Raw genomic sequence first — 115,343 nt, forward strand, 5'->3', positions numbered from 1 at the left:
TGTATTCCATCTCCAGCACCTTTTGCTTGACCAGGAGGTCTTTATCCCAAGGAAAATACAACCCGCCTTGCAGTCCACCCCAGGCATTAAAGCCCCAGTCGATCCCCCGCACCACACCCAGGCTATTCTTGACGAAGGTCGGCCCGATATCCCGCATCCAGGCATCGTTGGAGGACAGCTCAACGACCCGGATCGGGGGCGGGAAAACAGCGCGGACATGCTCATACTGTGCCGAGCCTACTCCAATCGTCACCGGCTCAAACTGCGAGATGGCGAGCGCCACCTCCACAAAGGCATCCTGCGCTGGTTTTGCCCCCATTCTCCACGTATCCGTCCGCGTGGGCCACAGCATCCAGGTGCCGCGATGCGGTTCATATTCGGCAGGCATGCGGAACCCGTCCCGTCTCGGCGTGCTGTTGATCGTTCTTGGCATACCAACACCTCTTGCTTAAGCTTTTGTCTTTTCCAGCACTTTACGGAACGTTGCGATGACCCGGTCCATTTCTTCCTTGCTTATCGTGAGCGGAGGCTCAATCCGGATCGTTTTGGAATTAATGAGCGTGCCCGCCACGAGAATGCCCTCGTCAAACATGCCTTTGGATATTTCGTAGCCGACCTCGTCCCGGTGGAATTCAATGCCGATCATCAGGCCGATGCCGCGGATTTCCATGATCTTGTCTTCATGTCCCGCGGCCACCTGGCGAAGACCTTCCAGGAAGTAGCGTCCTGACTCCCCGGCCCGTGCGGGCAGCTCTTCTTCAAGCAGCACGTCGATGGTTGCTATCGCCGCAGCGCAGGCCAGCGGATTACCGCCGAAGGTCGTGGTGTGCATGAACGGATTGGGGAACAGGCTTTGGAACACTTTTTCCGTGGCAACCACCGCACCCGCCGGAATCACGCCGCCGCCAAAGGCTTTGGCAAGACACAGAATGTCCGGCACAACCTCGTACAGCTCGCAGGCGAACATTTTGCCCGTACGCCCCATTCCGGTCTGCACCTCGTCAAATACGAGCAGTGCACCGTATTGATCGCACAGTTCACGTACCTGGTGCAAATAATCAGGCGGCGGCAAAATAATCCCGCCCTCGCCCTGCACAGGTTCAAGCAGAACGGCAGCAACGTCCTCCCCGACCATCGCGCAGGTCTCGAACGTTTTGCGCATCATGTCGATATCGCCGAACGGAATATGGCGGAAGCCGGGGATCAGCGGCAGAAACGGCTTGCGGAACATGCCTTTTGCCGTGCCGGACAGCGAGCCCAGGCTCTTGCCATGAAATGCCCTGGTGGTTGAGATGATCGTTGTCCGCTCACTGTACATTCTGACAAGCTTTAATGCCGCCTCCACACTTTCCGTGCCGCTGTTTGTAAAAAAAGAATATTTAAGATCGCCCGGTGTTATGCGTTCCAAAATTTTGGCCAGCATGGCGCGCAATGGATCCAGCAGATCCTGGCTGTGCAGCGCCTGCCGCCCCAGCTGATCCTCGACCGCCTTGATGACCTTCGGATGCCTATGCCCGACATTGTAGATGCCGAAGCCCCCCAGACAGTCAATGTATTCCTTGCCGTTCACGTCCTTAAAACACGAGCCTTCATCATACCATTCCACCGCGGCGAACTGTCCCCCCTGCGTTACCGTCTTGCGGTACTCAAGAAAGCCTGGGTTCACGTTCTCTCGAAAACCGTCGACCGTTTCTTTCGTAATCCATGCTGCGTCTTCCTTCGTGATCTCCTTTTTCCCAATTAGGCCCAGCACCTGTTTGATATAAGCCTTGGTCTCATACTCATAACCAGGCTGACTGCTCGTTTGTGATGGATCGATCGTCATGAGAAATGCCTCCTTGTTATCCGATATACACAGTTAAATCTTTACTTATACAGGAAAATGAATGAACGTCAGTCATTTTGGCGGGAATGAAGGCTTTTCAGCCATTCATTGTGGTATGGGCGGCGGTTATCGCTCAAGCAGCATGGATCTTTTTAAAAATTGGAACACCTCGGTCTGCGATTGTTCACGTGTAATATCCTGGTCGCGTCCGATGAAGAAGCGTTCGGCGGCGTTCTCCACCAGATTGATCACCAGTTTGCTCGTCCACGGGATGTTCAGCTCCGCAATGACCTCTTTGTTGTCCATTGCCCGCTTTATTTCAGCTTCAAACCATTCGTAATAGGGCTTGTAGATCGTTTCCCACATTTCCATGGAATGATCGATGGCCAGCCCGGAATAGACGAGGACAATGACATCCTTGTATTCATCCGTAATGTTGTAGATTTCTTCGATCAGAATCTGCAGAAACTCCGGAAAATCCTTGCGGTCCTTGGTTTTGTCCCGGACTTTCTCCATGGTGACGGAGATCAGGCTCTGGGCGATGGCGGGAATTAAAGCGTTTTTCGAGCGAAAATAGAGATAAAACGTTCCCTGCGCAACCCCGGCTCTTTTGACGATGTCTGAGATGGATGTGCTGTGCAGCCCTTTTTCCGATATGATTTCGATCGCAGCCTGCAGAATCGCATTGTATTTGTCATGTACTGTGCTTGTTGTCAACGGTCTGCCCTCCAATGACTGAATATCATTCATTTTCCAATTCCTGTAATCCACTTTACTGGATACCCGCAAGTAAAGCAACCCTCTGGACATAAATAAATTTTGTTAATTATTCTTACATGAAACAAAAATAGTCTTGAAAAACGAAAAAAATGCAGTATATACTATGACACATAAAACTCAAAAACGGGCAGAGGAGTGATCAGAAGGTGAATTGTGTAATATTTTATGACATATATTGATGAATAATATTCGATCTGATGCCGTTCATAAATGGAAGGAGGAATGGTATGGAAGAGGAAAATCCACTCACGCTGAAACGCTCGCTGAACACATGGCAGCTTATTCTTCTCGGTCTCGGATTTATGACGCCCATGGTTGTGTTCGACACGTTTGGTATCGCCTCGGAGGAGACGGCCGGGCATGTTCCGGCTTCTTATGTGGCGGCACTGGTTGCACTGCTTTTCACGGCCGGAAGCTACTGCTTTATGATCAAAGCTTTTCCTAATGCCGGGTCGGCATATACTTACACGCAAAAATCGTTCAACCCGCACCTGGGATTTATGGTCGGCTGGCTGGCGCTTATGGATTATATGTTTTTGCCCATGGTGAATGCCTTGATCGCACAAATTTACCTTACATCCCTGTTTCCGCAAGCCCCTGCATGGATTTTCGTCGTGCTATTCGTGGCCATCGTTACGGCTATCAATTTGCTGACTGTTAAAGGAACCGCCCGCCTGAACAGCTATTTTGTGCTGCTTCAGCTGCTTGTAGTACTCATCTTTGTCGGTGTAGCCGTATGGGGACTGCTGCAGGGTAAAGGCTCGACCAGGCTATGGTTTCCGGAAGCCTTCTTCTCCGCAGACATTAGTACATCCACCCTTATTTCCGGTGCAACACTGCTTTGCTTTTCCTATCTTGGCTTTGATGCCGTTGCCGGGTTTTCGGAAGAAACCGCCAAGCCGACGAAGACGATTCCCCGCGCTCTTTTCCTTACCGCATTGATCGGCGGCCTGATGTTTACTGTTACCTCCTACTTTGCGCAAGCTTTATTCCCGAATGTATCCGACTTTAAAGATCCGGAAGCTTCGACTCCGGAAATCGCCCTTTATCTGGGCGGTGCTATTTTTCAGGCTATTTTTCTGACCGCCGGTTTTGCAGGCACGATCGCCTCGGCTATTTCTTCCCAGGCCAGCGTATCGCGGCTGATGTATGCGATGGGCCGTGACGGCATGCTCCCGACCCGTTGGTTCCGCTATCTTCATCCGCGTTCGCGCACTCCGATTTTTAATACGCTGTTTGTCGGCCTGATCTCTTTGACTGCCGTTTTTTTCAGCCTCGACACAGCCGCATCATTCATCAATTTTGGAGCTCTTACCGCCTTCACCTTTGTTAATCTCGCCGTCATTGCCCACTATGCGGTTCGCGGCAAAATGCTGCGTAATGCAAGGGAGATCCTGTGTTATCTCGTGATTCCGCTAATCGGCGCCGCCTCCATGATCGTCCTGTGGATCAATCTTGATGTGCATTCCCTCATTCTGGGGCTATGCTGGGCCGCACTCGGGTTTGTTTGTCTGCTGTATTCCACCAAAGGCTTTAAAATGACCCCCGGCAATCTGGCAGTGCCTTCCCGGCTGGACGAAACAGTATAAGTCAGTTAAAAGCTACTGATTTTGTAAAAGAACCAAAAGCTTATTAAACATCCGGATTTCCAGCTGTATGCTTTCCGTGATTACTTCACTCATCAGCAGTTTAAAGTTTGGATCAACCGACTCGAACTCCGCCGCCAGCACTCTTTCTTCCAATTCCTTTAATTTCTTGTTTAAGCGCTCTATGATTTCTTCCACATAAAAAACCAGTTTCTTAATGTCAACATATTCAATAAATGGCAATGCTGCAAACAAGGATCTAATGGACTTGGCGTTTTTAAAGCTTTTATAAATCTCTTCTTTAAAGACTTCCTTGCCCTTTGCGGTGATACTGTAGGTTATTTTATCAGGGCGGTTCTCCGCGTGGATGATTTGAGATTTTTGAATAAGCTCCTTTTTTAACAAGGCCTCAAAATTGTAATACAGATTGCCATCCGTAACATTGACTGTATTGTTCGTACCCTGTACAATCCTTTTCTTGACATCATAGGGATGATAGTCGCCTTTGTGCAGCATGCCCAGGATGAATATTTGAAGAGACAAGGTTGTCTACCCCCTTTGCTTAATACTCATTATTTTACACTATTTAAGAGGTAGTTCAAAAAGTCATCTTTTGATCACGAAGGAAGTCGGGAAGCGGATTCGACATCGAATCTTGAATTCAGCCGGGCCTTCCGGTGCTCACGTACCCCATGTACGCTCCGCTCCTCAGTCCCTATCTTCATTCAACCTTCTCGGTGCTGAAAACCTGACTTTTTGAACACGCATTATAAAGGTGTGGAATGCCGAATCGTACGCCCGAAAGGAAAAAGGGGGCTCCAGCTTGTGCCCATATCATGGCGGCTGGTCCCCCTTTCTCGGTCTATTGATAATTAAATTTTCAAGTTCCGAACGTATTGTACTTAAGGATGTGAAACGGTAATCGCTGCATTGTCAGCAAGAAGCGCCTGGTTGTTTACGATCACCTGGTCACCATTTTCAAGGCCATTAGCAACCAATGCTTGTGTACCCGATTCTTCTCCTACGGTAATCTCCTTGCGTACAGCATGGCCATCAACAGCCACGTACACATAGGACTGGTCGCCGTCCCTTTCAATCGCCTTGCTCGGAATAACGATTCCTTCCTTAGCATTTGCATCCACAAAGCTTACATCTGCCAGCATCCCGGATTTCAGCTTGCCGCTCGTATTGGCTACCGCTATTTTAACCGGAAAACCGTTGCCATTCGCATCATCCGAGCCTATGCTAGTCACCTTGCCTGTCGTCAATATGCCTGAAGCTGCTACGCGAACCTGTACAGCATCGCCAGCCTTGATATTATTAATACGTTCGGCAGGCACGTAGATCTCCAGATTGACGCTGTCCAAGTTGTGGATCACAAGCGCCGGGGATGAAGCGGAGGCTAGTTCACCGACTTCAATATTTTTGCTTTTAACAATCCCTGCTATAGGTGAAGTGATGACCGCATTATCCAATGAATTTTGGGCGATTTCAACGTTAAGCTTTGCTTGCTCCAGCTTTTGTCGGCTTGCTTCAACCCCTGCCGTGCTCTGTGCTACTTCCAATTGCTGCTGGGCATTTTGGTAACCGCTATTGGCGTTTTCATAGCTGTTTTTAGCATTTTCGTAAGCAGCCTTGGCCGTGGACAACGCTTTTTGCGCAGTTGTCAAGGATTTTTCTGCGGCGGCCAGCTGGTTTTCCGCATTGGATTTCGCATTCAGCGCATTATCATAGGCCGTCTGGGCGCTAACCTGAGCAGCCTGTGCTTCTTCCAACTGCACTTGTGTCGCCAGCGAGCTGGCGTAAAGAGATTGCGTGCGGCTCAAGTTCTTTTTCGCATTCTGGAGCGCCTCCTGTGTCTGCTTTACCGTATTGCTGGCGGTAGAGACGGCTGTCCGGGCCTGCTTCAATCCGGTTTGCGCCTGATCGACAGCCGCCTCAGCCTGATTGATTCCCTGCTCTGCCTGCGTAATTGCGCTTTTGGAGGAGATTACACCGTTTCGTGAGTTCACGATGCCGGAGTTCGCGGACACCAAGCCGGATTTATGCGAATCTTCTGCAGATGCAATGGCTGCTTGTGCAGCCGCCACATCGGACTTGGCAATTTTTAATTTATTGCGCAGGTCATCATCTTCAAGCTTGAACAGCACCTGCCCCTTTTTCACCTCGCTCCCGACATCAACAGTTACGGCAGCCACCTTGCCGCCCATTTTGGGAGTAATATTCACCGTTTCCGATGAGGTGATCTTCCCTGTATAGATCTCCTCTCCTCCGATCACACCTTTTTGCGCCTGGCTTACCTTGACATGAATGCTTATATCCTGAGCAGCCTGGCTGCCTTGCGAGCAACCGGATAAAATGCCGGTTCCCAGCAGCAATACAGCAGCAGTCGCTTTCCACTCTTTCATCTATGCTCCGTCCCCTTTCTTTCCGTGCTTATGCTTGAATTTCCGCAGATTCGTCCTTTGCTGCTGTTCGTTTTCGTCCGGTAATAAACAGGAATATCATCGGTATCGAACAAAATAGCGGTATGGATGATAACAGGAATGTATCCGCAATTCCTCTGGAATAAGCGTCCAGCGAGATTAAGCCTGATACTGTTGAAGCCCACGAGCTGCCAAGTGTCGACTGTAAAACCTGAGCGCCTTCAGGTGTGATCGATTCGGCAATATGTTGGGTATGCAGCGCCGTTCGGCTCTGCATGAGAAACGTAAGAATCGCAATGGCCATCGAACCGGCAATCGTTCTGATCAGGTTGGAAGCACCTGAGGCATTTCCGACCTTATGGTTTTCCACGGCATTCATCCCGATCGTAGACAAAGGCATCAAACATAATCCGATCCCGATTCCGCGCAGTACGGTCACAACCTCGAACCACAAATGGGATGTCTGTGGTGTCAGCATGTGAAGATGATAGGTCATTACGCTGGTTAATGTCAGCCCCACGAGACCGATTGGTACGATTCCTATCTTATCCAGCAGCTTGCCGGCGATCGGCATCATGAGGGCCATGGCCACAGCCTGCGGCAGCAAAATAATCCCTGTATCCACAGGGGATACAGACTGAATATTTTGCAAAAATAACGGCGCCAGAAAAGTCCCCCCATACATCCCCATCATGACAAAACTGGAGGCAATGACACTCACGGTAAATTTATAATTTTTAAACAAAGAAATATCGATAACGGCATTGTCTTTGCCGCTCTCGACAACGATGAGGAAGATCAGCGACCAGAAAGCGATGAAGAATAAAGAAACAATTTTAAAGGAGCCCCATCCGTCCGATGACCCGCTGGAAAGCGCGTACAGCAATGTGCCCGCACAGGTGGCGGCCAACAGAAACCCAATAATATCAAACTTTATCGGTTCGCCCTTTGGCGGTTCCTTGATCAATAACACAACCATGAGAATGGCGAATAGTGCCACCGGAACACAAGCGATAAACAGAAATCTCCAGTTAAACCATTCAATCAAATAACCGCTTAACGTCGGGCCGATGGCAGGTGCGGCCATGGAGGAAATGCCCCAGATCCCGATCGCCAATCCAACCTGCTCGCGCGGAATGATTTTATACACAATGGTCATACTGAGCGGAATAATAACGCCGCCGCCAAGGCCGGCAACAATACGGGCCACAATCAAGGCCATGTCATTCCAGGCAAATATGCATAAGGTCGTGCCTAAAGTGAAAACGGAAAGTGCGCCGATCAAAAACTTTTTATAGCCGAAGCGCTGCTCCATGAAGCCTGTAATCGGAACGATAATGCCGGAGGCAAGGGTATATCCGGTAATAACCCACTGAATTCGGGTGGTGGTAGATCCCAAATCTGTAGTCAATTGCGGAATAGCTACGTTAATCAAGCTGTTATTCAACACGGCAACAAAGGCACCCAGTACAATGGCAAAGAAAGCCAGCCAGCGTTCTCTTGATGAATCGTCAGGAGGAGCAGCGGTTATTGTATTCGCATCCATGCCAATCCCCCTCTATGGAGTATGAATTCTGACTTCAACGTTGGTTCCCGGAATCAATCGCATTCCCTCGGGTACGTTGAGGGCAATTTTCACCGGAATCCGCTGTGTAACCTTGTTGAAGTTGCCGCTCGTATTCGTTGCGGGAATTGCAGAAAAAACGGAGTTCGAGGCTTGCCCGACTTGACTTACTTTCCCCTGAATGACCTGACCATCCACTGCATCCAGCGTAACATCGACGGCTGCCCCCGGTTTGATCCGGCCGATGTCGGTTTCTTCGATATTGGTTGAAACATACAGATTGTTCATATCCACCATGACCGCTACCACGGAGTTTGGTGATGCAATCTCCTGGTCCCGGGAGTAGACTTTAATCACCGAACCGTCAATGGGCGCACGCAGCACGGCTTTACTGACGGAAGCGGAGTCCAGGCCGGATACATCCTGCGCGGCAATCATCTCATCCTTCTTGAGCACATCGCCTTCTTCGACATAAATCTGATCCAGCTTGGCCGTGATTTGCGGCATCACTTTATATTGATCCGCGGCAATCCGCGCATCATCGCTTGTCACATAATGTGCGCCCTCGTACCAGTAATAGTAGCCCAGCGCCCCGCCGCTTATGATAAGCAAGACAATAAGTACTGAATAAATTTTCTTCTTACTCACGAACTCCACCTCAGTAGGCTGAATTTTTTTTGGCAAATTCACTTTAAAAATCCCTCGTAAAATGGCTGGAACCACCTTTTATTGGCAAATCCCTGAAGGAACACGCTCCTTTGAATGTATTTTTAATCTAAACATATTACTCTGTACAGAGTATTGAACGATGAGAATTTTAGCCAACTCCAGACGGATTGTCAATAGAAACATAAAAAGATCAGGGGCATTTTCGCATGAAAAAAGCTCTCGCAACCGATTCGGAAGCGGGAGCTGTATGAAAGATATCTGTCAAAGCTGCTGATTTCATCCTATCTCTTGGTGATGCCCTAACAGCACTGAAATTTGTTTGGCAAGAAAATGCGGTGTATACGGCAGATCATTCCTTAGCCAGCCGACAATCGTTCCAATTAAAGCTGAGGAATAGTGCCAGATAGCAATGTCTTTGGGAACCCCTGACTTTGAGATTATGGTGTCGCTTTCTGAATTATGGATCCGGAGAGAGATCATTTCCGTTAACAGTTGTAACAAACGTTCCGTGAAAATCGGAATTCTTTTTGAACCAAGTATGATTTTATAAAATTTGGAGTTTTCCGAGATATGCTCAAGCAAAGCTACCAATCTATCAAAATGAATCTCTTCAACAGAATTATTGTTCACAGGCAGCTCATGGCTTAGTACATGCTGAATGTCCCTAACCATATCATCCGCTATCTTCTCCAACATATCAGGGATATCACGATAATGCAGATAAAAGGTCACGCGGTTAATGGTGGCCCGCTCCGCAATCCGATTGACAGATATTTTTTCAACATCAACTTCTTGCAGCAGATCGATAAGGGCATCCTTTAACAGCTGGCGTGTTCTGACGATCCTGGGGTCAGTGCGATGTTTTTCATGTTCATTCATAAGTTAATTTCAACTCCTGTATTTGGAAATTTACAATTTTTCGCTCATTGTCTATTATTTAAAATTTAAAACACACATAAAATATATTATGTCAACTAATTTACATATTGGCGAAATACGTCGCTTGAAATGCTGCACATTTTAATTTTAATATTTAATTTATACAGTGTAAATTATCCTACACACTGTAAAGTAAGTCCAGACAGAGATATGAAAGGATGGAGCCAAATGAGTAAAGCCATACAAACAAACAGCACCATAAAAAAGGGCCCCATCTTGTTCACCATGATTTTGGGAGCCTTTCTTGCGACGCTGAATCAAACGATCATGAGCGTTGCTACCCCGGAGCTGATGACTGATTTTAATATCTCTGCAGCAACCGCCCAGTGGCTGACAACGGGATACATGCTCGTAAACGGTGTGCTGATCCCGATTACAGCTTATTTAATGCAGCGATTTACGACAAGACAGCTATTTCAAGCTTCGATGCTGTTCTTTTTAATCGGCACGGTCATATCCGCCTTTGCAGGCAGCTTCCCCATTCTCTTGACCGGGAGAATGATTCAGGCGGCCGGGGCCGGCATTATTATGCCGCTGCTCACGAATGTCATCCTTACGCTATTCCCTCCGGAGAAAAGGGGATCGGCCATGGGCATGATGGGATTTGCTATTATTTTCGCTCCGGCGATTGGGCCGACTCTTGCCGGTTATGTACTGGAAAATTATGCGTGGGAAATGATGTTTTACGGCATGCTCCCGCTTGCTCTTATAGTTATCCTGTGCGGATTTATTTTTCTGCGGAATGTATCGGAGCCAAAAGTGATCAAGTTTGATATGCTCAGCGTCCTTCTTTCCACAATTGGAATGAGCGCATTGCTGTACGGCTTCAGCCTGGCAGGCAGCAAAGGATGGACAAGCCCGGAAGTGACAGGCTCCATCATCGCAGGCCTCGCTGCGCTTGCTCTCTTCACCTGGCGGCAGCTGGTATCCCGCACTCCTTTGCTGGATCTCCGGGCCTTCAAATACAATATGTTCACTTTAACGACGATCATTAATATCGCGGTTACGATGATTATGTATGCGGATATGATGCTGCTTCCGCTGTACCTGCAAAATGCCCGCGGCTACACCGCTCTGGAATCCGGCTTGCTGATGCTGCCCGGCGCGCTGGTGATGGGCTTCCTGATGCCGGTTACGGGCAAGTTGTTCGATCGTTTTGGCGCGAAGTGGCTGTCCATTATCGGTCTGGCCATTACGATTGCCACCACACTTGGTTTTATTAATTTGACGGAATCAACCAGCTACACTTATCTGCTGCTCATGTCGACCGGCCGCCGGATCGGGATGGCATTGCTGATGACACCGCTGCAAACCGCTGGTTTGAATCAGTTGCCAAATAGACTAAACGCACATGGTACGGCCATCTCCAATACAGTTCGGCAAGTAGCTGGCGCCGTGGGTACCTCCCTTCTTGTCACCGTGATGACAAGCCGTACAAGCACGCATATGCAGAATATGATCGCTTCAGGCGCGGCACAAGATACGACGAAAGAGCACTTGATGTTGCAAGCCAATATTCAGGGTATCAACGATGCCTATCTTGTCATTGTTGGGATCGGCGTCGTCGCATTGCTGCTCTCCTTTTTCATTAAGCGTGTCAAACAAGCCACTGATGCTGAGGAAGAACCTAAAGCAGCGTTGAAAAGGGCAATCCGTACAGAAGCATAATGTCATATGCAAACAGGCAGTTGGCAGTATAGTTAAATTAACAAGGGGGCTGTTCCTGAAGTCATGGAAGATGACTTAGGGACAGCCCCTTTTCGCCTGCAATATCATATTCAGTCGGAGGATGCTTCTTTACCAAAAGTTCTTAAAATATAGGCAAGCTGCTCATTCATATATTCCGGGCTGTGGGCAAAGCCGTCCTTGCTCCACTGAATAAGCAGCCCCATGATTGCATTTGTCTGATAAGCTGCCTGCAATGAGGCATCCAGTTTATCGAGCTCAAACTGTGAAGCGCTGCCTTGAATCAAGCTTTTTATTTTTTCAAAAAGCGAATAGTAGTAGGAAAGTGAAGAATTATTGTCAAACACGATTTCATAAAATTCCTGATACTTTTTGACATGATGAAAGATACGGATGGTTGAGGGGTCGAGATGGTTTGAGGTTATGCGGGATGTATGCCGGTACGGCTCGTAGTAGGATTCCTCCAGATCTTGCAGCAAATCATGAAGATGCTCGTCAAACAAGGCTCTGATGTCCTTATAATGCAAGTAAAAGGTTCCCCTATTCACTTCAGCCTCGCGGCAAAGCGAAGACACGGAGATGGTTTCCAGTGTTTTTGTTTTTAATAAAGCCAGGAGTGCCTGATGCAGCGCTTTTTTGGTTTTAATAACTCTTACATCGTTTTCATTCATATCCTCTGTTTCCCTTTCATATAAATGCTTGTCTGATTTGATAATCAACATTTTGATCGTATTTGTTCAATAACTTCGATATAAAGAGTATTATATAACGCCATATGAGAAGTGTATAGTTTTTTGCTAGTACTGCGTTGTCGAATAGCCCCTTCGAGTCATATTCAGAAAAGATCCGGTCAGCTATGATGATAAAGCTGCGACATGCCGATATCCGAAAATAAACTTTGACTGGACCTAAGTCGGGGGAAAATAACCGCCTTCGGATGGTTTTTCCATTTGCCTTTTCCCATTATCCTTTAATCGAGAAAGTTAATAACAAATATTAATTTACGGATTAAAGGAGAGAAAAAATGAAAAAAGTATGGCGTTTCGTCGTATATACGTGCGTTACAATTCTGGTGGTAGGAGGAACCGGAGCGTTCGGTTACATGCGCACGATGCAGGAGTCTATGTCGGTCTACGATAAGCCGGTTCCTGCTTCTTTACAAAGCGTCCAAGCTCCTGCCTATGATTCGAAAAAGCCGACAGTAGCCGTTATATTGGCGAATGAAGTGACCGAGGTGTTCGATTTTCTCGTACCTTACGAAATGTTCTCTATGACAGGCTCATACAATGTGTTTGCGGTTGCACCCGACAAAAACGTCAAATCGTTGACAGGCGGTCTTGATATCGTGCCCCATTATACTTTTGATGAATTAGATCAATTGACGGGCAAAGGTCCGAATATTATCGTCATCCCTTTCATGCCGATTTTGGATGAAGCGAAATACAAGCCTGTCCGCGATTGGATAAGACAGCACTCGGGCAAGGAAACGACATTACTGTCCATCTGCAATGGTGCCGAGAATTTGGCCGATACCGGCCTGCTGGATGGAAAATCTGCAGCAACGCACTGGGGAGATATCGGCAGGTTGGAAAAGAAATATACCGAAGTTACTTGGAAGAGAGACCAGCGTTACGTGGCTGACGGCAATTTGGTCTCGTCAGCCGGCCTGACTTCGGGGATCGATGCAACCCTGTACGTCATCTCCCGGCAAATGGGCGAGCCCACTGCTGAGAAAGTGGCAAAGGAAATAAATTACCCATCCTACCATTTTGTTCAGCATCCGCAAATGGAGCCATTCACTGCCGGATTGAGCGATGTCGTCTATATTCTGAACAACGCGTTCCAATGGAGCAAGAAGAAAGACGGGATCCTGCTGTATGACGGTGCCGACGAACTCATGTTATCCTCTGCCTTTGACACTTATGGAGCTTCCGGAACGACGACAACAATAACAGTATCAAGTAAACGCGATCCGGTCGTGACCCGGCATGGTCTGAATCTCGTCGCCCGATATCAAATTGCGGATGCTCCGAAACTCGACAGAATGATTTTCGTAGGCCCGGATGTGGAGACGGTCGCTACGGGCGATATACGAAACTGGAACGAAAACGGTGGAGAGGCTGAACAGCTTTACCTGCACACCGACTCGCCCGAGCGGTTCGCGATGGAACCGGCGTTTGAAGATCTGGCGAGGCAGGAGGATGTCCGGACGGCCAAATTCGCCGCCAAGCGGCTCGAGTACCGTGCCACAAGTCACTTTAAACTTGAAGGAGTCCCTTTTTCGTACGAAGCGTTCGGCATTCCGATCGGTGTCGGCGTGTTGTCTCTGGTCGTTCTTTATTTAGCGGACAGACGTTTCATAAGAAAAAAGAACATCTCCACATAAACCGGGATGAAAAAGAAGCATTGCAGACGTCAGGTCTGGATGCTTCTTTTTCGTTAGAGAGACTACTGGAGTTGACGCTGAATCAAAGCAGACACTTTTTCTAGTTTTCTTGGAAGAAGGGGATTCGCCCTGCTCAGAGTCTAGTATCCAGAGCGAAACGGGTGTCTATAGAGTATGGTGTATGGTGTATGGTGTTTGGTGTTTGGTGTTTGGTGTTTGGTGTTTGGTGTCCGTTGTCTGATGCCTGATGCCTGATGCCTCTTCATACAGCTTTGCATGATTATCCCTTTTACTCAGAATGCGGGGGTTGAGGGAGCCTAGGGGAAGGAATAAAGAGAAAAGAGATACGAAAAAAAGAGGCAGCTCAAGTGGGATGTTCGACTTGAAATAGGAACATACGTTTGGTATAATGAGAAAAAGAACTTACGTTCCGTATATCATTGATTCGGGGGCGAGCAGACATGGAAGTCCAAGCGGAAACAGAACTTCAATCCTTTAGCAGTCTTTATCACAACGAGCAGGACTGCATGGAGGCATTGATCGCGATGAAGTGGCCGAACGGCTTCGTCTGCCCGCGTTGCGCTCACACTCGCTGCAGTCGTCTGACTTCCCGGCGCATTCCCTTGTTCGAGTGCGCCAGGTGCGCGCATCAAACGTCGGCTTTGGTCGGCACGATTTTTGAACGAACCCATCTCCCCCTGACCAAGTGGTTCCAGGCGCTGGAGTTGTTCCTGCTGCCCGACGGCATCTCGGCGTTGCGGCTGAGCCAGGTGATCCAGGTCACCTACAAGACCGCATGGCTGATGCTGCACCGCATCCGCCATGCCATCGGGGAGTACGATGCCCGGGAGCTGCTCTGCGGAGACGTGAAGGTGAACAGCGACCTGTATGGGCGTAATCCGGCCCGGCTACAGTTTCCTCATCCGCATGCTTCGGCAGTCGTAGCGGGATGCACGGTTACGGAGTCGGGCGAGCCGGAGCAGGTCAAAATTCACCTGGTGCCACAGATGAGGGGAGATGGGAACGGAGCGAATCGACTCGAACTCGCTGCGTTCATCAACGAACAGGTAGATGTCCGTGCATCGGCGGTACAGTCGTTCCCTCAAGCCTTTCGGCTGTATAGACCCTTGCGAAACGTCGTGAGAGAGGCGTGGACATCGCTGAAGCGTACATATATTGCCTTGGGCACCAAACATCTGCAGGCGTACCTCAATGAGTACACCGTACGCCGCCGACTGCGCCTGCCCGGAGGGGAAGAACCGATGTGGCAGAAGTTGTTGTACATGAGCGCGGCGATTCCGGCGATCCCTTACCGCCGACTGATTGCGCGCCAACCGGTTCAGCCTCTTGCGGCTGCGTCCTGACCACAATGCTTGAACGAGGAAAGGTGAGCATGATGCGCGTGGCTTGAACGGTGTGGGTTAACATGAACGAGGACATCGGAAAAATTCAGGTTCAAGCGGCAACGAGGGCCAGACAGAGTCTTTTATTTTTTCAGGGCTTTGCTCCGCTCCCCCTCCTTCTCTCTCGGTCGGTTTCACATCACCTAAACGCTCTGCTTTCTGCTAAGATCACCTCATAATCTCGAACCGATCTGCTTCTCCGTAAGGCACAATTCCAAAATAATAGACCCGTTTGATTGTCCTGAATAGCGTAACAACAGGCATTTTCGTGCCACACTTGATCCGTTATTTTCTTTAACGCGCCTAAAGTCTATTTTCGGTTCCCGGTTTTCTGTTTTTCTTCACCTGATCCAATGGGATAATCATGCAAAGCTCCGGGGCAGCGAGTTCATATGCCTTGCCACGGTCGACGGGCAGCTTGACTGTCAAGCACTGATTTTAACTTAACTTTCGCAGCATGAAATTGGCAAACTTGCAAGGAGGGGATTCGAATTCCTCAGAACCCAGCCAGCGGCTACAAAGGTTTAATTGGATTTGTGCTCTGCGAAAGTTGAGTTCTATAACCATAAAAAAGGCTGCGAGCAGCGATCTGCTTACAGCCTTTGGATTTAATCCATTATTGGTTATATGAACCGACGAAGCAGCAGATTAGAAACCTGCCGTCCAGCCAGCGTCAGCGGCGATCACAGCGCCGTTGACAAAGCTTGATTCGTCTGAGGCCAGGAACAGAGCCACTTTTGCGATTTCCTCCGCTTGTCCTATGCGAGGAATTACACCTTGGGTAACTTTGGTCCGGGAAGCGCCAAATTCATTCCAGTTACTCATCGTTGAAGCAATGTTCGTAGCTGTTGCTCCTGGCGCGATGGCATTGCAGCGAATGCCTTTTTGCGCATACATGAAAGCCGTATTTTTCGTAATGCCGACAACGGCATGCTTGGAAGCGGTATAAGCGACCCCTGCATGTGCACCACTGAATCCGCCTGTTGATGCCGTATTCACGATAACACCTGTTCCTTTTTCCAGGAAGATGGGAATCGCTTTGCGAATGGCGCGCATAACCCCTTTTGTATTGACATCGAAAATAAAATCCCATTTCTCGTCATCCACGTCACCTGCGGGTGCCATATTATCCATGACGCCGGCATTGTTGACCAAAATATCGAGAGTGCCAAATTCCTGAACGGCCGTATCAATCATGGTATGAATATCGTTTAGATCGGCAACATTGGTTTTTACGGCGATGGCCGTGCCGCCGTTTGCTTTAATTCCTGCCGCAACGGCTTCCGCGCCTTCGATATTCAGGTCTGAAACGACGACACTTGCTCCTTCTTGTGCGAATAACTCCGCAATCGCTTTACCCATGCCGGATGCTGCTCCTGTAACCACCGCTGCTTTGCCTTCCAATCTCATGGCTGATTCCTCCCGATATTTAATGAACAACTGTTCATTAGGAGTATACATCTCTTTTCATTCCCATGTCAATTTTCGCTCGGTAAGAAGCACAAAAGACCGATGAACAGAGCAGCTTGCCCTTGTTCTCGGTCTTTTTTAGCGTCATTTCACCGTGATCGTGCCATAGGTCATATACATGCCGCAGTTAAAATTGTAGGTTCCCGGCTTCAAGTTGGTATCTACTGTATAATAATTATCGTCCTTTTCCAAATAAACGATCATATCCAGGTCCTGGGAGACTATACTTCTGATGTGTGTCAAGTTCGTCATTTTCTTAAAATCGATCTTCGTTGGCACCCCCTGCTTCACTTCGATATGAGCAGGGCTGAAGCTGTCATTCTCCACTTTAACGGTCACAATATCATAATTGGCCAAGTCTTCTTGCTGTGAGGCTTGCTGCTTGTCCAGTGCAGCAGGCCTGCCACTAAGATTAAAATAAATAAGCAAGCCTCCCACCAGTATCAAAACAGCCAGTCCAAGCACCAGAAGGGGCCACCATTTTGCAATGTATTTGGTCATTATTCAACATCCTATCCAGCTTGATTGTTTTTTCTGAAACTTTCTTCATTCACGATACATGAAAACGGCCAGTAACAAAATAGCTCTTTGGAGCTACAATAGAAATAGAACCATGACAAGAACAACCGTCCAGGAGATCATCCGGGGCGGTTGCTGCTTGTCATTGCGCTTTTTTAACAGCATGGCGGTAATAACGGATCACCTTGCGGTACATCGTCTTGTCCTTGAGTTGATTGAAAATATACGGGTCCGGCTTGACATTCACCTCAATAATCCACGGCTTCAGACTACGGTCCAGTCCGACATCCACACCAATTTGCTTCAGGTAAGGAGCTTTCTTCTTCATGTGACGGGCGATACGGAGACCAAGCTCATTCATTTCACGAATCAGTTCATCTCTGCGGCTTGCGGAAGCATGGGATTCCAGCAGCTTGTGCACATCCATCGGTTTGCCGCCATTGTGGTAATTGGTCACAATCCTTTTGGGATGACCCAGCCGTCCGATGACCCCTGTGGCCTCCCAGGTTTGGCTCGGACTTAACTGCACCATGACACGGATATCAAAGCGTCTGTTGTTATGCTTGAGCAGATGGATGCCTTTCTGAATCAGATAGCTTCTCTTACCGACAAGACGTGCCAGAGCCGTATAAAATGCCTCAAAACTGCTGAATGTCACGCGTTTTTCGTTCATCTGATAGGCATACTTCTGCTGCTCCAACTCTGCCCGGATCACGCCCATTCCGTACGTGCCGCGCTCCGGTTTAATGTACACCATCCTGTAGCCGCTGATCATGCTTCTCAGATTCTCTTTGTTAAACTTCTGCGTATCCGGAATAAACGTTGTAATGGAACTGTTGTCAAGCAGCATCTTTGTTTTGTACCATTTGCTCCGCAATGGCTGAAGCTTATCCTTTCCCACAGCGCATCTCTCCCTGCATAGGGTTCACCCCGTTTTATCAAGGCAATGCATCATATGCATTCACGGTATCCTACACCTGAGCAGTGGCCCTACTAAAGGGAAAAATGATATATTTGCACCAGCCCTGACCAAACCTCTTCTGTGTACATATCATGAACAAGATGTCATCCTTTGTGCAGGGAGTTGAGCAAATGCCGGCAATACGCGGAATTTGGTTAAAAAGCACGCCCATGATTGATGTTCTTATACCTGCGATTGAAAAAGATTTAGGCACCCTTCCCTATGTGATCGATAACGTTCGCCGTTTTGTACAGCATCCGATCGGGCGCATTTATATTGTTTCACCGTCCAGCAGCAAAATCAAGCAGCTCTGTTCAAGAAAAAACTGTGTTTTTATTGACGAAACAACCGTGCTTCCGATCACTAAAAAAGATATAAACTACCAGTCATCCCGCTGGAACCGGTCAGGCTGGCTGTACCAGCAGCTGCTCAAGATGAACGCGGATCATTATGTTAAAGCATCTCACTTTCTGGTGCTGGATGCGGACACAGTCCTGATCAAGCCCCATTCTTTTTTTGTTGACGGGAAAACAGTATTTTATTGCCGCGACTGGAGCCAGCCGGAATATTTCAACACATACCGCAAGCTGCTGAGCATGAAAGCCCCACAGCCCCGCTCCTTTGTCACCCATTACATGATGTTCGAGAAATCGAAGCTTACTGCCTTGAAAAAGAAGATTGAGGCGATCCACCATATTCCTTGGTACAAGGCCATTATCCGCAGCATCGATAAGAAGAAGCAGTTCGGTTTTTCTGAATATGAGACCTACGCCAACTACTTGTATACGTTGAACTCCGGCAGTATGCTGCTCAGGAGCGCCAAGAATAAAAGCCTGCATATGAACGCTTCCGATTTAACAGAAGAGGAAATGCTTAAGCTGGCGCGGGAGTACCGTTCCCTCTCCTTTCACAAGCGAAAAATCTACAGCAAACCTCCGGGAGCTAATGGAGAGGCTGCGATGAACACCAATGCTGCGCGCCGTCGCCGACGGATGCGCTCCAAGTCTCCAAGATAGCTACGTCTTGCAGAGGATTGAATTACCGATACTGCTCTACTTGGCAGCAGGGCTGTTATCCATGGGGGAGAATTGCCCCAGTCTGCCAAACCATAACCGATAGCTCATCAAGGCCAGCAATATGCTGGTCAGCGCTGCGGAAGAAGCGAAGGCAAACATGATGAGAATCTGATACCTGACAGCCTCAAGCGGGCTTGCCCCCGCCACGATCATACCTGTCATCATGCCTGGAAGCTGCACAAGTCCAACCGTTTTCATGCCGTCAATGGTCGGGATCATGCTGGAACGGGTGGAACGCTTCAGCAGCTTGTGAATGGCCTGACGCGGAGTAGCCCCCAGGGACAGCAGCGTCTCCACTTCCCCATTGGAAGCGACTGCTTCCCTCTTCATCTGATTAAGAAACAAGCTTGCAACGACCATCGCATTGCCGATCGTCATGCCGCTGATGGGAATGATGTATCGCGCTTCAAAGGGAATAATGCCCAGAATGAGCAATAAACCGATGGTCACCAGCTCCGTTGCCGCAATCGCAATCCATACCCGGAGGTAAATCCCAGGCAGGCCCTTCCCCCGCTTAGCGGCATTCCATGCGGCTACCCCCACCATGATAAACAGCATCAGCAGGATGAAAAGCGGATGGTGAGTCCCGAATACGTATTGCAGGACGAAGCCGATGGCAAGCAGCTGAACAGCCGATCTGATCGTCCCGACAAGAATGTCCTTTTCCAGCCCCAGCTTCTGCCAAATGGAAATACTCATAGAAACTGCAACAAATACAAGGGTCGATGCCAGCGCAGCATAAGAGATGTCAAATTCAGTTTGATGCAGCCTGCTTGCTGTCTTCAGATTATCCTCTATCGTTCCTTCCAGCATCACCGGTGTTTGACTTACATAGCAGACATTCTTCCGCCAAGCGCGCGGCTCCCAGTGTTGCAGCGGCTTGTCCAGCAGGATCATCTCTCCGCCGTCCGCTTCATCCAGCAATGCCAGAATACGGAGCAGTGTGCTTTTCCCTTGTCCGGAAGGTCCGACAAAGGCGATTCGGTCACCGCTCGCTACTGTTGCGCTGGCTTGTGCAAACAAGGTTCTGGACTCCAGTGCTGTTATGGTTTTGCTCAAGCCCTCGAAAGACAGGATGCTGCTGTTCATTTAATATCCTCCGCTGTACATATAGTGCATTTTGTATACCACATCATTATACACCATAGGGACAATGGGGTAAGCAAGCTGAACTCAGCACAAAAAAGCGGACGCAAGATCCGCTTTTTTGTATGGTATTGCTCTTCATTTTCCATTATGAGCTCAAATTCCACTCTGAATGAATTTTGGGCACGTCGGATATAAGCTGCTGTGTATACTTGTGCTGCGGGTTTAAAATGATATCCTCCGCATCGCCTCTTTCCACAATCTTTCCCTTTTCCATAATATAGATCGTATCGCTGACATAATAAGCAAGCCCGACATCATGGGTAATGAAAATAATCGTCATATTATTCTCGTCCCGCAGCTTGAGCAGCATATCCAAAATAGTGGATCTGGAGCAGGCATCCACCATGGAGGTCGGCTCATCCGCAATCAGCAGCTTGGGATGAAGCATGAAAATGCGGGCGATCATCAGACGCTGCATTTGTCCGCCGGACAGCTCAAACGGATACTTGTTATACAACTCCTCGAACTTCAAATTGACGAAGGAGCAGGCTTCCTTCATTTTTTGAAACTGCTCATCCGCAGACAGCTTCAGCCCTTTCAGCTTGATGCAGTCCTGCAGCAGCCTCTCTACTCTATAGAACAGGTTGAAGGACGAAAAAGGGTCCTGAAAAATCGCCTGAATATCCTTCCAATAACTCTTCCGGTCAGCATGCCGTGTGAGCTGTCTCGGTTTGCCCCGATATTCGATACTGCCCCCTGTTTCCTTCAGCAGGCCCATAATAATTTTCGCCAAGGTCGTTTTGCCGCTGCCGCTTTCGCCGACAATGGAAATGATCTCCCCCTCATGAAAGGTAAAGTCCACATCGTCCACAGCCGTCGTTTTTTGGTTACCGTATCCAAAGACTTTGGTAATATGCGATCCGCTGATCAATACGTCATTCCGGCTCATTGGCGTACCACTCCTTTAACGTACCTGGTTCGAAAATGCAGCGGTAGATTCGATCACCTTCCAGCCTGCTCTCAACCTTGCCTTGTCTGCATTCATCATGGACATACGGACAGCGGTCGGCAAACCTGCAGCCTGCGGGCACGTCTTTCAAATTCGGCGGTGTACCCGGAATGGCTGCCAGCTTATGCTCCTTCATTCCTTCCTCGGGGACGATGATGGAGCCCATCAGCTTCTTCGTATACGGATGAATCGGATCGAAGATCATTTGCTGAGCCGTCCCCCGCTCCACGATTTCCCCCGCATACATCACCATAATGTCATCCGTCACATGATAGAGCAGCGGCAGCTCGTGGGTGATGAACACCAGTGATTGAATAAAGCCTTTATCCAGCAGATCCTTCATTAATTTGATGACCGCCTTCTGGCTTGTCACATCCAGCGCGGAAGTCGGCTCATCCGCAATGAGCACCTTCGGGTTCAAAATGGTGGAGATCGCAATCACCGTGCGCTGCTTCATGCCTCCGGACAGTTCATTCGGATAGGAATTCAGCACCTTTGTTGACAGATTCAGCGTCTCGAACCGTTCGGCGGCCAGCTCCCATACCTGCTGTTTGCTCAGCTCGGGACGGTGTTCTTTCATGATATCTTCAATGAACCGGATGATGCGCAACGTCGGATTGAGCGCATTCATCGCCGCTTGCGGAATATAAGCAATCTCTCTGCCGGACACCTGCTTGCGCAGCTGCTCCTTGTTCAGCTTCATGATGTCCGTACCGTCGATCACGATGGAGCCGCCGCCGAAATGCAGGGGCGGAAAATAAAAGCCCATCAGGCTTAGCGCCAGCGTCGATTTGCCGCAGCCGGATTCCCCGGCAATGCCGAGCGTTTTGCCCGCCTCCAGCGTAAAGCTTACGCCATCCACCGCATAGACATGCTCTTTCAGTCGCGTCCGGTAATAGGTTTTCAAGTCCTTGACTTCCAGGATGTTCGTTGTCATGCGGGTCAGCTCCTTATTTTCGGGTTGAAAATTTCATCCATGCCGGTGTTCATCAAATAGAGGGAGAAGGTAATGAAAGCAATTGCGATCGCTGCCGGAATGAATGCCCACCATGCCCCCGCCACCGGCGCTTCAAATACCAGCGCCCAGTTCATAATGATACCGAGCGAAATCGTATTGTAGGGTCCGAGACCCAGCATGGAGATGGATGCCTCCGAAAGGATGCCTGAAGCCGTTTGCAGTACAAAGGCCATGACCACATACGAAGCGATATATGGAAGGATCTCGAAGATAATGATACGCGGCGTGCTGTGCCCGGATATTTTGGCGATATTGACGTGATCCCGGTTGCGCAACGATGTGGTCTGGGCGCGTACAGCCCTCGCCGTCCACGGCCAGCTTGTGATGCCGATGATGATCGCCGTGACAAGCGAGCTGCGTGAATCGATACTTACAGAGATCAGAATCAGAATAATGAACGAAGGAATAACGATAAAAATGTTGGTCAATGCGGTCAGCAGATTGTCGACCATGCCCCCGATATACCCGGAAGCCAGCCCGATGACCAGTCCGATGGCTGTAGCGAAAACACCGGCGATCAATCCGACCTGGATGGATGTCCGGATCCCATAGATTAACTCCAAAAACAGATCCCTGCCGAAATTGTCCGAGCCCAACAGCAGCTTGGAATCCGGCGGCTGGAAGGCCATCGCAATCATCTCCAGCGGATCATTCCGGTTGATGAGCGGATAGATGGTCACCACACCGATCATCACCAGGAACATGATGGCCCCGAACATGAACTTCGGCGATTTCACCAGTATGCGAAAGGATTGGTTCATGTCAGTGATCCTCCATCTGCGCAGACTTGATTCTCGGGTCGATGAAACCATAGATAATGTCGATGGTGAAGTTGGCCAGCAGCACGGATACCGCAATCAGCAGGGTGCAGCCGGAGATCAACGGATAATCGAGCTGCCGGATGGCCGTAAACAGCCAGGTGCCGATGCCGGGATAGCTGAATACGATTTCACAAATGAGCGAACCCCCCACCATCGTTCCGATCGACAGGGCAAGGCCTGTAATTTGCGGCAGCATGGCATTGCGAAAGACGTATTTGGCGATTTTGGAATCGCGGATTCCGAGCAGCTTGCTGTACAGAACATAGTCGGAATTCAGCTCGTAAATGGACATCTCTCTCATGCCGATGGCCTGCCCGCCGATCGTCACCAGCACAATGGACAGGAAAGGCAGGGTGTGATGCCGGATCACCGAGCCGATAAATTCCAGACTGAGCTGCGGGACCATCTGATAATCATAACCGCCGTGCAGCGGAAACCAGCCCAGCGTAAGCGCGAACACATAGAGCATAATGATCGCCAAGGTAAAAAACGGGATGGAATTCACGAACAGCGCCACAGGGAAAATCACCTTGTCAAAGACGCCTTTCTTGTAAGCGGCAACGGCCCCCAGAATGTTGCCCAGCAGCCAGCCGGTCAAAATGGCGGGCAGCTGCAGCCCGATCGTCCATGGTACGGCTGAAGCGAGAATGTCCGTTACCTGCTTTGGATACAATCCGAATGACGTGCCGAGATTGCCTGTGAACAAATTTTTGATATAGATCAAAAACTGGATATAGAGCGGCTGGTCAACGCCGAATTCAGCCATAAATGTCTCGTACACCCGCTTGATCGTATCGCTGTCGGTCATGCCCTGCGTCATCTCCGATACAATCATGCTGACCGGGTTGCCCTCAATCATTCTTGGCAGAAAAAAGTTCAGGCTGACGGCAATGATCAGTGTCAGCAGATACCACAGCGCTTTGCGGAAAATATATTTGCCATAAGCGTTCATTCGGTTCACCTCCGTGATGACGTATAAGACCAGTTAGCGGTGTTCCGGTTCATGAGGCCTTTCAGAAAGGCGGCCGCTTGCCGCTTCTGAAAGGCCTGCTCATCCGGTTAGTTGTGAATTTCGTACAATGCCCGCACTCCTGCTCCATCCATGGCAATCTGTGGCGGAATATTACTGCCGTCCCCTTCCGCCGGGAACCCTTTCCATACCGATTCATTGACCGTATGGAACACCCAAGGACGGTACATCAGCGGAATGGACGGAATATCCTTCAGCCAGATGGTTGTCAGCTCGGTGTAAAGCGTTTTCAATTCTGCTTCATCCGAAACGGTCGGAATTTTTTCAATAATCTCGTCTGCCCGTTCGTTTTTGTATCTGCCCCAATTCCAGAACGCCATTTCACCCATGGGAGCCACACCTTTCGAGTACATGATCGTCATCGCCCGGTTCCAGGGCTGGCTTGGGCTGACGCTGCCGGCAGGCGTGTTCATGATAATGTCGAATTTGCCTGTCTGCAGATCATTCGTCCACACGGGCGATTCAGGGAACTTGGTGCGGATTTCAATGCCCACCGCCTTGGCGTTCTGTGCGACGATCTCCAGAGCAGCGTTCCAGTCGGACCATCCGTAAGGGCACTCAATCTCATATGGACCAAGTCTGGTGCCGTTCAATACGCGTATGCCGTCATTCCCCTTCTTCGCTCCGATCTGATCCAGCAGCGCGTTGGCCCCTGCGACATCCGTCTGCCATTGCAGCGCTTTAATGGCCGCCTGATCCACATACTTGGCTTCGGCCTCCGTGTTCAGCGTCAAGGAAGGCTGCATCGGCTCCGAGTATCCGCTCATGGCCAGCTCCGCAATCTTCTTATAATCGATGCTCATCGCAATCGCTCTTCTTACGTCCGGATTGTCCAGCCCTTTCTTCGTCGTATTGAAGAAGATCGACGGCATGGAGCCTGGCACATAATATGGCGCGTCCTTCAAGTACGCTTTGACCGGGGCTCCGCCCTTCCACATGTTCTGCACCTGAGGGATAAACTGCTGGGATACGTCCACCTGGCCGCTTTTGAACGCAAGATCGCCCGCTGCGTTATCCTTGTAAATGACATGCGTGATGTACTTTGGAGCCGGCAGCTTGCCAAATAAAGATTTGCCCCAGTAGTTGTCATCGCGAACAACCGTAATTTTCTGGTCATTATAAAAATGCATTTTATACGGCCCCGTGCCGACCGGGTCGGCATTGACCTCCTGCCGTATGGCCGAGAGGTTGTTGCCTGTCTTCTTCTCGATTTCTTCCCAGATATGCTTCGGCAGCATCGGAATCAGCTCGATGCTGTCCAGCACCGTGAGCTTGTTCGGGTTTTTCGGGTTTAATTTGATTTCCACCGCGTTCGGCCCGGTGGCAGTGACGGAAGCAATATAGGTCCAGAATGAGCTCCAGTTAATATCGTATTTCTTGCCCAGCTCATACGTATAAACGACATCATCCGAAGTGAACGGCTTCCCGTCATTCCATTTGGCATCCTTGTTCAGCTCAATATGCAGGGTGGCGTCGTCTTTCCACTCATATTTCGTCCCGAGCAACGGCTCCAGTTCTCCGTTCAGTTGGTTAATCATGAACAGCGTTTCGTAAATAAGCTCCCTGGAGTTGCCGTAGTTTACCGGAAAAGCAGGATTTCCGCTCAGCAGATTGAAATTGGTGGGCGGGCCCCACTGGATTCCATTCACATATAACGTCTCATTGCGCGGAGTTTCCTGCACACCACCGGAACCCTCTCCACCGCTGCCAGGCTGGGCGGCTTCCGGCTTGTTCCCGGTATTGGATGCAGCCGGCGGCTGAACGCTCTCACAGCCTGTAATGGCAACTGTTAAAGCCACCAACACTGTGAACATCAGCCTGAAATTCATTTTACGCTTCATTAGATCCCCTCCATTTGTGACAATTCCAGCTGAAAGCCAGCCTGCTTAAATAAGAAAAGCACCACTGATTGCAAGCGCTTTCTTTATCGGCATTCTATGTGAGCTCAGCTATATTGATCACTAAAATAACCTGGAAAGGGGAAATTTTTTTAACAAATGATGCCCATACGTCTATTATTGGAACAGCTTGCGAATAAATCGGGTTGCATCACGGGATAATCAATCATATACATATCCACTGCAAATAAAGGAGTTAAGCCGTGAAGAGCGATCAAATTCAAATGCGGTTTTATGAAAATACAGAGGATGTATCCATGCAGCTTCCCGTTTCCTTTCATGAATGGGAGGAAAAAGCCCGCCAGCTGCTTGCTCCCGGGCCCTTCGGTTATGTATTTGGCGGTGCCGGAGCGGGGGATACCATGCTTGCCAATCATGAAGCATTTCGTTCTTATCGGATTCGTCCGCGCATTTGCACCGATATTACTACACGCGATATGTCAGTGGAGTTGTTTGGCAGAAAATTCGACGTTCCTTTCCTGCTTGCCCCCATCGGCGTGAACTCGATTCTCCATAAGGAAGGCGAGCTGATTCCGGCACGGGTGTGTGCCGAGCTGGGGGTCCCCTATGTTCTCAGTAATGTATCCAGCCAGCCCATGGAAAAGGTGGCGGAGGTCATGGGAAATGCCGAGCGCTGGTTCCAGCTGTATCCGCCCAAGGAGCCGCGGCTTATGGAGAGTTTTCTGGATCGTGCTGAAAAGGCTGGATTTACCGCCATTGTCGTGACGGTGGATTCCACGATGCTGGGGTGGCGGGAATACGACCTGCGGAACGCATATTTACCGTTCCTTGAGGGCCATGGCATGGGAAATTATTTTACAGATCCCGTGTTCCTCGACATGCTGGATAAACCGCCTTCCGACGATCTTCAGGCTGCCGTGTATAAAGCGCTTGAGGAAGGCAACAATACCGCATTTACATGGGACAAGTTTTCGGAGGTACGCAAGAGAACGAAGCTGAAGCTGCTGTTAAAAGGAGTCACACATCCGGAGGATGCCAAGCGTGCGATCAAGCTGGGGGCTGACGGCATCATCGTGTCGAACCATGGAGGACGTCAGCTGGATGGAGCTATCGGTACGCTTGAGGCTTTGCCGGATGTCGTGCATGCCGTACGCGGACAAGTTCCGGTGTTGCTGGATAGCGGCATCCGGCGCGGAGCAGATATTCTGAAAGCCATAGCACTGGGAGCATCGGCTGTGCTGGTGGGCCGGCCTTATGCGTATGCCCTGGCCGTCGCCGGCGATAAAGGCATAAAATCCGTAATCGAGAACCTGCTGGCGGAAACGGATATCCAGCTTGCAATCTCGGGCCGCTGCGCCATCCGCGATGTTGATGCCAGCCTGATTTTAAAGATGTAGCCATGGATTGAAGCGCAACTAGCTCTCCTTTCAGGCAGCAGGATTTACTTGCGGCTGTTTGCCTGAAAGGAGAGTTTCATTTTACCGCCGCCTTTGTACTTATTTTTTCCTGCTGGTAGCGGCGGATACAAGCTCCCCTGATTCTGATAGAACTTCTAACAAATCCAGAAGCATGGTGAGGGTTTGCTCTCCAACGTGCTTGATAAGCCTTATTTGTTTCTCGCTTGCACTTGCTATATCCCCAACGGTATAATAACCGTTCCTGCGCAAAATGCTGATTAATCGATTGATCATCATTTCATTGCCGATACCCCTGTCGGATAATTCCATTAGACAGCCAATGTCTCTGGCAAGGACTCTTGTGCTGAGAGATAATTTATCTTTCAGTACATCAGAATGGAGTTTATTTATTCGAAGCGGGTGATCATAATCGTTGACTATCATCGTCAGTTTTTCCTCCTGGTTTTTGGATAATCCCGGGACGCATGGATTTCCCGTTAAAGGAATTCCAGAACTTGTAAGGTATTTGTATGTTATTTCGTCATATTTCTGCTTTTTCTTTATGGTTCTTATGGTACATTTGTTTACAATTGGAAGATGCACAAAAAACCGCGGCTTCGCGGTTTTTCACTTGGAAATATGGGGATTAACGCAACATGCTTTTCTCGGATAACCTTGTCGCTTTTACCAAATAGGACGTGAGCCCTGGAAGCAAGCGGGTTATGACAGGATAGAACCGGTTCATTTTGGCAAAGGCCAAGCGCTGAATTGTATTTGCTCTGCCGAGCAGCTGTGAAAATTCGCGATTGGCTTCTTTGGTATACTGATCCTGCCAATCCCTGCAGCTTAATTGTCCCTTTAAATATTGATCCGTCCAGCAGGAACACAGCAATGAAGACCTTAATGCAATCGACATTCCGTCTCCGCTTAGTGGGGGAATCACGAGCATAGCGTCGCCAATATGCGGAAATTGAGACCACGGTTCAGGGACGTCAGACAAACGGACGGGCGCAATCGAGACTTGCGTTCCCGGAACGGGAACTCCTGGTGCAAGCCTTGCGGCCAGTTTGGCATTGGTCATGGCCGCGGTCTGCAGAATATCCACTACAGACCTGCCTCCCCCTTTTACTCTATCCAGGGCCAGCAGTGCGGCAACATTCGCAGTGCCGTTCTCCACCGGGGAGATTCCGACATAACCCCCATCGCAAAAATAAAGCTCAACCTGTGAGGACAGAGTTATCCCGCTGAAATGTGATTTAACGCCAACGTATACGGTCCCGCCCCGGAGCTTGTCAGAGGTTGTCATGCCTCGCAGCTTTTTGGTGCCGTATGCGCCGATCACTGCTTTCGCATGATAGACTGCCTGTTTATTTCCCAGCTTCGTTTCGACTTCATATCCATGACCTTTCTGCTGGCGGATCGCGGTCACGGTTGCTTTGGTCATGATTTCAGCTCCTGCCGCCATTGCTTTCTCATGCAGGAGACTGTCCAGCTTATAGCGGCTGATCCCATAAGCCTGTCCCGGCAGCGGGGCTTCAATCTCACCGCCGTGAGGCATGATGATGACAGCCTTATCCATAACATTAGGGCGAACCTCTTGTTCAAACAGTCGGACTCCCAGAAGTTCCAGCATCTCTCTCGTCTCAGGAGACATAAACTCGCCGCAGGTTTTATGCCTTGGGAACTCCTGCCGATCAAGCAGAAGCGTCCGGTGCCCTTGCCTGGCAAGCAGCAGTGCACAGCTGCTGCCTGCGATTCCCGCCCCAATGACAATAGCATCAACCTGCTTCTTCATGTAAAAACACCTGCCTAATCCTGATATATTTACAGCGTTGCCCTTGGCTGCTCTACCTGAGCCGGAATGACAACCGAATAGCGGAATAAAGGCTTCCACTCATAAGTCATCGTCTCAACGCTCAGCTGCCGCTGTAATTCCTCCCAATCCCTGACCGTGAATCCCTTGGCCACCGACAACGGTCCGTCATGCCGGATATATCGGTTGCGGGAAATGATACGGGTCGTCATCCACACTGCCGTATAGGCTATGGGGTGCCGATGAATATCGTTTATAACGACACCGTATTTGGACGCCCGCAGCATACGGGATACGATATCCACGAGCTGCTGTCCGTCAAAATGGTGAATGAACTGGCACCCTGTCACGATGTCCGCTGAGCGCTCCGGCAGTTCCCGGACATCTGCACGCTGCACCTTAACCCGCGGCTCATTCCGGAATAAACGTCTTGCCTCCTGGCACGCTTCCTCAGTCATGTCGACAAGCGTGATTTCAAGCTGTATCCCCTTCCGGTCCGCCCATCCCAGCAGCTTGCGGTTGACGTCGCCCGAGCCTGCGCCTGCATCCAGAATGCGCAGGGAAGCGGGAGTGCCGGCCGCTTTCCACAGCCGCTCCACTCCCGCCAGCGTCGGTCCTGGCGCCGCAAATATTTTGTTCAGCCGCCTAAGATGCTGCAAAGCTTCGCTCAGTTCTTCTCCTCCGTTGAAGAAGTCATCCATCAGCTCATCTTCCCGCGCCCGCTCCGACAAGGATCTAAAGAAGGGCATGATGCCGCTCCCCGGCCGTTAGCGAATATGACGGCACATAAGTAAAACGCATAAGCTCTGCTGTCAATCCCGGCCCGAACGCCATGGCCACTCCCGCAGCGGATGTCCGGCCGCGGTCTTTCATATCTGTACACATCGCGTTCAGTACAAACATTATGGTGGCGGAGGAGAGATTGCCGGCTGTTCTTAATATCTCCCTGCTGTACTGGGTTTGTTCCTCGTCCAGATCCATGACATCCTGTACGGCGTCGACAATCCCCCGCCCTCCCGGATGGATGGCCCACAGCTCGGGAAGCTTGTCCCCCTGCAGCAGCACCTGCAGCTCTTCCTGCAGGTGGGCTGCGAGCAGCTTCGGAATACGGGGCGACAAATAAAGGTCAAAACCTGTATTGCCGACCTCCCATATCATATCCTCCGTTGAATCCGGGAGCAGCACGGAATAGCCCGGGCCCAATTTCAGATAATGCTTCTGGTTCGGCCCCGGATGACCGATCACGCAGGAGGAAGCCCCATCCCCGAAAAATGAGGCTGCAAACAGCGCCTCCCGCTCCCTGACCGGCTGCAAATGCAGAGTGCACAGCTCCACGCAAATGACCAGCACCTTGGCCTCCGGAGCCCCTTGAACGACATCCCGTGCCATCTGAATCGCCTTTAATCCCGCGGCGCATCCCTGAAAAATAAGCGGCTGCCTGTTCACACGCGGAGATAATGCCAGACTGCGGATCAGCATTACGTCCAGACCGGGCTGATATTGGCCTGTACAGCTGACGGTAATGAGATGCGTGATGTCTTTCGGCGCAATGCCGGCAGCATGAAGGGCCTCCCTGGCTGCCTTTTTTCCCAAAGCAAGCGCCTCCTGTTTGTATGTATTCATTCGTTCCGCAGTAGTAGGAATATCCGATGCTTCGCCGGATAGATAACGGCATTCTTCAAAAGATGCCAGAAAGTTGGGTTCACAGGTGTAGCGTGTCTCCACACCGCAGGATTTGAATATTCTTCTTGCAAAACGTGCCAGATCCGGACGTTCGCGCAGGGACTCGGCGATGACCTCCGCAATCTGGGACTGGGCCAGGGAATGATCCGGCAGTGCCTTTCCCATTCCCAGGATCGCAATATCGGAGTTGCTGACCGTTGGACTCATACCCCAACCTCCTGTATACATTCGGAATCAGTAATGATTACCCCTAACAGGGGAACTGGAATCCTGAATGCTGAACTTGACTGAGGTTAGGATAACCCGGATATGGAAGCTGTATCCAAAGCCAAAGTGCTGCAGTGTTTAAAAAACTTGGATATGTAAAACAAGTGTTATATTTCACATGAAAATAAGGAAATTGCGTCTGTGGTATGCCCACGCTCACATCATGGGGAGCACACCCAGACGCAATAACCGTCAGGCTTTGAAGACCTTAATAAAGAAGCTTTTCTCCTTTTAGATCAGGAAGGATCTAGTGATAATTACCAGGAGAATGAACAGAACCAAGATAGCGCCTGTAGAAGTCCAAAGTCCTCCACCGTAAGCTCCTCCAACTGCACTCATCTTTTTTCCTCCTTTGTCTAATGGTATGTTTCAGTGTATGTTTGAAGTTATTTTTAGGTAGGGCGTTTCGGCAAAAAAACTGCTTTAGGGCGATGGTCATCATGTTTCGGGAATGTCCATAAACAGTGATCCGCCCGGTCTGAACGAGCCGGACGGATCGATTAAGGGAGCATTACGAGCTGCGCTTTAAATAGCGTGTGCTTTTTTTCAGAGGAGCCTTTCTTATCACATAAACGGTCTTTTTCCGAACAACCGGCACCTTCCGAACAGCATATTGCAGCGTTTTTCTTCTCGACAACGGCTGACGATGAACCCGCCGTCTTACTTTTCTTAAGGAACGATATCTGACGCGAGTTTCCCTTTTCTTCCGCAGTCTCGGTCTTAACCGTACCCTTAACGATCTGCGGCGCTTCCGCTTGACAGGAGCCACAGGAATTTGCGGCTGGAACGTGACCGGCACTACAGGAAGAGGATCTGTGCTCTCAGGTGCAGGATTTTCAGGATGTCGAGCCTCCGTGTGTGGGGCTTCCACATGCTGGGTTTCCAAATGCTGTATTTCCGGAGCTGGCGGTTCAGGTGTGTTAACCGGAGGCTGCGAAGCTACCGCATCTTCTTGCGGTTCGACCGTGGGCGCGGGCGCTGGTGTAAATGCTCCGGCCCAAGGCGTCATGGCAAGGAATGAATTATAGAGCGGTGCGGCAGGTGATTGCTCATCCCACCACTTGTTGTCTTCTCCGGCGAAATGCACGATTTTGTTTTCCGGATCAAGACCTTGGTGAGCGAAGGTATTAAAGCGCTGATCCAATTGCAAATAGTTGGAGGCATACAAGGAGTTCAATACGTCCTGGTCAGGCATCGTCGTCATTGGATAATTGCGCAGGAAATTGAGCATTTCCTCATACCATCCCGGTTTATTGCGGATATTATCCAGATGGAACAGGATGACGCCAGAGTTAAAATATACTGCTCCGTTTAGCCCCATGGACACAAAATATTCATCCAGGTTTTGCCCCTGATCCAGTATCGCGCCCAGATAATGTCCCCCAAGGTCAGTGCTCCACAACTCGTTGATATCCAGATTGACCCAAATGTCGCAGTCCAAATAAATGACTTTTTCGGCCGGAATAATGTTTGGCAGCAATAAACGGTACATACTGGCCACGGTCCAGTGGTCAATCTTATGAACCTGGGCCGAAGCCTGGATCATATCCTCCGGAACAGACACAAAATAGAAATAGATGTTGTGATTAAATCCCTCGGTGAGCTGAGTAAGTTTTAATTTGTTTTCTTCTGTTAAGGTCTCATCATACAAAATGTGTACATTGACCGTTTGCTGGGTATTGGAAAAAATGGATGCAAGGACAACACCAGCATGCTGCGCATATTTACCGCTCCGGTCATTGAGCGTTAAAACCAGTTCAACCATTCTCAAGGATCACCTACCCCTTAAAGTATCATTCGGCATAGTTGCCTGTTGTATTGACTACTTTAAGTGTATGATTGCCCTTGGGACCGGATTGGACTAATTCCCTAGTGGGTCTCGATTTATTTTAAATCCTTCTGCGACGGGGGGTTGATTCTGGTTACCGATGCGCGGTCACCGAGAATGTGACGAGCTGGCAAATCCTGAATTTCTTGTTCGACAAGCTGAACATTTGAGCCAAAGACACTTCCTTCTGCGTGGATATTAAACAAGTGGACCTGATCCGTCAAAATGCTATTGCTAAGAATACATTCTTCGACGACGCTGTTCGGGCCAATGTATACATGAGGGCCAATGACACTATTTGCTACACGGGCGGTCGGATCCACCTGAACCGGGGGGATCCATTTTACGGAGGAACTCAAGCCGGTCGGTATTTCGAAGTTCATGGGATCATGGTCCATTTTGTAACGATTGGCCTCAAGCCACCGCTCATGCGTTCCGATATCAAAAAATGGTGCTGTCGTGATGCTGTATGCGACATGCCCGCCTTCTGAAATTAACATTTGAATGGCATCCGTGATTTCGTATTCTCCACGCGCAGAAGGAGCAAGACTCTCAATGGCAGGCCAGATGGCAGCAGTAAAAGCATACACCCCGACAATGGCCAAGTCGGACTTAGGCTGCTTGGGCTTCTCCTCCAGCATGACGATTTTCTCATTTTCAATGACGGCAACCCCGAATTGCCGGGGGTCTTTGACCTGCTGCAGCAAAATCGAAGCAACTGCGCCGGCTCCATCCAGAGATTGAATGAGCGGTTCGATTTCTCCCTCATATAAATTATCGCCAAGCATCAACAAAAATGGGGAATCCGCCATAAAAGTCTGCGCGCTTTTGACAGCATCCGCCAGCCCCCTTGCTTCGTCCTGCAGCAGATAAGTTAATGAAGCGTTCCAGCGTGCTCCATCTCCAATCGTTTCCCGGATCTCTTTTTGCGATGGGCTGACTACGATGCCAATGTCCGTAATTCCGGCCGCCACAAGCTTTTTAATAATGGAGACAAGTATATATTCCCCGTTAACAGGAAGCATGCACTTCGGTTTGGTATATGTCGAAGGCTGAAGTCTTGTCCCTTTTCCGGCACACAAGATTAATCCTTTCATACGTAGCATCCCCCTATTCTTAAAATCTTCCTTTCTAGTTACATATTATGCAAAAAGATATGAAAACGGTTGGGTATATACTAAGCAGCAAAGACCCTATTAATCTATGATTTAGGTATTCCCTTTCCTCCATTAAATAAAACGTATCAAAAAAAGGTCAGCCAGATCATTCTGGCTAACCATTTAAGTGCGCTCGCCTGAGCCTCAAGACTGATGCTGGTACTGGCTGTACCATTTCGGGACCAGCAGCCCGAAGCCTTCGTGATCCTCCATGACCTTGTGAATCTTGGCCATCATGAGCTCCAGCTCCTCCGGCTTCACTTTCAGAATCCAGACGACCGATGAGATCAGCGTCATGGCGAGATACAGTGAATACAGCCGCCAGAATTGCCGGTCGGGTTCTCTGCCTTCATGATAGCCGTACAGTTGTCCAACAGAAAATGGAACACTGGCTTCAGCGCTAAACATCCCAACCTTCACAAACTCATGGACAGGGTCTCCCCAGTCATATCTGTTGAAATCGATGACGCCCGAGAACTTGCCATCCTTAACGAGAAGATTGCCAACATGGAAATCGTCATGCTGGAACAGGTTTGGTCTATCCTGCATGATGTGCAGATTTTCATCAATAAAGGAAAGCAGCCTTTCCTCATCCCTGATCGATATTCCACACTTGTTATACTCTGTCCGGTAACGGTGATGCTTGGCAGCCATCCTTTCATGCCAGGGTGCCAGTTTGTCAGGGCAGCGAATTTGATGGATTTTTCGCAGTTCGAGACCAGCCTCCATACCTATATGGAATTGTTGTTCCGGAGCGAGAAGCGGCAGTTCCTCTGATGCGTCGTTCCCTTCAACGAACGAGACGATCATATAGCCGATGCCATGATCAGGCAGAGCACCTATCTCCACGGGCCTGGAGCATCTTACCCCCTGTTCCTCCATCCATGTAAGGCTTCTGAATTCCAGGTGCTTGTTATTTTCCCGCTCGATGCCGAAGGTTCTTAATATGTAGCGAGGGCAGCCGCTGCCGTCATACACCACATATTTATCGTCGCTGGAGTACCCTTTATGGATTTTTTCAAGCCTTGAGCTGCTCTGAAGAGCTGGAATCCGTCTACGCAGCTGTTCCGAAAGGTTCAGATTGCTCATGCTATCCCTCCCCTCAATTATGCGACCGGGATTTTTCAACCCCGGTTTCCCTCAATTCGGCTTCCCGGCCCGGAAATCCTTTTAGTGATGCCTATTGCTGCTGTCGCTATTTTGGATTTCTTCCATTCGGTTGGATGTCAACTGGCCAAAAATGTGCTGACAAAAAAACTGCCAGCTCTCACTGACAGTTTCAACTCTCCCTTAACTTTATTCCGGCAGTTACATTATATTATTAATACAAAACTTGTCCTGTTTCCGGAGTAAAAGCTTTTAACTCGCTCCACCGTCCATCGCGCACATTACAAAAATTTGGTTTCCCCCGCCACGATCTGCACCGGCTCCCCATCTGCCGAGAACCACAGCGTAAAGGCGGTAGGACAGCTGATCGTCGATATTTTTAGCTCTTGCCGATAACAGACGTGCTTTAAACCTCTACCAGTCTGCAGGGTTTGAAGTTTCGGCCGAATCTCATTACTACACAGCTCCCGTTGTTAACTTAACTTAAGTTAAGTGTAAGAAAATACCTTTTTTGATGTGAAAGAGCGAGTATTCGGTGTTCCTTATTTCCACCAATACCCGCTCTTTTTCCTTCTTCTTGACCTTATTCCAAAATAGAAATCACTGAGATTTGCTTTCTGTACCCAAGTCAGACCGTGCTCAGGATTTCGATTCCCTTCACGATCTGCTCATCCGAAGGAGTCGAGAAGTTGATGCGGAACGAATTGCATGGCTCATTTTCCTGTACGAGGAAGGCTGTTCCCGGAACCACGGCCACTCCCTTTGCCGCCGCTTTTTTACAGTACTCCAGCATCGGTACCGATTCAGGCAAGCTGCACCACAGGAACAGTCCGCCATCCGGATTGGTATAGGTAATACTGTCACCCATTAATTTTTCCAGGTGCTCCGTCATCAGCGAGCATTTTCTCCGGTAAATCTCCCGGATGCTTTCGATATGGCCTTGGTAATCGTATTCCGTCATAAATTTGTGGGCCAGAATCTGGGGCAGCATGGCGGTATGCACATCCTCTCCCTGCTTGGCCACGACCATTTTCTGCATGACCTCCGAAGGAGCCAGGACAAATCCGACACGCAAGCCGGGAGAAAGAACCTTGGAGAAGGAACCAACGTAAATAACCAGACCTTCGTCATCCATTGACTTGATGGTTGGCACATCAGTACCTTTGAACCTCAGCTCGCCGTATGGATTATCCTCCAGAATCATGACCCCGTATTTCTTGGCAAGCGTATAGATCGCCTTCCGCTTTTCCAGGCTTGTCGTAATGCCGGTCGGATTTTGAAAGCTTGGAATGAGGTAAATGAGCTTTACATTTTTCTCCGTTTTAAGCGCTTGCTCCAGCAGTTCGATATGTATGCCGTCGCTCTCCATAGGCACGCCAACAAGCCTTGCTCCCGAAGCCCGGAAAGAGTTCAGCGAACCGATAAAGCTGGGGCTTTCACAAATGATCGCGTCGCCTTCGTTGCACAGCACCTTACAGGCCAGTTCAATGCCCTGCTGTGCACCGGAAACGATGAAAAGCTCATCCTGCGGCTGTCCCATATCAAAGCGTTCTTGCAACTGTTCCTTCAGCGTTTCACGCAGCGGACCATACCCTTCCGTGACTCCATACTGCAGAGCTGCCACGGGGTTTTGTGTGAGAATCTCTTGCGTAAAGGAGCTGATCACTTCTACCGGAAACGTTTCTGCCGCCGGGTTGCCTGCGGAAAAAGGAATGACATTCTGACCCGAGCTCGCTTTCAGAATTTCGCGAATAATCGAGGGTTGCAGCGATGCAATGCGGTTTGAAAATAAATAGTCCATTTTCTTTTCTACCTCCTGGAATAAATAAGAGCTCTCGGGCGTCTAGAATTGATTATAAGAAAAACCTCTATCGATGTACATTCCAAGTAGACAGACCGCGTTTAGCGGAAGTTTTTCTTGCGATATCAGGAAGCTCAAGCTTCGGCGTTGTGTTCTTCTGATATCTAAACAAAAAAAGCCCGCCAAAACGGACTTTTTCCTGTAACGAATACATGAGTGCTATTGAATCATTTGCTTAATAAGCTCACGGTTGCGCTCTTTAAACATCTCATTATGTGACGATACCATCGCGCTTTTATGCGCTTCCGGATCGATAAACCGCTTCGCGCTGTTTACTGCGTTGGCAGCGTCCTGAAAGGCTCCGGCAATCAGATGCAGCTTCCCGTCATAATGGAGAATATCTCCAGCAGCATACAGCCCCGGTATGGAAGACTGGCAGTTTGCCGTTCCATCAATATAGTAGTCATCCACCAGATTGATATTCAGCGAGCTGTTCTCCAGCAGCGAAATATCCCGTTCATATCCATGGTTAATAATAACCTCATCCACAGACAGCAGCTGGACCTCGCCGGTTTCGGTGTTGGTCAGTTCCACACGTTCGATGATCTCATGATTATCGGCAGCAATCAGCTTGGTAATCTGTGTATGGAAAAAGCAGGTTGCCGAGCTGTTCAGCAGCTGATCCACCTGAGCTTCATGCCCGCTCAGTGCCTCTTTGCGGTAAGCCAGGTACACTTTTTTCGCGACAGGCTGCAGCTCGTTGGCCCAATCCACAGCCGAATTGCCTCCCCCGGATACAATGACCGTTTTGCCCTTGAAATATTGCAGCGATTTGACCGTGTAATTCAGATTGGACACTTCGAAGCGCTCTGCCCCCTCAATCTGCAGCTTTTGGGGGTTCAGGATTCCTCCTCCGACAGCCACAATGACCGTCCTGGACAGATGCACACCCGAGGTCGCAGTGTGCAACTCGAACAGCCCCTCATTATTGCGGGCAATGGATTCTACCTTCTCATTCAGCAGCACTTCCGGATTAAACGTTAATCCCTGCTGTACCAGCTGCTCGATCAGCTTCGCCCCGGGTACAGGTGTCAGGCCACCGACGTCCCAGATCATTTTCTCCGGATACACATGCAGCTTACCGCCCAGCTTGGGCTGGTATTCAATAATCTTGGTCTTCATGCCCCGCAATCCGCTGTAGAACGCGGAATATAAGCCTGCAGGCCCACCGCCTATTATAGTTACATCGAATATATCATTTCTGCTCATAGTTCTCCTCACCAGCTCCAGGTATTATAAAAAATCTATGTAAATGATTATCATTATCAATACATAATAGTATACGTTGTCTTTGCTCATTTTACAATCTAAACTGCGTTTCAAAACAAAACTTTCAGCCATTGCTGACAATTTACTCTTGATATAAACACAAAAGCCATGCTGACCATTTGTCAGCACAGCTTTTGGGACTTGAACGCAAAGGCTTATGAGTGTCCCATCGGAGGTCGGCCAGGCATCGGCTCCAATGGGGGTAGCTCTCCATATGTAGGCTGTGCACCATGCGGAGTAGCGGCCCAGAAAACGGCATTGGCGATCACCCGCAGCACCTGCGGATGATAGTAGGTCGGATATGTCTCATGACCTGGACGGAAATAAAATACCTTCCCTCGACCACGCTGATACGCGCATCCGCTGCGGAACAGCTCCCCTCCCTGGAACCAGCTGACAAAGACGAGTTGATCCGGTGCCGGAATGTCGAAGAATTCTCCGTACATTTCTTCCTCTTCTATTTCGATATATTCGCCGATTCCGTGAGCTATCGGATGAGCTGGATCCACGACCCACAGCCGCTCCCTTTCGCCGTCCTCCCGCCATTTCAAGTCGCAGGTGGTCCCCATAAGCCGCTGAAAAATTTTCGAGCGGTGTCCGGCATGCAGTACGATTAGCCCCATTCCTTGCAGTACCCTCATCTGTATGCGGGTTACAATCTCATCGGAAACCTGGTCATGAGCCAGATGCCCCCACCAGATCAGGACATCGGTTTGATTGAGCACTTCGTTGCTGAGCCCATGCTCAGGCTGCTCTAACGTAGCGGCACGTAATGTAAAGCCGTAGGGAGCGATCCCGGCGGCAAGAGCATCATGAATACCTCTTGGATAATAACGTGCTACCAGAGGGTTTATCTTTTCATGAACGTATTCGTTCCATATGGTGACACGGATTGGAACTATTCGAGGGGGCGCTCCTTGTGATGCATGCATATTCACTGATGTTATTCTCCTTTCCTGCTCACGAGGGACAATTGTGGCTGCTATTAAGATGGTATTAAGCAGGGCTAGGAATCATACGTATAAAATGGCGAATACTCTCACTAGAAGGAGTTGCAGTGGTTGTGAAGATCTATGTAGCAGGCGAAGGAGATACATTGTATCGTCTGGCGAGTCATTACCGAATCAGCATCGATCAGTTGATGTCCGCCAATCCGTATATTGACCGTCCCGATTGTACGATCACCGGCATGCAGGTTCGGATTCCGTCTCCCCGTGCCTTTTCACCCCCTCCGGCGATTGCTCCCTTCTGCCCGATTGCACCGGAAGAGTCGTTAATTCGCAACTGGATTCCTCTAACTACCGCAGCGGAAATGGCCGCGACCGAGTACGATGTACTAATTGTCGGTTCCGGGATGGGGGGCAGCTCCGCTTTATGGCGTTTATGCGAGCAATGGGGCAGGAATGGCAAGCGAATCGGGATGGTAGAGCGGGGACCGCAGTTTCTGCCAACCCATATTATGAACGTGCCAACGATGGACGGACTCAATTTCCGATTATTCCGCCCTGCGCAAGTTACGGATTGGATTGGCAACCGTCTTCCGCAATTTAACGGACTAAGGCTGATCAACGCATTAGGTGGCAGAGGCACTTTATGGGGGGGCATCACGCCACGGGTTCCTGATTTTGATATTGCACAGAACTGGCCCATCTCCCCTTCGGATATGATTATGTATTACAACATTGCCGAAGAGCTTCTGAGTGTCACACGGGAGTATACGAGAAATTCTTTGATTACACAGGTGCTCCTGGAACGGCTGCGGCGAAACGGTTTTCCTCATGCGGATGATCTCCCTATGGCGGCTGATCTGAGTCCAACCCTGCTGGGCAAGGTCAATTCCAATGTTTTTTCCAGCAGCATGACTATGATTGCGAAAGCTTTGAACTACCGTCCCTTTGATCTTGCGGTCGAAGCCTACTGTGCCGAAGTCCTGACTGAAGGAGGAAGAGCGGCCGGCATTCGAGTCGTCACACCGGACAGAAAGTCACATGTAATTAAAGCGAAAACGGTTATCCTGTCCGCCAGCGCGATTCAGACACCGCGCATCTTACTTAATTCCGGCATACCGGGAAGCGCTATCGGCAAATATCTGGTCAACCATTCCTATTTGGTTGCAACAGGTACTCTGAATACGACCAGCTTCCCTGATCCGCTCGGATCGCTCGGCATTTTGATTCCCGGGATCGAGGATCGTCCTTACCAGCTTCAAATACAAGGGCCTGAGCAATATTTTGACTATCATTACCTGACAAGGCCGGATAAACATGTTTGGACCATCAGTGATTTCTATATATCCGGTGTCGTGGAGCCGAGGGTTGAAAACCGCGTCTTCATTGATCCAAGCCGGCGGGATGCTTACGGAATGCCGGAGCCGCAGGTCAGCTTCTCTTACAGCGCCAAGGATGAAGCTATTATTGAGCAGATGTATGACGCCGCCATTCAATCCTGCAACGCGATGCAGCTGCAGCTGAACACTACGGATGGCGTGCCTTCCATCTGCATGATGACGCCGGGAGCCGATAACCACGAAGCCGGCACCTGCCGAATGGGTGATGACCCGAACACCTCTGCCACGAACCGGTTCGGACAAATCCATAGCACACCGGGTCTCTACGTGGCAGACGCCAGTGTGCTTCCTTCCATGTGGGCTAATAATCCGACACTTTCGATCGCTGCCTTGGCTATCCGCACCGCGGATCATATCGTGAAGAATCAGCCGTAACTTTCTATACGACATAACAGCGTCGTTCATTTCTGTTTTCGGATGGCCGCCATTAATGTGAGAATGAGCAGCGGCAGCGTGAAGGAAACAAAGTTCCATACCGGGTGGATCACGGATACAAAAGTGGACCATTCCGTCGTGCTGTTAAAGATCAGCAGCGAATTCAGGAAGCCGATCAGCGCCAGGGGCAGGATCAATATGGTCCGGTCCTTGATGCTGAACAGCTCGCACAGAAAGGCATTCAATATGTAAAGGGCGATTGCGGCTTTCATATAGGAGTCGGCTATAAGGGACATTCCGATCACCGACTCGATCCGCTGAATAATTTCCTGGAACTCGATAAGCCGGGCAAGGGCAAATAAACTATACATGGTATCCCCTGTTAGCGGACCCAAGGTCATGATGGCACATAATATTGAAATGCACAGCAAAATAATATTCAGTCCGAGGGACAGGAACATATACTTTCCTGTCTTCTTCCGCTGGTCAGCACGAACATACGGAAGCAGCATCGCGAATACTATGGCCTCCATGTAAGGAAAACCGGACGCGGTATATACACCGTGCAGCACCGGCTTTATCCCTTTGGGCAGCATCGGGAGCAAATAGTCCGGATGATAAAGGGGGATGGCCAGCAGCAGTACCACAATCGTACAAAGAATCACCAGGGCAATAATTAATGTGAACATCCTTACCATGACTTCAATACCCGCACGAGCGGTCAATGCGGCAACCATGAAAAGCAAAAGGTTGAACACATACAGCGGTGTTTCCCTTAACATGGAGGTGACCATAAACAGCCCGGCATCCAATACAATGGCCGATTGCATATAGTGCAGAAAGAAAACAGCCATAATTCCGAATATATAGGTAAAAAACGGCCCAACCAGCTTCCTGCTATAAGCCACGTAACTCAGCTCAGGGTATTTGCGGTAAATATACAGCATACAGGCCAGCAATCCCGCTCCAATCGCACCCGCAATCAAGAGAGACAGCCAGGCGCCATTGCCTGCGCGCGAGACAAGCGGGCCCGGGACATTAATGATTGAGGACCCTGTCATAAATACAAAAAACAGGATACTCAGCTGTCCCGGGCTTATCGTCTGTTCCTTCTCCATACTTCTTCCCCTTTCGTCGAATGGGAACCTGTTTATGACATTTTCACGCTCAGAAAAGAATCAATTTCCTTTGCCAGCACCTTGATAAAACCTGGGATGAAATCATAAGTATCCGGCCAATCCTTATTTACTATAAAATCGAGCGACAGATATGCGGATACGACCAGAAGAATCACGTACAGGAGCCGATCTCTTGGAGCTGTTTCCGTTTTCCGGTGAAGCAGCTCATACAGCAAGATTGCAGCATAAACCAAAACCAAGACCAATATCCGTTCCTTCATATGGAAACCCCTTTATTCTACAGGATCGGTATTGAATTGCTTGCCCCGGGGGTAGTCAGTCTGACCCTAACCTTCACCTGAAGCGGCAGCTTCGTGAATTGGTAATCCCAATTCTCCTTCAAGGCAGCCCAGGTTTGAGGATATTTGCGATAAATTTGGTTCGCGATTCCAATGGCTTCAATCTGATTCTTCTGCAGTTCATGATAGCTTTCCAGCATCGTTTGCCGAATTTGCCTTTCTGCTGCTTTCACCAGCTTTTTCTCATCTTCCGGTGTGCGCACATAGCTGCACTTTAATTCCGATATTGCGGCGTCCACATCCGTGTAGGCTGTTACGCCAGATGGCTTGCCCTCCATCCATGAGAGCTTTAATTTTGTCTTCAGCTTCAACACTTCCAATGTTTCCGTCTGGCGCTTCTCTCCAGAACAGGAGAAGCTGATAATGCCTGACTCGAATTCATTCCGGAGCATGGCCAGCCCTTGTGTCTTTATTGGTGAAAGAACGCCTACCATTTTTCCCATCTTAGTCAGTGCGAGGCCGGCATTCGAAAATACTTTTTGCTTTGGCGTTACATCATATAAATAAGAAACAAAGCCATCCAAATGTGCATTTCGTGCCTGAATCCCCAACTGCAGCAGTGTGGTGACTAATGTTTTGCCTGAAACGCTGTGAGAAATCCTGTTTGCCCGCAGCAGCTCCTGGCTTGTGGACTTTTCGACCTGCGGGCGCAGCATGAGCACGTCATCTGCCCGGCCTCCTGCAATCATTACTTGTACATCACCCCGGGTTTCATGATCACGATAGAAAAAGTCGAGCAGCTTGCCAATATCCTGCGAGCGGGCCAGCTTTTCGCTTACAATAATAATTCGCATATGGCTCCACTGGGATTTTCTCCCCAGATGAATGGGAATATCGCGGACCGCTTCCATAACGGTTTTGTTTTTGGCCTTGATGTTAATGGTCGACTGATCCGCAGATAGCTTATCCCCTCTGGGACGATAGATCTGGGCGGTCAATTCAATCTGGTTATCCTTAGCCTCATCCAGAGCGACACCGAGCACAAATCCCATCTCCACCAGTTCATGCTTGCTCCAGCAGCCGGAAGTAAGCATCAGTGCCCCGGACAGGAGGAGAAGCAGCCCATATCTGTACATTCTCTCACCCTATCTCCTTTTAAACTTTATCTTGTTACCGCCCCTGCCGGTTGAACTGGCGTGCTCTAAGACTCCGCTGCAGCACCCTTATCGGCGCTCGGATAAACACATCCTTCAGGAGCGAAAACCTTAAGGGAGCCAGTGGCGAAAGATAAGGCTGACCAAGCGAACGCAGCTTGGTCAGATGAAGCAGAATCAGTATAAGCACAATCATCACTCCAAATCCGCCAAGCAATGCCGCGGAGATCATGAGCGGAAACTGCAGAATCCGCAGCGCGATAGCGACACTATATTGTGGAATGGCGAAGGAGGCGATGCCTGTAAGGGCCACTACGATGACCATAATCGGCGAGGCAATGCCCGCGCTGATGGCAGCATCTCCAATAATAAGAGCTCCCACAATACTGACCGCAGAGCCGACGGGTCTCGGGAGGCGAACGCCCGCTTCGCGCAGCATCTCGAAGAAAAACTCCATAAGCAATGCTTCAAAGAAGGCCGGGAGCGGAATCCCTTCACGCGAATCGATCACGGCAAGAAGAAGCACGGTGGGAATCAGTTCCGTATGATACGTTGTTAAGGCAATATAAATGCTCGGCAGAGTTAATGCCAAAATAAAAGCAAACACCCTCAGAAAACGAATGAGGGACGAAATAAGCGTACGCTGGTAATAATCTTCACTGGATTGGAAAAAATCCGTAAACAAGCCTGGACATAACAGGACACCGCTGCTTCCCTGCACCAGTACTGCGATTTTCCCATCAAGCAAAGCCGCGGTCACCACATCGGGGCGTTCTGTATACTGGTGCTGCGGGAAAGGCGAATAGGTCGAATCCTCCAAAATTTGCTCAATATAAGAGGTTTCCAGCACTTCCATTTGCTTGACCGCTTCAAACCTTCTCTCGAATTCGTTCAACAGTTCGCTGTCCACCACATCGCTGAGGTAGGCATAGACGATATCGGTGTTCGTTTTGCCGCCGCCGCTTACTTTAACCATTCTAAAACTCGGTGTTTTAAGACGAATCCGCAAAAGACCCATGTTTTTTTCCAGACTCTCTACAGTGCTCTCCCGTGGCCCCTGCACAACGGATTCGTTAACAGGTTCCGTAACCTGCCTCGTTTCCACTGAAAATGCACTATAGCTTAACGCTTTATCCCACTGATCAAAGAAAATAACCATATGCCCGTCGATGATATCCTTCACGGCCTGATCTATATGTTCAAGCAGGACCGCCTTCTTTTGCGAGGCACCATCATGCTCAAAAAACTTCACCAGATCCTCAAGCGTGCTGTCCGTCCCTGGACCTACCTGGTGATCGACGAGATCCTGAAGCGTATGTTTCATGTAATTTTCTGAATTTTGCATCAGAGTTTCATAATAGAAGGTCACAGCTCTAAACCCAAGCTTCGGACCGTACGACCACTCCCGCATAATAAAATCGGTGCTTTCGCTGAAAATAGAACGGATCTTGTATACATTTTCATCGAGCTGCTTTGAAATCGGCTCCTTTGGTCCAAAGGAGTCTTCCGCAACCAAATTCGCTTTCATTCATATCACCTGATGTCATATTTTCTATTTGCTGGTTTACCTAGTTTGGTTGGTTAAGCTGATATTATGCACAAAAAAAGACCTTCCGCATGGAAAGTCCTTTAAAAGTACTACAATATCCTATTTAGTTAGGTAACTTTTTATGGGAAAGACCGTCAATCGCTTGAACAGCTAGCTCCAACGCTCTAATTCTTCTTTCTAGAAGCGTTCTTTGAGGACTTCCTGCCTTTAACTTAGTATAAGTGTTCTCAATTGATGGGAATAAGCCAGTAAGAACATTACGAGCTTCTGCTAGATCTTCCTGGTTGTAATGATGTGGTCTTTGATTCCAAACGTTTTCTAACACGGCTAAGCCGATGTAAACAGCTTTGAGTCGTTTCTTTACTAAGGTAGTATTTGCACCTTTCTGAGTCATCTGGGCTAAGGCATTTTCAAGTTTACCGATTGTCGATTGCATGGATTTTATGGATTCCAATTGATCTTCATTTGATACGCTTTCCATGCTAATGCCTTCCCCCTTCGTTTCTTCAATAATCCTGCCGTTACATCAACAAACAAATGCTGACTGTCAAAGATTAAGGCTCTTCCTCAATCCTTGCAAATCCAGTCCATCCACGGCAAATGCCTCGCGCACCAAATCCGGCGCTACAAACTCATCATATTTTCCGAGATAAGGCGCCTCATCCGGCTTAAGCAGTTCAAGCGGATTCAGCTCTCTCTTACATTCTGCGATAATACTGTCCATTAATGCTGCCTCGTTCGTCTGCCCTGCCACCACAAAATAATACGGCTCCATGGGCACAACCGAACGCAGCGTTTGGGTATCGGCCAGCCTATGCTTCAGCATTCTTTCCAGAGTGCGGAACGGCTTGCTTCCTGTCCAGGGCAAAATAAAATAAGAATCTCCGCCAGCCGGAAGCACCGTTTTCTCCAGCAAGCCGCTTTCTCTGGCTAACCTTCTGGCCCTTTCCAGACGGTTCACCGCCCGCGGCGACAGATAGGAATACAGCGTATTTTCGGCAAGGACCTCTCTCATTTTCCGCACGACAAGTGTATGAATATCGCCGCCTGCTCCAAGCCAAAGGGTATCTACCTTGCCTTTTGCCGCCTTTACATAGACAGCCTTGTGCTTGGTATCGACTTCGACCACCTTCCACAGCTTGCCTGCCAGTGAAAAGCAGTATCCCGGCGGCGGTACGGTTGTAATGGATCCGATCTCCTCCGAACCGTTATAGACGGCATGCTCCTCATCATCTTTAAATACGGCATAAAAGCGGTAATTGTTCACGATTTTTTCACCGGTCAGCCCGATCAGCAGTGTTCCTTCATCTGTCCGCTGAATATGATCCGTCTGCAGCAGATAGTGCAGGAACAATTTGTACTGCTCGGGTTCGATAAAACGGAATGAGGGCAGCGTCAAGACGGCTTTGGCCAATTCGGCCGGCTCGGCCTCCCCCATGCTTTTCAGCACACTCATCGTCTGATGGTACAGAAGGCCGACCGGCAGCTTCCGGATGGACAGCGGTTCCACCCATTTGTGACGGACATACAGCTCGATGACAGCAATGGCACGCAGCAGCGTCCACGGCATGCGGGCAGGCAGCTGCGCCTCTTCGTCCTCCTCTTCCGGACAGACGAAGAGCATTTCCGAAGGCTGCTCCTCCCTTCTGCCGGAACGGCCCAGCCGCTGCACAAAGCTGGATGTGCTGTAGGGAGCGCCGAGCTGAACGACCCGCTCCAGATCCCCCAGGTCAATGCCCAGTTCCAGCGTCAGCGTAGCTGCGGCCACCGCTGGTCCGTGCCCGCTGCGCAAGGCTGCCTCCGCTTCTTCTCTCAGCATGGCGGAGATGCTGCCGTGATGAACATGGAAAATGTCCGGCTGCTGCCGCTTGGCCGCGATACGCCGCAGCTCCAGAATCGTCAGCTCGGCATCCGTGCGGCTGTTGGTAAATACGAGCGACTTCTTCAAATGAGTGCTGTCATAGATGAAATCATAATAAGCCTGCTGCGCCAATTGCAGCTGCTCGGCCTGCTCTTCGTCACGCGCATCCGGGAAGGAGAAATGCTCCACTCGCAGCTTCAGCCGCTTCTTGCCACTCGAAGCCGCAACTTCCACCGGCAGCGTGCTGCCCGCTCCCAGCCAGTCCGCCGCCGCGCCATAATCGCTGAGTGTGGCGGATAACCCGACTCTGCGCGGCTGGCAGGATGCCATCCGTTCCACGCGCGTTATCTGGCTGAGCACCTGGATTCCCCGGTCTGCTCCCATAAAAGCGTGCACTTCATCAATGATGACATAGCGCAGATCATGAAAAAGCGCCGGGATCGCATTGGGGCGGTTCATCAGCAGCCCTTCCAGCGATTCAGGCGTAATTTGCAGCACACCGGACGGCTTGTTCATCAGCTTGGTCTTCTCGGCCTGCGGCACGTCGCCATGCCAATGCCAGGCCGGGATGCCTGCCTCCCGCAGCAGATCGTTCAGCCGTTCAAACTGATCGTTAATGAGCGCCTTCAGCGGACCGATGTACAAAATGCCCACCGAAGCGGATGGCCTTTCATGCAATTCGGTCAGTGCTGGAAAAAAGGCGGCCTCCGTTTTCCCGGACGCAGTTCCCGCAGCAAGCAGCATATGATGAGGCGTATCCAGTAAAATGCGGCATGCTTCCAGTTGGGCATCGCGCAGCTTGTCCCATTTTCTTTTATAAATAAACTCTTGAATAAACGGCGCCAGCCTGGAAAAATATGAACCGCTCATAGCTCAAAATCCGCCAGGAAATCATCAGCCTCAGCAGCTGTGGAACTGCCCGAAGCCGGTGCCTCCCGTTCCGCCAGCAAATCATCGAAAGACGCGTCCGGATGCTGGTGAAGCGTATGCAGCAAATCCATGAAATCACGGATGACCTCACGCGGAGTGAGCAGCTCGTCCGCCCCAAGCCTGCTTGTCGCCTCCTCCATGAACCGGATCAGCTGTTCATCCACCAGAGCTGCGTTATAGCCGAAATGAAGCGCATGGATCCGGGTCAGCTTTTGCAGCAAAATGAGAATTTCTTCATGGGACAGCATCTCCAGCCGGATGATCGGTCCCGTGTAATTGCGGTAGCCTGCCGCCGAATATCTGCCGTCGATCAGCCGGGTACGCAAAGCGTCATAGCTGAATAACCCCCGTCGTTCATCCTCCACGAACTGCGGCGTACCGCCGACGAAAATCCCCAGGTATTCCGCCTGTCCCTGCATGGTGTCATTAAACATGGTGAGCAGCTTCTCATAATTGTTTTGGCGGGATACGCTGTTCGTAATTTTGTATAAATTGACTCCTTCATCGATGAAGAGCAGCAGCCCCTTGTAACCGATGCGGGCCATAAATTCCGACCACAGCTTTATGTAATCATACCAGGAGTCGTCATCGATGATCACCCCTGCTCCCAACTCGCTGCGGGCCTCCGTTTTGGTGGCATACTCGCCGCGGAGCCAGCGCAGCGCAGCCTCCTTTATCTCATCTTCCCCGTGTTTGTAACCATTCCAGTAAGCAGCCATCACCTTGGCAAAGTCAAAGCCGTGCACCATTGCGTGCATATCATTCGTGACCTTGTAGATTCGCTGCTCTACTTCTATACCCAGCGCCGGATCGTCCGGACGCAGTCCCTGCTCCTGCATCACCGCCTGCTGGATGGTAGAGAACCATCTCTGCAGAACGGCTTCCAGCGCACCTCCGTCGGGACGTGTCCGGGTGGACAGATTGGACATTAGCTCCCGGTAGGTAGCCAGCCCCTGCCCTTTGGTGCCTACAAGCCTGCGCTCGGGCGACAAATCGGCATCAGCCACTACAAAGTCGCGGTCCATCGCATAATTGCGAATCGTCTGCAGCAGGAAGCTTTTCCCGCTTCCGTAGCGTCCTGTGATCAGCCTGAAGGCCGCTCCCCCTTCGGCAATGCTGTCCATATCCCGCAGAATGGCCTCCACCTCGGGCTTGCGTCCGACGGCGATATGCTCAAGCCCGACACGCGGCACGACCCCTGCTGTTAATGAATTGACAAGGGCCGTCGTTAATCTCTTCGGTATTTTAAGTTGATTCATCAAACTGCTCCCCCATGATTTCTCGTACCAAATCCATATGCTCGTCCATCACTGTAAAATCCTCGATCAACAAATCGCCAATCGTTTCCATGGCAGCATCATTGATTTCATCGATCAGCAGCTCCGGCATGGAGCCGTGCTGCGCCGCCAGCGATGCCAGCTCCTTTGCCACTCCCCCTGATAACAGTAAAGATAATACCTGCAGATGAACAGGCTGCAGCCTTTCCCAGATTTCCTGCCATTCCTCAGCATAAGCAGCGGCCGTATTCTCCGCTTCCATGATGCCGAATGAAGAAGACTCAATACCCGGTGAAGGCTCAATACTCCGTGAAGGCTCAATACTCCGTGAAGGCTCCATGCTTAATGAACGCTCTATGCTGGATGAAGACTCTACACTGGATGAAAGCTCCGTCCAAGCTTGACGCTCAGTCAGCTCAGCGTGAACTGTTTCCGCTTCTTCTTCTCCTTCACTTTCCTCTTCATATTCAACGGTGAGCAAACGCTGCACCACTTCAGTATCCTCCTGCAGCGAAGCCAGCCTGTCAGTATTAATACTGATTTGCCTGCTCATTCGCCGGGCCTGCAGCTGTTCTTTCTCAAGAAAACGCTCTATTAAAGCCTGTGTTTCCGGCAGCAGCATAATTCCTTTCAACCTGCCTTTGAATCCTGCCACTTCCCTCAGCTTGTTCTCCGTGCAGCGGATCAGCTGTGTTACATACTGTCGAAAGGGCTTATATTCCCGGTAGGGTGTAAATTTGAGCGGAATTGTACGGCCATGGAAGGAAGGATCGTACACTGCCCGATGAAAAAGATACCTGTTGACCGTTTTGCTTCTGCCGGGATCAAATGCATCCTTGAGCCGGCGGCCCTGCGTTTTGCCCATGTAAGCATCCACCAGTGTGATGACCTGCGGGATATGCTTGTCCAGCGCTTCCTTTCCGCCCGAGCTGTAGAAAGCGCTGCGCCGCATATTGTAATCCGACAGACCCAACACGATTTCCAAGGGCAGCACTGGCTTTTCTTCCTCCAGCAGCCTGGTCAGCGCCAGATCAAACAGTTCATCGCGCATCGCCGCAGGACTGGAGATGATGAGCTCTTCTAAAGGCATGGGCAGGTGATGAACCAGCACAAAATCCGCCAGCCAGTCCGCCATATATTCAAGCAGCGCGGGATGCCTTCCTGCATAGGCGGCACGAAGCTCCAGCAGCAGCTGAAATCCCTCTTCAGGCTCTGTCCAGCCGATGCCGTGAATAAGCTCATAAATATGGATGAATATATAGGACAAATCCGTATCAGGGTAGCTCTTCCTGCGCACTTCGCTGCGCCAGTAGAAATACCATTCACTTTGCGGGCCGTTCATTTGCGAATAGGCCGGCCAATAGCTCATGAAAGGCTGAAAAGGCACACGGCCTCCCTCTTTGTCCGCCCATTGTCTGGCCTGATGCACAAAATTCGCTTCTCGTGTCGCAGGATACCCGTGTTCCTTTTTCAGCAAATCGAAGTCTTCAAGCGAAGCCTGACTGCGGACCGGAGGCGCTGCCTTCGGCGTCCGTGAGATTTCCGGCTCCTCTTCATCAACGAACAATTCCGCAAAGCCGATGTCCTGTGAACCCTTATTTTCCATTCTGATCCCTCACAGCGATTTCCGCTTTGTTAAGCGTTCGAGTATGTTCCATTATACCATTTTAGCGGCCAGAAAAATGGTTTTTCACAAAAAAACAGGAACATGCATTCCCTGATTCCTATCAAAACAAAAAAATAAGTGATTTCAGTAACCATGCGGCGACGGATCTGGAAACAAAAGAAAAGGCAGGGGATAATCCCCTGCCCAGGTACGTGTTCAATGTTATTTGGAGCTCAATTTCATGCCTTCAGCTATGTGCTGAAGCTGCTCCTGTGTGATGTCCGGGTTATCACTCAGCAGGCTGTAACGCAATCCTCCTTCATCCCATGTCAGATTCCGAATGCTTTCCGTATATAAGCCTTCGGTTTGCCGAACCTTTACCTTGGTCCCAAAATCCCCAAGCTGCCCATCTTCCGGTGTCTTAAAAATGCTTAATGTAAGGGAAGGCACGCTTTTCTCCGAATAATAAGCAGTGATTTCCGTACGTCCGGCCTCTCCCCCTGACCCCAGCTCCTCCACTTTCGTCAGCTCGAATTTGCTGTCTTCAATGAGCAAAAATGGCTGGCCCAGCGTACTGGCCGCATCCGAAACAGTCACTTCCCGTCCCGAACTCATGTCCTCCAAAGTCTGTACTTTGACACCATCCGGAATTTTCAATTGAAACGTATCTACTTTAAATTCCGGGGAAAAATCCAGCTTGGTATACTCCGTATCGGTTTTCACATCTCCGAAGGTTGAGGATGACTTCAGAATGAACCAAGTCTTGGCATCCACCCAAAATTCCATATTCTGAAATAATGCTTCCTTCACATCATCCTTCGCTGTAACTTTCACATGATAAGCATCTGTTCCGAGCACCTTTTCCTGCCCCACGACCTCGTACGTATGTGTTTTCTCCATATTCTTCAGCAGGTTCATCAGCTGATCCCGGGGCGAGGCAGAGCTCATTCCCTCCATATCATCCGTCACATCAAAGGAATAAGCGGTGTTGCTCTCCTCATCATAGCTAAGCATTTGCTTGCCGTTATTGACGGCTGTAGATACATGACCGTTGCTGGTCATTTCGATGCGACGACGGCCGCTTTCCGAATCCTGCCATTCCTTGATGGCGGCTTCCTGGCTCAGCTTGTCATTCTCATAGATCCTCATTGTGCTTTCTGCGTAATAAGATCCAATGTTTTTTTGCGACTCCAACACATTCGACACCACCTCTGCAGGTGTGCTTCCTGCCGGGCTTGTCTCTGCACAGCCCGATACCAGGATGCTTAATGCCGCACTTGCACCTGCGACAAATGTTTTAATTTTCATCATGTGTCATCCCCTTCTTGTTTCAGCTTCTCCGGCATGTTCAGGCAGCCGGCAGGCGACAAGCGTGCCGTATCCGGGCTCCGACCACAACCGGATATCCCCGCCATGCCTGTTCATAATAATGCTGGCAATGCTCAGACCGAGGCCGGATTGGCCGTTCTTCTTTTTCGTACGGGCTCCGTCCATTTGATAAAACGGCTCGAATACCTTTTCTTGGGCATGTACCGGTATCGCTTCTCCTTCATTCTGCACAAGCAGCACTACACCGGACCCGCGCCATGCCGACAACTCGGCCTGAAAGGCAGGAAACACCCATGCAGGCAAATCGCATGCTGCCGAGACGGCGGCCAATCCAATTGCGCCCTGTGGCCTGGTATGGCGATTGGCATTGTTCATCAGATTATCGACCACCCGGATCATCTGCGGCACATTGACCAAATAAGTTCCAGATACACACATCTCCTGCTGAAACCGAAATCCATGATTCGCGCACAGCTCCTCGTAGCCGGACAGCAGCATCTCAAACAGTTCCTCTCCATCCACCTCGGTAAGCTCCATGACATAGTCCGCTGACCGCATCGCCGAATACATGGTCAGGTCGTCCACCAGCTGTTTCATGTAATCCGTTTTATCCAGGAGAATAGACAGATGCTCCGCCCGCTCCTTTGCAGACGCCGTATCATTTCGTTTTAACAGTTCGGCATAAGCTCTGATGACCGTAAGAGGCGTCTTCAAATCATGAGACAACGAAGCGACGATATATTCCTTCTCTCTCTGTTCGGCCTTTACCGCTTCCCTCGTCTGCAGGACCTGCTCTCTCATTTTCGCAAAATGGGCGATCAGCTCCCCGATCTCGTCCCTTGTCCGGTGTGGAATCGGCTCAACTGCCCGCTCCTCCGCAAATGAAGTCATCTGCTTCATCAGCAGCCTTATCGGTCTTGCTATCTTACGATGAACGATGTAAATTACAACCCCATACAGTATTAGGAAAAAGAAGAGCAAAAAGGCTGTTAGCCAAAAAGTACGCTGAGATACACCCTGCAGCCATTGCTCACGGGCCACTGTAATTTGATAAAAACCTATCAGCCTGGAGCCATCAAAAACAGGCTTCTTCAGCGAATACGAGCGATGATTTTTTTGCAGCTCATATAAATGACTGTACAATTGCTGCTGGTTTTCGCGAAGCAGGGGCGAATGAAAGGTATCGGGAGCTGAAGTGAACAGCATGATGCCATCATACCGGTACAGCTTGATTTTTACCGACTCATCTGCAAGCTTCTGCACTTCCTCATATCGGCTGCCTGACTGAATTTGATACAGCTCGCCTTCCTGCAGCCTCGATTCAATCTGCCCCACTCTGCCAAGCACGTCCAGATTCTCCTGTACATTCTGCTGCTGATCCAAATGGCTGAGCAGCAAATAATACGTATAGATGGCTGCTGCCGGAAGGAGCATCACGATCAGAAATGCGGTCATGAACCACACTCTAAGCTTCATCGCATATCTCCCCTATAAACCGGTAACCGCTGCCCCACACGGTTTGAATGAACAACGCTTCCTTCGAGGTATCCTTCAGCTTGGTCCGCAGGCTTTTGATATGCACCGTCACCGTATTGTTTCCGTTCACATCGGTCTGCTGCCACACTTGCTCGTACAGTTCCTTTTTGGAAAAGGTGCGGTAAGGATGTTTTGCCATAAGCAGCAGAAGAGCGAGTTCCTTGACAGTCAGCAGAATCTCCTCCTCGCAGAGAAACACCCTTTTTTGCTCGGCATCAATCGCCAGACTGTGCCGGTACATGATCCGGCTTCCCGCCTCCTCATGCTCTCCTTGATATCTGCGATAGCGCCGGAGATGGGAATGGATTCGGGCCGACAGCTCCGTCAAGCTGAACGGCTTCGTCAGATAATCATCCGCCCCCAGATGCAGCCCCCGTACCTTGTGATGGTCCTCCTGATGCGCGCTGACGATAATCATCGGAATTTCGCTGATCATCCGGATATTCCGGCACAGGTCCCAGCCGTCCATCTCAGGGATCATAAGATCGACCAGAACAAGCTGATATTGGGCCTGATTGAAGTCCTCCCATCCCTCCTGTCCCGTCGACGCCCAGGTGACCCTGTACCCTTCAGCCGTCAAGTATTCCCGGATAACACGGGCAATCTCCGGATCATCTTCCACCAGCAGTATGTTCGTCATCTCCTTCAAGCTCTTCCTCTCCTTGGTCCCCATTATAGTCAGGTAATCCGGCTCCTCAGCCTGATTTAAGAAATACTTTATAATTTCAGGGGAAACATGACCTCAGCCGTTCAATATCAGTTACTGAAAATGCCCGCCTTTTTATTTTTCGTTCAATTGCCTTATCTTGTTGGCCAGTATCCGTTCCAAAAGAGCCTGCGTATGCTCCAACTCCGCCTTTCTTCTGTCGATCTCCGCAACTTTTTCACTGATAAGCTCAACAATATTTTGCAAAACAAGCTTATTCTTCGTATCCGCAATTGTGTATTTTCTGAGCTCCGATAGTGTAAATCCAGCGGCTTGCAGTCTCTTGATCGTTTGCAGATGCTCTACAGCCTCGTTTGAATAATCGCGATAGTTATTTTCTTGCCGCCGGACATGCCTTTGATCGAGCAGCCCTTCCTTTTCATAAAAACGGATCGTAGCAGGTGTCAGCCCTGTTTTTTGTGCCAGTTCATGAATTTTCATAATTTCTCCTTATACGGATGCTTGACCTTAAAGTATACTTCATAGTTTATACTTTAAGCGTCGGTGGCATCAAGTCAAGGACTGCCATACAACTTATAGTGTGGAAGGGGATTACAGCATGAGTGCAAAGAAAGAAGCTTCCAATTCAAGAGCAATTGTCCTGGGTGGCGGGGGAGTAACCGGCATTGCGTGGGAGATTGGCATCCTGGCCGGCTTGCTGGAGGCAGGAATCGATCTTCAAAAAGCGGACAGAATCATCGGAACGTCAGCAGGAGCCTTTGTGGGAACAGCGCTTTCAGCCGGATATGATATGCATCAGCTTTTTGAGCAGCAGAGTCAGTCCAATGCTTTCGAGCTCTCCGCCTCAGCGTCCGAAGCTTTAATCGGAGAGTGGATTAACGCTTTCTCTATCGGAGGAAGTGACCCGCAGCGAGTCGGAGCGGCTTTTGGTGAGATTGCCAAGAAAAATCCTGAGCCGGTTCCAGTAATAGAGCGCCGTTCCGCAGTCATGGCGAGATTGGTTACGACAGACTGGCCTGAGCGGCTGCAAGTAACAGCGATTGAGGCAGATACGGGACAGCTGCATGTTTTTGACCGTTCATCAGGCATTTCACTTATTGATGCAGTGTCGGCGAGCGGAGCGGTTCCCGGCCTGTGGCCCGGAGTGCAGATGAAGGGCAAATTGTGGATCGACGGAGGAATGGTGTCGACAACCAATGCACGTTTGGCGAGCGGGTGCGAGCGAATTATTATACTTGCCCCCATGCCGGATGGCCATGGCTTAATCCCGGGGGCCAGAGAAGATACGGCAGAGCTAAGCGCCAATGCGGAAGTTGTTCTTATCACCCCGGATGAGGCGAGCATTCAAGCTATCGGGCCTAATCGTTATGATCCTGAACGTAAAAGTGCCGTAGCCGCAGCCGGAAAAGCACAGGGGAAAAACATAGCCTCCGCCGTTCAATCCATGTGGTGATCTGAAGTAATTCCATACCATCCTTCCTCCATATCCCTAGTGTGTGCACACACATGAGGAAAAACGGAGACAAGCCCATTACCTGCAACTGGATTTGTAATATTTCCAAGTTGCAGTGTGATGGGCTTTATTCTGTATTTTTAGCTTTAAGGAATAGAGATCCAGGCTCTGTTATTAAGCCGCTGTACCTGGATTGGCGTCTCGAAGAAGGAGGACAGTGTGTCATTCGTAAGAATCTCTGTGCTCGGACCTTGCCGGAAAACTTCCCCTCTGCGAATCATCAGCGTTTGATTAAAGACAGGCATGATTTCCTCAATATGGTGGGTCACATAAAGGATCGTAGGTGACTCCGCCTGCTCGGCGATTTGCTGTATGCTGCCCAACAGAGACTCTCTGGACAGGAAATCCAGACCATTGGTTGCTTCATCTAAAATAAGGATCTTTGGCGATGCCATCAAGGCGCGGGCAATCAATATTTTTTGCTTTTCCCCCTGCGAGCAGGTTTGATAGGAGCGGTCAAATAAATGACCGCAGCCCAGCTGGTTCATCAGGGACCGGGCTTGCTCCACCTCCTGCTCCGTTATTTTTTCATATAAACCGATTGAGGCATGCTTTCCGCTGATCACGATATTTTGCGTTTTGTCGTTGCTGTGCAGCCTTTCCTGCAGCGAGGAGCTGACCCAGCCGATCTTTTTGCGCATTTCCCGCACATCGACTGAACCGTATATTTCTCCAAGGACTGAAACCTTGCCCAGCGTCGCCCATATGTATCCGTTAATCAGATTCAAAATTGTTGTTTTGCCTGAGCCATTGAGGCCCAGGAGCGCCCAATGCTCGCCTTTTTGAACGGTCCAATTGATATTATTCAAAATTTCACTCTGTTCTCTACGATAAGAAACCTGCTCAAGCCGGATTACTGTTTCCATGGATATGTCCCCTCTTCCTCTCCATATAGCGTCTTATCATCTGACGATTATTTCGAAAAATTAACGAAGCAAAGCCTTCAGTTCTTTCTTTACGCCTTCCAAATGAGCCAGTGTGCAGGCTACGGCCTCATCGGCATTCCTGTCACGTATGGCTTCATACAATTTGATATGCTGCTCGGTATAATAGTGGGTAATTTGCGGGTCAGCCGAGTGCTTGTCAAGCGTTTGGCGCAATACTGCGGTAAATGTGCGATATAGATCGACCGTTACCGCATTTTTCGTGGCTTGTGCAACAGCCAGATGAAAGGCAACATCTGCATCAAAGTACTGCTCCATATCCCCTGAGGCCAAATGCTTGTTGCGCTGCGTCAAACATTCGTGAATATGCTCCAGGTCGCGGTCGTCCCGTCGCTTGGCAGCAAGTCTGGAAATCTCCACCTCCAGCATGAAGCGGACTTCGTAGACATCCATAATTTCAGCTCTGCGCAATCGTAAATCCAATGGCTCTTGCGAGCTTGAAGCGCCGATCACGAATGTGCCGTGTCCTTGCCTCTTCTCCAGCAAACCGGCATGAACAAGCACGCGTACAGCTTCACGTATCGTTGAACGCCCCACGCCAAACAGCGCCATCAGCTCCGGTTCGGTCGGAATCTTGGCTCCGACTACTAATTCACCCAACGAGATTTTCTTTTGCAGCTGTTCTACAACATCATTTACAATCTGTTTTTTCTGAACCGTTTGAAAAGAAATCCCATCCAAATTCATCAGATGATCTCCTCTTATTATATTTTAAGATATTTTACCAGAGAGCTACTTTAAATTTCAATCCTAATTTATGAAAAGAGGATATTCCTCTATCTACAAATTATACTAATTTTTGATTGACAAGTGAAAAAATATGTCATAATCTGTATTTGGAAATGTCGACATTTTCCTTTTTTGTAAGCCTGTTTTTTCGTTCTCTCTTTTGAATTCTCTGCATCACGGCAAAACCATCAGACTTATTTAGGAGAGGTTTTTATGCATCAAGAGAACAATGCTTTAGTGTTAAACGGAGTGGATTTAACAATCCAGGATGTCGTTAACACTTCACGCATGCATGATTCCGGTGTTCATTATGAAATCGATCAGCAGGCTTTTGACCGAATCCGGCAATGCTGTGACTTGCGAAGGGAAATTATCGACAAACAGCTGCCGATCTATGGCGTCACGACTGGCTTCGGCGATAGTGCGACCCGACAAATCTCGCCGGAGAAAACCGCAGAACTGCAACGAAACCTGATCAAGTTTCTGTCAGCCGGTGTCGGACCGATTGCTAACGAGAAAGTAGCACGCGCAACGATGCTGATTCGGGCAAACTGCCTCGTTAAAGGCAATTCTGCTGTCCGGCCGGAACTGATTATGCAAATTTTGGAGTATTTAAAACGCGATATTCTCCCCCTTATTCCCGAGAGAGGCTCCGTCGGTGCCAGCGGTGACCTCATCCCATTAAGCTATCTGGCCTCCATCCTGATCGGAGAAGGCTCTGTACTGTACAAAGGCGTGCCGCGTGAAACAAAAGAAGTTCTGCTGGAAGAGGGGCTGGAGCCACTAATCCTGGAGGCCAAAGAAGGATTGGCACTCGTTAATGGAACTTCATTCATGTCTGCCTTTGCATGTCTGGCCTTTAAAGATGCACAACGAATTGCCCAATTAGCGGACATTTGCACGGCGATGGCTTCCGAAGCTCTTCTGGGCAATCGTGGACATTTCTACTCCTTTATTCATGACCAGAAGCCGCATAAAGGGCAAAAAGAAAGCGCCCGTCGAATTTACGAATTACTCGAGGGCTCCCTCCTTTCGAAGGAATATTCCCAGATTATTGAACATGCCGAAAAGCTTGATTCCCAAACCTTCAAGCAATTGACTGAAAGCATTCAAGACCGATATTCCATCCGCTGTGCGCCACATGTTACGGGTGTACTGCACGATACATTGGATTGGGTACAACAGTGGTTGGAAGTCGAAATTAATTCCACAAATGATAACCCTATTTTCGATATCGATTCCCAGGAAGTCTATAATGGCGGGAACTTCTATGGCGGTCACGTGGTTCAAGCCATGGATTCGTTAAAAGTTGCCGTCGCCAATATCGCCGATTTGCTGGATCGCCAACTCGAACTGATCGTGGATGAAAAGTTTAATAAGAACCTTACTCCAAACTTAATTCCCCGTTTTGAAGAAGGAGATTTTCAGCTTGGTTTGCATCATGGCTTCAAGGGTATGCAGTTATGCGCATCCGCATTAACGGCCGAAGCTCTTAAAATGAGCAGCCCGGTCAGCGTATTCTCCCGTTCCACCGAAGCGCATAACCAGGATAAAGTCAGTATGGGCACCATCGCTGCACGTGATGCCAGAACGATAGGAGAACTTACCCAACATGTAGCTGCTATTCATTTAATTGCCCTCTGTCAGGCTACTGATCTGCGCGGAGTCCATAAGATGTCGCCAAGAACGAGGGAAATTTACGAGCTTGTACGTCAAGAGGTTCCTTTTCTTGAAGGAGATCGCCGAATGGACGGTGACATTCAAAAGGTTATTGAACTAATTCAGTCGGATAAGCTGTTTACCGTTTTGGAATTGCAGGAAGTTTAATTTACATCCAGAAAAGGTGACACGATGCATATGAAAAAACGCATGATTATTGGGATAACTGGAGCTACAGGAATAATCTATGGTATCCGTCTATTGGAAGTTTTGAAGCAGCTTGAGATCGAGACCCATCTTGTTGTTTCAAAATCAGCCCAATTGACCCTTCATCATGAAACCGACAAAACGATACAAGATTTAAAGTCGCTCGCCGATGTATATTATTCCGTCCATGACTTGGGTGCGGCGATTTCGAGCGGTTCATATCCAACGATGGGGATGATTATTGCACCATGTTCAATCAAAACACTCTCCCAGGTTGCTTACAGCATGTCTGATAATCTCATTGCACGCGCAGCAGATGTTATTTTAAAAGAACGGAAAAAACTCGTTTTAATGGTCAGAGAAACGCCTTTCACTTTAACACATCTTCGCAATATGGAAAGGGTGACGGAAAATGGCGGGATCATCTTCCCTCCCGTTCCCGCCTTCTATACGAAACCTCAATCTCTTGACGATATTGTTGAACAAACGATAGGACGCGTACTCGATTTGTTCGATCTCGATACGAGACGATTTGCGCGTTGGGGAGAAAAAGTCAAAATAGAAGGCAATACAACAACAAGAACAAGTGAGGGGATATTGGAATGAACAAAAAACAGATCAAAAGCCTGCGCGAGTACGTAAAGGCATTGGAAGAAATCAATGACGTGCACATGATTACGGAGGAAGTTGATTGGAACCTGGAGATGGGCGCGATCATTCGTTATTGTAATGAAACAGGCTCGCCTGCCCCACTCTTCACGAATATTAAAGATAGCCGAAAAGGAATTCACGTGCTTGGCGCCCCCGTTGGTGTCAGCAATCTACCACATCAATATTACGCCCGTTTTGCGCTCTCAATCGGTTTACCCCCGCATGCGACAGGACAAGAATTAGTCCACGCTTTGCTGGAGGCACGAAACAATCCATCCGTCCCGCCTGTAGAAGTTAAAGATGCTCCATTCAAAAAAAATAAAATTGAAGGCGATGATATTCGCTTGTTCGATTGGCCCGCTCCAATGGCGCACATGGGCGATGGAGGCCGGTACATCAATACCTTCGGGACTATCATTGTGCAAACGCCAGACGGAAAATGGACGAATTGGTCCATTGCCCGCATCATGATTGCCGACCAGACGAAAATGACCGGTTTAATTATTCCTTTCCAGCATATCGGCCGTGTTCATGAGGAATGGAAGAAGGTCGGTAAACCTACGCCATTCGCACTCGTGCTTGGTTCTCAACCGATTATTCCGATTGTGTCATCGACTCCTCTCCCGGAGGGGATGAACGAAGCCGACTATATCGGCGCCTATTTTGGACAACCATTGGAATTAGTACGTGCCGAAACATCCGATTTACTTGTGCCTGCCGATGCCGAAATCGTCATCGAAGGAACCATTTCTCATGAGGAGACGGCTCCGGAGGGACCCATGGGTGAGTATCCTGGCTACATGTGGGAAACACCACCTGTGCAAAGCCCTGTTTATCATGTGTCCTGTATATCGCATCGCGACGATGCCATTTTACCGATGGTCGTGACCGGCGCGCCTACTGATGAGACACATATCGTTGCGGGAATTGGCGGTTCTGCCGAAATTCTCCATTGTCTGCGTGAAGCTAATATTCCCGCAACCATGGTATGGACTCCTTTCGAAGCGGCTTGTCATTGGCTTGTGATTACGATGCCGGAGCATTGGCAGAAGCAGATGCAGTGCTCGGAGCGGGAGCTTATGGATCGATTCGCAAGCGTTATTTTCGCAAACAAATACTCAACTATGGTGTCCAAAGTTATTGTTTTGGGAGACGACATCGATCCGACAAACCTCAGTGAAGTCGCCTGGGGATATGCTACGCGCGTTCACCCGGCGAATGACGTATACACATATCCTAATCACAAAACAATACGACTGGTAGCTTATCTCACAAATGAAGAAAAAGCTAAAGGTGAAACCGTTGCCGTGATTTACAATGGTCTTGCCCCCGAGGAATGGAATGGAAAGGCTTATCCGACACGCTGCTCCTTCCATTTCGGTTATCCTGAGGATGTAAAGGAAAGCGCCATTCGCAAGCTTAAAAATGCCGGCTATCCGTTGTAATTTCGTTTACTAAAAAAGACGCCTGTAAGCCATTAGCAAATGGCCTGCAGGCGTCCCTTGATTGTCACTATACCAGGGATGACGTTCCCCGTCTCTGCCTATGATCCAACATTCCTGCCTGCTACCCTTTCCCCTCGTTGCTGAACTACATGGTATTTCACTGTGCAGACGGGACCGCACTTTCCAGTGCTAAAAGCTCCTTCTTCATATCAAGTCCGCCGCGATACCCCGTCAAGGTTCCATTTTTGCCGATAACCCGGTGACATGGGACAAAGATCAGGGCCGGATTCGCCCCAATCGCTGCCGCCACGGCGCGAACCGCGCTTGCTTTGCCGAGCTGTGTGGCGATCTCGGAATAGGTTCTTGTTTCCCCGTAAGGAATATGGGCAAGCGCGTCCCATACCGCTTTTTGAAAAGGCGTTCCCTGAAGATGCAAAGGCAGCGTAAAGCTGCTGCGTTCCCCTTTCAAATACTCTTTCAGCGCATCGGAATAGACTTGCAGTTTACTGTCATCCCTCATCAGACTGCTGTCAGAAAAGCGTATTTTTAGCCAATCTGCCATTTCATCGAACGGCCCATTCCCGGAGCCGACAAAAGCAAGCCCCTTGTCCGATGCAGCCAAATAAATGCTCTGATTTTCATAGGTCATTAAAGTCCAGTAAATCCCGGCCTCTGTTTGCGTGTTCATTATACCAAGCCCCCGCTTTGTTTTATCTCATAAGCACGGCGATAATCGTTCGGTGTCTGCCCCATCATTTTCTTGAACAATGTGATGAAATAGGGAGTATTGGAGAAGCCGACTATGCCCGCTATTTCAGTTACAGATTTATCTGTATGAAGCAAAATGGACATGGCCTCGCCAATTCTTTTCCGCTGAATGTACTCAACAGGCGTAATGCCTGTAATTCGTTTGAAGGTCCGCTGCAGATGATATGAGCTCCCGTGGCAAATACCGGCCAATGTGTCCAGTGTAATGGTTTCACGATAATTTTGATCGATGTATTGCGTCATCTGGTCCACCCATTCCTGGTCAGGCAGACGCTCACCTGTTGGTCTGCAGCGCTTGCATGGCCTGAAGCCGGCAGCCAGCGCCTGGCTCGCATCGGTGAAAATCCGGGCATGCTCTTTCCTGGGCGCCCTTGACCTGCAGGAAGGCCTGCAAAAAATGCCCGTTGTCTTGACTCCGTAAATAAACTGACGATCGTAAGCTGCATTATTTTGAATAATTGCTTGCCAGCGTTCATCCGTCAGCAGCTGCTCTTCTTCGATTGAATGGATCATGGATATCCCCCCACAACCCTAGTATAACCCCAACCCCTCCCTTGTGTCTCAACTTCAAAATAGAATAGCAAGATCACGAAATCATCAATTAGACCGCAACATCCCGTAATTCGAAATATGGTAAAACTGGCTTGCAAGAAAAAACTCACCGGGAGATGATGAAATGGATAAACTGAGAAACAAAGTTGCATTAGTAACAGGAGCAAGCCGCGGTATCGGCAGGGCAATCGCCCGCAGACTTGGGGAGGAAGGAGCGACCGTTGCCGTGCACTACCTCTCCAATCAAGCTGTGGCGGAAGAAACGGTCGCTGAAATTGAGCGCAGTGGCGGTTCCGGATTCACCGTAAGTGCAGATCTTGGGTCAGCTGAAGGAATACGTGTGCTGTACTCTGAACTGGACCGGGAACTTTCGGAGCGATTCGGCAATACCGGTATAGATATTCTCGTAAATAATGCGGGAGCGGCCCATGTTGCTGCCATCGAGGATACAAAGGAGCATGCATTTGATCAGTTGTTGGCTTTAAATGTCAAGGCACCGTTTTTCATCATTCAAGAGGCTCTGCCTCGTCTCCGGAATGAAGGACGAATTATCCAGCTTTCATCTGCTGTGGCGCGAATATCTTTACCCGTGATTCCGGCGTACAGCATGACCAAAGGCGCGATCAACGCCTTAACGCTTTCGCTTGCCAATCAGCTTGGCCCGCGCGGTATAACCATCAATGCCATTGCACCCGGATACGTGGCTACCGACATGAACGCGGGGATGCTGCAGGACCCGGATGGCCGCAAGGCCGGTGCCGATTTTTCAATCTTTGGGCGCTGGGGTGAACCGGAGGATATCGCAGATATTGCTGCGTTTCTTGCATCACCGGACAGCCGCTGGATCACTGGACAGGTTATCGACGCAAGCGGCGGCTCCCATCTTTAAGAGGTAGCTCAAAAAGACCAACTTGGAGATGCCCAAGTTGGTCTTTTTTCATCGTTTGCCGGATTTTTTAAGATTATAGAATTTATAAGTTTTCAGCGGAGCTGAACAATTCTATAATCGCAAGAAAAACTACCTCTAAGCGCGGTCTGGCTTCTTTGAATTACGTCGATAGACGTTTTTCTTACGAAGCTTTAATCTGCTGTTGGTTTTTATTTTCTTACGAAATCTGCTGCTGCTTCTGATTTTCTTGCGAAGCCTGCTGCTGCTCATCAAACCATTGAACTTTTTAAGAAATATGACCCGCTGGAACATCTTTTTATCTTTAAGCTGATCGAAAATATATGCATCCGGGCGTGTGTTCACCTCAATAATCCAGGGCTTCATGGACGAATCCAATCCAAAATCGATACCGATTTCCGTAAACTTTGGGAAGCTTTTATGAAATTCAGTTGCAATCCGGTAACCCAGGTCCTTTAGTGATTGGATGTATTTTGTGTTCTTGTCATCGTTTAAAAAGGGTCGAAGCAAGGTTTCAAGCGGCATTGGTGTCCCGCCGTTGTGGAAATTGGTTACGGCTTTCTTGGGATGAGCCAGTCTGCCGATATACGCTGTGACCTCCCATTGCTTCTTTTCATTTTTTTGCACCATCACGCGCAGATCGAAGATGAGGCCTTTATATTTGAGCAAATCAATGCCTTTTTGCACAATATGCTCACCGCTATACTTCGTCTGCTCCAAAGAAGTGAACAGTTCCTTATACGTTGAAAAGCTTCGTGGGGAGGTACCGGCGTGATAAGTGAATTTGCTGTTATTATGTTTGACGACCTTAATGACTCCATTGCCGCTTGTGCCTTTGGATGGCTTAACGTAGACCACCTGGTGCTTGTTTAACATCTCGAGCAATGTATTGGAAGAATACAGACTCGTATCCGGAACATATTTACGTAGGGCAGGGTGCTTAAGCAAAAACTTCGTTTTTGTCCATTTGCTGCCTAGAGTAGCAAGCTGCTGTCGCGTATTGTTTTCCTGAGCAGGCAATGCTTAATCACCTCTTTCTATTCGCTTTAGACTTCAGACGATTGTACTGGATCACGTCTATTAAACCGGCTTCTTCAAGCAGATAGTGAACAATCCGGCTTTGATAATGAATTCTTGTCGTGAGCGGCAGGCTCCAGCAGGTCTCTACGGTAACCGCTTTGGCATGAAGCAGCCGGCTTGCCGCTGTACGGCCCGTCCCTTCTTTATGTTTAAGGCGAACTGTAAAATGCCTGGTGGGTTCGGAAATGCCGCTGTTCATTTTGCTTATGATTCTTTTGACTGCAGGTATGGCTTTGCTGCCGGTATTCGTAATGAGCGTCTGGCCCAATCGCTTGGGATTGACGCTGGAAAGCCCATTGGCTTCATGAAGGTCAATATACCAGTCAGGAAGCAGTTTTTCGGCCAGCCCAAACAGATCCCTGGATAACGGATGCTCCGCTGCAGCTCCGGCGCTTTTAGGAAAGGTCCTATTTAAGTCAGGCTTGCCGCGGACACGCTGTTTGTATGCTGCCTGATTGAATATGGGGACAAGAAGCAATGTTCCCCTCGTGATCGTGAGCTCTTTTTGCCGGAACTTGTTCAGCCACTGCTCGGCCGCACGGATGCTGGCTATTTCATTGCCATGAACCCCGGCCGTCATGATCACGGTTGGGCCTGCACTTTTGCCCTTAATCATGTAATAGGGAGTCCTAAATCTGGTATGTGAAGCAAGCATATGTTCACTGATCTTCATAGGGAATCACCTCCCGTACCTGTTAAAATATCTTACGGTCAAGCCTGCCCGAGGGACACGGACAAACTGTCCGGGCAATGTGCGGAATCATACAAAAAAGATCAAGAACAGAAGCAAGTTTCCTCTGTTCTTGACCTTTATGCGCTTAATCTCTTCACCAGCTTACAGGGAATCTACACCCCAGATGACGCAGCTTTCGGTCGAACCATCTGATTATTTTTTCGCGACCTGATGCGACAGCAATTTGCTTTCGAACTCTTCTTCTATTACGGCGAAATCTCTCAGCACTGATGAGAGCTCCAACCAATTTTCTTCTACCGTAAGGGAGTGGCACAGGCCAAGAATTACGGATTGTTTCATCTTTAATTTAGCAAGCTCCGGATTTTTTTCCTTAAAGAACCTTGCGTAATCCCCCGCTCTTCTCGCTCCCAGCTGAAAAACGAAATATTTCAGGTTTGCCGCAGCATCCTCCGACATTTCTTGGTTTTGCAGTTTTTCACTAAAGGCTTCTATCGCTTCTTTTCCCGTTTTCGCTCCAATTGTGGCACCAATCTTGCCTGTCTCTTTGTACAGGTGTTGAAAAAAGTCCATTGCCTTATCATAAATTTCATCCTCGCTCGGCTGGTGGATTCTCGTAAGGGAATGCCAATATTGGTAGCTTCCCCGGCCATACGGAAGCTTTTCCGCTTTCCAGGCCAGCTGAAGCTGTTCAAGCGGCAGCCTTACGTGCGGAAAGCCAGCCGGGTCGTGAACATAGATAAAATGCTCATCCATACGGTAAGCCAAAATGTAATGATCAGCGCCCAGTAAAAACCGGTGATTCGGGGAATACGTCAGGTACCCCATATCCAAAGGCCCGAGAATGGCGGGTGAAGTCTCAAGCACCTTTCTTAATTCGTTTAGGGGGCATTCTGCTTCCTGATCAGAAAAATTTTCTATAAAAGAGTAGCCTAAAATAGACATGGCTTTCGAGATGCCAACATCCGGATCGGCCGTATTGTTATGCAGAAATAAACTGCCGCTTTCGTATAAGGTAGCTCCAAGGCCAACACCAGACAGCACCTCCAGCAAATAAGGCGGCACGCCTTCACCTGTTTCTCTAATGAACATGCTTGCCGAGTTTGCATAACAATAAGCTCCATTGCCGATATACATATTTTTTTCCTCCTATTCAACAGGAATTAAAATTTGAATGCTGTTTGTTTTTGTCATTTGTCGAATAATTTTCGTCATAAAACTCCAGGCTGAAATTTGAGACAGGCTTCAAGTTCATAGCTGGAAGCTGATTTTTATAAATTTCCTCCAGCACATACGGGATATGCTCAATGATATTGTCCAGCTCAAATGCAGCATACTTGTGCTCAGGAACATGGATGCCCGTCCATCCATCCGGCAGCTGCTCCAGTGAAGGCACTGGAATGCCGGCGACATAATAGCTGCTGTCATCGTCATCCAGACTCTCATAGCCATAACACACGGCTGTTTCCGGATCAATACCGCATTTTGCGAGTCCCTCATAAAAACGATTCCACAATCTGGAGATCGCATGATTGCTTAACATTTCCCCCAAAGCAATGCCTCCGATCAAGAAGGAAGGCTGCTCAATTATTCTTACTCTACAGGTCGACTCCTGCTTTGTTAATTTGGCAAGTGTATCCGTTAAGCTTTCTTTGTACAAATTGTGATGATGACTGCCCTTTTGGCGATAGCTCTGGGGCGACATCCCTATGTAGCTCTTGAACGCACGTGTAAAAGCCTCCTGGGAACTGTAGCCGAAGCAAAGGCTCAGTTCCAGAATAGGTGCATCGGTTTCGATGAGTGCCCTTGCAGCCAAAGTAAGCCTCCGCTTTCGGATATACTCGCTGATGCTTTCCCTTGCGATGCTCTTAAATAAACGTGTAAAGTGAAACTTCGAAAAAGCCGCCACACTTGCAATTTCATCTAAAGTAATCTCCTTGTCCATCCGTTCTTCCATATATGCAACGGCGTTTAAGATACTGCTTTCATATAAATTCATCCTGCGCCTCCCTGCTGTCAAGCTTTTAACGGCCCTTGATGAGTTCATTATACCTTTTTAATTATATTTACATTTGATTTGAATTGCGGTCTGTATAAAAACAAATAGGTCTGAAAAGTTGTGATTCGAATCACAAGACCTCGCTTTACCATGGGTTATGCTTCCTATGTCAGTAAAGAAACCAACCACTAACCGTCATTCATTCAATCTGATCCGGGAGGTATTTACTTATGATTCATAACGAAACGGACCGATTAACCAGCCAGCCGTCCATGTTCTGTTTCCAGTGCCAGGAGGCTTCCAAGGGCACAGGCTGTACGGTGGCCGGGGTTTGCGGCAAGCCGCATGATGTGGCCAACCTGCAGGATTTGCTTGTCTACCTGCTGAAAGGAATCTCCTTTCTCAGCCTGGATGTACGGCTTCCGGAGGAGCTGGATCACCGTGTCTCCCTGTTTATCACGGATTCCTTATTTGCCACGATTACGAATGCAAACTTCGACCGGGCGATCTTTGTAGACAAAATTCGGGAAGCGCTGATTCTCCGGCAAAAGGTGTTTACATACCGGAATGAGCAGTTTCCGGATGCAGCCACGGCTCTCCCTGATGCGGCCATATGGCAAGCTGACAGCGAGCAGGATTTTGATGCCAAAGCCCGGCAGGTCGGTGTTCTCTCTACAACCAATGAAGACATCCGTTCTCTGCGCGAGCTTCTGACCTACGGGCTGAAAGGCATGGCCGCCTACACCTATCATGCATGGCAGCTGAATTACACGGACAAGGAAGTTGACCTGTTCATGCGCCGGGCGCTTGCTGCGACACTTGACAACACCCTGGACGCAGCCGATCTGATCAGCTTGAACATGGAGGCCGGCAAATTCGGCGTGAAGGTCATGGCCCTGCTCGATGAGGCCAATACCAGCACCTATGGCCATCCGGAAATAACAAAGGTGAATATTGGAGTGCGGAATCGCCCGGGCATTCTGATTAGCGGACATGATTTGAAGGACATGGAAGAACTGCTGAAACAAACCGAGGGTACGGGTATCGACGTATACACCCACAGCGAGATGCTTCCCGCCCACTACTACCCTGCTTTCAAGAAATATGATCATTTCGTAGGCAACTACGGCAATGCGTGGTGGAAGCAGAATGCAGAATTCGAGGCCTTCAACGGTCCCATTTTAATGACAACCAACTGCATTGTTCCCCCCAGAAAGAGCTATATCGACCGTATTTATACAACAGGAAACACCGGATATCCGGGAGTTCACCATATCCCGGAAGGGGAGAATGGCCAGCCTAAGGATTTCTCGCTTTTGATTGAGCAGGCCAAACGCTGTCTGCCTCCGACAGAGCTTGAGACGGGGGAAATCATCGGCGGTTTCGCCCATGAGGCCGTTATGAGCGTCGCCGACCAGGTGGTAGAAGCGGTCAAGACAGGAGCCATCAAAAGATTTTTTGTCATGGCAGGCTGTGACGGACGCATGAAATCACGCAGCTACTATACCGATTTTGCCGAGCAGCTTCCGCGCGATACTGTTATTTTGACTGCAGGCTGCGCCAAATATAAATACAATAAGCTTGACCTTGGTGAAATTGGCGGCATCCCCCGCGTACTGGACGCTGGACAATGTAATGACTCTTATTCACTCGCCGTGATCGCCATGAAGCTGAAAGAGGTATTCGGGCTTGACGATATTAACGAGCTGCCAATCTCCTATAACATTGCCTGGTATGAACAGAAGGCGGTTATCGTCCTGCTTGCCCTGCTGCATCTTGGCGTGAAGAATATTCATCTTGGCCCTACACTGCCCGCTTTCCTCTCCCCCAATGTCGCCAAGGTTTTGGTGGAAAACTTCGGAATCGGCGGTATAACAAACGTTGAGGATGACATGAAAATATTCCTTGGCGCTTGAAAAAATCCCCTCTGGACTAAACTCTCGTCCAGAGGGGATTTTTAGGATGTTCCCATGTCGTCATTCGAAGATTTTGGGGTCAGCCCCTTGCAGGTTCATTCCCGATGTTCAGGCGCATAGGCGCGAAGGAAGGCACGAACCCCTTCGACAATGAGCCGCTGGCTCCGGCTATCTTCCTCTTGACGTTCCTGTCCCGGATAACTCAAAACCAACATAAATGTCAGAGCAGCGAAATGTTTCGCGGCAAGCTGGGCATCCGGCACCGTCAACCATCCGCGCTGCCCGAATTCGGCCAAGCGCCTGGCGAGCTCTTCCTCCGACATCCGGTCCATTTGGTCATACATCGAATCCGGCAAGTGCTCTGCTTCCGTCCTCACAAGCCGCAGAAGAGCAGCATAATCGGCGGACCCGATGGTTGACGTCATAATTTGCTCGCAGAACGCGATAAGCGCTTGCTCAAGATCGGAGACTTCCTGAAGGTTGTGTTCTATGGCCTGTTCTATCGAAGCCATAATCGCTTGCCACGTCTCCTCAACGACGACAAGCAGCAGCGACCGTTTATCGCCGAAATAATCGTAGACCGTCCGCTTGGACACGTTCGCCTGCGCTGCCACTGCGTCGACGCTTGATTGGTTGAATCCTTCCGTCAGGAACAACTGTCGCGCTGCCGCGAGAATGTCGGCGCGTTTACGGATGGTGCTTTCGCGCCGTGGTTTATTCGTTAAATTGTCTGTCATACCTTTACCCCCGGACTTTAATTCCCAAAACATTTCAGCTTGATCAGGAAAACTCTATATATATTACACTATACGGTTGAGTATAAAATGTATTTCGTTTCATAGCAACTCCATCACAATTGGATAGGAGGTATCGAATTTTTTTCACTTTACAAACTACACTGTACGGTGTAGTATATTTTTATCCCGAACTTACAAGGAGGCAACTATCATGAATTCCACTTCACCAACCATTGATGTTCTTATTATCGGAGCAGGTCCAACGGGACTTACGCTGGCCTGCGATCTGGCACGTCATGGCATCTCTCATCGAATCATCGAGCGCTCCACTTCCTTTAATACAGCATCCAAGGCCAAAGCCATCCAACCCCGTGCCCTCGAAGTCTTGGACGATCTGGGGGTCGTGGACAGCATTGTTCGGAATGGGGTGGTTGATCTTCCAGTTCGTTACTACAATGCGGATGGTTCATTCTTGGACAAGTCAAGTATTACGGTCCCCGCGAGCGAGAATCTCGGGTCACCTTACCCTGATCCGCTCTGGATTGCCCAATTTGATGTGGAAGCAGCTCTGCGTGAACAGTATGCCAAGTTCGGTGGTCAAGTCGAACTTGGATCTACAGCCGTTGATCTGAGCCAAGATGAGGATGGGGTCACCGTGACTGTGGAAACAGCGGAAGGAACCCGGCAAATCCGAGCACGCTATGCCGTTGGCGCGGACGGCGGCAAGAGCCCCATTCGCAAGCTCCTGAACTTGTCCCTCGTTGGGGACACCTATGAAAATAAACGATGGTACTTGGGAGACCTTCGCTTGGAAGGCCTGGATCGCGATCACATTCATATCTGGGTGTCGAAGGAAGGCATGTTTGGACTTACCCCCCTTCCGAATAGCGATCTCTTTCAGTTGCAAGCCACGATTTCGGACGAGATCGAAGAGCCGGAGCAGCCGTCACTTGAGCTTTATCAAGCTATGCTCGACCGCCGGGCCGGAGCGGGACGAGTCCGAGTTACTGATGCCTCTTGGTTGTCCATCTACCGGGTCAACGTGCGCATGGTCGAACATTACCGCAAAGGACGGGTTTTTCTTGCCGGCGATGCGGCCCATGTGCATTCGCCAGCAGGCGGTCAAGGCATGAATACAGGGATGCAGGACTCTTACAACCTGGGGTGGAAGCTGGCAGCCGTACTGCGCGGTGCGGATGCGGCGTTGCTCGATACGTATGACGAGGAGCGCCGCCCTGTCGCCCGTGCTGTTCTGGAGGACAGCACCGCGAAGATAGGCGCTGTGATGGGCAGCGATACAGACACGGGGAAACTGTCGAAATCGCTGAGCACGATTTCCGATGATTTGACAACCGGACTTCTTGTCTCCTATCGGTTCAGCTCTCTCTCACGAGCTGCAACCGATTCCCCTGAAAAGGGTCCCCTGCCCGGAGATCGGGCGCCTGAGGCAAACGGCCTTCAAGGAAGGACCTTTGAAGGAAGCGTCTTTGATTTGCTGCGCGGGCCGCACTGGACTCTTCTCGCCTTTGTCGACGGCAGTAAGTCGCTGCCGGATATCGACAACAGCCAACTTCATGTTCACCGAATCGTACGAACGCAACTACAGGACGCGGACGCCATCCTGGATCACGAGGGGAACGCGCACCGCGCCTACGCTGCGAAAAATAACGAACTCGTATTGATTCGGCCGGACGGATACGTAGCGATGCGCGCTTTGATTGGAGATACCAAATCGCTTTTGGACTACTTGCTTCCCCTTTTGCCCAAAAGCTGACTATAATGCCCTGACGACAATCCGACCCTAACGGTCAGATTGTTGCCTTGAAAGATACGAACAGGAAATGATCCTATTTTCCACAAAAAAAGGACCTCAGTCTCCACTATACAGTGGAATTTGAGGTCCTTTTGTGTTGTAAATTGGGATGTTTCCATGTCATGCGAACACTTTTGGAGCAGACCTATCTCATGCCGTTTTGTCAGCATTAATATCCCTTCATATAAACAAAATCTCCTGTAAACGTTCCAGCTCTTTCATGCTGTGCAAGCCTGTAACCGGACTCATTGACTTTGTAAGGCAGTAATAGCCCGTTATTGTGATAATGATGAAGCATCTTGATCGTTACATTGGACAGCTCCAAATGAAGCAAGATTACGAACAGCAGATCAGCGAACTCTACGCCGAAGTTGGGAAAACTCTCCACACATGACTCAAATATCGGCTAAATATTTTTCGAGATTCATTTCAACCTCGCGGGTTTGTATCCCCGCAGCCAATGCTGCTTGTGCCAATTCATGCGTCTTGGGCCTTGCAATAATCTCACCGAGAAGCCTGTTGCTGAATTTCAAAGACTCGCTGAGATCTGGTGTACTCACATCAATGGCTTGTTTAATCGCCCGTACTACTCCTGGCGCCCGTTTACTAATATTACGTACTAATTCTTCTACATAATCATCCAGTTCATTGGCAGGAAGAGCCTTGTTCACCCATCCATATTGCTCTGCTTCCTCAGCGCCAAAAAGTGCAGCCCCAGTGATAATCTCCAATGCACGGGATCGTCCGACCAGTTGCGGCAGGTAAGCGATGCCGCCGGCGCCCGGAATCAATCCGACAAGCGTTTCCATTTGAGCCAGGCCTGCCTTTCCGATTGCCGCAAAACGCATATCCAGCGCTGACAGGAATTCAGCACCGCCTCCTCGAGCAAGACCTGCGATTTTACCAATTGTTAGTTGTGGAAGCGCACGAATGCGCTCATGCAATTGCAACATTTGATTAAGCGGTTCATTTCCAACATCTTCAAGGCTCTGATTAATCATTTTGCTAAGCGCCTCTGGGTCGTTGGCCAATTTCATATCCCCATGCACCAAAAAGAAGTCAGGATCTGCGCTTTGAAACACGATAACCTGAATACTCTCGTCCTTTGCGACCTTAACTGCCAGGTCATCAAGTTCAGGCATGAGTACAGCATCAAGAACATTAAGCGGAGGATGATCAATAGTGACCCACATCACTCCACCTTTACATGCAACAGATATCGAACTATAATTTGCGTAATTCATATATAGGTCTCCTTTAGTCTCGCTGTCGACAGCAGTTGAGATCATCATTAATTTAATGTCGGCCGTTGACTACAATTATAAATTGGCCCACTCTTCGTTCAATCGTTAGTTTGCATGTTTTTATTGGATATGCAACATATGCAAGTAAATTGTCTATTTTATTAATAGGCAAGGAGGCGAAAAAATGTCCAACTCAAAAACGGATAGAAGAATTGTAAGAACAAAAGAGGCCATATTAAATGCCTTTCAGGAGCTTTTTCTAGAAAAAGAATTTGAGCGAATTACGATCAACGATATTGCAGATCGCGCAAATGTAAATAGAGCCACCATTTATCTTCACTATATGGATAAATATGATATTTTTGATCAATGTGTCGAAGATATTCTAAACAAAATGTTTATTTCTTGTGCTTTCAGTAAGACGACCCAGGAAAAAATAACAAGTAAAGATGAAGCCATCGCAGCTTTAACTTCCTTATTTGATTATATTAAGGATCACCATCACTTTTTTTCACGTATTTTATTTGACAAAACAGCTTCCTTTCGTAATTCCCTGCTTAAAATCAGTAAATCTACGGTTCAAACTCAGATGAACCTGCAGAGGATAAACAAGGAAATAGACAGTGAACTGGTTACTCAATATTTGGCCTCCGCCTTGGTTGGCACCATGGAGTGGTGGATTCGGAACGATTTATTGCATGCCCCACCATTGATGGCACAACAAGTGTATCACCTTCTAGTAAAAAATGAAGTTTTTACACACTAATCAATCAGAGCCACGGATGAACAACTCAAGGATCCCCTACAAGATCTTATAATAAAGGATTCTCATGCTTGGCCTTCAGAATAGACCAGCGGCGTTCGACCTCCCGTTCAAATTCCGTCAGCAGCTCTTTATTTTCTTCCTTCAGCAAATGCCTGGACTTGCCCATGTACTTGAGCCAATCGGTGAGCGGCACACGCTTATTTTTGTCTTCAGGATTGTACGTGATGTTCGTCTCCCCGCGTTCCACTTCGTAAAGGGGGAAGAAACAGGAATCTACCGCTGCCCGAACGATGCTCTCCCCTTCCTTATCCTCCGATTTCCAGTTCAGGGGGCAAGTAATCAGCAGCTTGCCATACACCATTCCTTCGTTTTGGGCATACCACTGGGCCTTGGCCGCCTTCTTCACCAAATCCTGCGGAAACGCCTCGGTTCCCGTGAACACATAAGGAATGTGGGTGGCCGCCATAATCTGAGCCGTATCCTTGTGCTGGTATGGCTTGCCCTGCTGTTTCTTGCCTACCCCGGAAGTGCTGGTCATATGCCCCAGCGGAGTTGAATAGGACAGCTGTGCTCCGGTATTCATATATCCTTCATTGTCATATTCAAGAATGATCATTTTATGATTGCGCAGCGCCGTACCGATTGCCGATCCCATGCCAATGTCCATGCCCCCGTCACCGGTGATCATGACAAACGTGAAATCGTCCGGCACATCCAATTCCCCGCGCCGTCTCTGTTCCAAGAAAGCTTCTACCGTACCCGACAGCGTGGCCGGCCCGTTCTGAAACAGATTATGAATGAAGCTCTGTTTATGAGAATTATAGGGATAACCTGTTGTCGTGATATACGCACAGCCAGTGTGGAACAGGGTCACAACGTTGCCCTCAATTCCCTTGAAAAACAGCTCCAGGCCAGGGAAAATGCCGCAGCCCGGGCAAGCTCCGTGTCCCGAAGCGATCCGCTTCGGCTTGGCCGTTAATGATCGCATTGGCGGGATTTTAACTGCAAGCTTCCCGGTTTCCTCGTTCATCTTGACGGTAATCAGTCCCGACTTGAATGGTTCTCCCGCCATGGGGGAAATGACAGGAGCCAGCCTCTGCTCTTCTCTGCCGGGTGTGTGACCGTAGTAATCAAACGGCTTTTCAGCATGCCCTTTCTCCAGGGCGTCCAAAGCAAGAGCAAAAAACGCTTCCGCATCATCCGCATAAAAATCCTTGCCTCCCAAGCCAAAGATGCGGGAAAGCACGACAGGCTGCGGCCCGCGAATATCCTGAATCGCCGATTTCACTTCATGCGTGAGATTTGCGCCATTGGCACCGTAGGAATCCGCGCGCTCTCCGACAAGCAGCGCTTTGACCCCGCGCAGGGCATCACGGACGGCCGCGGCCGGAAACGGGCGCAAAATATTCGGGCTGATCAGCCCCGCCTTAATCCCCTGTGCGCGCAGCCGATCAACAACATCCTTGGAGGATTCAGCCGCTGAATTCAGCAGGAACAATGCCACCTCGGCATCCTCCATCTGATATAAATCCAGAGCCCCATAACTTCTTCCCGATAGAGCTGCATATTCTTCAGCCACCTCGCGGAAAACTTCACCAGCGCGCAGAATGGCTTCAGATTGCTGATAATGGTTGTTCGTCAAGTCTTCGCCATTCATATATGCGCCGACTATAATTGGCCGCTCCGGATCCAGCACGTGCGGCTGTGCGGAAGGTTTTTCTCCCACAAAACGCTGCACAGTCTCACGGTCGCTGAAAATCTGTACCCTCCGCTTCTGATGAGAGGTGAAAAAACCGTCGTAAGCCACGATGACCGGCAATTGCACTTTCTCATGCTCCGCAATGCGCAGCGCCATAATATTCATGTCGTAGACAGCCTGTGGCGAGCGGGCGGTGAGAATCACCCACCCCGTGTTCAAAGCGTAGTACAGGTCCGAGTGGTCCCCACGGATGTCAAGCGGACCGCTGACCGCCCTTGTCACCAGGTTCATTACCATGGGAAAGCGGGTGCCTGCCTGTACAGGCAGCTGTTCGATCATATACAGCAATCCGTTCGCGCTGGTGGCATTGAGTACACGCGCGCCGGCCGCCGCCGCACCGTAACAGATCCCCGCCGACCCATGCTCGCCGTCGGCCGGAATAAGCCGGATATCATGCTCACCGCGTGTTTTCATCATATCAAGGTATTGGGCAATTTCGGTTGAAGGCGTGATGGGAAAATAACCCATAATATGATAGTTGATCTGGGCTGCCGCCATGGCGGCCAGCTCATTGCCGGACTCAAACACCGTTTTTTGATCATTGGCTGATGCCAATTTTGCATTCATTTCTTTCGTTTGCAGGCTCATTTAGTGTACTCCCCCCATCGTCAGATATGGGAATTTCTGCGGCACCCGGTGCTGCTCGGCATAATGCTGGACCTCCAGCATCTCGCTTAGCGCGGATGTCGGACAAGCTTCCACGCATTTCAGGCAGCCTTTGCAGTATTGATAGTCAATTCCCTCCATGAACATTTGCGGATTGCCCCGCTTGTCCGGCCTTCTCTCCCATACAAAACAAAAGTCGGGACACACAGTATCGCAAGCGGCACAGTTAATGCAGTCGTCTTTGTTGAACTTTGGAATAAAGCCCTGTCTTGAACCGCTCAAATCCTTCAATACACTGCTCGCTGTAACGGTAAGAATGCCTCCCGGCTCCTGCGTGGAATAACCAAGCAAAGGCTCCTGCCGTATATACCTGTCCTGACTTTCTTCAGCTTGGCTCTGCAGTGTGAGGAAACGAACTTCCTCATAACCGCGATTGAAGGTTCTGATATTCGATTCCACCAGGTGCGGAAGCTTCTTCTGAAAAGTGCGGCGAATGACCTCCCGCATGTTGTCCGGATCCAGAAAACCGCAGATCCGGAACAGCGCTCCCAGCATGGCCGTATTTACCTTCGTTTTCTCTTCCACGGCAATGTTCAACGCATCCACAACGGCCAGCGTGCCGCGGGTCAGCTTGATGTCCTGTGCCACCTGCTCAGCTTCGCGTGCGGAATTTACGAGCACCGTTCCGCCCGGAAGCAAGCCTGCACAGACATCCACGGTTTTATAGAGGGCTTCATGGAATACCCCGACGACATGAGGCTGCTCGATCGGGCTGTGGTCCCGAATCTCCACCTCCGCATCGCAGAAGCGGACAAACGCCTTGACAGGCGAACCCTTTTTCTCGGAGCCGTAGCTTGAAAAATTCGACCCATTCAGGCCGGAGCCGGATACACCGGCTTCAGCCAGCATTTTTCCCGCCAGGTTCGCGCCAAGGCCGCCTATCGACTCCAGCCGGATTTCATAAAATCCCAACCTGTTTTTCTGAGGTAAAATGGACAATTGGCATTCCTCATTCCTTGATGAATTGTATGGCATTTTATGCAGTTGCTGCTTGTAATTAAAAGTTTAACGATACCGCTTTTCGAACAATGTGATTGTGCTCACAATCCATCGTTTTTCCGGATTTATTCAACAACGGCAAGCAATTGCTCTGCCGCTTCCTTTCCCTGCCGTATGCAATCCGGAATCCCCACGCCCCCGTAACCTGCCCCGCATAGCTGCACTTCTGGCAGATGGCGTGCAAGTTGCTCCCTTACCAGCCTCATCTGCTCCATATGGCCGACCGGGTATTGCGGCATTGCACGATTACAGCGGGAAATTTCGACCAGCTCAGGCTCGGCCGCAATGCCCTGCAGGTCTTTCAGGTCTTTGCGGGCAGCTCCCGCCAGCTCTTCGTCAGTCCAGTGGACCCAATCCTCCGCGCCGGCCCGACCGATATATGTCCGCAGCAGAGTATGGCCTTCGGGAGCGGCATGAGCCCATTTGGCGGAGGACCAGGTGCAGGCGGTGATCCTCTTTCCCTCCTTGCGCGGAACCAGGAAGCCTGACGCGGCAAAGGCATGATTCACATCTTCATTCCGGTAGGCCAGCCCGATATTGGCCACGGAGACATAGTTGATTTTATTCAGCCAGCCGACATCCGCCGCTCCGGCAAATATTTGGGCGGCCGCAAAAGCCGGTACCGCGCAGATCACCCCATCTGCTCCCAGCGTTTCTCCATTTTCCAGGTGAATTCGGTATTCATCTTCTTTACGAATTTTGACAACGGTCTGACGCATGATAAACCGCACAGAGTCGAGCCTTTTCTCCAACCGATCGATCACAGCAGACATTCCATTTTTATAGGATAGAAACATGCTCTTTTTGGCAATCTCCGGCAGTCCCTGCAGCGATGAAGACTTTTGCCCGCCCCCCAGAGCCATGCCTTTAATCAGACTGCGGTGTCTCTGCTCCATCTGCCTGAACTGCGGAAAGGTTGACTGCAGACTCAATGCGCGGGTGTCACCCGCATAGATGCCGGAAAGCAGCGGCTCGGTAATCTGCTCCAATACTTCCTTTCCCAGCCGCCGCTCGATAAAGTCGCCAAGCGACTCGTCCTCACTGCCTTTTCTTGCAGGCAGGATCAGGTCCAGGGCCGCTCTTGCTTTGCCCCAGGGGGAGATAAGCCCTGTACGGATGAAAGGGGTCATCCTGGTTGGAATACCCAGAATAAACCCCATCGGCATCGGGTGCAGCTTGCCTTTATGCAAAATACAGGCCGTTTTGGCGCTTGGGCGGGTTGAGACCAGATCCGCCTCCATGCCGAGCTCCGCCGTCAGCTCCAGAACAGCGGTCTTTCGAGCCAGAAAAGCGTCCGGTCCTTTTTCGATCATAAATCCGTCCCTGTAAACCGTATGCAGCTTGCCGCCAAGTCTGTCGCTTTGTTCAATAAGCGTGATTTCAAGCGGAATCCCTCGCTCCCCCGCCTGCTTCTGCAGATAAAACGCCGCGCTTAACCCCGTGATTCCTCCGCCAAGCACAACGATCCGTTTAACAGCCCTTTGCATTCAGCCGTTCTCCTTTCCAGTCTTGTGGAATATGCACACAGTAAGGGTCGCTTTCCAGGTAGTCCCCTGTCAATGCAAAAGCTCTCGCTCTGGAGCCGCCGCAGATCATTTTGAATTCGCAAACTCCGCATTTTCCTTTGAGCAATGCTTTGTCCCGAAGCTGCTGCATGACGGCAGCGCTGCGGTAAATATCCACCAGCGAATTCTCGCGTATATTTCCGCAGGCTAGCGGTAAAAAGCCGCTTGGATATACCTCGCCCGTATGGCTGATAAAGACAAACCCGTCTCCGTCATTTACGCCTTTCGGGGCACGTCCCAACGCATCCGTCGCCCTGCGGACTCCCGCAGCGGCTTTATTCTCCTCACCACCGCGCTTCTGGCGCTGCTTCTGCAAAATAACCCGCCGGTAATGGGGAGCTTCCGTCGCTTTGATTCCGAAAGGCATCCGCTGCTGCAGCTTGTACAGCCATCTCATAACCTCTTCATGCTGTGCCGGCGAAATCATGTCCTTCTCCATAGCGCGGCCGGTGGGCACCAGAAAAAATACACTCCACAGCACAGCCTGCATTTCCTTGACTCTCTCCGCAATTTGCGCAAGATCATGCAGATTATATTGTGAAACCGTCGTATTGATTTGAATGGGAATGCCCGTCTCCTGCAAATAACCGATGCCGCGCATCGTCATCGCAAAGGAACCGCGGGTGCCGCGAAAATGGTCATGGACTTCCGCGCATGATCCATCCAGACTGAATGCCCAGCGGGACAGGCCCGCCTCCTTTGCCTTCACGACCGCTTCTCTCGTTACTTTTGGGGTGGCGCTTGGTGTCATGGACAATGACAGCTTTTTCTCTTCAATGGCATACCTGGCCAGCTCAAACAGGTCGGGACGCATTAACGGGTCCCCGCCCGTAAATACACAAAGCGGATGATTCAATTCAGCGATCTGATCCAGCAGCCTTTTGCCCTCTGCAAGTGTTAGCTGGCAGGGATCAGCCTTGTGCTGGGCCTCCGCCCGACAGTGCAGGCATTTTAAGGCACACGCCCGCGTAACCTCCCAGATCACAATAAACGGGTCTTGGTGATAATCCCGTACAGACTCTGAAGCGATCATGCAATTTCCCCCTAATAGAGCAAAATTTTAAACAAATAAGAGCAGGAAGGAACCATACAGGACAGCCGCAAACACCATCTCTGCAATCCCGGTCGGCTTTGCTTTCAACCCATGTCCGGGAAGCAATACTGCCCGCAATAGCAAAATGAGGAAGGGAATAAACAACAGCGGTTTGATCCAGACCGCCGCCAGCATAATCACAAGGTGATAAACCACAGATGCATAGTAGTAACGTGGATTGTTTTTTTCCCTGAGCACAGTTTTGACATATAAGGCAGTCCCCGCAAAATAGAGCACCAGCAGCACAAACAGTTCGTTCACTGTCCGCCACTCCGTTCCCCCTCCAAGATAGACGACAGGATATATAAAGGAGCAAAAGAGCAGAATAGCGGCAAAGTCATTCAATAAGGCGCGTTCCTGTTTGATTCTGGCATAATACACATTCAGGGCAAAAAAAGGCAGCAGTATTGCTCCATACCAGAGGAGCCGGGGCTCATGCCACACAAGAAAGAGCAGTAAGGGCAGAGATATGGCCCCATATAGTACGGCAGGCTTGCGGTACCGGTCCACTTTGCCCGTTTTAATCCACTGCAGCGCGGGGAAAGTGAATAAATAGAGGACCAGCCAGCAGACAAACAGCAAGATGTGAATACTGCGCGGTTCACTGACTGCCAATCCCGTCAAAAACGGAAGAATGAGCATGACCCATGCGCCATGCTGTTTGGGAATGTACCTGTTCATACCATGAATCTCCTTTCACCTGGCCGACCTTTTTTTCAGACAAGCTGCTCACTTTAAGCGTCTGTAATTGTGCAGGTTTTCACGTGATTTTGCAGTTTAATCCCTTGCATGTCATGACGTTGACAGTTTCATATCTGCAGCCAAGCTGTTATCCGCCTATATAGGACATGCCGATTTTGTTTCGGTTTGCGGCGGTTTGCTCCGTTCTTTCTTCGGAATACCGGTCCGCCCTCCGTTCCCAAACCTCAACAATCGCATTGAGCATATGCCGATCATCCGCACCGGACCGCAGCAGCTTGCGCAGATCAAAACCTTGGCCTGCAAAAAGGCATGAATAGAGCTTTCCGTCGGAAGACAGGCGGGCCCGGGTACAGGATGAGCAAAAAGCTTCGCTTACTGAGGTGATAAAACCGATCTCGGCAGAACCATCCAGGTAGCGGTAGCGCTGTGCCACCTCTCCGAAATAACTTTGCTGCACAGGCTCCAGTTCATAAGCATTTCCGAGCAGATCCAGTATCTCCTGTTTGGTTACCACACCAACATAGCTCCAGCCGTTCCCGTTCCCTGCATCCATAAACTCAATAAAACGGAGCGTAACGCCCCGTTCCTTGAAATAACCTGCCATGGGTAAAATCTCGCTGTCATTTACGCCTTTTTGTACAACCATGTTGATTTTGACCGTAAAACCAAGCTTCCTGGCATACTCGATCTGCTCCAGAATGTGTGCGGGGCCCATCCCTCTGCCGTTCATCCGGCCGAAAATCCCGGGGTCCAGGGCGTCGAGGCTGATGTTCAGGCGGCGCAGCCCGGCCTTATAAAGAGGCTGCGCCTGCTGGCCGAGCAGCGAGCCATTGGTGGTTAAACCGATGTCCTCTACGCCTGCAATGGACCGGATTCTGTTTATAAATCCGGGAAGACCGGGCCGCATAAGCGGCTCTCCCCCGGTAAGCCGGATTTTCTCCACCCCAAGGGAAACAAAGAGCCTGATGAGCCGCTCCATCTCCTCGAACGATAACAGCTCACACTTGGGCAAAAACGCAAAATCAGAACCATACACTTCTTTTGGCATGCAATAGGTGCAGCGGAAATTACAGCGGTCCGTTACCGACAGGCGCAAATCGCGAATCGGCCGCAGCAGGCTGTCTTTCAGTGGGTGGGATCTCATGCGGCCACCTTCCTTCTTTTAGAGGTAGTTCAAAAAGTCATCTTTTGATCACGAAGCAAGTCAGGAAGCGGACTCGACATCGAATCTTGAATTCAGCCGGGACTTCCGGTGCTCACGTACCCCAAGTACGCTCCGCTCCTCAGTCCCTGGCTTCATCCAACCTTCTCGGTGCTGAAAACCTGACTTTTTGAACATGTACTTTAAGTAAGCTATGAATGGAGTTCTTTTCCCTTTCGGTGCTGCTCGGTGATGTCGCTGAATGTGCCTACATAACGGATGTCCTCGCCGGTCTCGTCCTTCACCGCACTGATGTTCAACCATTGCAAATACTCCTCGCCGTTTTTGCGGCGGTTCCAGATGCCTCCTTGCCACATGCCTTGATTTTTGATCGCCTGCCACATTTCACTGTAAAATGCTTTTGGCTGTCGGCCGGATTTCAGAATGTTCGGATTTTTGCCAATCACCTCTTCTTCCTTGTAACCGGTAAGCTTGGAAAAAGCGGGATTGACCGCCTTGATGGTTCCTGTCACATCCGTCACCAAAATTCCCTGTCCGGTCGATGCGAATACCTCAGCCGAGAGTGCCAGACGGTCCTGGAAATAGAGCCATACGACGATGATCAGGCTGGCTAGGGCCACCTGGGACAGCAGCATGAATCCGATGGAATATTGGCCTGTAAGCGAGTGAATGGCCGACAGCATGAGCGGCGGGAAGAAACCGCCCAGTCCTCCCATCATGGACACAATTCCGTTCACGATCCCGGCCTGCTTGTTGAAATAAAAAGGCACCAGCTTGAAAATGACTCCATTGCCGATCCCCGCACAAACTGCAATGGCCAGACTCCCCACTGTATACAGCCCGATCGAAGGCGAAAAGGCGAGGAGAATGGCTGCCAATGTATAGGTGGCAAATGTGCCGATCAGCAGGAATAACGGTTGAAAGCGGTCCGCCAGCCAACCGCCGACCGGACGCATAAAGGTAGCCAGCGCAATAAAACCGGCGGTGCGCATCCCGGCATCAACTTTATCCAGCTCGAAATTCGATACCAGAAAATTCGGCAGGTAGACGGTAAATGCGACAAACGAGCCGAACGTTATAAAGTAAAACAAGGAGAAAAACCACATTTTTTCATTTTTATAAACACCTTTAATCTGTTCGACAATCGGCGTTTTGACTTTCGTTTCATGCCGGTCTCCGAAGATCAGATTTAGCACGATAAATATGAGCAAAAGAATGAGATACAGCTTCACCGCCGCTGTCCAGCCGATCTGTGTTGCCACAATCGGAGCCGAGAATGTGCTGATGGCTGTTCCGATGTTGCCCATGCCATAAATGCCGTTGATGAAGCCTAGCTTCTCCTTCGGGTAATACTTCGGCAGTGAAGTAACTCCGACCGAGAACACCGCCCCGCCTATGCCAAGGAATAGCCCGCCAATGATCAGATCCGCGTATGAAGAAGCTTCGCTTATGTAATAGACAGGAAAAAGAAGCAAAATGAAGCTGACCATGAAAATGATTCTCGCCCCGAATATATTGGCATAATAGCCGAGCGGAATCCGCAGTACCGATCCGAGCACGACGGGAATGGCGGTAACCATGGCCAGCCTGTCGGCGGGAATGCCAATGTCCTCTTTAATGTAAGGCATAAGGGATGAAATGATGACCCATACCATAAACCCGACAACCAGATTTAATGTTTGCAAGGGCAACTGCAGTCTTTTAACCATTGAACTCACCTTTTCGTTATTTGTATTTGCTGAGCCTTGTGGTCCTCAGTTTCTGTACCTATTTTAGCTGGCGAATAAAAGACCATATATAAGGGAGTTCCCTTTGCAAAAATGGGAAAACCCTAAAACTGCCCCCTCCTTTCCGGCAAAGCAAAAAAACACCCTGGGCATTCACAGGATCGACAATTATGGATCCGTTGAATTCCAGGGTGCATCGGGGAGTGGAGCGGCCTTTGGCGGAATAGTTATTCCAGAATTTTGTCATAAAGAGCACGAACGATATTTCTTGCTTCCGACTGACTAACGGAGCTCCATTGATTAATAGATTTGAAATCGGTATTATCTGATATTTGATCAATTCCGCCAATAAGACGTATCTGAGATAATTTGCGAATGATTGGGTCGGTGATTTGCTTTACGATTGCATCGGCAAACGTACTTCCCTGAATAACTTTATATGGACGGTCGAAAAAAGGTGAAACCTGTTCTGCCATGGCTTCGGTAATACCCAAACGATTATGCATTCGTGCTATTGACTCATATGCTTGGCATAAAGCGTCTTCGCGCTCTCTCCATGTTCTAGACGATTGAACTTTCATCAGCAGCGGCATCAACTCCTCCGCACAGATTAACTTCTTAAATGCAGTTCCAAACCATTTCGGGTAGGGTGCATATTGACGTTCCATTAGAAAACATAGATTCATAATATCCTTGACAATTCTTGATCCGATGATGGACGATCCTAGCTCATCCCCCACATATCCGGCGCGCAAAACCAAATGTTCTTCCTGTCCAATCCGATTCCAGATGGATGCCATGGTATATAGCCATATGTCATGCGGATAATACTGCAGATGCTTGCGGAACGTCGTAAGACGCCCCATATCATCACGAAAAACTTCTCCTCCAATGAGCTCAGCCAAGATTTGAGAAGGGAACGTAAGCCAGTCTAATAGATCAATGCCCTTATCCATATCTATTGCTAGTTTAGATACAAGAAACTGTTCTATTGAAGTAATAACAGTCTGCTTTAAATCTACTGGATACCCATAAAAATGTTGTGGACGATGGATATCCAAGATCTGGACGATATCTTTTACTAAGTGCATATCCTTTTCCTGAAGGAGCAATACGACGCGTGGGCCCCAATCGTGATCCGTTGACATTTCGGTATCATATCCAAGTACTTCGCTTCCTGGACCAATCAGCGCCGAGGTATAACTTAAATTAGAGAAATGGTCAGCAATCATAGGTTCTATAAATTCGAAATGAAATCTCTTGCTTAGTTCAAGTCCTTGGATAAAGGTCATAGAATCACACCCCGTTTCGTCAAATAATTTTATTACCGCATCCTTGCCCGGTTCGGTTACTATTTTATTAGATCAGAACTCCAGCATTTTTTTCTTTAGTGCGTACTCAACCAGCTCGGGACGGCTTTTCAGGTTCAGTTTTTCCATGATTTTGGCTTTGTGGGCCTCCACCGTCTTTACCGACACAAAGATCATTTCGGCGATTTCCTTGTTGCCGTAGCCTTTGGCAATCAGCGGCAGGATTTCCAGCTCGCGGTTGGACAGCAGGTCGAACATATCCGCAGGTTCAGCCGTCTTGTCCTTCTTGAAAAATTCCCGCACCAGCGAGGTGGCCATTTTGGGATGTATGTAGGTTTCCCCCCGGTAAATGGTACGGATGGCCAGCAGCAGCTCTTCATCCGGCGCATTCTTTAACACATAGCCAGAAGCGCCGTTTTTGAGCACATGAAACAGATATTCCTCATCATCATGCATCGTCAGAATCAGAATCTTGGTATCCGGGAATTCTTCTTTGATTTTCCCGGTGGCGATCAGGCCGCTTTCCCCCGGAGGCATGCTGAGATCCATAATGAGCACGTCCGGCCGCAGCTTTGCCACCAGGGAATAGGCCTCCAGGCCGTCAGCCGCCCCACCGATGACCTCCATGTCCTCCTGGAAATTCAGGATCATGGAAAAGCCGCTCCGAACGATCGCATGGTCATCCGCAATGACTATTTTTATCAAGTCTTATTCCTCTCCTTCACCATGGACGACCGGAACCTGCAGAAAAACCCTTGTGCCTTTCCCGACCTCCGAAAACACACTGAAGCTGCCTCCAACCAGCTCGGCCCGCTCCTGCATGCCATATAACCCGAGTCCGGTTCCGATCGGCTCGCCTTGCAGATCAAAGCCGGCTCCTTCATCTTCAATGATCAGCTGCAGATTAAGGCCGATCTCTCTTAAAGTAACAGTCACACTGTCCACATGAGCATATTTTAATGCATTTAATACAGCTTCCTGACAGACCCGGTAAATAACGGTCTCCACTTCACTGCCATAGCGCTTCCGGGACAGATGGGATACAAATTCAATGACAAGCCCGTAGCTTTGTTCAATTCGTTTGAAGTAGGTGCGGAAGGCGGCCTCCAACCCCAGATCATCCAGGGCGGCCGGGCGAAGCTCGACGGACAGATTGCGGATATCGTCAAGCAGCCTCATCATGGAAGCCTCGGTTTGCTTCACTTTTTTGAGCACCTGCTCATCATTCGTCATATATTTGAGCACCCTCATATCAACGACGGCGCTCATCAGTTCCTGCGCCACACTGTCATGCAGCTCACGGGAGATCCGTTTGCGCTCATTCTCCTGCGCTTCAATCACGTGCTTCATCATTGAATTTTGAAAGAATCTTTCCTGGGTCTGGAACTGTCTTGTCAAATCCCTCAGCATAAACACCCGGATGCCATTCTCCCGATCAACGGTATGGAAGGAAGCGGCATAAGGCACGACCCCTTTTCCCTTCGTTTCCATATAGACCTGAAAAGACGAGAAACCCTCATTTTCCGGCATGCTGAAAAAGCAGTCCAGGCAGGTACGATTCTCCGTCTCGCTGGTGTATCCCCGGCAGGTGCCGCACAAAGCCCGATCTGCCCCTTGGTAAAGCTGCATGATCACATCATCACCGACAATGTTCTCGGCGGCCGGGTTCATCGCGAGGGTCTTTCCTTCCTTATTAAAAAAGAAGATCGCTTCAATGCTGTTTTCAAACAGCTTCATCATCATCGGAATCAACTGGCCAGTCTCTGCTTGCGCTGTCAATTGGCCATCAGTTCCTTCCCGTTCAAATCTCCGAACCCGCCCTGTGCATATTCCACCATGGCTTTAAGCATTTCCTCCGTTACGCGCTGTTCCTCACCGCGAAAGCCGCCCAGCAGCACCCCCGCTACACGGGCATCATTCCATAACGGCACGGCCCAGAGGCTCCTCAGCTTTTCCGACTGTACTATAGGGTAATTAAACAGACTTTCCGAACCCAACTGTTGATGAACGGATGGAATTAACAGCGGCTTCCCCGTTTTGAACACGATGCCCGCTATCCCCTTGCCGGATTGCAGCACAATGCGCCGGAAGCGGTCATTCAGGTTGCCTGAGGCGTATTTCCATTTGATCACATAGTGGTACTCCTCGGATTCCACAAGAGCAAGAGCCATGAAATCGTAACCGAATGCTTCGCGGACCTGATCAAGCTTCCGTTGATAATCCACCTTATTATTCATCAGCCTAATCTCCTAATTTAATCTTCATCCAGCCATCTGCATAAACTGGAACAGCGGGCCAAGCCCGCTTTTCTAGTTGGATCTATGTCTTCTATAAAGGATATAACTTCTGCTGATATAATTCAATGGAACACTCCACACATGCACCAGGCGGGTGAAAGGCCAAAAAGCGAAAATGGTAAAACCCGCAAGCGCGTGCAGCTTGAAGGACAGCGGCACTTCCCGCATCAGGGAGGCATCCGGACTGAGCACAAACAGGCCGCGGAACCAGATCGAAATCGTCTCCCGGTAATCAAACTCAGGCTGTACGGCATTGGTAACAAGCGTAGCATACATGCCCATAAAAACAATCAGCAGCAACAAGGCATTGACAGCCAGATCGGAGGCCGAGCTTAAACGGCGCACATTACGGAGGGTGAAACGGCGCCAGGTGAGAATGAGCATGCCCAGAAGCGTGATGATGCCAAAAAAGCCCCCCACATAAACCGCGCCCATATGATATAGATGATCATCTACGCCAAGCGCCCGCATCCACGATTTCGGGATGCCAAGTCCTGCAACGTGCCCCATGATAACCGGAATAATCCCGAGATGGAACAGCAGACTTCCGGCCATCAGTTGCTTTTTCTCAATAAATTCGCTCGATTTCGCCGTCCAATTGAATTGGTCTGTCCGATAGCGGAAGATATGTCCGACGATAAATATAACCAAACATACATAAGGGTAAATCACCCATAAAAATTGTTCAAGCATCGCCATTAACGGGCCTCCTCCTGTCTCACACTCGCTTTAAGCGTTTCACGGAGCCCCTTTACCAGATGAAAATAGGGACTGCGAACATTCTCCAAGGCCTTGAGCAAATGATAGGTGCCATCCTCGAGGATGGCCATCAGCAACCGGAAATTCTCGGGTGCTTGCGGATTCGCCATCCACTCGGCGGCATACAGAAACTCGCACATCAACGGAAGATAATCGGGCAGTTCCTCCTCCGGCATTTCAAGGCCGAACATTTCATAGAGTATTTTCAGTCTTGCCAGCATTTGTCCACGCTCTTTGGCATCCTCATATTTGAAATACGTCATATACAGCGCACAATCTTTATTGAAGTCGAAGGTGGAAGTATACATTTCCTGAATTTCCTCCAGGCTGAACTCCTGCATAAGGGACCAATAAGCACGAGCGTGCGTATAACCAGGATTTCCGGGGAGGAAGGACCTCTCCAGGAAATCCGGATGAAAATCCGTCTTGTCAGGGTACATCAGCTGGCGGGAGAAAAAACCGAATGACGGCTTAAGATCATAGAGTGTTTTTACATCAATCACGCCATATCCCTCCGTAAAAATTCTCCTCATACATTTGCTTGCCCGTCTTTTCCGTTCCGGTGCTCATCGGATTTATGGCCGCACAGCCGCTGCAGCCGCCTCCCGTCACCGGACCTCCGAGCGTGTCGCCATAACCGGCCGCGCCTTGTTCACGATACGGATTCATATGGGCTTCTTTATGTGAAGTTGGAATGACAAACCGATCCTCATACTTGGCGATCGCGAGCAGCCGATACATCTTCTCCGTCTGGCGGGCCGTCATACCCAGGCGCTCAAGCCGGCTCTGATCGAATTCCTGTCCGTTTGAATGGGTGCGCATGTAGGAGCGCATCATGGCCATCCGCTGCAAGGCTTCCTTCACCGCCTGCGTATCCCCTGCCGTGAGCATATTGGCCAGGTATTGGATCGGCGTGCGCATTTCCTCGATGGCCGGAAAAATCAAGTCAGGATTGCTGATGGAATCCTTGCCTTCAAAATAGTTCATAATCGGACTAAGTGGTGGCACATACCAGACCATGGGCAGCGTGCGGTATTCAGGATGAAGCGGGAACGCCAGCTTATACTCGATCGCCAGCTTGTAAACCGGTGAATTCTGGGCTGCTTCAATCCAGTCCGTCGATATGCCGTCTCTCTTCGCCTGAGCGATGATTTCCGGATCATGCGGGTCCAGAAACAGGTCAAGCTGCGCTTGATACAGTTCTTTCTCATCCTCTACCGAAGCAGCTTCCTGCACCCGGTCGGCATCATACAGCAGAACGCCGAGATAACGGATTCTGCCTGTACACGTCTCCGAGCAAACCGTCGGCAGGCCCGCTTCGACACGCGGGAAGCAGAAGGTGCATTTCTCGGCCTTGTTTGTCTGCCAGTTGAAATATACTTTTTTGTAAGGACAGCCTGTCATGCAGTATCTCCAACCCCGGCACGCCTCCTGGTCAACGAGGACAATGCCGTCCTCATCCCGCTTGTACATAGCACCGGACGGGCAGGAAGCCACGCATCCCGGATTCAGGCAGTGCTCACATAACCGTGGCAGGTACATCATGAACGATTTCTCGAAATTGAATTTAATTTCTTCTTCAATCTTCTGAATATTCGGGTCCTGCGGTCCAGTGACATGCGCACCAGCCAGGTCATCCTCCCAGTTAGGCCCCCAGTCCAGCTCCATTTTCTCGCCCGTCACGGCGGAATGCGCCCGCGCCACTGGCGAATGCTTCTGCTCTTTCGCAGTTGTCAAATGCTCATAATTATAAGTCCATGGTTCATAATAATCCTTCATTTCGGGCATATCAGGGTTGTAAAAGATTTTACCGAGTGCTACCTTGGACAGCTTGCTGCCGGATTTCAGCTCCAGTTTTCCCTTCTTGAGCTGCCAGCCTCCCTTATAGACCTCCTGATCCTCCCACCGCTTGGGATATCCGATGCCTGGCTTGGTCTCCACGTTGTTGAACCACATATACTCCGCGCCTTTACGGTTCGTCCAGGTCGTTTTGCAGGTCACGCTGCAGGTATGACAGCCGATGCATTTATCCAGGTTCAATACCATTCCGATTTGTGCTTTAATTTTCAAGCCAGTTGACCTCCTTCATTTTACGGACCGCCACGTAGACATCACGCTGGTTGCCAATCGGGCCGTAATAGTTGAACCCGTAGCTGAGCTGGGCGTAACCGCCGACCATCTGGGTCGGCTTCAGGTGAATCCGGGTAGGCGCATTGTGGCTGCCGCCGCGCGTATCCGTGATTTCGGAGCCCGGCACCTGAATATGTTTGTCCTGGGCATGGTACATGAACATGGTGCCGCGCGGCATCCGGTGGCTGACCACCGCCCGTGCCGTCACCACGCCGTTCCGGTTGTATACTTCCACCCAGTCGTTATCCGCAAGCCCGTGCGATTGTGCATCCTCGTTGTTGATCCACACGACCGGTCCCCCGCGGAACAGGGTCAGCATGTGCTGGTTATCCTGGTAGGTGGAGTGGATATTCCATTTGCCATGCGGAGTCAAATACCGCAGCACAAGCGAGTCCTGCCCGCCCTTGATTTCTTTGTCACGCGGACCGAATACCATCGGCGGAAGAGTCGGCTTGTAAACCGGCAGTGCTTCCCCAAACTGCTGGAAGATTTCGTGATCGATATAGAAATGCTGTCTTCCGGTCAGCGTCCGGAACGGCACAAGCCGTTCAATATTCGTCGTAAACGGTGAGTAGCGGCGCCCCTGCTTGTTCGAGCCGCTGAACACCGGTGTCGGGATTACTTCACGCGGCTGTGCCGTAATGCTCTGGAATGTGATTTTTTCGGCTGCCCGGTCGGCAGATATATCCTTGAGTGGCACACCGGAATCCTTCTCCGCCTGCTCATAGGCTTTTTGCGACACACGTCCATTCGTTGCGGAGGACAAATGAAGAATCGTATCCGCCGCCTGGCGGGCCGTCTCCAGCTTTGGCAATCCGCTTTTAATGGATTCGTCATCATGGGTGCCATTGAGCCGTTTCAGCTCCTCATATTCGTCAGCAACAGAGAAGCTGATGCCATGGGCCCCTATTTTCCCTTTCGCGAGATTCGGGCCAAGCGAAGTGTATTTATCGTAAATTTTGGTATAATCCCGCTCTACAATACTGAAGTTCGGCATCGTTTTACCCGGTACCGCTTCAATCTCTCCTTTCGTCCAGTCCTTTACAGCTCCGAGCGGCTGTGCAATTTCCCCGACCGAATCATGGCCCAGCGGAGATGCCACCAGATCCTTGTAAACTCCCGGCAAATGTGTATTCGCCATTTCCGAGAAAACCTTGGCAAGCGAGCGGTAAATATCCCAGTCGGAACGTGACTCCCACAACGGATTGACCGCTGGGTTGAACGGATGTACGAAGGGATGCATGTCGGTGGAGGACAGATCCGTTTTTTCATACCATGTGGCCGCAGGCAGTACAATGTCCGCATAGAGCGGGGTTGTCGTCATGCGGAAGTCGAGGGCAACCAGCAGATCAAGCTTGCCTTCAACATCTTCACGCCACACGATCTCTTCCGGCTTCTGCTCCTCATTCGGACGGGCCAGCAGCGCATCGGATGCCCCAAGCAGATGCTTCATGAAATATTCCTGCCCCTTCGCCGAGCTGGAGATCAGATTGGAACGCCAGACGAACAGTGAACGCGGGTAGTTCTGCTGAGCACCGGGGTCCTCCACGGCAAAACGGGTGGTACGGTCTTTGATCTGCTCTACGGCGTGGGCGATAATATCTTCGTTTGTCTTTTTCCCCTGCTGTGCCGCCTCTTCCGCGAACATCAGGCTGTTTTTGTCGAACTGCGGATATGAGGGCAGCCAGCCCAGTCTTGCGGCAAGCACGTTGTAATCGGCCGGATGCCGATAGCGGACTTCTCCACCCGTAGGCGACTTCAGCGTATCCGTGCCGCTTTCTTCATAACGCCATTGTTCTGTCGCAAAATAAAAGAAGGAGGTTGCATTCTGCTGACGTGCAGCTCCCTGCCAGTCTTTCGCAAAGGCCACAGCAGACCAGCCTTCGATCGGACGGCATTTCTCCTGTCCGACATAATGGGCCCAGCCGCCGCCGTTTACACCCTGAGAAGCGGTCAGCACGACCAAATTCAGAACGGCACGGTAGATGGTATCGCTGTTGAACCAGTGATTGATGCCCGCCCCCATAATGATCATGGAGCGGCCCCCTGTGTCGATGGCGTTCTGCGCAAATTCACGGGCGATCTGCACAACCACAGATGCCTTCACGCCGGTGATTTTCTCCTGCCAGGCAGGGCTGTAATGGGAAGCTTCATCATCATACCCTTTGCTGTTTAATGGGCTATCGATGCGCGCAACTCCGTATTGGCTCATCATCAGATCGTACACGGTCGCCGCATACCGCTCCGTGCCGTCCGCCATTTGTACTTTCATGACAGGAATCACTCGCTTGAACGTCCCATTGCCGGTATTGTCAAAATACGGGAATGCGATTTCCAGCCACTGCTCTCCATGTCCCTCAACTGTAAGCGCGGGCTCGACCTTCGTTCCGTCCTCACGCTCCAAAATCAGATTCCACTTCTTGTCCTGCTCCCAGCGCTGTCCCATTGTGCCGTTCGGAACCATGCATTCACCAGCTGCCTCGTCATAGATGACCGGCTTCCAATCCGCATGCGTCGAAGTTTCCCCGAGATCGCTTGCGCGCAGGAAGCGTCCGCCTTTCCAGGCGTCCTCATGCGGATCAAGCAAAATCAGAAACGGCATATCCGTATACTGCTTGGCATAGTTGATGAACATCGGCTCTTTGCGTATATGATAGAATTCATCCAGAATGACATGTGTCATGGCTTGGGCCAGTGCTGCATCCGTACCGGGATTAGGGGCGAGCCAGTTGTCGGCAAACTTTACGTTCTCCGCATGATCCGGTGCCACCGACACCACCTTGGTTCCCTTATACCGCACCTCTGTCATAAAGTGAGCGTCTGGTGTCCGTGTAAGCGGCACATTGGAGCCCCACATGATCAAGTAACCTGCGTTATACCAGTCCGAGGATTCCGGCACATCCGTCTGCTCACCCCAGATTTGCGGGGAAGCGGGCGGCAGGTCGGCATACCAGTCATAAAAGCTCAGCATTTCCCCGCCAAGCAGGGAAATAAATCTGGCACCCGATGCATAGCTGACCATCGACATTGCTGGAATGGGCGTGAAGCCTGCAATCCGGTCAGGCCCGTATTTACGGATGGTGTAGATTAATTGCGCCGAAATAAGGTGCAGCGCATCTTCCCATTTGACACGGATATGGCCGCCTTTTCCACGCGCTGACTTGTAAAACTGTGCTTTCTTCGGATCTTCCACAATGCTCGCCCATGCATCAACCGGGTTGTCATGCTCGGCCAGTGCAGCCTGCCAGAGACGCCACAGCTTGCCGCGCATATATGGAAATTTCACGCGCAGCGGGCTGTATTCGTACCAGGAAAACGACGCTCCCCGTGGGCAGCCGCGCGGCTCAAACTCAGGCATATCGGCGCCGCAGGACGGGTAATCGATCTGTTGATTCTCCCAGGTAATAATGCCGTTTTTCACAAACACCTTCCAGCTGCAGGATCCGGTACAGTTGACGCCATGTGTCGTACGGACCACTTTGTCGTGGGACCAGCGCTGGCGGTATACATTCTCCCATTCTCTATTTTTTTCTTCCAGAATGGACCAGCTATCGGAATAGCTTTCGACAGGTTTGAAGAAGTTGAGATGTTTTTTTCTCATCAAGTCCGAACTCTCCTTTGCGGAATACAAGAGCTAATAATGATTCCATTGTTGATTCACTCGATTACTGCCATTATCCCTTTCCCCCGCTCCTGTTCCCATTAGGGAATATCCTAAAGCGGACGGGGAAATCCCTCATTCTGTGAAATAGAGCATAGAAACGGCTTGGTTTAGGCGCCAAAAAAAGAACCGCAGAAATATCTCTGCAGTTCCTGGATAACAACTCACACTTTCTTTTTGGATAGTATCTATCAAAATAGTGCGTACTGTTTTTTTATTTGTGATCAGTTTATTCTAACCTTACTTTGAAATAAAGGGGAGTAAAACATGACTAAAAAAACAATACGCCTGTTAATGCCGCAATGGCAAGGGGGAAACAACCCTAACTACTCTTTCGGAGCCGAGTTGCTTGCTTGGCTGGCTCCGGATAGTGATCAACCTCTTATTCATGTCCCCGTTCAAGCTTATGATGGAACTCCGCTTGTAAACGAGAACGGTACGTATGGAAGAAAACAGTTGCTGGAACAACTAAAGGCTGCTCATCATATCATTGATGCTCACAAGCCGGATCGCATTGTCATGTTTGGCGGTGACTGTTTAGTCGAGCAAGCCCCATTTGCCTATTTAAACGAACGATATGGTGGGGAATTAGGTTTAATTTGGCTCGATGCTCACAGCGATTTAGTCAGAATAGTCGGGTATGACTACGGACATACATTACCACTCGGCAATCTATTAGGAGAAGGAGATGAAGAGTTCGCAAAACATGTGAAGATCCCTCTAAAACCTGAAAATGTCTTCATCGCGGGATTTGACGTTCCCACAGAACAAGATACAGAAATCATTCATAGACTAGGGATTAAAACTGCTGGAACCAAAGAGTTAATGAACAGTACGGAATCTATTAAAGAGTGGATTAAAGAAAGCGGCATTAAGCAGCTGGCTATTCACCTTGATTTAGATGTGCTTGACCCAAGGGCATTTCGTTCTTTATTATTCGCCAACCCTGAAGCAACTTATGATTTTTCTGCTGCGGGAACCATGCAAATGCCTCAACTGCTTAATCTGATTAAAGAACTATCTGCAGAAACAGATGTAGTTGGATTAGGCATAACTGAGCATATGCCGTGGGATGCCATTAACTTGAAGAATCTGCTTGGAGAAATACCTATTTTAAATAGTTGAAGTCATAAAACGGAATTATGAAAGAAGCATGAACTGCTTAATCTCAAAAATACACTCACGCATTTTATGTTTGCGAGAGTGTATTTTTAAGTAGATGCAAGTGGAAAAAACACTTACAACCCAAATACGTCTTTTTAGGCAAGTTGTTTAAGGATTTGCGCCGGCAAACGCCTCCGCAGCCGCGTACAGAGCCCGGTCTGCTGGTCTTCCAGCATACGAAGATGAAACTCGTCGCTGAGGAAAAATCGCGTTTGTGCGACAAAATCCTCAGCCGAAATTTTGTGTCCATGCTTGTTCAAAAAATCCAGATGATTGCGGATCAAGCTTTCGGTTTGCTCATCATCATGCGTGATGCCTGCTTGCAAACAACGAGCCATTTCGCCCATAAATGCGGCCGCTTCGGTGGCTTGATTATTCAGCCTCTCAACATCCGTTTGTTCAACCTGGAATGGCTCCATGTCATATGTTGCTTGCAAATGTTCATTTTGACCGCTCAGCGCTTCATTCCACTCTTCCGCGTTTGCAAAACCTTTAAACATATCCTTCTCATCCATGGTTTCTCCCCTCATTAACGAAGATATTGACTTCCCTATCGTGTGAATAATGGTGTCCAGCCTTGTTCTGCGGGCAAGCAGAAGCTTCTCCTGGTGCAAAAGAATGGATAACCGCTCTGAATGATCATCCATTAACTTTTTAATTTCATCCAAAGGAATATCCAACTCTCTGTAAAACAAAATCTGCTGCAAACGTTCCAGCTCTTTCTTACTGTACAGCCTGTAACCGGACTCATTGACTTTGCAGGGCAATAATAGTCCAATTTTGTGGTAATGATGAAGCGTCTTGATCGTTACATTGGACAGCTCGGATACTTCTTTTACTGTGTATAGAATGTCATTCACCTCCCTGTTTTCACTTTAAAGTCTGCCCTAAGAGGAGGGTCAAGACATTTCTTCGTGAAATTTAGCCTGTTTTGATTACAGATTGTCATTTATGAGTTCCCTGCCTGCATACTGGTACAAGCGAACTACATATCTTTTTAGTAGCCTATTCGATTTAAGAATGCTCTATTGGGGGGATGTCTTTGTCAGATGCATTTGTGGCCCAGTCACTTGACGAAATTCGTTTCTGGTCCCGGGTGATGAAAGAACACGCTTTGTTCCTTCGTTTGGGTTTTAGGTGTGAAGACACACAATTAATCCATGAGGCTCAGCAGCATCAAGCTATTTTTGAGGACATTGAAAGAAGATCTCATGAGTTCGATTTAAGTACCGATCCGCAAACCATCAAAGAATTTAATACTGAAGTACGCAATGCCGCCATTCATATTTGGGCCTTTAAAAGAAGAATATTAGGGCTTATTCTCCAATGTAAACTCCCTGGTCAAAATAACTTCCCCTTATTGGTCGATCACGTTAGTCGGGAAGCAAACTACTTTAGAAATCGGCTTGAGGAACTTAATTCCGGAAGACTCGAACCTTTATACGACGCAATCATTGATGAGAATATTTTCTTTCTAAAAATAATGGCCGATCACGCAAAGTTTATCGGTCATTTACTCGATCCATCTGAACGGAAACTGGTTGAACAAGCAAGGGAGTTTAGTAATGATTTTGATGCTCTTATGTATCAAGCAATTGATTTAAGTTCAATGCGTCCACAATCACAGACCGTTCCTTTGCTGAGTCAATTTGTTGACGAGAATCGAGTATCCGTAAAATCTTTGCGGGATTTCAAAAAAACAGCACGTGATTTAATCGAGGAATGCCGCATAAAAAGCATTATTCACCCTTTATTGGCAGACCATGTATTCCGGGAAGCAGAGCGTTTTCTGTTTATTCTGGATATGTTTGAGAGGTCCTTGTCGGGCATAAAGGTAAACAAAAGAGAAATCTTGTTTTAATTAACGATTAGAATGGAGGATTTTTGATGCAAATACCAGTTAAAGGGATCCTGTTATGTATGAACAGATCCAACTCCGATTCAGAGCATAACCACACTTCTGAGCAAGATCACACGTCCGAGCTTGATCACACACCTGAGCATGACCACAAGTCCGAACATGATCACAAACTCGTGATCACCTCTTGGGATGGAAGGCCGGTGAACATGCATGTTCACCCCATGGCAGGAAAAACATCTTTTGACGTAGGGCATTACCACCAGTATGCAGGAACTACAGAACCAGCTCCCACCGGGATCCCCCACGTTCACCACTATAATATAGAAACCACTTTCAATGACCAGCATGTTCATTTGCTAAAAGGAACCACAGGTCCCGCCGTTCCTTTGCCAAGCGGCGGGCATTACCACTATTTTGAGGGGTACACTACCGTGAACGGCAGGATTCCGCACACCCACAGCTATCAAGGCAGAACAGGCAACGAAGTCTGACCATGTGAACTACTTCAGTGCGGTCCGCGATCATGGCTTCGAGGAAAACCAAACAAGCTGACGCCGGTTGAGCACCGATGCCAGCTTGCAACTTAGGTTTATTTCAATATCTACAAAATAGGGTCTTGACCACCTTATATCATTGAAGGGATAGCTTAATTAATATTCTACCCCATGAATCCATTGCAATTTTGAATACTCCTTCATGGGGATTCCTGTTGTATCGAACAAACTTTTATCATCAACATATTTATACTCATAAGTATCAACACCAAATGATCTTTTGGCCCCTCCTTCATATGCAGGGTCTACAGCGTATCTTTCCACTTTAACAGGCAGTCCGGTATCTTTGTCGATCTGAACATATTCATGAACTACCTGTGTGCTACCTTCCGGCTGTATATCATCTACCAACAAATTTTGACCATAAAGCTTTATTAGCTTCTTCCCATCCTTCGATTCAAGAAGCCCTTCATTTTTCCACCCTGTTTCGTCAAATATGGCTTTGATGTCAGCAAAGGAATCCCAAGTAAAGGAATCCTCAGCTTCCAGGCTTTCCTTTTCTGTAAGCATATAGTATTTTCCCCTAATCGCCTTTCCGTTGTTATCTCTTGCAACCTCTACCCATTTCGTTCCGTTTTCTAATAAATACGTACTTTTGGGATGGACTGTTCCATCATCTTCTTTAACAAGTCCATCAATTCTTTTGTCGTGAGTTACAGGATCCACCCACGTTTCCACAACAGCATTCACGCTGCCATCCTCAAGATACGACGTCGTCTTCGTATATTCAATACGATTTTGGGTTTCTTTGTTTGCAGACTGAACCACTGCAGCTTTTTTCTTTACAGGCTGAGTTGCTACACCAGGTGCTACACCAGATTCTTCTACCATCGCAAATGCTGCAGTCGAAGTAAGCGCCAGCGATCCAATGATTGTAGATGCGATCAATAATTTTTTCATTTTCAATGTTCTCCTTATTAATTCAATTTTTTTATCAGATACGGCCGTTCTGTACTATTACTTTACCTAGTGACTGCATCCAAGACTTATCAAAATCCCATCATTCTAGCATCATTTTTCGGTTTATTGAAAAGACCAGGAGATTGTAAAGCTTTTTTTGTCATTGGGAATGACAAATGAATATGCAACTGTTTTGTTGCCATCGGTGTAATCATGTACTAATGCCACTACCGGGCTGGATGTTCTATCACCAATGGGATAGTCCTTGTCTGATTCCGCTATCGTACTGTCCAAAGAAGGGAACGGCCTGTTATCATCGCTATAACCGCCTTCAGATACTTCCCCGGAATGATCTGATTGCTCAAGAGAAAGCCCTACATAGTCTTGCCAATGAAGGTATGCATTATCGTAATCTATGACCAGTGGCCCGGCTGCCGAATCAATATTCAGCTCGTAAATTTTATTTGTGTCCGCGTCCATCGTAAAAGAGATTCGATACTGGTTGGAATACATTGTCATTGTATAGTAATTAACAACCAAGTCAGGCCTTGACGTATCGAAGCTGGTAAATGAAGATCCCTCAAATCCGGTACTTACGTTGTCTTCCAGATCAGGAAGCAGTTTTTTTTCTCGCAGCGTCTGCAATTCGGCATAGCATACTGCGTTGAGTTTTTCTAGGTCGGCTTTTGATAATTGTGCGTTCTGAACGACAACAATGTCTTTGGAATTAACACGTTTATCATAGAGAAGGCGCAGTTTGTCTATCACACTATACTGTGTGGAATGGTTATTTTCTTGAACTTCAATTTTCTGTAAATGGATTTGTCCCAACAGTTGCTGATCACTGGCCTTGGAAAGCAGTAACGGAAATACTGCAGAAAATGCCATCAATAAAATGAGCAAAAGGAATATGGTCATGATTTTAAATGTTTTCATTTTCCATATACCTCCTTAAAACGGATATATACAGAAGTTCCGTGATCAGGAGCGCTTTCAAAATCCATGTCGGCATGGTGTATTTCGATAATCTGTGAACATATGGTCAACCCCAGGCCTGCGCCGCCCTCTGCTCTGGAACGCGATTGATCCACCCTATAAAATGCTTCTGTGATTCTGGATAGCTCTTCCGGCTCCATCCCTTTACCATTGTCCGTAATGATGATGTTATATCCCCCGTTTTCCATCTTACCCAGGAAACGGATGCACCCCTTAGTTTCTATGGATTTTCTTGCGTTATCCAGAAGATTGAGGCAGACCGTTTTCATTAAATCGGGCTCTATTAACAAATTTGCCTCATCTACCTCCATGACCAGTTCTATCCCTTCGCGCTTGAGTATAGGTGAAATTACGCTCTGCACGGATTCAAATAAATGAGACGCGGGAACCATTTTCATTTTGAATTGCTGTTTCTTCAATACGATCAGATCCATTAACTTAAGCGAAAGGGCTTCCAGCCTTCTTCCTTCCTGAAAAATGTGATTGGCGTACAGGATCATCTGCTCCTGTTCAACGTTTCTCGAACGAAGTATATCGGCGTAACCGATAATAGAGGTCATCGGTGTCTTTAACTCATGGGCAAAGCTTGCCATAAAATTTTCCTGGCGCCGTGCAGCATCTTCCAACTCCGCTACCATATGCTCCAGACTCCTGGACATATGGCTGAATGCCTTGGAAAGCAAACCGATTTCATCATTACTTTCCCGGAAAGTCGGAAGTTTGAAATCCCCTTCAGCAATGCTCGTGGTTGCCCTGGCAAGTGTTTTGATGGGTTTGGTCAGCCAGTAAGCAACAAATAATATCAGAACAAAGCTCAATCCAATCATGCCCAAAATCAAGCTATAAAAAATCTGGTATTGATTTTCCCTGCTTTTAAATACTGAGGTAATGTCCCGATAGGTTTCGAGGTAAAAGGTTTCTCCGTCAGACACAATAGTGCTGGCAACCCTGATGAAATACTGTCCGTCCAGCGGCACTACTTCATAACCTTGGGTACTGTTATCCAGCCTTTTGATCAATTCATTGTCAAATCCCGGAGCTCCGGTGGTATGGATGGTTTGATAATTACTGTTGCTGATTCGGAACGGGACGGTCCCGTTGGAAGTACTCACGGTAATGGTTTGTAAAGCGTTGACGGCACTTTGGTATGTTTTCGAAAGTTCTTTGTCCAAAGCTGCCCGCAGAATATCATTTTCTTTGAAAGAATAACCTACTTCCTGCTTTAAAGCAGATTGAAAGAGTGTCTTGATCATTATGGAACTGCCCAAGCTGAACATAAACAAAGTAATAATACTTGTACTGAAAAAAAACTTCCAAAAGAGCTTCATGCATTCACCACAAATCGATATCCAACTTTGTAGACCGCAATAATTTTATCTTCCCATCCTATCTTCTTTCGCAGTCTCTGAACGTGCAAGTCAACGGTTCGGCTGTCGCCCATATAATCATCGCCCCATATTTTTTCATAGATTTGTTCCCGGAAAAGGGCGATGTTTTTACTGCGAACAAAGAGTAACAGCAGCTCATACTCTTTCAATGTCAGTGTAATTATGTCCTCTCCCTTTTTAACAATACGGGAAAAGGTATCGATAGAGATATCATAAATTTCCAAATAGCGATCACTTTTTTTATTACGCCGTAAAACGCTTTCGACACGGGCCAGCAGCTCAATGATCTCAAAGGGTTTAGCCAGATAATCGTCTGCCCCCAGCTTGAGCCCTTTCACTCTCTCCTCCACGCCCGCTTTAGCAGTAATAAAAATAACAGGAATATCCCGTGGTTTGATATATTCAAGAGGCTCATATCCATTGATCATTGGCAGCATAATGTCAAGCAAAATCAAGTCGTAGCTATTTTGCTCAATCATTTCAGCAGCCTGTCCTCCATAATAGGCACAAACACAACGATATCCGGCTTCAGTAAGATTGATTTTAATTAAGTCGGATATGTTTTTTTCATCTTCAACAATAAGTATATTAATCATTCGTAGGTCACATATAATCCATCCAATGTCCCCTATTTAAAGGTGGCTGGATTCTTTTCCTTTCTCCGACTCCAACTTTGTTGGGTGTTTATGTTGTATCCATTGATTATACTTGAAAAATGTATCAAAATTGCATCATCAGCAATCGGGCCTGTCATCCAACTTTTGTAACTTCCTTATCGTTGACAAAACCAAAAGCTGAATATATAGTGTAGACAGCTACACAAATCCAAGGAGGAGCCTATGCCAAGTGTTTTCGACATGTACCCCTATAGCCTATACATTAAACTTATCGCGCAAAAGGTTCGGGAAATCATCGACCAGCTTCTGAAGGATCATAGTTTGAATGCCTCGCAAGCGATTCTTCTGTCGCATATTCATCAATCCATAGAAGAGAATATGGAGATCAACCGAAAGTTTCTTGAAAAAACAATGGCTTTAAGCGGTCCGTCTGTGACAAACTTATTGAACGGTCTGGAGAAGGCCGGATTTATCACACGCAGCAGTAACCCTGCCGACGGCCGTAACCTCCGTATTGAAGTAACGGCCAAAGCCAAACAGTTTCTTAATGAGAGGAGTGATGCCTTCTCGAAATCGGAAGAATTGATCACTGAAGGGATGTCAGATGCCGAAAAAGCCATGTTTGCCTCTTTGCTGACCCGTGCTTTTGAAAATGTTGAAAATCACCTGTCAAAGTGATGAATTTGCAGGTGTATGATTATTTTTTTAAACATATATATAGACGGCTACATATCTTACGAAATTATAATTTAGGAGGTTATCATGATGAAGTTATCCAGAATCGGACTCGGTTGAGATCGTATGTCAAATGCCAATGAAACAGTTAAAGCTGCGAGCATTGCCGCCATTCATGCCGCGTTAGAGAGTGGAGTTAATCATCTTAACACGGGGGATTTTTATGATGCGGGTCGAAGCGAGATGCTCATCGGCGAAGCCGTGAAAGGGCATAAAAGAGAGCAATATTTTATCTCGCTGAAGTTTGGGGCATTGGGTGCGCCTAACGGCTCCCTGTATGGACTGGATGTCTCCCCCCATCATATGAAGAATTATCTTACTTATTCGCTCAAACGGCTCAATCTGGACTATGTTGATCTGTATCAGCCGGCAAGAATCGATCTGGGGATCCCTGTTGAAGAAACGATCGGCGCCATTTCCGAGCTGGTTCAAGCAGGCTATGTCAAGCATATCGGAGTCACCCAGGTCGATGCGGAGACGTTGAGAAGAGCGCATGCCACGCATCCGATCCGCTTGGTTGAAGCCGAATACTCGCTTTTTAACCGGAGTATCGAAATAGATATTTTGCCCACTGCACGGGAATTGGGGATCGGCGTCGTCGCTTTTGGGGCGGTGGCTCATGGACTTCTTGCCGGTGATTGGACAGAGAAGCGAATCCAACAGAGCAAAGGAGGCTTCGTTCCGTTATTTTTTGAAGAAAACATAGAGAAAAATGTTGCTCTGGCAAAGAAACTGGGTGAGATCGCCGCCAAAAAACAAATGACGTTATCGCAACTGGCGTTTGCATGGATGTTATCCAAGAGGGAAGACATCATTCCGCTCATTGGAACAGTATCGCCGGCTCATCTTCAAGAAGCTTTGCAATCGCTCGATATTCGTCTGACTGAAGATGATATTAAAGAGATTGAAAATGCGATACCGGAACATGAGATCGCTGGTGCTTCTTTCCCCAATATGCAATTTAGAAACGGTAAGGTTGTTCTTGGATAAAGAGCCCACAAGAAGAACACTGTAAAACATAATGAGAAGATGTTGTTGTCGTGATTATCGTTACCGGAGCCAACGGGAAATTGGGTCGGACTATCCATCGCATCGTTGTGTCGGACGAAGAGTTTCGGGAGCGTTTGATGTCTCAAGATGTGCCGGAATCGAGTTAAATATGCGGTTGGGGATGTTTCAGGCAAGACGTCATGGCGATTTCGCGCAAATCGATCCTGCCTGGCTAATTTGATCGGTCGCCCCCCAATGAGTTTTAAAGAGGTCTTGATAGAGTCGATTTCTCAGCAACAAGTTTGATTGCGTTAGCGCATGCCAATAGGGCATCCAGTGAGGATGCCTTATTGCTGTCATGATCCATTGACAACCTGGATGTTATTGATAAAGCCATCTTCTGGTGTAAATATCGGGGTAAACTTTTTCGTTCTCACATCATATTCATATAATCCGCGTTTATTTTTCACAATCGCAATGGCATAGATTTTGTTACCGTCTCTGGAGTAATTAGCGTCGCCTCTTTGTAATCTTACCGCCTCCCATTGGCTCACATCAGTCGAACGATCAGCAAGATCATAATCAATCACAGTTGAGGGTATTTGCCCCTTATTGTATTCTTTATCAGAAAAAGCAATGACGTGACCCTCCTTATGCATCAGCATCCGAATCCAGTAGTTCTTGCTAAAAAGCTTTCTCTTCTCTTTAAAATCAAAGTCCGTTTCATACACAGTATGGGTTGGCATTTTAAAATTATTTTGCCCGGCTGGACCGTCCTGGTGTGCGAGACTATAATTTCTCTGTTTTAAGGAATACGCGGAGATATAGATTTTTTTATTGCTGTGATCTACCGTAATTGCTTCTATAATCGTATCATTATCTCCCCATAGTTCCATTTTTTTGGTTTTAAGATTGATCGCTCCTAACCTTACCACTTGCTCTCCTTTCACATTAGCCGCAAAAAACAATTGATCTCCTGATGGGATCACATAATTGACAGCAAACAAATTATCAGTAAGCTGAGTGCTTTTATTGCTGCTTAAATCTCTAACAAAGATTTGATCTCCATATTCCTGATCCGCACCCACCCTTTGCGTATAATAAACTAACTGATTTGTTTTATCATAATAGCCCAAAGGATATTGAGCTGTATAATCGAATTCAAAAATTTTCTCCAATTTTTTTGTAGAAGTATCGTAACTTAAAATCTGTGTCTTTATTTCTCCATTTTCATTGGTTGTTGCATATTCCGAGTAAGACATGGTAATGTAATCTGCTACAGGTTTTGTTATTTTCACCTCTGAATTAACATCAGGACTGTTATTTTGAATGTTTTTGTCTTCTGAAATGACTTCTTTAGACGAGCATGCGATTAGTAGTACAAATATCAGCAATAAAGATATCAAGGTTTTTAATTGTTTCTTCAAATCACTCTCTCCTTAATTTCTAGGTTCTGTAATCAAGTATGCCTATGGCAGAACGCCATAGGCATATTTGATACAACTTAAAATTGGTAATAGTATCTACCTGGGAAGGATAGAGTGTCACTATACGTATAACCGAAGTTTTGACTATTCCAGCCCCAGAAATAGTTATCTAATACTGCATCAGGAAGAGATCCAATATCATTTTTATATACGGTTTTCGAAATATTGGTATCTAGTGCTCTTGCTGTTATCGGAGTATTGTGTACGGGATTATCAATTTGTCGTTTAGTAGCAACGTCACCCGCACCAAGCGTTTTACCACTCGATCCTTTTGTTCCGGAGCCACCTACACCCGCCCGGAAAACAGTGAATCTACCTTCTCCCGTCACTGCACCTGCTGAGATAGTTACTTTTTGTCCTGAACCATATGTGTATGTACCTGCAGGTAAGCGTCCCGGATAAGGAACAGTAGTAGATGGAATGTCTGCTGCTATTGCTTGCTTCGATGCCATGCTTTCATCTACATAAACACGAACGATATGTCCGTCTGAACCGTACATCACTGCTATTCCCGGAGCTGGTTCAGGCAAATCCCACCCGAGGTCAACAACAGGTAAGTCCTTTACAGATTCCGCTACGGATTTAAAAAACTCATCCTCTGCAGCTCTTCCTTCAATATCTGGCACTTCTTCTTGCACTAAACTCTTCAAACCTTGTTGTTCGTCAGCATGTTCTTCGGCGCTTGTGTCGTATGTTACGATTGGTTCCAGATCTGCATCATAAGTAAGAGTTGTTCCAGGTTCAAAAGTGGTCGGTATTTGATGTTTGATCGAATCAAGGTCAAGCAATACATCTTGCGATAATTTGTCATCCGCTAGAGCATCCTCAGCAGCAGATGCCACTAAAGTGGACGACAAAAATAAAGCAGCAGAGAGACTTAGAGTTACCCATTTAAAAGTTGGCTTGGACGATTTCATGCTTTCTTGCCTCCTAATCAGTAGTAATTTTTAGCAGTTACGTTAGAGAAATAACGCTTTTTATTACTTCTGCAGTTACAATCTAAGGTGCAAGAAATTTTGATCCCTCCTTTCATTTATCCAACAATAGTCATTATATAGCAATAGAAATGATATTTTGTTACATTTTTTTCATAATCATGGATTTTTATGTGGTAGTTTTCTATTTTCTATGAATATTCGTCGTCATATAGCAGCATTTTTATCTTGCCAGAAGCCGGTAAAGTCCCATCTTTAACCTTCTTTTGTCATAAAGAAAAAAACTCCTACAAATAATCACCGTTAAATCCATGATCATCTGTAGGAGTCTATTTTCATGATGTGCTGCCAGAAAGTCAGATTATTATCTTTTTTCTTAATGCCATGTTTTCAAAAAGGGAATGCAGTCGAATGAATATACAGCATGCGAGATGTCATTATTTCTTTCAGGAGTACCTTTCAAGCAAGCCATTCCAAGGCGACCCTGCACAGAAACATGATTTCACGCAAAAGCTGTTTTTCATAAGGCCCATTCCCTAATTCCATTTATATACGTTATGATTTTATTCGCTTAGCCTTGCAGCTCGGACAGCCGGATGCCGCGATGCTCACGCGCCGACTGGTTAGCCGCTTCCATGAGCTTGGTCAGTTCAACGGCATAAGCCACATTCTCATCAGCCGTGGTATCTTGCTGAATATGACTAATCCATTGCTCAAACGCACTCTCCCGTGGTCCTGGAACCGGAAGTTCTACCCAAGCATCCTTATATTCTTCTTTCCGCGAAGTGCGGATCAACAGCTTTTCATCCGGCGTTCCGTAGAGAATCGAACCTTCCGTCCCATGAATTTCGACACTGAATGGGGAGAAGTTGTTCACGAACCCCGCTTCAACAATTCCGATTGCACCCGATGACGTCGACAGCGTTGCAACGGCGTTATCCTCTACTTCTTTTCCCGTAACATAGCCAAACTCCGCCTTCACTTCCTCCACATCCTGCTGCAGGAACAGCCTTGTCAAATACATCGGATGGCAGCCCAGATCAATCAAAGCACCGCCCAGGCAATCTTCCAGCTTGTAGAAAGAGGATGGCAGCCAGCCCGCTGTCGCCCCGTTATGGGATAAGCGGACTCTCACCTGAGTGACCTGGCCGAGCAGCTCCTGATCCAGAATGTCGCGAATCGCCAGTGTGTAGCCGTCGTTCAACCTTGGCAGCGACACGGTCAACTTCACCTTGTTACGGTCCACGGCATCCAATATTTCGTTCACTTCATGCAGCGTCGGCGCCAGCACCTTTTCGGTAAAAATATGCTTGCCTGCGGCAGCCGCCTTCAACATCACATCGCGGTGCATATAGGTTGGAGCATCCACAATGACCGCATCGATGTCATCCTGCGCGAGCATTTCATCCAAAGAAGCATAAAACGCCACACCTTGCCGATCTGCAGCTTCTTTACCCCGCTCCTGATTTTCATCCCAAACCGCTACGATTTCGGCATCAGAATGCGCCCCCGCCTGCTTGGTATAATCCCATGCATGAACATGCCAATAGCTAATTTTTCCGATTTTGATCATTTCCCGCCACCTCTTCAATCCTATTCAAAATAGACCGTTTTCCCCGTTCGCGCCGACTCGTAGATCGCTTCCAACACTTCCGTTACAACAAGCGCCTGTTCCGGTTTCACCATCGGTTCGGTACCGGATAGGATACTCTCGATCCAAAGTCTGCACTCGCGGGCAGCTTGGCTTTCCGATTTCCCGTCAAAATATGCGACTCCGCCCGTATTCAGTTCAGGCAGTTTCGTATACAGTTGGCCGAGCTCTTCCCCGTTGATCCGCAACCCGTCGCGCATATCAGCACCAGCCTCGGTTCCGCACAACGTAGATCTGGCCTCGCCTACGTCCAGCGTGTTCAGCGCCCAACTGGATTCCAGCACAACGGTTGCGCCGTTTTCCATCGTAATGAAACCAAATGCCGAATCTTCGACGGTAAACTTCTCCGGATCCCATGGACCGAATGCATTCGCAGCGTCTTTTTTGCCGCCGAGTTTATGGTACACATTCCCGACAACGCTTTTCACCTTATAGTTGTCCATCAGCCACAAGGTCAAATCAAGCGCATGGGTGCCGATGTCGATCAGCGGGCCACCCCCCTGTTCCTCTTCGTTCAAGAATACGCCCCAAGTCGGTACGGCACGTCTGCGGATCGCATGGGCTTTGGCAAAATAAATATCGCCCAAATCGCCGCGTTCTGCTATTTTTTTCAGCAGCAGCGAATCCGGCCGGTAGCGGTTGTCATAGCCGATGGTGAGCTTTTTGCCTGTGCGTTTCGCGGTTTCCAGCATCGCTCTGGCTTCTTTGGCCGTTTTAGCCATAGGTTTTTCGCACATGACGTGTTTCCCAGCTTCCAAGGCATCGATCGTAATAAAGGAGTGGGATTTGTTAGGTGTGCACACATGAATCAAATCGATGCTCTCATCTTTAAGCAATTCTTTATAATCCGTATATATGGCGATATCCTCCCGGCCGATTTTGCGGGCTGATTCGATTGCGCGCTCCTCGATAATATCGCAGAATGCCACCAATTCGACGTTTTTCTGGGCACTCAGACTTGGTATATGTTTGCCGTTAGCGATTCCGCCGCAGCCGATAATGCCGACACGTAATATTTTCTGTTCCTGTATAGTCATTGGCTTGGTCATCTCCTTGATTTTCATTGTTCTTCTGTGAAGGTGCTTCGATAGACATTTTGTTTATAATATTTGTCGAAGAAAGGTAAGACTGGTTTCGATCGATTCCAGCTGGGGAATCTCGTATTCCTCCTGCTCCACCGTGTACCATTCCACACCACTGCGTTTGCCGGCCGCCGTAATTGCCTTGAAGTCCAAGATGCCGGAGCCGATCTCCGTATTCCGCTTATTCTGCTCGCTTTTCATATCCTTGATATGCAAAATACGGCAGCGGTCTTTGAACGATTCAATCCAATCCGCGGCGCTAAAGCCCGCATACTCAGCCCAATATGTATCCAGCTCCAGGAACATATGCTCAGGCCGTGTGTTGCTTGCAAGCAGTTCGAGGCCTGTCAGGCCGTCATGCTTTTGGAATTCGAAGCCGTGGTTGTGGTAGCCGAAGCGAAGGCCCTGCTCTTTGCAGCGTTCACCGATCCGATCGAAGATTTCAGCTGCCCGCTTGTAACTGTCAGCGTTTTCACGGAATTCTTCGGGAAGCCCCGGACAAATAATGTAAGGACTGCCGATGACAAGCGAATACTCGATCATTTCCTCCAACCGCTTCACAAGGTCAGGCATGCCGATATGGCTGCCCGCTGCCCGCAGTCCGTATTCATCCAATGCCGTCTTCAGCTGTGCAGCCGATGTACCAAAATACCCGGCGAACTCAACGCCGTTATACCCTATTTCCGCCACCTTTTTCAGCGTGCCCAAAAAATCCTCGCTCGTAAATTCTTTGATCGAATAGAGCTGCAGCGCTACATTCTCCATTGAAATACCTCCTCCTTCCATTAATAAGTAAGGTAAGGATATCAAAATCGACTCAGAAGTAATACAATGAAGCTATTCGAAAGTATAAAATATTTGTCATGGTTAATCGAGGTGCTGAAATGATGACCGAGCCGTATTTTGAATCCAACCGGTCCCAATCCGGGTCGATCCACTATCCTTATGAAAGCATGATCCACTTCGGTAAAGAGCCGCGCTGCCTTGTGGAACCCCACTGGCATCTGTATATTGAAATCTTATATTTTCTTTCCGGCAAGGCCAAGGTTTATTTGGGAGGCAAATGCCATGTCCTTGGGCAAGGCGATCTGATTCTGATTCATTCCCATGAAACGCATTCGATTTATTCCTTGGATGACAAGGTCTCTTATATCGTCGTTAAATTTGATCCCGAGATTCTGTATTCGACTTCCCGGACCATTCTGGAATCAAAATATATTCTGCCGTTTACCCTAGCCGAATCCAGTAGTCAGCGAGTTTTTACCGAGCCAGAAATTAACGATACGCCAATTCCCGGCATGATCTGGGAGATTTACAATGAATTCAGCGCCAAAAGCTTTGGCTTCGAGCTTGCCGTGCGTACCCTCATCTGCCGCGTTTTTTTATGGTTCCTGCGCCAGACCCATCACCAGCATTGGAACTGGGAGGTGGCGCATTCGCTGAATGACAGCGACTACCAGATGCTGCAGAAAGTGTTCGAATATATCGACTATAACTATATGAACGATATTAATGCCCAAACCGCCGCCCGCCTGTGCAATATGAGCTACAGCTATTTTTCCAGAAGATTCAAGGCAATCATGGGCAAAACATTCACCAATTATTTGAGCTACATCCGGATTACCGAGGCGGAGAAACTTCTCCTCACAACAGATAAAAGCATGACCGATATCGCGCTGGAAGTCGGTTTTTCTAGCTCCAGCTATTTCATCCAGCAGTTCAGAAAACACAAAGATATTTCTCCCTACCATTTCCGTAAAAAAGGAAAAGCCTGACACGTGTGGTGACCACATTCAGTCAAAAAACTCCTACAAATAATCACCTTTGAATCCATGATCATCTGTAGGAGTTTATTTTCATTTATCTATACTCAGTTTTTATCCATCCATTGAAAATGGAACGTTCCTTCGCGGTCTGTCCGCTGGAAGGTATGGGCTCCGAAGTAATCCCGTTGTGCCTGCAGCAGGTTGGCTGGCAGACGCTCGGAACGGTAGCTGTCATAATAAGCCAGCGCGGATGCGAAAGCAGGAACCGGAATGCCTCTCGTTACGGCAATCGCTACAACTTTTCTCCATGCTTCCTGATAGCTTTCAATTACTCCGCCGAAGTAATCGTCCAGGAACAGGTTTTTCAGCTCAGGGTTGCGGTCGTACGCATCCTTGATGTTTTGCAGGAATCTGGCGCGGATAATGCAGCCGCCGCGGAAGATCATCGCAATTTTGCCATAGTCAAGATTCCAGTTATATTCTTCGGAAGCGGCTCTCATTTGTGCAAAGCCTTGGGCATAAGAAGCGATCTTGCTCGCATACAGCGCTTTACGGACTGCCTCGATAAGTTCTTTGGCATCGCCGTCATAGGCTGCTGTCGCAGGGCCGTTCAGCTTTTTGCTTGCCGCCACACGCTCTTCCTTCATGGCCGAGATGAAGCGGGAGAATACGGATTCCGTAATAATGGAGAGCGGTACGCCCAGATCGAGGGAGCTTTGGCTGGTCCATTTGCCTGTACCTTTTTGGCCTGCGGAATCGAGGATCACATCGACCATCGGTTTACCTGTTTCAGGGTCTGTCTTGGAGAAAATGTCAGCCGTAATTTCGATCAGGTAGCTGTCCAGCTCACCTTTGTTCCATTCGGAGAAAATCTCATGCAGTTCGCTGGTGCTTACATTCAACACATCCTTCAGGATGTGGTACGCTTCGCCGATCAGCTGCATATCGCCGTACTCGATGCCGTTATGCACCATTTTCACATAGTGACCGGCGCCGTCCGGTCCGATATAGGTCGAGCAGGCATCCCCGTTCACTTTGGCGGAAATGGCTGTCAGGATAGGCTCTACCAGCTCATATGCTTCCTTCTGGCCGCCAGGCATAATTGCAGGACCTTTCAATGCGCCCTCTTCACCACCGGACACGCCCGCCCCGATAAAGCGGATACCTTTGTCCGACAATTCTTTATTTCTTCTTTGGGTATCAGGGAAAAAGGCATTGCCGCCGTCAATCAGAATATCCCCTTGCTCCAGATGAGGCACCAGCTGATTGATCGTGTCATCCGTTGGCTGGCCAGCTTTAACCATGATTAATATTCTGCGGGGTACTTCAAGGGATTGAACGAATTCTTCGATGCTGTATGTACCCACAAAGTTTTTCCCTGGGCTTTCTTCCAGGAGCTCCTTCGTTTTTTCAGCAGAACGGTTATATAAAGAGACGGAGAATCCCTTGCTTTCGATATTCAGGGCCAGGTTTTTACCCATGACCGCAAGGCCAACGACACCAATTTGTTGTTTGCTCATAGTTCTATCCTCTTTTCTTAATTAATCTATATTAAAGACGATGTGTCTGGCGGCCTTTCTGTTTAAGCACGGCCGCCGCACCGCCTGAATTTCGGATGTGATAAATGATGCTTACTGAACTGCTTTTTTCCAGTCAGCCGCAAATTTCTCCAGGCCTTGATCTGTCAACGGATGCTTGGAGATTTGTTCGATAACGGAGAACGGAACAGTTGCGATATGCGCACCGGCCATAGCTACACGAGTAACGTGATCCGGATGTCTTACGGAAGCCGCGATGATTTGCGCATCCAGGTTATGGATACGGAACAGCTCAGCAACTTTGACGATCAGCTGCACACCGTCTTCCGAAATGTCGTCCAGACGGCCCAGGAATGGAGAAACATAGGTAGCACCTGCACGAGCAGCCAGCAGAGCCTGGTTAGGCGTGAAAATCAGTGTTACGTTCGTTTTTACGCCTTTTTTCGTCAGGTAGCGGCAAGCCTCAAGGCCGGCAAGCGTCATAGGCAGCTTGATCGTGATATTTTTATCGTTGTTGTTGATTTTGATCAGCTCTTCAGCCTGGGCAATCATTTCTTCAGCAGTTACCGCGTCTGGAGTCACCTCTGCAGAGACCGATTCTACCTCAGGTACAGCTTGCAAAATTTCTTCAATCCGTTTTTCGAAGGATACGCCTTCTTTAACCACAAGGGAAGGGTTCGTTGTTACACCGGACAGAACGCCGATTTTGTATGCTTTCTTAATGTCTTCCAGGTTTGCAGTGTCCACAAAAAATTTCATCGTAAATTACCTCCAATAAGTATGTGTTTAATATATATGAATTAAGGGGTTACCAGGGAATATTCAGTGCTTTTGATGTTCTCTTCATCCTTGGCGTCAAACCACCAGTGATGACCGTCCCTTGCGAGCAATTTATCCGCCTCGGCGGGTCCGTAGCTGCCTGCGGCATAAGGATACAGCGGAACGAGATTTTCCGCGAAGGCTTCCAGGATCGGCTGTACCCACTGCCAGGACAATTCAACTTCGTCCCAATGGGCAAAATACGTTGCATCGCCATTGATCGCGTCAAATATCAGGTTTTCATAAGCCTCCGGCAGATCAGCACGGCTCGAATGCAGTTCGATGTTCGCAGGCTTGATCTCCCCTTTATGTTGAGGATCGTTCATATTCAACTGCAGCGTGATGCTTTCATCCGGACTCATCTCAATGACGAGCAGATTTGGCCGCAGGGAGCTGTCCTTGGCTGAACCCAGTTGCGCTAACGGATCTTTAAACTCGATGACAATCCGTGTGGATTTCTCTTTCATTCTTTTGCCTGTGCGAATGTAGAAAGGAACGCCCTTCCAGAAATAATCATCGATCTGCAATTTCGCCGCGATAAACGTATCGTTCATGGAATCCGGAGCAATTCCTGGCTCGGAGGTATAACCGGCTACCGGCACACCCTTGATGCTTCCTTCCCGGTACTGGCCGCGGATGATGTTCAGGCTGACATCCTGCTTGCGAATCGGCTCCAGAGCTTTCACGACCTGTTTCTTCTTCTCGCGCATCTGATCGATGGTGCTGTCATGCGGAAGCTGGATCGCCGTCATCATGAGCAGCTGCAGCATATGGTTTTGGAACATGTCGCGCAGCGCGCCCACATGATCGTAATAACCCGCTCTTTCTTCAACACCCACCGTTTCATTGGCGGTAATCTGGACGTTGGAGATATAGCGGTTTTTCAGCAGAGCCTGTAGGACAGGGTTCGTCGCCCGCAGCGTTTCAAGCCCCTGCACCATCGGTTTGCCGAGATAGTGGTCAATACGATACACTTCGTCTTCCGAGAATGATTTACTCAGGTTCTCCTGAAGCTCGCGGGCCGACTTGAGATCATGGCCAAACGGCTTTTCAATGACAAGGCGTTTCCAGCCTTGGGTTGAACCAAGTCCGCTGGCCTGAATGTTGGCTGCGATCGGTTCGAAAAACTCAGGTCCTACAGACAGATAAAAGAGACGATTTTGCGGAATGCTCAATTCCTGCTCCCGCTTCTCCACCAGCTGCAGCAGCTTTTCGTAATCTTCTTTGCGGCCGATATCCAGCACGCTGAAGCGGAACGCCTGTACAAATTGCTTGATTTTGGCTCCGTCCGCCCCCTCCCGTCTGGAGAATTCGCGCAGTGACTGCTCGACATTCGCCTGGAAGGTTTCATCAGACCATTCTCTCCGTCCAAGTCCAATCAGGGAAAAGGACTCCGGCAGCTTCTGATCGATAAACAGATTATATAAAGCGGGATATATTTTTCTTTTGGCAAGATCGCCTGTTGCTCCAAACAAAATAAAGGTTGTTGGCTCCATCTTCCTTACTCCTTTCCAATGAGCTGCTTATCTCCCGCATGGCCAAGGTGACTGTGCTGCTTTTTATTGACGGTTGTTTTTGGCAAGCTCTGGTTTGTTCTTTCTGGTTCTACTATAATACTTTTAGAAGCCATATAAGTAATTGATAAATTTAAGAGGAGATATAGATCACATTTATGAGTATAAATTATGAGCTTTACAAGGTTTTTTATTGGGCGGCCAAAACAGGCAGCTTGTCCCAGGCAGCCAAGGCATTGTACCTCACCCAGCCCAGCGTCAGTCATGCGATCAAGCAGCTGGAGGACAGCTTCGGCATCACGCTGTTTCACAGAAATGCCAAAGGTGTGATTCTTACGCAGGAGGGTGCTGTTCTATATTCCTATATCGAACAATCGCAAATTTTAATCACATTGGCCGAAGAAAGAATGGCTGCGCTGAAAAATCTGGCAAGCGGCGAACTGCGGGTCGGAGGCAGTGAATCGCTGTTCAAGCATTATTTGCTTCCATTCATAGAGAAATTCCATGAACAGTTCCCGGATGTCAGATTGCAGCTCAACCACGGAACGACTCCGGAAATTATCTCTTTTCTTAAAGAAGGCAGAATTGATCTGGGCGTTGTACGCATGCCGATTGTGGATCCTCAGTTGGATGTCAAAGAGAGCTTCCAGCTCAGGGAGTGCTTTGTGGCAGGGGAGCGGTATGCCGAGCTGAAGCACGAGATTTTGCCATTGGAAAAGCTGCAGCAGTACCCGATCATATTATTCTCACGCAACAGCCGGGTGCGGGTGGGTATTACGGAGCTGTTCGAAAGCTACGGCTACCATCTGAAGCCGGATATCGAGGTAGGAAGCGTGGATCTGCTCATCGAGTTTGCGCGGCGAGGCCTTGGAATATCCTACGTGACCAGGGAGTTTGTGACAAAGGAGCTTGAGGAGGGCTCTCTGTTCGAAATCCAGTTGGGCGTACAGCTGCCCCCTTCGCGCGTTGGCATCATGACCATGCAGAATTTGCCGTTATCCAGTGCGGCCAACAAATTTATTGAACTTCTGCTGGAAAAAAATTTATGTGATTAATGCCAAAATAATAATTAACGCTAAAAGACCGCTTGCCTTGGTTCAGGTTAAGCGGTCTGTCTTTCTGTATCGTTCATGTTCATGAGGACACCGATTTACTGGTGGCAGTATTCGGGAGGACACTATTGCCTTCCACCAGTGTTGCGGGAAGGAAATCCTGCCGGTTAATGAACTCGCCCTCCATCATATCCAGCAGCCTTTGGATCGCAAGCTCGCCGAGCGCCTTCTCGTCCTGGAGAATGCGGGAGAAATTCCAGCTCTGCAGACTGGGCTCCGGCCCGTCAAAGCATAAAA

The 115,343-nt window shown here is 48.9% G+C and carries 103 protein-coding genes (2 of these 103 only partly in view); 22 read left to right on the top strand and 81 right to left on the bottom strand.

Annotated elements, in window-relative coordinates; all coding sequences use genetic code 11:
* From aguA to ACE5KN_RS10495, 3 genes are all read right to left on the bottom strand, one after another.
* Positions 1–433, bottom strand: partial view of an agmatine deiminase gene (gene aguA / locus ACE5KN_RS10485; RefSeq protein ID WP_375526569.1) — the 5' end (the start) only. It extends 671 nt beyond the left edge of the window; the window shows 433 of its 1,104 coding nt (coding positions 1–433); the start codon lies at positions 431–433; its stop codon lies beyond the left edge, outside the window.
* A gap of 15 nt (positions 434–448) precedes the next feature.
* Positions 449–1,825, bottom strand: coding sequence for a putrescine aminotransferase (locus ACE5KN_RS10490; protein WP_375526570.1), 1,377 nt, complete (start codon positions 1,823–1,825; stop codon positions 449–451).
* 126 nt (positions 1,826–1,951) lie between these two features.
* Positions 1,952–2,575 (bottom strand): TetR/AcrR family transcriptional regulator, encoded by a 624-nt coding sequence (locus ACE5KN_RS10495; protein ID WP_375533077.1) that lies wholly within the window; start codon positions 2,573–2,575, stop codon positions 1,952–1,954.
* A gap of 257 nt (positions 2,576–2,832) precedes the next feature.
* Here ACE5KN_RS10495 and ACE5KN_RS10500 point away from each other — a divergent pair, with 257 nt between their 5' ends.
* A complete protein-coding gene (locus tag ACE5KN_RS10500; RefSeq protein WP_375526572.1) occupies positions 2,833–4,194 on the top strand; it encodes an APC family permease in 1,362 nt (453 codons plus the stop codon).
* Between the two features lie 12 nt (positions 4,195–4,206).
* On the opposite strand, the gene ACE5KN_RS10505 is transcribed toward ACE5KN_RS10500, so the two are convergent.
* The 5 genes from ACE5KN_RS10505 to ACE5KN_RS10525 all read right to left on the bottom strand — a co-directional run bounded on the left by ACE5KN_RS10505 (position 4,207) and on the right by ACE5KN_RS10525 (position 9,729).
* Complete coding sequence (locus ACE5KN_RS10505; protein ID WP_375526573.1) at positions 4,207–4,734, bottom strand: PadR family transcriptional regulator; 528 nt, start codon at positions 4,732–4,734, stop codon at positions 4,207–4,209.
* 359 nt (positions 4,735–5,093) lie between these two features.
* Positions 5,094–6,599: an efflux RND transporter periplasmic adaptor subunit gene (locus ACE5KN_RS10510; RefSeq protein ID WP_375526574.1), complete on the bottom strand. Its 1,506-nt coding sequence runs from the start codon at positions 6,597–6,599 to the stop codon at positions 5,094–5,096.
* A 28-nt stretch (positions 6,600–6,627) separates the two neighbouring features.
* The gene (locus tag ACE5KN_RS10515; RefSeq protein WP_375526575.1) at positions 6,628–8,163 is read right to left on the bottom strand and encodes a DHA2 family efflux MFS transporter permease subunit; all 1,536 of its coding nucleotides are present in this window, start codon (positions 8,161–8,163) and stop codon (positions 6,628–6,630) included.
* A 12-nt stretch (positions 8,164–8,175) separates the two neighbouring features.
* Positions 8,176–8,829, bottom strand: a complete 654-nt coding sequence (locus tag ACE5KN_RS10520) for an HlyD family secretion protein (RefSeq protein ID WP_375526576.1) — start codon at positions 8,827–8,829, stop codon at positions 8,176–8,178.
* A 297-nt stretch (positions 8,830–9,126) separates the two neighbouring features.
* A complete protein-coding gene (locus ACE5KN_RS10525) occupies positions 9,127–9,729 on the bottom strand; it encodes a TetR/AcrR family transcriptional regulator (protein ID WP_375526577.1) in 603 nt (200 codons plus the stop codon).
* Between the two features lie 228 nt (positions 9,730–9,957).
* On the opposite strand from ACE5KN_RS10525, the gene ACE5KN_RS10530 reads away from it, so the two are divergent.
* Positions 9,958–11,457, top strand: a complete 1,500-nt coding sequence (locus ACE5KN_RS10530; protein ID WP_375526578.1) for a DHA2 family efflux MFS transporter permease subunit — start codon at positions 9,958–9,960, stop codon at positions 11,455–11,457.
* A gap of 110 nt (positions 11,458–11,567) precedes the next feature.
* Here ACE5KN_RS10530 and ACE5KN_RS10535 read toward each other — a convergent pair whose 3' ends face one another.
* The gene (locus tag ACE5KN_RS10535; protein ID WP_375526579.1) at positions 11,568–12,146 is read right to left on the bottom strand and encodes a TetR-like C-terminal domain-containing protein; all 579 of its coding nucleotides are present in this window, start codon (positions 12,144–12,146) and stop codon (positions 11,568–11,570) included.
* Between the two features lie 353 nt (positions 12,147–12,499).
* On the opposite strand from ACE5KN_RS10535, the gene ACE5KN_RS10540 reads away from it, so the two are divergent.
* Both ACE5KN_RS10540 and ACE5KN_RS10545 read left to right on the top strand, forming a co-directional pair.
* Positions 12,500–13,861 carry a DJ-1/PfpI family protein gene (locus tag ACE5KN_RS10540; protein WP_375526580.1) on the top strand — a complete coding sequence of 454 codons (1,362 nt, stop codon included), beginning with the start codon at positions 12,500–12,502 and terminating at the stop codon, positions 13,859–13,861.
* Between the two features lie 461 nt (positions 13,862–14,322).
* Complete coding sequence (locus ACE5KN_RS10545) at positions 14,323–15,225, top strand: transposase (protein WP_375533078.1); 903 nt, start codon at positions 14,323–14,325, stop codon at positions 15,223–15,225.
* Positions 15,226–15,912: 687 nt separating this feature from the next.
* Here ACE5KN_RS10545 and ACE5KN_RS10550 read toward each other — a convergent pair.
* The 3 genes from ACE5KN_RS10550 to ACE5KN_RS10560 all read right to left on the bottom strand — a co-directional run bounded on the left by ACE5KN_RS10550 (position 15,913) and on the right by ACE5KN_RS10560 (position 18,154).
* The gene (locus tag ACE5KN_RS10550; protein ID WP_375526361.1) at positions 15,913–16,674 is read right to left on the bottom strand and encodes an SDR family oxidoreductase; all 762 of its coding nucleotides are present in this window, start codon (positions 16,672–16,674) and stop codon (positions 15,913–15,915) included.
* Positions 16,675–16,818: 144 nt separating this feature from the next.
* Positions 16,819–17,235, bottom strand: coding sequence for a cupredoxin domain-containing protein (locus ACE5KN_RS10555; RefSeq protein WP_375526362.1), 417 nt, complete (start codon positions 17,233–17,235; stop codon positions 16,819–16,821).
* Between the two features lie 160 nt (positions 17,236–17,395).
* A complete protein-coding gene (locus tag ACE5KN_RS10560) occupies positions 17,396–18,154 on the bottom strand; it encodes a YheC/YheD family protein (protein WP_375526363.1) in 759 nt (252 codons plus the stop codon).
* A 191-nt stretch (positions 18,155–18,345) separates the two neighbouring features.
* Between ACE5KN_RS10560 and ACE5KN_RS10565 the strand changes: the two genes are divergently transcribed.
* Positions 18,346–19,230: a DUF6492 family protein gene (locus tag ACE5KN_RS10565; protein ID WP_375526462.1), complete on the top strand. Its 885-nt coding sequence runs from the start codon at positions 18,346–18,348 to the stop codon at positions 19,228–19,230.
* 36 nt (positions 19,231–19,266) lie between these two features.
* Here the strand turns inward: ACE5KN_RS10565 and ACE5KN_RS10570 are convergent, their stop codons facing one another.
* From ACE5KN_RS10570 to ACE5KN_RS10595, 6 genes are all read right to left on the bottom strand, one after another.
* The gene (locus ACE5KN_RS10570) at positions 19,267–20,379 is read right to left on the bottom strand and encodes an ABC transporter permease (RefSeq protein WP_375526364.1); all 1,113 of its coding nucleotides are present in this window, start codon (positions 20,377–20,379) and stop codon (positions 19,267–19,269) included.
* Positions 20,380–20,524: 145 nt separating this feature from the next.
* Positions 20,525–21,328 carry an ABC transporter ATP-binding protein gene (locus ACE5KN_RS10575; protein WP_375526365.1) on the bottom strand — a complete coding sequence of 268 codons (804 nt, stop codon included), beginning with the start codon at positions 21,326–21,328 and terminating at the stop codon, positions 20,525–20,527.
* Positions 21,315–22,325 (bottom strand): ABC transporter ATP-binding protein, encoded by a 1,011-nt coding sequence (locus tag ACE5KN_RS10580; RefSeq protein ID WP_375526366.1) that lies wholly within the window; start codon positions 22,323–22,325, stop codon positions 21,315–21,317. Before ACE5KN_RS10580 ends, ACE5KN_RS10575 begins: the two co-directional genes overlap by 14 nt.
* A 5-nt stretch (positions 22,326–22,330) precedes the next feature.
* The gene (locus tag ACE5KN_RS10585; protein ID WP_375526367.1) at positions 22,331–23,167 is read right to left on the bottom strand and encodes an ABC transporter permease; all 837 of its coding nucleotides are present in this window, start codon (positions 23,165–23,167) and stop codon (positions 22,331–22,333) included.
* A 1-nt stretch (position 23,168) separates the two neighbouring features.
* Positions 23,169–24,179, bottom strand: a complete 1,011-nt coding sequence (locus ACE5KN_RS10590) for an ABC transporter permease (protein ID WP_375526368.1) — start codon at positions 24,177–24,179, stop codon at positions 23,169–23,171.
* Between the two features lie 107 nt (positions 24,180–24,286).
* Entirely contained in the window at positions 24,287–26,098 is a 1,812-nt protein-coding gene (locus ACE5KN_RS10595; protein ID WP_375526369.1) for an ABC transporter substrate-binding protein, read from the bottom strand.
* A gap of 260 nt (positions 26,099–26,358) precedes the next feature.
* Here ACE5KN_RS10595 and ACE5KN_RS10600 point away from each other — a divergent pair, with 260 nt between their 5' ends.
* Positions 26,359–27,513 carry an alpha-hydroxy-acid oxidizing protein gene (locus ACE5KN_RS10600; protein ID WP_375526370.1) on the top strand — a complete coding sequence of 385 codons (1,155 nt, stop codon included), beginning with the start codon at positions 26,359–26,361 and terminating at the stop codon, positions 27,511–27,513.
* 99 nt (positions 27,514–27,612) lie between these two features.
* Here the strand turns inward: ACE5KN_RS10600 and ACE5KN_RS10605 are convergent, their stop codons facing one another.
* From ACE5KN_RS10605 to ACE5KN_RS10655, 11 genes are all read right to left on the bottom strand, one after another.
* Entirely contained in the window at positions 27,613–28,116 is a 504-nt protein-coding gene (locus tag ACE5KN_RS10605; protein ID WP_375526371.1) for a hypothetical protein, read from the bottom strand.
* A gap of 43 nt (positions 28,117–28,159) precedes the next feature.
* Positions 28,160–29,308 carry an NAD(P)/FAD-dependent oxidoreductase gene (locus ACE5KN_RS10610; protein WP_375526372.1) on the bottom strand — a complete coding sequence of 383 codons (1,149 nt, stop codon included), beginning with the start codon at positions 29,306–29,308 and terminating at the stop codon, positions 28,160–28,162.
* Between the two features lie 29 nt (positions 29,309–29,337).
* Entirely contained in the window at positions 29,338–30,075 is a 738-nt protein-coding gene (locus tag ACE5KN_RS10615) for a methyltransferase domain-containing protein (protein ID WP_375526373.1), read from the bottom strand.
* Positions 30,062–31,216, bottom strand: a complete 1,155-nt coding sequence (locus tag ACE5KN_RS10620; protein ID WP_375526374.1) for a type III polyketide synthase — start codon at positions 31,214–31,216, stop codon at positions 30,062–30,064. Before ACE5KN_RS10620 ends, ACE5KN_RS10615 begins: the two co-directional genes overlap by 14 nt.
* Positions 31,217–31,507: 291 nt before the next feature.
* Complete coding sequence (locus ACE5KN_RS10625) at positions 31,508–31,615, bottom strand: sporulation protein YjcZ (RefSeq protein WP_375526375.1); 108 nt, start codon at positions 31,613–31,615, stop codon at positions 31,508–31,510.
* 172 nt (positions 31,616–31,787) lie between these two features.
* A complete protein-coding gene (locus ACE5KN_RS10630; RefSeq protein WP_375526463.1) occupies positions 31,788–33,041 on the bottom strand; it encodes a glycosyltransferase family 8 protein in 1,254 nt (417 codons plus the stop codon).
* A 119-nt stretch (positions 33,042–33,160) separates the two neighbouring features.
* Positions 33,161–34,201 (bottom strand): sugar phosphate nucleotidyltransferase, encoded by a 1,041-nt coding sequence (locus ACE5KN_RS10635; protein WP_375526376.1) that lies wholly within the window; start codon positions 34,199–34,201, stop codon positions 33,161–33,163.
* Between the two features lie 204 nt (positions 34,202–34,405).
* Entirely contained in the window at positions 34,406–35,350 is a 945-nt protein-coding gene (locus ACE5KN_RS10640; protein WP_375526377.1) for an aminoglycoside phosphotransferase family protein, read from the bottom strand.
* A gap of 646 nt (positions 35,351–35,996) precedes the next feature.
* The gene (locus ACE5KN_RS10645) at positions 35,997–37,169 is read right to left on the bottom strand and encodes an aminotransferase-like domain-containing protein (protein ID WP_375526378.1); all 1,173 of its coding nucleotides are present in this window, start codon (positions 37,167–37,169) and stop codon (positions 35,997–35,999) included.
* 219 nt (positions 37,170–37,388) lie between these two features.
* The gene (locus ACE5KN_RS10650; RefSeq protein ID WP_375526379.1) at positions 37,389–38,438 is read right to left on the bottom strand and encodes an NAD(P)/FAD-dependent oxidoreductase; all 1,050 of its coding nucleotides are present in this window, start codon (positions 38,436–38,438) and stop codon (positions 37,389–37,391) included.
* A gap of 215 nt (positions 38,439–38,653) precedes the next feature.
* Complete coding sequence (locus ACE5KN_RS10655) at positions 38,654–39,430, bottom strand: ThuA domain-containing protein (protein WP_375526464.1); 777 nt, start codon at positions 39,428–39,430, stop codon at positions 38,654–38,656.
* A 131-nt stretch (positions 39,431–39,561) separates the two neighbouring features.
* Between ACE5KN_RS10655 and ACE5KN_RS10660 the strand changes: the two genes are divergently transcribed.
* The gene (locus ACE5KN_RS10660; RefSeq protein WP_375526380.1) at positions 39,562–41,220 is read left to right on the top strand and encodes a GMC oxidoreductase; all 1,659 of its coding nucleotides are present in this window, start codon (positions 39,562–39,564) and stop codon (positions 41,218–41,220) included.
* Between the two features lie 26 nt (positions 41,221–41,246).
* On the opposite strand, the gene ACE5KN_RS10665 is transcribed toward ACE5KN_RS10660, so the two are convergent.
* The 12 genes from ACE5KN_RS10665 to ACE5KN_RS10720 all read right to left on the bottom strand — a co-directional run bounded on the left by ACE5KN_RS10665 (position 41,247) and on the right by ACE5KN_RS10720 (position 55,026).
* Positions 41,247–42,338: a GerAB/ArcD/ProY family transporter gene (locus ACE5KN_RS10665; protein WP_375526381.1), complete on the bottom strand. Its 1,092-nt coding sequence runs from the start codon at positions 42,336–42,338 to the stop codon at positions 41,247–41,249.
* Between the two features lie 32 nt (positions 42,339–42,370).
* Complete coding sequence (locus tag ACE5KN_RS10670) at positions 42,371–42,619, bottom strand: hypothetical protein (protein ID WP_375526382.1); 249 nt, start codon at positions 42,617–42,619, stop codon at positions 42,371–42,373.
* A 17-nt stretch (positions 42,620–42,636) separates the two neighbouring features.
* Positions 42,637–43,773, bottom strand: a complete 1,137-nt coding sequence (locus tag ACE5KN_RS10675; protein WP_375526383.1) for a Ger(x)C family spore germination protein — start codon at positions 43,771–43,773, stop codon at positions 42,637–42,639.
* Between the two features lie 34 nt (positions 43,774–43,807).
* Entirely contained in the window at positions 43,808–45,319 is a 1,512-nt protein-coding gene (locus ACE5KN_RS10680; protein ID WP_375526384.1) for a spore germination protein, read from the bottom strand.
* A gap of 124 nt (positions 45,320–45,443) precedes the next feature.
* Positions 45,444–45,821 (bottom strand): hypothetical protein, encoded by a 378-nt coding sequence (locus tag ACE5KN_RS10685; protein WP_375526385.1) that lies wholly within the window; start codon positions 45,819–45,821, stop codon positions 45,444–45,446.
* 66 nt (positions 45,822–45,887) lie between these two features.
* Positions 45,888–48,071, bottom strand: a complete 2,184-nt coding sequence (locus ACE5KN_RS10690) for a DEAD/DEAH box helicase (RefSeq protein WP_375526386.1) — start codon at positions 48,069–48,071, stop codon at positions 45,888–45,890.
* Entirely contained in the window at positions 48,068–49,390 is a 1,323-nt protein-coding gene (locus ACE5KN_RS10695; RefSeq protein ID WP_375526387.1) for an ATP-binding protein, read from the bottom strand. The genes ACE5KN_RS10690 and ACE5KN_RS10695 overlap by 4 nt, the downstream gene beginning before the upstream one ends.
* Positions 49,377–51,014, bottom strand: a complete 1,638-nt coding sequence (locus tag ACE5KN_RS10700) for a TerB N-terminal domain-containing protein (protein ID WP_375526388.1) — start codon at positions 51,012–51,014, stop codon at positions 49,377–49,379. Before ACE5KN_RS10700 ends, ACE5KN_RS10695 begins: the two co-directional genes overlap by 14 nt.
* A gap of 222 nt (positions 51,015–51,236) precedes the next feature.
* A complete protein-coding gene (locus ACE5KN_RS10705) occupies positions 51,237–52,322 on the bottom strand; it encodes a LolA family protein (RefSeq protein ID WP_375526389.1) in 1,086 nt (361 codons plus the stop codon).
* Between the two features lie 6 nt (positions 52,323–52,328).
* A complete protein-coding gene (locus ACE5KN_RS10710) occupies positions 52,329–53,819 on the bottom strand; it encodes a sensor histidine kinase (RefSeq protein ID WP_375526390.1) in 1,491 nt (496 codons plus the stop codon).
* Complete coding sequence (locus ACE5KN_RS10715; protein ID WP_375526465.1) at positions 53,809–54,519, bottom strand: response regulator transcription factor; 711 nt, start codon at positions 54,517–54,519, stop codon at positions 53,809–53,811. Before ACE5KN_RS10715 ends, ACE5KN_RS10710 begins: the two co-directional genes overlap by 11 nt.
* A gap of 141 nt (positions 54,520–54,660) precedes the next feature.
* The gene (locus tag ACE5KN_RS10720; RefSeq protein ID WP_375526391.1) at positions 54,661–55,026 is read right to left on the bottom strand and encodes a MerR family transcriptional regulator; all 366 of its coding nucleotides are present in this window, start codon (positions 55,024–55,026) and stop codon (positions 54,661–54,663) included.
* A gap of 118 nt (positions 55,027–55,144) precedes the next feature.
* Between ACE5KN_RS10720 and ACE5KN_RS10725 the strand changes: the two genes are divergently transcribed.
* Positions 55,145–55,999: a patatin-like phospholipase family protein gene (locus ACE5KN_RS10725; protein ID WP_375526392.1), complete on the top strand. Its 855-nt coding sequence runs from the start codon at positions 55,145–55,147 to the stop codon at positions 55,997–55,999.
* Positions 56,000–56,145: 146 nt separating this feature from the next.
* On the opposite strand, the gene ACE5KN_RS10730 is transcribed toward ACE5KN_RS10725, so the two are convergent.
* Both ACE5KN_RS10730 and ACE5KN_RS10735 read right to left on the bottom strand, forming a co-directional pair.
* Positions 56,146–56,925, bottom strand: a complete 780-nt coding sequence (locus ACE5KN_RS10730) for an ABC transporter ATP-binding protein (RefSeq protein WP_375526393.1) — start codon at positions 56,923–56,925, stop codon at positions 56,146–56,148.
* Positions 56,926–56,985: 60 nt separating this feature from the next.
* Positions 56,986–57,690: a FadR/GntR family transcriptional regulator gene (locus tag ACE5KN_RS10735; protein WP_375526394.1), complete on the bottom strand. Its 705-nt coding sequence runs from the start codon at positions 57,688–57,690 to the stop codon at positions 56,986–56,988.
* Positions 57,691–57,945: 255 nt separating this feature from the next.
* Between ACE5KN_RS10735 and ACE5KN_RS10740 the strand changes: the two genes are divergently transcribed.
* The 3 genes from ACE5KN_RS10740 to ACE5KN_RS10750 are packed head-to-tail and all read left to right on the top strand — an operon-like array spanning position 57,946 to position 61,694.
* Positions 57,946–59,559 (top strand): aromatic amino acid lyase, encoded by a 1,614-nt coding sequence (locus ACE5KN_RS10740; RefSeq protein ID WP_375526395.1) that lies wholly within the window; start codon positions 57,946–57,948, stop codon positions 59,557–59,559.
* A 24-nt stretch (positions 59,560–59,583) separates the two neighbouring features.
* The gene (locus ACE5KN_RS10745; RefSeq protein ID WP_375526396.1) at positions 59,584–60,204 is read left to right on the top strand and encodes a UbiX family flavin prenyltransferase; all 621 of its coding nucleotides are present in this window, start codon (positions 59,584–59,586) and stop codon (positions 60,202–60,204) included.
* The gene (locus ACE5KN_RS10750) at positions 60,201–61,694 is read left to right on the top strand and encodes a UbiD family decarboxylase (RefSeq protein WP_375526397.1); all 1,494 of its coding nucleotides are present in this window, start codon (positions 60,201–60,203) and stop codon (positions 61,692–61,694) included. Before ACE5KN_RS10745 ends, ACE5KN_RS10750 begins: the two co-directional genes overlap by 4 nt.
* A gap of 157 nt (positions 61,695–61,851) precedes the next feature.
* Here the strand turns inward: ACE5KN_RS10750 and ACE5KN_RS10755 are convergent, their stop codons facing one another.
* Together ACE5KN_RS10755 and ACE5KN_RS10760 are read right to left on the bottom strand one after the other, a co-directional pair.
* The gene (locus ACE5KN_RS10755) at positions 61,852–62,382 is read right to left on the bottom strand and encodes a methylated-DNA--[protein]-cysteine S-methyltransferase (RefSeq protein ID WP_375526398.1); all 531 of its coding nucleotides are present in this window, start codon (positions 62,380–62,382) and stop codon (positions 61,852–61,854) included.
* Entirely contained in the window at positions 62,382–62,975 is a 594-nt protein-coding gene (locus ACE5KN_RS10760) for a bifunctional transcriptional activator/DNA repair enzyme AdaA (RefSeq protein WP_375526399.1), read from the bottom strand. Before ACE5KN_RS10760 ends, ACE5KN_RS10755 begins: the two co-directional genes overlap by 1 nt.
* Positions 62,976–63,138: 163 nt before the next feature.
* On the opposite strand from ACE5KN_RS10760, the gene ACE5KN_RS10765 reads away from it, so the two are divergent.
* Complete coding sequence (locus ACE5KN_RS10765; RefSeq protein WP_375526400.1) at positions 63,139–63,903, top strand: SDR family oxidoreductase; 765 nt, start codon at positions 63,139–63,141, stop codon at positions 63,901–63,903.
* A gap of 135 nt (positions 63,904–64,038) precedes the next feature.
* Here the strand turns inward: ACE5KN_RS10765 and ACE5KN_RS10770 are convergent, their stop codons facing one another.
* The 4 genes from ACE5KN_RS10770 to ACE5KN_RS10785 all read right to left on the bottom strand — a co-directional run bounded on the left by ACE5KN_RS10770 (position 64,039) and on the right by ACE5KN_RS10785 (position 67,691).
* Positions 64,039–64,941, bottom strand: a complete 903-nt coding sequence (locus ACE5KN_RS10770) for a YheC/YheD family protein (RefSeq protein WP_375526401.1) — start codon at positions 64,939–64,941, stop codon at positions 64,039–64,041.
* A gap of 7 nt (positions 64,942–64,948) precedes the next feature.
* Positions 64,949–65,674 carry a succinylglutamate desuccinylase/aspartoacylase domain-containing protein gene (locus ACE5KN_RS10775; protein WP_375526402.1) on the bottom strand — a complete coding sequence of 242 codons (726 nt, stop codon included), beginning with the start codon at positions 65,672–65,674 and terminating at the stop codon, positions 64,949–64,951.
* A 213-nt stretch (positions 65,675–65,887) separates the two neighbouring features.
* Complete coding sequence (locus ACE5KN_RS10780; protein ID WP_375526403.1) at positions 65,888–66,829, bottom strand: YobF C-terminal domain-containing protein; 942 nt, start codon at positions 66,827–66,829, stop codon at positions 65,888–65,890.
* 16 nt (positions 66,830–66,845) lie between these two features.
* Positions 66,846–67,691 (bottom strand): AraC family transcriptional regulator, encoded by an 846-nt coding sequence (locus tag ACE5KN_RS10785; RefSeq protein WP_375526404.1) that lies wholly within the window; start codon positions 67,689–67,691, stop codon positions 66,846–66,848.
* Between the two features lie 230 nt (positions 67,692–67,921).
* Between ACE5KN_RS10785 and hcp the strand changes: the two genes are divergently transcribed.
* Positions 67,922–69,607 carry a hydroxylamine reductase gene (gene hcp / locus ACE5KN_RS10790; protein WP_375526405.1) on the top strand — a complete coding sequence of 562 codons (1,686 nt, stop codon included), beginning with the start codon at positions 67,922–67,924 and terminating at the stop codon, positions 69,605–69,607.
* Positions 69,608–69,702: 95 nt separating this feature from the next.
* Here the strand turns inward: hcp and ACE5KN_RS10795 are convergent, their stop codons facing one another.
* Positions 69,703–70,377, bottom strand: coding sequence for a TetR/AcrR family transcriptional regulator (locus tag ACE5KN_RS10795; RefSeq protein WP_375526406.1), 675 nt, complete (start codon positions 70,375–70,377; stop codon positions 69,703–69,705).
* 178 nt (positions 70,378–70,555) lie between these two features.
* Here ACE5KN_RS10795 and ACE5KN_RS10800 point away from each other — a divergent pair, with 178 nt between their 5' ends.
* Positions 70,556–72,118, top strand: coding sequence for an FAD-dependent monooxygenase (locus ACE5KN_RS10800; protein ID WP_375526407.1), 1,563 nt, complete (start codon positions 70,556–70,558; stop codon positions 72,116–72,118).
* A 208-nt stretch (positions 72,119–72,326) separates the two neighbouring features.
* Here ACE5KN_RS10800 and ACE5KN_RS10805 read toward each other — a convergent pair whose 3' ends face one another.
* On the bottom strand, positions 72,327–72,545 hold the full coding sequence (locus ACE5KN_RS10805) for a MerR family DNA-binding transcriptional regulator (protein ID WP_375526408.1): 219 nt from the start codon (positions 72,543–72,545) through the stop codon (positions 72,327–72,329).
* A 7-nt stretch (positions 72,546–72,552) separates the two neighbouring features.
* Complete coding sequence (locus ACE5KN_RS10810; RefSeq protein ID WP_375526409.1) at positions 72,553–73,401, bottom strand: enoyl-CoA hydratase/isomerase family protein; 849 nt, start codon at positions 73,399–73,401, stop codon at positions 72,553–72,555.
* Positions 73,402–73,585: 184 nt separating this feature from the next.
* Here ACE5KN_RS10810 and ACE5KN_RS10815 point away from each other — a divergent pair, with 184 nt between their 5' ends.
* On the top strand, positions 73,586–74,167 hold the full coding sequence (locus ACE5KN_RS10815) for a TetR/AcrR family transcriptional regulator (protein ID WP_375526410.1): 582 nt from the start codon (positions 73,586–73,588) through the stop codon (positions 74,165–74,167).
* A 46-nt stretch (positions 74,168–74,213) separates the two neighbouring features.
* Here ACE5KN_RS10815 and ACE5KN_RS10820 read toward each other — a convergent pair whose 3' ends face one another.
* The 15 genes from ACE5KN_RS10820 to ACE5KN_RS10890 all read right to left on the bottom strand — a co-directional run bounded on the left by ACE5KN_RS10820 (position 74,214) and on the right by ACE5KN_RS10890 (position 93,937).
* A complete protein-coding gene (locus ACE5KN_RS10820; protein ID WP_375526411.1) occupies positions 74,214–76,514 on the bottom strand; it encodes a thiamine pyrophosphate-dependent enzyme in 2,301 nt (766 codons plus the stop codon).
* Complete coding sequence (locus ACE5KN_RS10825; protein WP_375526412.1) at positions 76,515–77,531, bottom strand: 2-oxoacid:acceptor oxidoreductase family protein; 1,017 nt, start codon at positions 77,529–77,531, stop codon at positions 76,515–76,517. It lies immediately after the preceding gene.
* 125 nt (positions 77,532–77,656) lie between these two features.
* On the bottom strand, positions 77,657–79,078 hold the full coding sequence (gene hemG / locus ACE5KN_RS10830; RefSeq protein ID WP_375526413.1) for a protoporphyrinogen oxidase: 1,422 nt from the start codon (positions 79,076–79,078) through the stop codon (positions 77,657–77,659).
* Complete coding sequence (locus ACE5KN_RS10835) at positions 79,062–80,189, bottom strand: TIGR04053 family radical SAM/SPASM domain-containing protein (RefSeq protein ID WP_375526414.1); 1,128 nt, start codon at positions 80,187–80,189, stop codon at positions 79,062–79,064. The genes hemG and ACE5KN_RS10835 overlap by 17 nt, the downstream gene beginning before the upstream one ends.
* 27 nt (positions 80,190–80,216) lie before the next feature.
* Positions 80,217–80,930: a YwiC-like family protein gene (locus tag ACE5KN_RS10840; RefSeq protein WP_375526415.1), complete on the bottom strand. Its 714-nt coding sequence runs from the start codon at positions 80,928–80,930 to the stop codon at positions 80,217–80,219.
* A 148-nt stretch (positions 80,931–81,078) separates the two neighbouring features.
* The gene (moaA, locus tag ACE5KN_RS10845) at positions 81,079–82,095 is read right to left on the bottom strand and encodes a GTP 3',8-cyclase MoaA (RefSeq protein WP_375526416.1); all 1,017 of its coding nucleotides are present in this window, start codon (positions 82,093–82,095) and stop codon (positions 81,079–81,081) included.
* A gap of 209 nt (positions 82,096–82,304) precedes the next feature.
* Positions 82,305–83,822, bottom strand: coding sequence for a nitrate/nitrite transporter (locus ACE5KN_RS10850; protein ID WP_375526417.1), 1,518 nt, complete (start codon positions 83,820–83,822; stop codon positions 82,305–82,307).
* A gap of 245 nt (positions 83,823–84,067) precedes the next feature.
* Positions 84,068–85,132 carry a DUF4037 domain-containing protein gene (locus tag ACE5KN_RS10855; protein WP_375526418.1) on the bottom strand — a complete coding sequence of 355 codons (1,065 nt, stop codon included), beginning with the start codon at positions 85,130–85,132 and terminating at the stop codon, positions 84,068–84,070.
* Between the two features lie 72 nt (positions 85,133–85,204).
* The gene (locus ACE5KN_RS10860) at positions 85,205–85,852 is read right to left on the bottom strand and encodes a response regulator transcription factor (RefSeq protein ID WP_355326741.1); all 648 of its coding nucleotides are present in this window, start codon (positions 85,850–85,852) and stop codon (positions 85,205–85,207) included.
* Between the two features lie 6 nt (positions 85,853–85,858).
* A complete protein-coding gene (locus ACE5KN_RS10865) occupies positions 85,859–86,890 on the bottom strand; it encodes a sensor histidine kinase (RefSeq protein WP_375526466.1) in 1,032 nt (343 codons plus the stop codon).
* Between the two features lie 35 nt (positions 86,891–86,925).
* Positions 86,926–87,387: a GAF domain-containing protein gene (locus ACE5KN_RS10870; RefSeq protein ID WP_375526419.1), complete on the bottom strand. Its 462-nt coding sequence runs from the start codon at positions 87,385–87,387 to the stop codon at positions 86,926–86,928.
* Positions 87,388–87,459: 72 nt separating this feature from the next.
* Positions 87,460–88,146, bottom strand: coding sequence for a respiratory nitrate reductase subunit gamma (gene narI, locus ACE5KN_RS10875; protein WP_375526420.1), 687 nt, complete (start codon positions 88,144–88,146; stop codon positions 87,460–87,462).
* Positions 88,146–88,709 carry a nitrate reductase molybdenum cofactor assembly chaperone gene (narJ, locus tag ACE5KN_RS10880; RefSeq protein WP_375526421.1) on the bottom strand — a complete coding sequence of 188 codons (564 nt, stop codon included), beginning with the start codon at positions 88,707–88,709 and terminating at the stop codon, positions 88,146–88,148. Before narJ ends, narI begins: the two co-directional genes overlap by 1 nt.
* Entirely contained in the window at positions 88,702–90,276 is a 1,575-nt protein-coding gene (gene narH / locus ACE5KN_RS10885; RefSeq protein WP_375526422.1) for a nitrate reductase subunit beta, read from the bottom strand. Before narH ends, narJ begins: the two co-directional genes overlap by 8 nt.
* Positions 90,266–93,937 (bottom strand): nitrate reductase subunit alpha, encoded by a 3,672-nt coding sequence (locus ACE5KN_RS10890; RefSeq protein ID WP_375526467.1) that lies wholly within the window; start codon positions 93,935–93,937, stop codon positions 90,266–90,268. Before ACE5KN_RS10890 ends, narH begins: the two co-directional genes overlap by 11 nt.
* A gap of 327 nt (positions 93,938–94,264) precedes the next feature.
* Here ACE5KN_RS10890 and ACE5KN_RS10895 point away from each other — a divergent pair, with 327 nt between their 5' ends.
* Positions 94,265–95,122, top strand: coding sequence for an arginase family protein (locus tag ACE5KN_RS10895; RefSeq protein WP_375526423.1), 858 nt, complete (start codon positions 94,265–94,267; stop codon positions 95,120–95,122).
* A 134-nt stretch (positions 95,123–95,256) separates the two neighbouring features.
* On the opposite strand, the gene ACE5KN_RS10900 is transcribed toward ACE5KN_RS10895, so the two are convergent.
* Positions 95,257–96,021 carry a MerR family transcriptional regulator gene (locus ACE5KN_RS10900; RefSeq protein ID WP_375526424.1) on the bottom strand — a complete coding sequence of 255 codons (765 nt, stop codon included), beginning with the start codon at positions 96,019–96,021 and terminating at the stop codon, positions 95,257–95,259.
* Positions 96,022–96,203: 182 nt separating this feature from the next.
* On the opposite strand from ACE5KN_RS10900, the gene ACE5KN_RS10905 reads away from it, so the two are divergent.
* Positions 96,204–97,022 carry a DUF2935 domain-containing protein gene (locus tag ACE5KN_RS10905; RefSeq protein WP_375526425.1) on the top strand — a complete coding sequence of 273 codons (819 nt, stop codon included), beginning with the start codon at positions 96,204–96,206 and terminating at the stop codon, positions 97,020–97,022.
* A 59-nt stretch (positions 97,023–97,081) separates the two neighbouring features.
* Positions 97,082–97,513, top strand: a complete 432-nt coding sequence (locus ACE5KN_RS10910; protein ID WP_375533079.1) for a YmaF family protein — start codon at positions 97,082–97,084, stop codon at positions 97,511–97,513.
* A gap of 159 nt (positions 97,514–97,672) precedes the next feature.
* On the opposite strand, the gene ACE5KN_RS10915 is transcribed toward ACE5KN_RS10910, so the two are convergent.
* The 4 genes from ACE5KN_RS10915 to ACE5KN_RS10930 all read right to left on the bottom strand — a co-directional run bounded on the left by ACE5KN_RS10915 (position 97,673) and on the right by ACE5KN_RS10930 (position 101,456).
* The gene (locus ACE5KN_RS10915) at positions 97,673–98,476 is read right to left on the bottom strand and encodes a hypothetical protein (protein WP_375526426.1); all 804 of its coding nucleotides are present in this window, start codon (positions 98,474–98,476) and stop codon (positions 97,673–97,675) included.
* Positions 98,477–98,599: 123 nt separating this feature from the next.
* Positions 98,600–99,412: a hypothetical protein gene (locus ACE5KN_RS10920; RefSeq protein ID WP_375526427.1), complete on the bottom strand. Its 813-nt coding sequence runs from the start codon at positions 99,410–99,412 to the stop codon at positions 98,600–98,602.
* The gene (locus ACE5KN_RS10925) at positions 99,409–100,725 is read right to left on the bottom strand and encodes a sensor histidine kinase (protein WP_375526428.1); all 1,317 of its coding nucleotides are present in this window, start codon (positions 100,723–100,725) and stop codon (positions 99,409–99,411) included. Before ACE5KN_RS10925 ends, ACE5KN_RS10920 begins: the two co-directional genes overlap by 4 nt.
* Positions 100,726–100,796: 71 nt before the next feature.
* Positions 100,797–101,456 carry a response regulator transcription factor gene (locus ACE5KN_RS10930; RefSeq protein WP_375526429.1) on the bottom strand — a complete coding sequence of 220 codons (660 nt, stop codon included), beginning with the start codon at positions 101,454–101,456 and terminating at the stop codon, positions 100,797–100,799.
* A gap of 243 nt (positions 101,457–101,699) precedes the next feature.
* On the opposite strand from ACE5KN_RS10930, the gene ACE5KN_RS10935 reads away from it, so the two are divergent.
* Both ACE5KN_RS10935 and ACE5KN_RS10940 read left to right on the top strand, forming a co-directional pair.
* Positions 101,700–102,155: a MarR family winged helix-turn-helix transcriptional regulator gene (locus tag ACE5KN_RS10935; protein WP_375526430.1), complete on the top strand. Its 456-nt coding sequence runs from the start codon at positions 101,700–101,702 to the stop codon at positions 102,153–102,155.
* A gap of 123 nt (positions 102,156–102,278) precedes the next feature.
* The gene (locus ACE5KN_RS10940) at positions 102,279–103,202 is read left to right on the top strand and encodes an aldo/keto reductase (protein WP_375526431.1); all 924 of its coding nucleotides are present in this window, start codon (positions 102,279–102,281) and stop codon (positions 103,200–103,202) included.
* Positions 103,203–103,558: 356 nt separating this feature from the next.
* Here the strand turns inward: ACE5KN_RS10940 and ACE5KN_RS10945 are convergent, their stop codons facing one another.
* From ACE5KN_RS10945 to ACE5KN_RS10965, 5 genes are all read right to left on the bottom strand, one after another.
* Positions 103,559–104,629, bottom strand: coding sequence for a hypothetical protein (locus tag ACE5KN_RS10945; RefSeq protein WP_375526432.1), 1,071 nt, complete (start codon positions 104,627–104,629; stop codon positions 103,559–103,561).
* A gap of 77 nt (positions 104,630–104,706) precedes the next feature.
* Positions 104,707–105,606: a hypothetical protein gene (locus tag ACE5KN_RS10950; protein ID WP_375526433.1), complete on the bottom strand. Its 900-nt coding sequence runs from the start codon at positions 105,604–105,606 to the stop codon at positions 104,707–104,709.
* Between the two features lie 589 nt (positions 105,607–106,195).
* Positions 106,196–107,197, bottom strand: a complete 1,002-nt coding sequence (locus ACE5KN_RS10955; RefSeq protein WP_375526434.1) for a Gfo/Idh/MocA family protein — start codon at positions 107,195–107,197, stop codon at positions 106,196–106,198.
* A gap of 20 nt (positions 107,198–107,217) precedes the next feature.
* Positions 107,218–108,312 carry a Gfo/Idh/MocA family protein gene (locus ACE5KN_RS10960; protein WP_375526435.1) on the bottom strand — a complete coding sequence of 365 codons (1,095 nt, stop codon included), beginning with the start codon at positions 108,310–108,312 and terminating at the stop codon, positions 107,218–107,220.
* Positions 108,313–108,375: 63 nt separating this feature from the next.
* Complete coding sequence (locus ACE5KN_RS10965; protein ID WP_375526436.1) at positions 108,376–109,122, bottom strand: sugar phosphate isomerase/epimerase family protein; 747 nt, start codon at positions 109,120–109,122, stop codon at positions 108,376–108,378.
* A gap of 98 nt (positions 109,123–109,220) precedes the next feature.
* Between ACE5KN_RS10965 and ACE5KN_RS10970 the strand changes: the two genes are divergently transcribed.
* On the top strand, positions 109,221–110,132 hold the full coding sequence (locus ACE5KN_RS10970) for a helix-turn-helix transcriptional regulator (RefSeq protein WP_375526437.1): 912 nt from the start codon (positions 109,221–109,223) through the stop codon (positions 110,130–110,132).
* Between the two features lie 95 nt (positions 110,133–110,227).
* Here the strand turns inward: ACE5KN_RS10970 and gnd are convergent, their stop codons facing one another.
* The 3 genes from gnd to zwf form a co-directional block, all read right to left on the bottom strand.
* Complete coding sequence (gene gnd / locus ACE5KN_RS10975; RefSeq protein ID WP_375526438.1) at positions 110,228–111,643, bottom strand: NADP-dependent phosphogluconate dehydrogenase; 1,416 nt, start codon at positions 111,641–111,643, stop codon at positions 110,228–110,230.
* A 111-nt stretch (positions 111,644–111,754) separates the two neighbouring features.
* On the bottom strand, positions 111,755–112,420 hold the full coding sequence (gene fsa / locus ACE5KN_RS10980; RefSeq protein ID WP_375526439.1) for a fructose-6-phosphate aldolase: 666 nt from the start codon (positions 112,418–112,420) through the stop codon (positions 111,755–111,757).
* Between the two features lie 41 nt (positions 112,421–112,461).
* Positions 112,462–113,976: a glucose-6-phosphate dehydrogenase gene (gene zwf, locus ACE5KN_RS10985; RefSeq protein WP_375526440.1), complete on the bottom strand. Its 1,515-nt coding sequence runs from the start codon at positions 113,974–113,976 to the stop codon at positions 112,462–112,464.
* A gap of 176 nt (positions 113,977–114,152) precedes the next feature.
* Between zwf and ACE5KN_RS10990 the strand changes: the two genes are divergently transcribed.
* Positions 114,153–115,049, top strand: a complete 897-nt coding sequence (locus ACE5KN_RS10990) for a LysR family transcriptional regulator (protein ID WP_375526441.1) — start codon at positions 114,153–114,155, stop codon at positions 115,047–115,049.
* Between the two features lie 79 nt (positions 115,050–115,128).
* On the opposite strand, the gene ACE5KN_RS10995 is transcribed toward ACE5KN_RS10990, so the two are convergent.
* On the bottom strand, positions 115,129–115,343 hold the end of the coding sequence (locus ACE5KN_RS10995) for a GntR family transcriptional regulator (protein ID WP_375526442.1). 907 nt of this gene lie beyond the right edge of the window; 215 of the gene's 1,122 nt are visible here — the last part of the coding sequence; its start codon lies off the right edge, out of view; it ends in the stop codon at positions 115,129–115,131.

Origin of the sequence: Paenibacillus terreus (assembly GCF_042138595.1) — a bacterium.
Taxonomy (GTDB): domain Bacteria; phylum Bacillota; class Bacilli; order Paenibacillales; family Paenibacillaceae; genus Paenibacillus; species Paenibacillus terreus.

Coding starts and splice junctions, on each gene's coding strand:
- ACE5KN_RS10695 (WP_375526387.1), bottom strand. CDS start 49,390: ATGAATCAACTTAAAATACCGAAGAGATTAACGACGGCCCTTGTCAAT.
- ACE5KN_RS10745 (WP_375526396.1), top strand. CDS start 59,584: ATGCATATGAAAAAACGCATGATTATTGGGATAACTGGAGCTACAGGA.
- ACE5KN_RS10640 (WP_375526377.1), bottom strand. CDS start 35,350: ATGAGCAATCTGAACCTTTCGGAACAGCTGCGTAGACGGATTCCAGCT.
- ACE5KN_RS10990 (WP_375526441.1), top strand. CDS start 114,153: ATGAGTATAAATTATGAGCTTTACAAGGTTTTTTATTGGGCGGCCAAA.
- ACE5KN_RS10950 (WP_375526433.1), bottom strand. CDS start 105,606: ATGAAATCGTCCAAGCCAACTTTTAAATGGGTAACTCTAAGTCTCTCT.
- ACE5KN_RS10700 (WP_375526388.1), bottom strand. CDS start 51,014: ATGGAAAATAAGGGTTCACAGGACATCGGCTTTGCGGAATTGTTCGTT.
- ACE5KN_RS10720 (WP_375526391.1), bottom strand. CDS start 55,026: ATGAAAATTCATGAACTGGCACAAAAAACAGGGCTGACACCTGCTACG.
- ACE5KN_RS10730 (WP_375526393.1), bottom strand. CDS start 56,925: ATGGAAACAGTAATCCGGCTTGAGCAGGTTTCTTATCGTAGAGAACAG.
- ACE5KN_RS10665 (WP_375526381.1), bottom strand. CDS start 42,338: ATGGAGAAGGAACAGACGATAAGCCCGGGACAGCTGAGTATCCTGTTT.
- ACE5KN_RS10850 (WP_375526417.1), bottom strand. CDS start 83,822: ATGGTTAAAAGACTGCAGTTGCCCTTGCAAACATTAAATCTGGTTGTC.
- ACE5KN_RS10765 (WP_375526400.1), top strand. CDS start 63,139: ATGGATAAACTGAGAAACAAAGTTGCATTAGTAACAGGAGCAAGCCGC.
- ACE5KN_RS10565 (WP_375526462.1), top strand. CDS start 18,346: ATGCCGGCAATACGCGGAATTTGGTTAAAAAGCACGCCCATGATTGAT.
- ACE5KN_RS10740 (WP_375526395.1), top strand. CDS start 57,946: ATGCATCAAGAGAACAATGCTTTAGTGTTAAACGGAGTGGATTTAACA.
- ACE5KN_RS10680 (WP_375526384.1), bottom strand. CDS start 45,319: ATGAAAGCGAATTTGGTTGCGGAAGACTCCTTTGGACCAAAGGAGCCG.
- ACE5KN_RS10515 (WP_375526575.1), bottom strand. CDS start 8,163: ATGGATGCGAATACAATAACCGCTGCTCCTCCTGACGATTCATCAAGA.
- ACE5KN_RS10795 (WP_375526406.1), bottom strand. CDS start 70,377: ATGTTTTGGGAATTAAAGTCCGGGGGTAAAGGTATGACAGACAATTTA.
- ACE5KN_RS10690 (WP_375526386.1), bottom strand. CDS start 48,071: ATGAGCGGTTCATATTTTTCCAGGCTGGCGCCGTTTATTCAAGAGTTT.
- ACE5KN_RS10650 (WP_375526379.1), bottom strand. CDS start 38,438: ATGAGCAGAAATGATATATTCGATGTAACTATAATAGGCGGTGGGCCT.
- ACE5KN_RS10530 (WP_375526578.1), top strand. CDS start 9,958: ATGAGTAAAGCCATACAAACAAACAGCACCATAAAAAAGGGCCCCATC.
- ACE5KN_RS10630 (WP_375526463.1), bottom strand. CDS start 33,041: ATGGTTGAACTGGTTTTAACGCTCAATGACCGGAGCGGTAAATATGCG.
- ACE5KN_RS10815 (WP_375526410.1), top strand. CDS start 73,586: ATGTCCAACTCAAAAACGGATAGAAGAATTGTAAGAACAAAAGAGGCC.
- ACE5KN_RS10585 (WP_375526367.1), bottom strand. CDS start 23,167: ATGAACCAATCCTTTCGCATACTGGTGAAATCGCCGAAGTTCATGTTC.
- ACE5KN_RS10785 (WP_375526404.1), bottom strand. CDS start 67,691: ATGAATTTATATGAAAGCAGTATCTTAAACGCCGTTGCATATATGGAA.
- ACE5KN_RS10500 (WP_375526572.1), top strand. CDS start 2,833: ATGGAAGAGGAAAATCCACTCACGCTGAAACGCTCGCTGAACACATGG.
- narI (WP_375526420.1), bottom strand. CDS start 88,146: ATGGCGATGCTTGAACAATTTTTATGGGTGATTTACCCTTATGTATGT.
- ACE5KN_RS10940 (WP_375526431.1), top strand. CDS start 102,279: ATGTCAAATGCCAATGAAACAGTTAAAGCTGCGAGCATTGCCGCCATT.
- ACE5KN_RS10755 (WP_375526398.1), bottom strand. CDS start 62,382: ATGAACACGCAAACAGAGGCCGGGATTTACTGGACTTTAATGACCTAT.
- gnd (WP_375526438.1), bottom strand. CDS start 111,643: ATGAGCAAACAACAAATTGGTGTCGTTGGCCTTGCGGTCATGGGTAAA.
- ACE5KN_RS10670 (WP_375526382.1), bottom strand. CDS start 42,619: ATGAAGGAACGGATATTGGTCTTGGTTTTGGTTTATGCTGCAATCTTG.
- ACE5KN_RS10780 (WP_375526403.1), bottom strand. CDS start 66,829: ATGTATATCGGCAATGGAGCTTATTGTTATGCAAACTCGGCAAGCATG.
- hemG (WP_375526413.1), bottom strand. CDS start 79,078: ATGCAAAGGGCTGTTAAACGGATCGTTGTGCTTGGCGGAGGAATCACG.
- ACE5KN_RS10535 (WP_375526579.1), bottom strand. CDS start 12,146: ATGAATGAAAACGATGTAAGAGTTATTAAAACCAAAAAAGCGCTGCAT.
- ACE5KN_RS10525 (WP_375526577.1), bottom strand. CDS start 9,729: ATGAATGAACATGAAAAACATCGCACTGACCCCAGGATCGTCAGAACA.
- ACE5KN_RS10865 (WP_375526466.1), bottom strand. CDS start 86,890: ATGATGAAGCTGTTTGAAAACAGCATTGAAGCGATCTTCTTTTTTAAT.
- ACE5KN_RS10575 (WP_375526365.1), bottom strand. CDS start 21,328: ATGAGCCGGAATGACGTATTGATCAGCGGATCGCATATTACCAAAGTC.
- ACE5KN_RS10615 (WP_375526373.1), bottom strand. CDS start 30,075: ATGCCCTTCTTTAGATCCTTGTCGGAGCGGGCGCGGGAAGATGAGCTG.
- ACE5KN_RS10760 (WP_375526399.1), bottom strand. CDS start 62,975: ATGATCCATTCAATCGAAGAAGAGCAGCTGCTGACGGATGAACGCTGG.
- ACE5KN_RS10550 (WP_375526361.1), bottom strand. CDS start 16,674: ATGAGATTGGAAGGCAAAGCAGCGGTGGTTACAGGAGCAGCATCCGGC.
- ACE5KN_RS10725 (WP_375526392.1), top strand. CDS start 55,145: ATGAGTGCAAAGAAAGAAGCTTCCAATTCAAGAGCAATTGTCCTGGGT.
- ACE5KN_RS10595 (WP_375526369.1), bottom strand. CDS start 26,098: ATGAAGCGTAAAATGAATTTCAGGCTGATGTTCACAGTGTTGGTGGCT.
- ACE5KN_RS10610 (WP_375526372.1), bottom strand. CDS start 29,308: ATGAAGAAGCAGGTTGATGCTATTGTCATTGGGGCGGGAATCGCAGGC.
- ACE5KN_RS10715 (WP_375526465.1), bottom strand. CDS start 54,519: ATGACGAACATACTGCTGGTGGAAGATGATCCGGAGATTGCCCGTGTT.
- fsa (WP_375526439.1), bottom strand. CDS start 112,420: ATGAAATTTTTTGTGGACACTGCAAACCTGGAAGACATTAAGAAAGCA.
- ACE5KN_RS10810 (WP_375526409.1), bottom strand. CDS start 73,401: ATGAATTACGCAAATTATAGTTCGATATCTGTTGCATGTAAAGGTGGA.
- ACE5KN_RS10835 (WP_375526414.1), bottom strand. CDS start 80,189: ATGATCGCTTCAGAGTCTGTACGGGATTATCACCAAGACCCGTTTATT.
- ACE5KN_RS10970 (WP_375526437.1), top strand. CDS start 109,221: ATGGTTAATCGAGGTGCTGAAATGATGACCGAGCCGTATTTTGAATCC.
- ACE5KN_RS10685 (WP_375526385.1), bottom strand. CDS start 45,821: ATGGAAAGCGTATCAAATGAAGATCAATTGGAATCCATAAAATCCATG.
- ACE5KN_RS10625 (WP_375526375.1), bottom strand. CDS start 31,615: ATGAGTGCAGTTGGAGGAGCTTACGGTGGAGGACTTTGGACTTCTACA.
- moaA (WP_375526416.1), bottom strand. CDS start 82,095: ATGAGATCCCACCCACTGAAAGACAGCCTGCTGCGGCCGATTCGCGAT.
- ACE5KN_RS10590 (WP_375526368.1), bottom strand. CDS start 24,179: ATGAACGCTTATGGCAAATATATTTTCCGCAAAGCGCTGTGGTATCTG.
- ACE5KN_RS10545 (WP_375533078.1), top strand. CDS start 14,323: ATGGAAGTCCAAGCGGAAACAGAACTTCAATCCTTTAGCAGTCTTTAT.
- zwf (WP_375526440.1), bottom strand. CDS start 113,976: ATGGAGCCAACAACCTTTATTTTGTTTGGAGCAACAGGCGATCTTGCC.
- ACE5KN_RS10890 (WP_375526467.1), bottom strand. CDS start 93,937: ATGAGAAAAAAACATCTCAACTTCTTCAAACCTGTCGAAAGCTATTCC.
- ACE5KN_RS10855 (WP_375526418.1), bottom strand. CDS start 85,132: ATGACCTTTATCCAAGGACTTGAACTAAGCAAGAGATTTCATTTCGAA.
- ACE5KN_RS10935 (WP_375526430.1), top strand. CDS start 101,700: ATGCCAAGTGTTTTCGACATGTACCCCTATAGCCTATACATTAAACTT.
- ACE5KN_RS10775 (WP_375526402.1), bottom strand. CDS start 65,674: ATGAAGATCAGTGAACATATGCTTGCTTCACATACCAGATTTAGGACT.
- ACE5KN_RS10750 (WP_375526397.1), top strand. CDS start 60,201: ATGAACAAAAAACAGATCAAAAGCCTGCGCGAGTACGTAAAGGCATTG.
- ACE5KN_RS10705 (WP_375526389.1), bottom strand. CDS start 52,322: ATGAAAATTAAAACATTTGTCGCAGGTGCAAGTGCGGCATTAAGCATC.
- ACE5KN_RS10645 (WP_375526378.1), bottom strand. CDS start 37,169: ATGGACTATTTATTTTCAAACCGCATTGCATCGCTGCAACCCTCGATT.
- ACE5KN_RS10920 (WP_375526427.1), bottom strand. CDS start 99,412: ATGAAAACATTTAAAATCATGACCATATTCCTTTTGCTCATTTTATTG.
- ACE5KN_RS10930 (WP_375526429.1), bottom strand. CDS start 101,456: ATGATTAATATACTTATTGTTGAAGATGAAAAAAACATATCCGACTTA.
- ACE5KN_RS10915 (WP_375526426.1), bottom strand. CDS start 98,476: ATGAAAAAATTATTGATCGCATCTACAATCATTGGATCGCTGGCGCTT.
- ACE5KN_RS10710 (WP_375526390.1), bottom strand. CDS start 53,819: ATGAAGCTTAGAGTGTGGTTCATGACCGCATTTCTGATCGTGATGCTC.
- ACE5KN_RS10925 (WP_375526428.1), bottom strand. CDS start 100,725: ATGATCAAGACACTCTTTCAATCTGCTTTAAAGCAGGAAGTAGGTTAT.
- ACE5KN_RS10635 (WP_375526376.1), bottom strand. CDS start 34,201: ATGAAAGGATTAATCTTGTGTGCCGGAAAAGGGACAAGACTTCAGCCT.
- ACE5KN_RS10965 (WP_375526436.1), bottom strand. CDS start 109,122: ATGGAGAATGTAGCGCTGCAGCTCTATTCGATCAAAGAATTTACGAGC.
- ACE5KN_RS10540 (WP_375526580.1), top strand. CDS start 12,500: ATGAAAAAAGTATGGCGTTTCGTCGTATATACGTGCGTTACAATTCTG.
- ACE5KN_RS10580 (WP_375526366.1), bottom strand. CDS start 22,325: ATGACAACGAACATCCTGGAAGTCAAGGACTTGAAAACCTATTACCGG.
- ACE5KN_RS10490 (WP_375526570.1), bottom strand. CDS start 1,825: ATGACGATCGATCCATCACAAACGAGCAGTCAGCCTGGTTATGAGTAT.
- hcp (WP_375526405.1), top strand. CDS start 67,922: ATGATTCATAACGAAACGGACCGATTAACCAGCCAGCCGTCCATGTTC.
- ACE5KN_RS10955 (WP_375526434.1), bottom strand. CDS start 107,197: ATGATCAAAATCGGAAAAATTAGCTATTGGCATGTTCATGCATGGGAT.
- ACE5KN_RS10960 (WP_375526435.1), bottom strand. CDS start 108,312: ATGACTATACAGGAACAGAAAATATTACGTGTCGGCATTATCGGCTGC.
- ACE5KN_RS10870 (WP_375526419.1), bottom strand. CDS start 87,387: ATGAATAATAAGGTGGATTATCAACGGAAGCTTGATCAGGTCCGCGAA.
- ACE5KN_RS10800 (WP_375526407.1), top strand. CDS start 70,556: ATGAATTCCACTTCACCAACCATTGATGTTCTTATTATCGGAGCAGGT.
- ACE5KN_RS10510 (WP_375526574.1), bottom strand. CDS start 6,599: ATGAAAGAGTGGAAAGCGACTGCTGCTGTATTGCTGCTGGGAACCGGC.
- ACE5KN_RS10570 (WP_375526364.1), bottom strand. CDS start 20,379: ATGAACAGCAGCATCCTGTCTTTCGAGGGCTTGAGCAAAACCATAACA.
- ACE5KN_RS10655 (WP_375526464.1), bottom strand. CDS start 39,430: ATGCATGCATCACAAGGAGCGCCCCCTCGAATAGTTCCAATCCGTGTC.
- ACE5KN_RS10910 (WP_375533079.1), top strand. CDS start 97,082: ATGAACAGATCCAACTCCGATTCAGAGCATAACCACACTTCTGAGCAA.
- ACE5KN_RS10495 (WP_375533077.1), bottom strand. CDS start 2,575: ATGAATGATATTCAGTCATTGGAGGGCAGACCGTTGACAACAAGCACA.
- ACE5KN_RS10840 (WP_375526415.1), bottom strand. CDS start 80,930: ATGAACAGGTACATTCCCAAACAGCATGGCGCATGGGTCATGCTCATT.
- ACE5KN_RS10895 (WP_375526423.1), top strand. CDS start 94,265: ATGACTAAAAAAACAATACGCCTGTTAATGCCGCAATGGCAAGGGGGA.
- ACE5KN_RS10735 (WP_375526394.1), bottom strand. CDS start 57,690: ATGAATTTGGATGGGATTTCTTTTCAAACGGTTCAGAAAAAACAGATT.
- ACE5KN_RS10555 (WP_375526362.1), bottom strand. CDS start 17,235: ATGACCAAATACATTGCAAAATGGTGGCCCCTTCTGGTGCTTGGACTG.
- ACE5KN_RS10820 (WP_375526411.1), bottom strand. CDS start 76,514: ATGAGCCTGCAAACGAAAGAAATGAATGCAAAATTGGCATCAGCCAAT.
- ACE5KN_RS10675 (WP_375526383.1), bottom strand. CDS start 43,773: ATGTACAGATATGGGCTGCTTCTCCTCCTGTCCGGGGCACTGATGCTT.
- ACE5KN_RS10620 (WP_375526374.1), bottom strand. CDS start 31,216: ATGAGTCCAACGGTCAGCAACTCCGATATTGCGATCCTGGGAATGGGA.